The organism is Nostoc sp., assembly GCF_036917095.1.
Classification (GTDB): domain Bacteria; phylum Cyanobacteriota; class Cyanobacteriia; order Cyanobacteriales; family Nostocaceae; genus Nostoc.
In genome coordinates this window covers 115,343-230,685 of sequence record NZ_JBALFH010000022.1, presented here as the reverse complement: position 1 = coordinate 230,685, position 115,343 = coordinate 115,343, and the positions used below count along the sequence as shown (strand labels likewise).

Here is a 115,343-nt window from a genome sequence, read left to right as displayed (position 1 = left end):
TCAAACAGATTAATCGTCAACTCGATATCTTTGATGATGCGCGGATCGCCTGTTATCCGATAGGTTTGGGTGGGGCCAGCCAGGGCATAAATTTGCTCGTAAGCTGGAATAGCATCATAATCATCCCCAAATTCTGAGGAGAATATTTTCTGCTCGCTACCACCTGGTTTCACATCAACAGCATGATACCAATAGCAAATTCCTTCGCCTTCATCGAGAAAACGCATGTGTTGGCGGAGGTATTCAGTGCCTTTTTCCGCAGCTTCAAGATAGCGATCGTCCCCAGTCATCATATAGGCTGTGGCAAAACCGTAAACTAGACGAGAAATCGTGTCAGTTTCCTGACGAGTACTATCTTCTTTGGAACCAACTAAACCGATACCGGTGCGATATTTTCGATAATCAATTTCGCCATCTTCAAACTGGGCCTTGAGGTAAAAATCGCCAAGACTTCGTATCTGCTTGACCCACCAATCTGGTCTTTCAAAAAGATACTCGTTTTCTGTTCTACCCAGAAAAACTATGTGTTTAGCTTCAAACTTTTGCTCGCCTGCTTCAGGATAAAAAATGCCATATGCGAAAAGATAGCAATTTGGAACCAGCAGCGAACTTATTTGGCTAGTGCAATCAAAGAAAGGTTCATCTAAATTGCGTACTAGTTCAGCATAGGTCATTGAGGTCAATGCTACTTCAAATTTCCTGCCATCTGAAGTTTTGAGATCAAAAGTACCAGAATCTCCTTTACTTGAATCAAAAGCGGTAACATACCCAGCAATCAAATCCGAAAATGAAAAGTCTATATTACTCATTGAATTCGCTCCTGATTGGAAATTCATTAACTGGAAACCATTTGGAAACTAAAACAACAACGCTACGCTCTTTAACAAGATAGGCATTAGCTGAAACTACAGTTTCTTCGCCTGGTTCGGCAATATCCATCGGAGAAGGAAGAGCAGTATCTACGACTCTGCACCATTTTCTACCTTTAATAGAAGGAATTTCAAAGTCGAGGTCTTCCCAGTACATGTTGAGCATCACATGAATATCCGCTTCTCCTTCAAAGCCTCCGAGGGTAAATGCGAGAACTCTGGCATGAGAGTCGTGCCAACCTGGTTTGAACAACTTACAGCCATGCCAAGCAATGTCTGCTAAACCGCGCTCGTTAACTTCACCAGTGAAAAAATTACTCCGGCGTAAGGCAGAATGGCAGTAACACTTGCGGAAATTAATCATCAGTTTGAAGAACCTGAAAATATCAGCATTCTTTTCTGCAAGATTCCAATCTAACCAACTAATTTCGTTATCTTGGCAGTAAGCGTTGTTGTTACCCTTTTGAGTCCGTCTGATTTCATCACCAGCCACAACCATTGGTACGCCTTGGGAGAGCATGAGAATGGCTGCAAAATTCTTAATCTGTCGGCGGCGTAATCCATCAATTAGTGGATTGTCTGTTTCTCCTTCAACTCCACAATTCCAACTTAAATTGTCATTGATGCCATCCCGATTGTTTTCACCATTCGCTTCATTGTGCTTGTAGTTGTACGAAACTAAATCATTGAGGGTAAATCCATCATGACAGCTAATAAAGTTGATGCTGTTAATCGGTAAATGTCTGCTCGATTGATAAAGGTCAGAACTTCCAGCAATGCGCCAAGCAACTGCCCCAACCATTCCTGCATCTCCTTTGACAAAGCGGCGGATGTCATCTCGAAAACGTCCGTTCCATTCTGCCCAACGATATCCAGGGAAATCGCCAATTTGATAAAGCCCACCGGCATCCCAAGCCTCGGCAATGATTTTGGTGTCAGCTAGTGTTTCGGATGTTTCAATCTGCCAAATCACCGGCGGATGGATCATTGGTACTCCCTCTTGGCTGCGAGATAGGATGGAGGCTTCATCAAAACGGAAACCATCGACATGCATCTCTTTCACCCAAAATTCCAGACAATCTACAATTAACTTTTCTACTATGGGATGGTTGCAGTTGACGGTATTGCCACACCCGGAGTAGTCCATGTAGTACTGCTTATCCCAAGGCACTAGGTGATAAAAGATATCATTAAAAAGACCTTTGAAGCTGATGGTTGGGCCTTCATGATTGCCTTCATCGGTATGATTAAAGACTACATCTAGAATGACTTCAATCCCTTCTTTATGTAAAGCCTTGACCAAATCTCGAAACTCTCTGATATGATTCCCGACATCAGGAAAAGCACAATATGAAGCTTCTGGAGCAAAGTAACTGTGGGGGTTGTATCCCCAATAGTCTTTTAGTTCCTTACCGTTGACTTCTCGGAGAATATTCTTTTCGTCAAAGTCAAATATTGGCAACAGTTCAACAGCTGTGATTCCTAACTCTTTTAGGTAAGGAATTTTCTCGATAATTCCATGAAAAGTGCCGGGGTGTTTGCAATCTGAAGAAGGCGAACTGGTAAATCCGCCAACATGTACCTCATAAATGATGGTGTCACTCATCGAGCGGTTGAGCGGGCGATCGCCTTCCCAGTCATAATCAGATATATCAATAACTACACTACGCATAGATGTAGTTAGGTTGTCTTTTGTCCCTAAAGCATCGTTGCGTTGCCAAAGAGTGTTGGTGTTTCCTCTAGCATAAGGGTCAAGCAGTACCTTATTTTTATTAAAGCGGTGTCCTGCTCCGTGTAAATCAGGATTACCATTAACTCGATAAGCATAGTGAGCGCCCGGTTTTAACCCTCTCACATAAACATGCCAAAAGTGGAAGGTTTTATTGAACTTTGGGTTTAACTTAATAATTTGCGTTGGCTGCGGAGCGTCATCCCGATCGAACAATAAGAGTTCGACAGAGGTAGCATGTTCTGAAAAGATGGAAAAGTTTACTCCATCTTTGTTTGGTACCGCACCGAAAGGATGCGAACATCCCGATTCTAATTGGTAATCAGGTATTTCTAGTTCAACCTGATATCTATCTGTAGTTAAAGTCATTCTTTCTCTCTCTGTTATTATGGAATTTAACTGATAGGTTATTTAGCACACTTTTAGTCATCAATAAATTATTAATGGTATTTTTAGCAATTCATTAATGGCTAAAGTTGTGTTAATTTTCCCCTTAATTATTGACTACAAAATTTCCCAGAAGTAGGATTACTATTTGTAATACCTACTCATCCATTTAGCCAGTACTTACTGAATCAAAACTTCGCAACTAAAGTGTAAATTTTAAATCTATTCATTCCGGTAATTTCTTGCCTATTAAGGAGTTTATATAAATTAACTTTAAAGAACAACTAATATAGATACAAGGGTTTAAATTTTGGGTGAAGTTTGTATTCTTTTGATATGTAAATAAGTAAGCAAGAATATTTTAAACTATTTAAGATATCTAAATGGTAGGATGCGTTCGCTCAAGCTAACGCATCCAGTGTTGATTTTATATACGATGTAGAAGGTTAACGAGAAGTTTATGTAAGTTACAACAAAAAAATTTATCTGCTTTGGAAAGTTAATAATCCATCACCGTGGTTAATAAATGAATTGGGAAAGTTCACGCATTTTGAAAATTAGTGATTTCATTTCGATTTAAATGCTTGTCATTGCGAGCGGAGCGTGGCAATCTCAAAAGCTTGCGATCGCTACCCTTCTCCTGACGGAGACGCTACGCGAACGGGATGGCTTCGCCTTATACCAATTCAATTAATGATTTCAACACATCCTTGGGTAAAGACGCGATGAATCGCGTCTCTACAAATGGTATATTTGTAGCATTTTTGACAATTGGTATTACGTACCTTTCTCTACCAGAGGCTGCGCCAAAGGGTTCTCCAAAGGAGTACGCAATGACATACTGTAAATGATTGACCGGACACGATATATTTTCCCAAAAATCTGAAATTAATCTGACAGTGCCTGTTCTGCACATTGCTGGATTAATTTGGCGATTAAACCTGTCCAACCAGTTTGATGACTAGCACCAATACCAGCGCCATTATCTCCATGAAAGTATTCATTGAATAGAATCAGGTCGCGCCAATTTGGGTCAGTTTGGAATTTTTCTGTTCCACCATAAAAAGGTCGTTTACCAGAACCATCTGCCAGAAAAATTTGGATCAGCCTTTGAGCTAATTCAATTGATACTTCTTTGAGCGTCATCATTTGGCCTGAACCGGTGGGGCACTCTACTTTGAAATCGTCGCCGAAGTAGCGATAGAATTTTTGTAGCGATTCTAGCAGTAAATAATTAATGGGAAACCAAATTGGCCCGCGCCAGTTGGAATTACCGCCAAACATCCCTGTGCTAGATTCAGCAGGTTCGTAATCTACTCGATACTCCCGACCATCTACGGTCAAAGTGTAAGGATGAGACGCATGAACTTTAGAAACAGAGCGAATACCATAAGGGCTGAAAAATTCTGTTGCATCTAACATTTTTTCTAGAATGCGACGGAGTTTATCTGGATAAGCGATCGCTAGCAGTCGGCGCTCACCAATTCCTTGTTTGTGCATACAAGCAATATTTCGGGTCAGATCGGGGCGATTTTTCAGAAACCATTGCGTCCGCTCCCTAAAACCTGGGAGCTGTTTTAAGGTCTCTGGTTCTAAAATGCTCACCGCACATAATGGAATTAGCCCTACTAGCGATCGCACTTTCATCGGGAATTGATGGCTATCAGGTAAATGTAGAGCATCGTAGTAAAAGCCATCAGTTTCATCCCATAGCGCGATTTCAGTTTCACCAATGCCGTTCATGGCATCAGCAATATATAAGAAATGCTCGAAAAACTTGCTGGCGATGTCTTCGTAGGTGGAATTTTCTTTGGCTAACTCTAGAGCGATGGTCAACATATTCAGAGAATACATCGCCATCCAACTTGTACCATCTGCTTGTTGCAGATATCCACCAGTTGGTAGCTGAACGCTGCGATCGAAGACACCAATATTATCCATACCGAGAAAGCCACCCTGAAAGATATTTTTGCCCTCAAAATCTTTCCGGTTAACCCACCAAGTAAAGTTCAGCAGCAATTTTTGAAAGACACTCTCCAGAAATTTTTTATCCGCACGACCATAGATTTTTTGCTCAATCTGATAAACTTGCCATGTTGCCCAAGCATGAACCGGCGGATTCACATCACCAAAAGCCCATTCATAAGCTGGTAGTTGACCGTTAGGATGCATATACCACTCGCGTGTTAAGCGGCTCAGTTGCAGCTTGGCAAAATCCGGGTCAATCATGGCGAGCGGAATTACATGAAAAGCTAAATCCCAAGCCGCAAACCAAGGGTATTCCCATTTATCGGGCATGGAGATTACATCGTCGTTAAATAAATGAAACCATTCGTGGTTTCTGCCATTGAGCCGTGATGCTGGCGGTCGGGGGTCAGCCGGATCGCCTTTTAGCCATTGGTCGGCTACATAGTAGTAAAATTGTTTGCTCCATAGCATCCCAGCAAATGCTTGTCGCTGTACATTCCGCTTGTCTTCTAACATCGGCAACGGACATATTCGCTGATAAAATTCATCCGCCTCGTGCTGGCGCTGTTGCCAAACTGTATCAAATTCAGTCCCGAATGGTGCAGTTAAATTTTGCCCGTCACTTAACCGCAATCGTACTGTCTTGGTTTCACCTGCACCAATGTGCAATTCGTAACGAGCCGCAAACTTAGTACCAATCCGACTAGGATTGATAGCCGTTTTTTGCCCATTCACTACATAATTATTTATGCCATCTTTAACGTATGGCGAAGCATTGCTGACCCCAAACAATCTTTGATTATTAGTCTCATTTTCTGTAAATAGTAGTTCTGGAGTTTCATTACAGTACAGCCATCGAGTTTTTAAAGAAGGGTGATAAGCTTCAATGGAGCTGAGGTCAGAGTTAGATTGGCTAATTTTTAACCACGGCTTCTCTTCTTGATTAGAAGTCCAAGACCAGGTGTTGCGAAACCAAAGCGTTGGTAACAAATGCAGTGTTTTTGCTTCTGGGCCTCGGTTAATCGCGCGGATTTCAATTAAAATATCGTCGGGTGAAGCCTTAGCATACTCAACAAATACATCAAAATAGCGGTCTTGGTCAAATATACCTGTGTCGATTAATTCAAACTCTGGACTTTGGCGACCTCTACGGTGATTTTCTTCTACCAACTGGCTGTATGGAAAAGCAGCTTGGGGATATTTATAAAGATATTTCATGTAGGAATGAGTCGGGGTGTTATCCAGATAGAAGTAATATTCTTTAACATCTTCTCCGTGATTCCCCTCATTCCCGGTGAGGCCGAAAAGTCTCTCTTTGAGAATTGCATCTTCACCATTCCAGAGAGCGATCGCAAAACATAATCGCTGATGATTATCAGAAATTCCCCCAATCCCATCTTCTCCCCAGCGATAGGCGCGAGAGCGGGCATGGTCGTGGGGAAAGAATTCCCAGGCGGTACCATCAGGGCTATAGTCTTCCCGCACTGTTCCCCACTGGCGTTCGCTCAAGTAGGAACCCCATCGTTTCCAGTAGGCTGTGCGATCGCGATCTGCTGCTAATCTTGCTTCTTCTTGGGTCATAGCAATTTAGGATTTTGGATTAAAAATCTTTAGCACAAGGTTGTTTAAAGTGGCTCAAACAATACTATTTATGCTGATTTTGGATGAATGCAAAACTTAAAATTCAGAATTCTCTGTGGTAGGTTCTGTTGCTATCCAGGCGCGAAGCACTTCTGCGACCGTCCAGGCTTGAGCAATACAACCCCGTGGGGTGAGTGGCTCATCGCCATCAAAAATTTCACTGAGACTACCGACGCCGTGAGCGCGTAGATGATTAGCCATTGGCTCAAGTAAGCTTCGAGCTTGGGCTGGATTGTTGAAAACACGCAGGTGGGCTAAAACAAACGGCCCAATCAGCCAGCCCCAAACCGTTCCCTGGTGATAAACACTATCTCGCTGAAGCCGATCTCCACCGTAATGACCTTGATATTGGGGATGGTTGGGGTCAAGACTGCGTAGACCGTGGGAGGTGAGAAGCGATCGCGCACAAGATTCCACTACACTCCGTTGTTGAACTGGAGTTAGGGGGCTTTCTGGTAACGACACAGCGAATATCTGGTTTGGTCGCAATGAATCGTCGTGTCCTTCAGGCCCATCTAGAACATCGTAGCAGTAACCAACTGCATCGTTCCAAAAGCGCTGAAATCCTGTATTTGCAAGCTCTTGCATCTGCTTGTATTCTTGGTAAGGCTTACCCAGCTTTTGTGCAAAGTTTGCCATAGTTCCCAAAGCATTACACCACAGGGCATTAACTTCTATGGGTTTGCCAATGCGTGGCGTAACCACCCAATCATCAATTTTAGCGTCCATCCAGGTGAGTTGGACGCCTGCTTCACCTGCATAAATTAGACCATCATTCGGGTCTAGGTGGATGTTGTAGCGCGTTCCTTGACGATGCCAATTAATAATCTCTGCTAGCACAGGAAAGAGTTCACTTAGCAGTTCTTCATCTTTAGTTGCCGCATAGTAAGCGCGAATCGCTTCAAAGTACCAGAGGGTTGCATCTACTGTATTGTATTCTGGTGCTTCACCGACATCGGGAAAGCGGTTAGGTAACATACCTTGGTCTACGTAGCGGGCAAAAGTACGTAAAATAGGGCGTGCCACCTCTGGACGACCAACCGAGATTGTCAAACCAGGTAAGCTAATCATTGTATCCCGCCCCCAGTCACCAAACCAATGATAACCAGCAATGATTGTTTTGCCGTTGGGTTGATCGGGCAATGGGCGACTAACGATGAATTGGTCGGCAGCGAGGACTAGCTGATGCACCCACTCTGGATCTGCTTTGGCATGTACACGGCTTTGTTTCCAGAATTCCAGCAGCTTTGGCTCAAGGGAGCGAGGTAACTCTAAGGCTACTTGGCCATTTAACTCTGGATGCATCTCGGTGCTGGCAACAAAGGTGAGCGATCCACCGGGCTGGAGGGTAGCGTCAAAGGTGGCTGCATGTAGATGATCTTCGCGATCGTCGAGTCCGCGATCGCGTTCTCTGGCTAAATCGAATTCATAATACCACTCGTGGGCAGGTGTTGCATGTCCCCCTGAAGCGCAGCGATCGCCCTTAGGCGAATCGCTTAATAGATACAATGGCACAGCTTCCTTAAAAGCAGTAACACGGACACCATGTTCAATAGCATCAACGTTCATCTGCCAGCCTCGTGCATGTGTGTTACCGTGATAATCCCGATAATTTACCAGTGCTTTCAGCTTTAGCATCAGTGGTTGAGTGGCACGACGCAGATAATATTGAACATAGGTGGTATTGCTGCCGGGTTGCATCCATATACGTTTTTCCAATAAAGCATCCGCACAAGCAAATCGCCATGTTGGTATTGTGCCTTCTAACTCGAACGATTCAATGTGCTGATAACCATCTGGATTAACGGCTCCACCAGCCCAACGGTTGGCTCCAAGGGAATAATTGCGTCCGTCATATAGAGCCGTTTCATCTAACTTAGCTAATAACAGAGTTCTCATCAGCGGTGGCTTCAATGCTGCCACGAGTAATCCGTGATAGCGACGCGTAAGTATACCTGATACTGTGCCTGAAGCATAACCACCGATACCATTAGTTACCAACCATTCTCGCCCTGCTGCCAGATCGAGAACACCACAAGTTTCGCGTCCAAAGTTGATACTCATAAGTGATAGTACGTTCTGTAGTCCAGATCGCAAAAACTCTAGAACGGTAGAGCCAACACAAACTAAGCTGTTTCACATAAAGGTTGCATATTTAATCTCTTTACTTCTGCGCCTAATAAGGTTAAATAAATTACTTTTAAACCGCAGAGGCACAGAGAGAGCAGAGAGAAAAAAACAAATTTTAGGAGTCACCTTGAAAGGGTTAGCGTTCTAGCTTACCTATTGCTCATGATAGCTCCGACTCAATCCTCCATCTACATAGAAGGTTGCGCCTGTGATGTAGTCAGCATCGGCTGAGGCTAAGAAAGCAACTATAGGCGCAATATCCTGGGGCTTACCTAAGCGACCCAAGGGAATATTTTTTAACAGCGCTGCTAATTTTTCGGGGTCATTTAACAGCTTACTATTGATTGGTGTCTCAATTGCTCCAGGAGCCACGTTGTTAATTGTAATTCCCAGAGGGCCAAGCTCAACTGCTAGGTTACGCATCGTCATCTTTACACCGCCCTTGCTGGCACAGTAGGCAGTGAAGTGGGGGAATGCTATTTCCTCATGGGTAGAGCTAATATTGATGATTTTGCCGGTTCGCTTGGTTTCGATAAAGTGCTGCACTATTGCTTGAGTCGCGAAAAATGTCCCTTTGAGGTTGAGATTAATCACTGCATCATAGTCGGCTTCGGTGATGTTCCAGAAGTCAGCATTCCGACCGTCGATACCAGCATTGTTCACTAAAATGTCTAACTTGCCAAAGTATTGAATACCCTGGTCTAGAAGTTGACGGATGTCGCTAATTACACTCAAGTCAGCTTTAACAGTTAAACCTTTGCTGCCAGCAGCTTCTACTTTCGACAGAGTTTCTTGAGCGCCTTCGGGATGAGAGCGGTAATCAATCACAACATCTGCACCTTGTTCAGCAAGATGTACGGCAATAGCTTGGCCAATTCCTCCACTACTACCAGTTACTAAAGCTACTTTACCTTCTAGTTTCTTCATTGTTTTTCTCTTTCTAGAGTATTTTTATGTTTTCAGGGCTTATAAAAAAGGAGTCAGAATTAAGTGTGAATTATGTACGGGTGGCGGATAAATATGAGGTGAAATATCGCACTAAATCTTCTCTCATTGGAGACGATGTGCGAAGGATTTAGTCGTCTTCAATTAGTAGCTGCTTTAGAGGATGTTTGAAAAGTATTTCACTGTGACTTTAGACACTTTCAGATCCCCCCAACCCCCCGATAAATTGGGGGCTTTAATTCCGGTTCCCCCCTTTTTAAGGGGAGCCAGCGAGGTCTTGGGGTCTCCCCAAGTGGAGCGACTGGCGTGGGCTAGGGGGGATCGATAACGTTTTGCTACCGACGAAAGGACTTTTAAAACAACCTCTTAACCCTAAAGTAATTTATCTTGAATCTTGAATTCTTCTTTAAAGCTACAGATGCGGTACTTTAACATTCTTAAAAATACAACGATAATTGGGAACATGAAAAAGTTTGCCTGTCAAAACTTCGCGTTCACCCATAGATATCAGTTGAAAAGCTCCTACGGCAGTTAATGCACCTAGTGGAGATGCAATACAATAAAGCCATTGATTTTGCCAAGACCATGCTAGAAAAGCAGGCCCAATGCTGCGTGCTGTATTCAAACTAGTGCCAGAAATGGGCGCTCCTAACCAAACCATAGTTGCCACGAGAAGCCATGCCATTAGAGGAGTCCAGCGTAATAGCTGATGATGACTCAAGAAGATAAAGATAGACAGCACTAACAGAAATGTCATGAAAACTTCAGCAATAAATACATACCACAATGGATAGCCTATCCCAGGTGAAGTGATACAATAATTGACGCTTATCAGGTAATTTCCCCACAAAGCTAATGCTAAAGATGCGCCAATAATTGCGCCAATAAATTGACCGAAAATATATCCAATTAAGTCATATTTATGCATTTTGCCTTGCAGCCAGAATGCCAAGGATAAGCAGGGGTTGAGGTGCGAACCACTCAGTTTCCCTAAAGGGGAAATGCTAAATAATGCACCACTTCCAGCAAAAATGAGGCCATTAATTAATAAACGAGGACTCACTGCGGGGATGAGATGCTCCATAGGCAAGCCTTTGGCAAAATTGAAGGTGATTATACTGAATCCAACCAAGAGATTGAAAGCAGTTCCCACCAACTCTGCACCATATTCAGGCCAATTAAGGGTTTTCCAATTTGTGAAAGTATTCATGAGTTTCTTACTGGCGATCGACAATTAAGCTTTATACAGCAATTCCATTTAGGTTTTGAACAAAGATTAGCTCCTCAATCGGAATTTTTATTCTGAAGTTGTTCATCTCCTATTAAGAAATGCTGTATATAGTTAAGGGACTTCCAGTTAAAAAAATATCCCATCCCTGCGGGACGCTCCGCGAACGTAGGGGCGCAAGGCCTTGCGCCCCTACAAATCTATAAATAATTTGGGATAATTTATTTTTTGCAAGTCCCTAAGTTGAAATTACCTCAATTGGACTGCAATGGTGGGGGATTATCCTGATCGACGTATCCCTGGCTAATTTCAACGATATTACCATCTGGATCGGATACCCAAACCGTTCGCCACCCAGGAATAAAGGTATCAAAGTTGAGTGGCCCAAGGGTTACTTTTGCATCTTTGCCGATTTCAGCGAGTTTAGCATCAACATCATCAACCTGAAAACCAAAATGACGCCAAGCTGGATAGGTAGGCCCGTCTTCGTTGGCTACAGGGACGGGGGTTTCTCCTTTTGCTTGGAAGAGTTCAAGGTACATATCACCCAATTTCAGAAAGACAATCTGCTCATTATTGCCAACTGGTGCAACCCTTGCTCGCTTAAAGCCGAAATATTTCGTGTAGAACTTTTCAGTTGCAATCGGATCTTTGCAGCTGATTGCCATTTGAGAAACTTTTAGCAAAGCCATTACTTCAGTCCTTACTGACAGAAAAAAGTGAACTTAGTTATGCGTATGTCCCATCGGGGTACTGAATTACACCAGCAAAGTGAACAGCGATTTTGCGATCGCGCAGCACCCAGTTATCATAGAAACTCACCTCGCCAACGTCGCCATTGACGCTTCTGGTCTTCAAGTTTTCGACTATCATCAGCGTGTTCTCAGTTTCAGCCCACTGGTGAAGCTTGACCTCAAAATCTTCTAGACTGAAGATGCGACTTTCAAAGAACTCTTTGAGTGCTTGACGACCACGCACGTAAATCGGTTTGCGATTCTCGGTCAAGGTGCTAATCAGCAGGACATCTTCTGCATATTGGTTGAGTAAACCATCAACATTCTTCGCTTTAATAAAACCGATATGCTCTTTATAAAGCTTGCCCAATGGAGATGTGGGTACTTCTGTTTTAACTGTTTCTGCATTTACATAAGTTTTATCTGGATACTGAATTACACCAGCAAAATGGATAGCTATTTTTCCATCTTGCAAAAACCAGTTATCGTAGAACTCCACACTACCGACTTCACCGGTCTTACTTGTGGTGGTTAACTCCTCCACCATCATCAACGTGTTTTCGGTTTCAGCCCATTGGTTTAGCCTGATTTCAAAATCTTCTAAACCGAAAATACGACTTTCAAAAAACTCTTTGAGTGCTTGACGACCTTGTACGTAAAGCGGTTGGCGGTCTTCAGTTAAGGTGCTAATGAGCAGAGCATCATCAGCATACTGGTTCAAGATACCATCAACATTTTTAGCTTTGATAAAACCGATATGTTCTTTATAGAGCTTGCTGATGGGAGAAACAAGCAATTGTTCTATTGGTGTACTCATGGTAGTCCTAGTATGTAGGGGATTAAGACTGAAGTAACTTATGGTGAAGATGGGAATAAAACCGAGTTGCACTAAGTTAATTAGTTTGTATCTACGTTGCTAACTCGTAGGCATCGCCTAAAATTTGCGCTATTCTATTAAACCCAAAAACCAAAGTGATAAGCAATTTGCCCATTACGGATAGTCCAGGCATCGCCAACTGATACCAGACCAAGTTTACAGTTGAATTTTGCTTGGAAAAAAATAGCATCTTCTGCTTCTGTAAAATCTAGGGATTTAATATCAATATATTCAATTGTTTTCAGGTAGTCGTGAAAGAATGTTTTGATATTTTCACGCCCTTTAATTGTGATTGGTGCAGGTGTATTCTCAAACCCATTAAAGAAGGTGATTAAAACAGCATCTTCTGCATAATCCCTATCCACCATTTCATCGATTTTTCCGGCAGAAATAGTTTCTAGATGTTTGTCAAAGAATTGCCGTCCGGGTGAAATTGTTGAAACCGTCATTTTTATATCCCCTGTAATTGTTATAGAACTTATGAGTATGGAGCGCTAATCACTACAGATAATTATTTTTTTCGTGGTTATGTGCGCCCCAAAACTTCATTTCTTCACGGATGTCTGCAAACTTTTTTAAAGACGGGCAGACCCTTCGTAGTAACTAAGTGAATCAACAATATAGGTTGCAATTACTGGCTTACCAGTTTGAAGCGATCGCTTGACTATCCAAGTTTGATAAGCATCTAAAACAATGCGTTGACTTTTGGCTGCTGGTGGATTCCACACGCTAGCTTCCCATTTGACGATGACTTGAACAGTCGCTTCGTCTCCTAAAGCTTGAACGTTGACTTGCTTTAAAGTATGGACTTCATCAAAGAAAATGCCGATAACGCGATCGTACCAACCTTTAAATCCATCAAAACCATAAACTGTAGCTTCAGGAAAGCGCATTTCTAGACCATCTTCAGCTAGAAAAGGAATATATTCTTCCAGCGGAGCGTGAACATCTAATTTTAAATACCAATCTGCTGCCAGTTGCTTAATTTCCGAAGCTGTTAAAGGTGCTACGTTAGTTACCGTCATGATTTTTCTCCTTGTTAATAAGTCAAAATTTCAACCGACTATTGACCACATTTGACGCCAATCTTTGTACCGACAATTTCGTTTGTTAGTACCAAATCAATCAAAAATGGGCCATTGTGTTCCAATGCTTTTTGGATAGCTGGAGCAATCTGATCTGGCTTTTCTACCCGAACAGCTTGAACCCCTAAAGATTTTGCTAATTCAGCGAAATCGATATTTGGGTTGCACAGGTTAAAAGAAGATGGATAGTCATGTTCTGGTATTTCCTGCTCGCCCCAATAATGCAGAATGTTGAGCTTCAGGATTTGATAGCTGCGATTATTACAGATGACAAATTTAGCATCTATATTGTGGTGGGCAGCAGTCCAGAGAGCTTGGATAGTATACATACTGCCGCCATCACCCGTGAACGCAACTACAGTTTTATCTGGATTAGCCAACTTAATACCGATCGCTCCAGGAATACCAACACCTAGCGAACCGCCTCGTGTTTGGTAATATTGCCCTAGTTTTATCGGTGGAATATACCGACAAAGTTCGGGAGAATTGGTAATGGCTTCATCGAAAATAATTGCATCTACTGGCAAATGGGCAGCTAATTCTTCTGCAAAACGAGTCATATGCAGAGGTACTGAATCCCGAACTGCCTTATCAGCTTCCAATCGAGCCGCCGATTCCCGCTTCTTGTCCTCAGCTATCCGGCTAGCCCTAAGAGAAGCCTCTTGCTTCTGTTCGGGTGTCAAAGTTGACTCAAGGGCAGTGCTTAATTTGCTCAAACTAGTTTTCGGATCGCCAAGCAGTCCCAGATCCACCGGAAAATTCTTCGCTATTTCGTAGGTATTCAAGTCAATGTGAATTACTTTTGCTGACTTGGCAAAAACTCCAGACAGTGCCGGAAATACCTCTGGAAAAACGTAGGTTCCAGTAATCAAGATTACGTCTGCTTGTGATGTAATGCGACGGCTATCGTCCCCAAACATGTGACCCAGCAGCCCTCCGAATAGAGGATGTGTGGCGCTCATGTTCGCTTCCGATGAATCTGCTCCCCAAACTTGTGCGCCGACGAGTTCGGCTACATTTGTCAACTCAGCCTGGGCATCGGAAAAAGCTACACCATCGCCCATAATAATTAGAGGATGTTTAGCAGCGGCCAATAAAGTTGCTGCTGTTGCCAGTCGATCGGGTTCGGGTGCAACCCGTGTCACTGGAAAAGAAGTCGGAACAACCTCTTCATAATTAGGAGCATCAAGGATATCCATCGGCAGGGAGACGAACACCGGCCCCATAGGAGGCGTAGCAGCTATTTTGATGGCTCGGCGTAGCACGCGTAACAAAGAAGAAGGATCGACTACCCTAGTTGACCATTTTGTTACAGGTTTGGCCATGCTGACTAAATCTGCTGCCATTTGGGCATCCATCGCATCGTAGCAAATACCAGCTTCGCCAGCCAATACTACTAATGGTGCATGACCGCGCATGGCCTGATAAATCATTCCGATGCCATTGCCCAAACCAACTCCGCTATGGAGTTGCACAATAGTAGGCTTTTTGGTGGCGCGGGCATAGCCATCGCCTGCACCTACTGCGATCGTTTCTTGCAATGCAAAGATATACTCAAATTCTGGATAATAGTCTTTTAAGGCATCTAGAAACCCCTGCTCAACTGTGCCAGGGTTGCCAAACATGTAATTTATACCATCTGCCAGAAGTTGTTCGATGATTGCAAAGCGACCATTTCTGTTAGCCATCAAAGGCTTATCGTTGCTCTGTTTGGTCAAGCTTACCATCCGTACCGCCTCAGTCCTTTATCCAGAACTTCCACTAACTTTTGACCAGTTGTATAAGAATCTGCGGTAGACCGACCTGTGATAAATGGATAATCGACAATCACGGAGATTTCTTTGCCAAAATTACCGTGATATGCTCCATCTGGGCCTGTAGCATCTTGGAGAATATACTCTAGAGGATAGGGAGGTGGCCCCATATTAATATCTGCGCCAACAAATCCTGTGCCATCCTTGTAATCATATTCCTTGCAATGGCCTGTGACGTGCTTACCCCGAATAATGCTCTTGCGGTCTGCTAAGTCACGAGCAAAGGCGAGACAAGTTACACCGTAGCATTCTGCTGCGATCGCCTTACCCTTTTTGTAGAAACTCAGAATCAGGTCGTGAACCCGATGGTTATTTACTAAATCAACAATAGGGCCGCTACCACCGACTATCAGTAGAGCATCGTATTGTTCCAAATCCTTCTGCACTTCATCAAGTGCATTGTTATATGCTTCCATTTCCCGAAGGAATTTTTCAGCACTCCAGTAAGGGCGATCGGGCAACCATTCTGACAGGATGATTGGGTTGTCCAGCCGTGGGTTCTTAGGATCTTCCAAGTGCTTGACTTTTTCTGCCATCTCCTGGGAGACAACAGTCCGGCCTAAAGGTGGGTCGATATAAGTAGCATCCATACTAGGAGGAAGCGCTACTGGCCTTTTTCCTGTTGGAGTTGCAAAGTCAACCTGATACCCCGCAGCATCGAAAGTTTCTAAAGGCCCTACCAGTTCTTCACCCCAATAACCATATTCCGATAAAATTATGAGAATTTTTTTCACAAAATTGTCTCCTAGCCATGAATTAGTTTTGAGATAATTAGCTTGCAACTTTCAGTCTTGAAACAGAGGTAGTAGCCCTTCTGTTTGAGAAACGATTAGTGGCGATAAATAATTGCTGGATTTGTTCGGTAATCGCATCAATGAATGGTTCAACCTCGTGTTTTGAGCGACCAGTAACAAGGTCGCCGTCCACCACAACACCTGTAGGTGATGTTGTATAAACTGCACCAGCATTGAGAATATCTGCAAGGACAACCTCATGGCAGATAACTTGTCGGTCTTTGAGTAACTCAGGTATTGGTGTTAGTATCCAAAGACCGTGGCAGAGTGCGCCTTTAATAATCCTGGGATTTGCCATTGCCTTGGCATAAAACTGTACAGCCGGTGAAGTGCGAACTTGTTCAGCACTAATTGGTTGACCTGTTGGTGGCTCAAAGTAACGCAGACGCACGCTAGTATAGTTAGCGGTCATAATCACAGCCGCATAGTCGTTAACATCTACGTTTTGAAAATCAATATTTACATCTATTGTTCTAGGCGTATTGCCCGTATCTTCATCACTGAAAAAACGAACACTCGGCTGATTCCAGAGCCTAGACATCAGATGTACCGTTGCTTGAAGTTCTGAGAAGCGCTTTTGATATGCTTCAATTTCTTCAGGGATGAACTCACTTTCTAGAAGAATTGCGATTTTTTTCCCACCAAGGGATCTAGGTATCATATTGGTTCAATATTCTTAGGGTCACTAAATTCTTAATTTGGAATGTATGTGACTTATTCTTAAGCCTTTAGCAATCACTTTAAAGAGACTGAAACATAAAGACAAGGGTGAATGTTTTGCAGAAAGGTTACTTTTTTTATTTACTGAATTTTATGTAAATCAGGACTTACGCACAGTCTACGAATTCTCGGCGCTCTTCTCTAACGAGACGCTACGCGATGGCGTCTTCTCTGCGAGACGCGAAGCGCTATGGCGGTTCGATAAATTAAGCTTTTTAGCAATTTTTGCGTAAATCCTGTAAATATAAAAAACCTAAAACAAAATAGCAAGAGCCAGCTTTATAACCTTTTTTTCGCACCTTTAGCTAATAATACCCTTAAACAAGCGCACCAAAACAATGTAAACTAACTACGAAATTTTAACCCTTGCGATCCTGTTTTGTAGTTTTTAAAATAAGGTCAATCCTAGTCACGGCGAAATAAGACAAGCTCGAACCATTAGCATCGAAATTACCGCATACTAAGTCCCAGCTTTTGGTAGTTGCGAGCGCTAAACCCGTGTAATACCAAACAATTTTTATCTTTCCCATACAACCAAACTAACCTTAATTTGAAGGATAGCTAATCATGGTCACAACAAATGCTTCTGTTTCAGATACCTCTACTAACTTCCCCAAAGTCAAAAAGCTTTGGTCAGATGTAGATATCACGAATTTTGGCCCTTATTATGAGGCTTTACAAGCACGACTGATCGATCGCATTTGGAATGATGAATCACTCAAGCAAGAAATACTTACCAATCCCAAAGCTGTATTTGAAAGAGAAACAGAAGTTACATTTCCCGCAGATACAGAAGTTAGAGTATTAGAAGAACCAGAAAATACCTTCTACTTTGTACTTCCTGCAACTCCACCAGTAGAAGAGCATTGGTATAGATATGAGCAATTTTCTAGCTGGTGGCCAATTATCGATACTTTCTGGTATTTTTATTACCGACTTGGTGGTTCTACCAAAGCTAGAGCTTACAGAGAGTGTTTACAAGCGTTATGGATAGTTCGCTCTTGGACTAATGAAACTTTCCGTCAGCAACTCCTTACCAATCCAAGATCCATATTTGAAGGAGAAATGGGAATACCATTTCCTGCTGATTTAAAGATTCAGTCATTAGAAGAAACCTCAAATCTCGTCTACTTTATTCTTCCTAAGAATCCGCAATTCGAGAAACTTGATAGCAATTCAACTGTTGGCGAGTGGTGGAAAGCATCACATGGTTTATGGTGGTGGTATACCTCATTACGGTTCCGTCAACCAGCTAAGGATACAGTCACGGGAGTGGTCGGGTAACTAAAGATAACTACGGCGTGTTGCAAACACGCCGTAAAATACTCATTGGCTAACTCCAAAAACTGTACTTATTCACCGATATTAAGGCGATTGTCATTACTTATAAAGTTAAGTTAAAAGGGAAAAAATTGCAATTTTAGAGGATTTTAATGAGTAATTTAATTTGTTTGTTACTTAAAAAGTATAACTGCGATCGCCTCGATATTGGTTTTTAGCAGCTTTTGTAAATTGAACCTCTATTGCAGTTTAAACAAGAAATACAAGCTCCTAAATTGTTTTGAATTGCTTAAGCTTTTTCTACTCTTCATCTATCATCAAAATTTGATTTGAAAGTTGTATGTTTCATAAAAAATTTCAGCGTCGTCACTTTATTCAGAGTGCTGCCTTATTTTCTGCTGGTGTAGCAGCCTCAGTTGTTTCTCCTCTTAGAACTCGTGCTAGTGATGATTATATAGAGGCACTAGTAATTGGTAGTGGTTTTGGTGGGGCTATTGCAGCTTTACGCTTGGGACAGGCTGGTGTTAACACACTAATTTTAGAGCGAGGTAAGCGCTGGCCTATTACACCTAGCCAAAATACTTTTGCTACTTTCAATAATCCTGATGGTAGAGCCTCTTGGCTAAATACAACATCTGTGTTTGGTGCTACTGTAGATAGATATACAGGAGTCTTTGAAACACTACAGGAAAAAGGAATTATTGTTGTCAATGGTGCTGGTTGGGGTGGTGGATCGTTAGTTTATAACGCTATTACTTATAAACCAAAACGCCAAATATTTTATAAAGTATTTGACCGTGCTGTTGTTGACTATGATGAACTAGATTCAATCTATTATCCTCGAGTTCAAAAAATGCTGAAATCATCACCAATTCCACAGGATGTTTTAGCTACTACTTACTATGGCAAAACCCGATTTTTCTTAGAAAATGCAAATAAGGCGGGCTTGCCAAGTTTTCTGATGGATCTAGCTGTAAATTGGGATGTAGTTCGTCAAGAAATTAATGGCTCAAAAGTACCTTCTGCTATAGATGGTCAATGTTGGTGGGGAGTTAATAGCGGAGCAAAAAATAGTTTAGATCAAAATTATCTTCCTCAAGCAGAAAATACTGGTCATGTCGATGTTTTACCTCTTCACGTAGTTACAGATATTGCCGAAATACGTGGCGAAAAAAAATATCGTGTTTTCTGCAATCAAATCAATGAGTCAGGGGAAATTATTCAGAAAAAAACCTTTACCTGCCGCTATTTATTTGTAGCAGCTGGCTCTGTCGGTACTTCTAAACTTTTAGTTAAGGCTAGAGAAAAAGGTACATTACCTTACTTAAACAACTTTGTTGGGAAAGAATGGGGAACTAATGGAGATAACATTACGATTAGATCGGATTTAGGCCCTGTAACAGGTAATGGAGGAACTGCGGGTGCTGCGATTGAACAGCTTGACGGCCCAACTCCTATAGTTGTAGAGAGTCTTGAACTGGGGAACAATCTTAACGGTATACAATCTTGTTTGGGTCTGGGTATTCCTTGTCCAGCGGGTAAGTTTAAGTACGATCCGTTTACGGATCGTGTCAACTTAAATTGGCCAAAATCTGTAGACGATCGCATCGTCAAAAAGACAGAAAGACTTTTCAATACCCTTGACAATAGCCTTAATAATTTTGGTAGAAAGCCTCGGCATGAAACTAAAGAAGGTATGATGCAAACAACATCCCAAAATAATGATGCTGCTATTACTGGCCATCCTTTAGGAGGAGTTCCAATAGGAAAAGCTTGCGACCCATTTGGACGAGTATACGGATACAACAGACTTTATGTTGTCGATGGCTCACTTATTCCAGGTTCTGCTGCTTGTGCTAATCCTTCTTTTACCATTGCAGCTTTAGCAGAACGTTGTTTAGACAAAATCATTGCACAAGATATTAACTAGGTCGTTGTCAAAATTTCTAGTTGGAATAAATCAAAAGACAAAAGGCAAGAAGCAAAAAGGTTGTAACCTAGCTTATCTTCCTTTGCATAGTTTGGTTTGATTGTGCCAACTTACTTAATAGTTAATTACTCATGTCTGCAAGATGATGTTTTAAACCGATGTCAATCTCTTAACAGGTAATAAAAAATGGTCGAGAGACAACGCTTAATTGTTGGCATTAGTGGTGCAACAGGAATAGTTTACGGCATCCGATTATTAGAGATATTGAAAAAAATAAATGTTGAAAGTCATTTGGTTGTGTCAAAAGCAAGCCACACAACTCTCGCCCATGAAACTGATATGACTGCTGAACAATTACGAAAGTTAGCTGATATCAGTTATTCAACTTGCGATATCGGAGCAGCAATCTCTAGTGGCTCATTCAAGACAATGGGAATGGTAATTGCCCCCTGTTCTATTCGTACCATGTCAGAAATTGCTAGTGGTGTGACGAGTAATTTGCTCACCCGTGCTGCTGATGTGGTACTCAAAGAACGTCGCCGCCTTGTGCTGATGGTTCGTGAAACACCCCTCCATGCTGGCCATCTCAAAAGTATGCTTGCAGTGACAGAAAGTGGAGGTATCATTGCACCACCTATGCCTGCTTTTTACACTCGCCCGGAAACATTGGACGACATCATCAACCACACAGTTGGCAGAGTACTCGATCTATTCGATATTGATGCTAGATGTGTTAAGCGTTGGGGCGAAGACATTAACGAGTACGTGTGGAAACAAGATTTAGAAAAGAAAAAGGTTGCAAGTAAATGATCCGGCATCTGAAGAGTCTTAGAGAATACATTGATGCTTTAAAAGCGATCGACGAGATCCAAGAAATCGACAAAGAAGTAGATTGGAACCTTGAGATTGGTGCGATTATACGCCGCTCTTACGATCTGAAATCTCCTGCGCCACTGTTCAACACTATCAAAGAGATTGAAAAGGGGTTCCGAGTGCTGGGTGCGCCAGCTGGTGTGAGTCGCCAACCAGGGCTTTATCTATGTCGGGTTGCGGTGTCGCTAGGTCTGAATCCAGATGCAACGGGTCAGGAAATTATTGAGGCTTTGGCACAAGCTCATAATAAAACGCCCATTCCACCAAAGCCAGTCAAAAGCGCTCCCTGCAAAGAAAACATCTTCCTCCACGATCGAGTAGACCTACTACGTTTGCCAGCCCCCCTGATTCATGGGTGGGATGGCGGACGCTACCTAAACACCTTTGGCACGATCGTCGCACAGACACCGGATAAAAAGTGGACTAACTGGTCTATTGCCCGAATCATGATTTTAGACAAGAACCGGATGACCGGAATCGTCTCTCCAAAACAGCACATTGGAAAAATCCACGCGATGTGGAAGGCCTTGAATAAACCCATGCCCTTCGCACTTGCTCTCGGCTGTGAACCAGTGATTCCTTTTGTATCAGGTATGCCTATTCCTGAATATGCGAACGAGTCAGATTTTATTGGAGCTTATTTGGGCGAACCTGTCGAGGTTGTGCAGTGTGAGACTGTAGATTTATTCGTTCCTGCCACTGCTGAAATTCTAGTTGAAGGAACACTCTCCCATACTGAAACAGGGCCAGAAGGGCCTATGGGCGAATACGATGGATATTCCTGGCCTGGGATGAGTACGAACAAACCAGTTTACAATGTCACTGCAATTACCTACCGCAATGACCCGATCCTGCCAGTTGTGGCGGCAGGGGAACCGGTTGAGGAAGATCATACGGCTTTTGGGCTGCCCCATGCTGCTCAGACACTGCACGAGTTACGCGAACATCAACTTCCAGTGACAATGTGTTATGTGCCTCTAGAAAGTGCTTGCCACTGGCTAGTCATTGCTATGGATAAAGAGTGGCGGACAAAAACCAATTTCAACTCTCAAGAGTTAATTCAAACCATCGGCAAAATTCTGTTTAAATCCCACGCCGGATTTGGCATTCCTAAAGTTTTGCTGATGGAAGACGATGTAGATACAACTAACACCTCCGAAGTGGTGTGGGCTTTTGCTACTCGTTGTCACCCTGAAACTGGCGAGATACATTTCCCGATGGAAGATATGGCTCCACTTCCTGTCTATCTACGTATACAGGAAAAGAGGGGATTAATGAGTACCAAAGTTATATACAACTGCCTGAGTCAAGATGATTGGACACCCACTCAAAAGCCAGTACGCGCTTCGTTTCGCAGCTTGTGGCCTACAGAGATTCAAGAACGGGTGCTAAACAATTGGAACGCCTATGGCTACCGTTAACGGCGTTGTCTTTTATCTCCGTATTTCGATAATTAATTACTTCAGCTAAGATTTGCCAGGAGAAATATATGACCATTCTTTCTAATTCTAAACAAGAAGCAACAACTGATGCAGTTTTAACAGCCAGTCTTCAAGAACAACAGGAAAAAGGCCCAGACCTCCGGCAAATGCATACAAAAAGTCATGGTTTGGTGTGGGGAGAATTCATTGTTGAGAATGATATTTCTGAAAATTTGAAAGTGGGTATTTTCGCTAAACCGCAAACATATCCTATCTGGGTTAGATTTTCCAACGCTTCACCACCAGAAAAACGAGGCAAGTTAAAGTCAGATCGAGAACCTGATGTACGTGCCATAGCAATTAAGCTGATGGAAGTAGAAGGCCAAAAAGTTTTAAATGATGAAGAAAAAACTCAGGATTTTATCCTCATCAATCATCCAGTTTTCTTTATTCGAGATGCTCAAGGCTATCTTGACCTTGGTAAAGCAGGAAGCGGGCAAGCAACGCCGGAGTTACTACAATCACTGCAACCGACATTTGCCTTACTCCAAGAAATGTCTAGCAAGGAAGTGGTTAATCCAATCGATGTCCAATACTGGAGTACAACCCCCTATAAACTGGGTTCTCATGCAATTAAATTCTCTGTTAAACCCCAGTTAACAAATGAGGCTCAAGGGTCAAAATCTGATTCAGATAATTACTTGCGCGAAGCTCTAGTTCAACGTCTGACAAATGATAGAAAAGAAGTCAAACTTGACTTTCTAGTTCAGCTGTATGTGGATGATGAGAAAACCCCAATCGAAGACCCTACGAAAGAGTGGAAGGAAAGTGATTCGCCATTTATTAAAGTGGCTACTATCAAAATTCCTAGCCAACAGTTTGATTTTGAAGAACGGAAGCGATTGGATGAGGGTTTCTCATTTTCGCCTTGGCATACCTTACCCGAACATGAGCCATTGGGTAGTCTAAATTTAGCTCGCAAAAAAATCTATCAAGAACTTGCACAATACAGACATGAGTATGTTCAAAAGCGCTTAATAGATCCTCAACCATATAGTTCTATTCAGGATGAACCGCAATAAATAGATAAAGGTCTGATTTTTCTGATTCTTTTAAAGAACTTATCTTGAAAATTTCAGTCAGAGTTTTCCAGTAATTAGCTAGCAACCAAAACTGACAGACGATTTGAGCAATTATCACTATATAAATGTTCGTGAAAGGTTTAAGAGTGTAATGTTAAAAATCGTCTGTCATTCTTTCAATGTTGTAATTTATGAAGCAAATAAACTAATAGAGACAACAAACCTATCCCAAAATAAACCAAGATTGAGATTTGCAAAACAAAATTGGTATTAGTTGGAAGGAATCAAAAAAAATGCCAGATAAAAAAGATACAAATGATGCCATCACTCCATATTACTCAGATTACAAAAGAAGGTTTCATAAGAGGTTTTCTCGGAGAAAATTTATTAGCAGAGCGACAACGTATACTGCTGGTCTGGTGAGTTTATGCTCTAGTTTGATAGCAGGCCGCTCTTTTGGTTTGAAGAAACAGTGGGACTCTTCTACTCCCTTAAGTCCATCAGCACCAGTTGAATATATCGTAGTTGGTTCTGGTGCTGGCGGCGGGCCTCTTGCAGTGAATCTAGCGAAAGCTGGACACAAAGTGGTTTTGATTGAGGCAGGTGACGATAAAGGCGACGACATCGCCTCAGTACCGGGTTTCAATCCGGTCGTCGTGGAAGATCCTCGTGTGCGATGGGACTACTTCGTCCGGCACTATGCCAATGATGCGCGTCAACGCCGTGACAGCAAGTATGTCCTTGAGAAAGATGGTGTGTTGTATCCACGAACGGGTACACTCGGCGGATGTACTGTTCACAGCGCGATGATTACAGTATGTCCAAACAATTCTGACTGGGACAACATTGCCCAGATCACTGGCGATCGCAGCTGGTCGGCAGAAAATATGCGAAAGTACTTTGAGCGACTGGAAAAGTGCAATTATGTCGATCTGCCAAGTCGTAAAGCCAACAATCCCAGTCGTCATGGGTTCAAGGGTTGGCTGTCAACTGAGCTTGCCGATCCGAAGATGTTCTTGGAAGATGATAAGCTGCGGAGTATTTTGCTTTCAGCAGTTCGAGAGGCAGGTCTAAACGAAAGCATTCTTGACCGTTTTTTCCAAGGCGAACTCGACCCCAATGACTGGTCTAGGATAGTGCAGGAAATCGAAGGTCTCTACAACATCCCGATATCGACCCAGAATGGTCAGCGACGCGGACCGCGTAATCTGATTAGGGAGACAGCTGCTGCACTTCCCAACAACCTCATTGTCAAGACCAACACATTAGTAACCCGCATACTATTTAGAGGTAAGACAGCGATCGGTGTAGAGTACATTGAAGGTGCACATCTCTACCGTGCCGATCCTCAAGCTAATTCTAACGGGCCTGAGCCTAGTTTAAGAAAGAGAATGCTTGCTTGTCGTGAAGTGATCCTGTCTGCGGGCACATTCAACAGTCCGCAGATTCTAAAGCTTTCTGGCATTGGCCCAAAAAATGAACTACGTAGTCACGGTATCGTGCCGATTGTTGACCTTCCGGGAGTTGGTCAGAACCTTCAAGATCGCTACGAGGTCGGCGTCATAACTCAATTGGATTCGGATTTTCAGGTTACCCAAAAGTGTACGCCCCAGAATCTATCAACAGACCCGTGCTTTTCAGAATGGCAACAAGGAAAGGGAATTTATACAAGCAACTACACTCTGGTCAGTAACATCCGGAAGTCCGATCGAGTTCGTCCTGTGCCTGACCTGTTCATCTTTTGTGCAGTAGCACCTTTCCGGGGCTACTATCCCGGCTTCTCTGAACCAATTACCCGTGTGAAGAACCAATTCACTTGGGCGATTCTGAAGGCACACACTCGCAACTGTGCAGGAGTTGTAAAGCTTCGTTCTGCCGACCCACGAGACACGCCCAATATCAATTTTCATTACTTTGATGAAGGCAATGATACTCAAGGTGAAGATTTGGCCTCAGTTGTCGAGGGTGTAGAATTCGTGCGCCGTATGAACGCACACATAGGCAACATCTCCCAAGGAGAAGTATTGCCTGGGCCAACGGTTCAATCGCGTGATGACATAGCCCGCTTTGTCAAAGATGAGGCATGGGGTCATCATGCTTCTTGCACTAACAAGATGGGTATTCGGAGAGACCCAATGGCAGTGGTTGACAGCAACTTTTGCGTCCACGGGACAAAGAATTTGCGAGTAGTAGATGCTTCCGTCTTCCCACGCATCCCAGGCTACTTTATTCTTACGGCAATATATATGATAAGTGAAAAAGCAAGTGATGTAATATTAGCAGACTGTAAGAGAAAAGGGACTTCCAAATAAAAAAATATCCCATCGCTTTTAGGGCAGGGGGCAGGGGGAAGAAAAGTCGTTTTGATTCCAAAAATTGGATAATTTATTTTTTGGAGTTCCCTTATACCAATTCGTAATTATTGGACTTTGGACAAAAATTATCCACTTGTTCCACAACTACCCTATTCTGAATGTCTAGACTTGTCTAGCTTTTATATAGCAGATTCAGCGGACTAAAAAGTTATCGAATTGCCACGGGTCATTCCAATCTAGCCAGGGTTCGGGAAACAGGAGTGTAGAGGAGTAGCGGCTTGTTGCTCCCCATCGACCTTGCAAGGGAGTCCAGTTAGTAGGGACGCTGACCATCCGACCGAGATAAGGACGGGCTATTTGTAAAATTTCGTTATGGGGTAGTTGTTCTGGCTCTCGAAATCCCGCTTGCGGATGGCGGACAGCCCAAACTGCGGCAGCGATTACCCCAGCACACACCTGTACAGTAGTCGCGTTATGACCGGGAAGAATCTGGCGAGCCTCTTCGATACTGAGTTGGGAACCATACCACCAACCATTGCAGGGATGACCAAGTAACAAAACTCCCAGTTCATCTCTACCAGTCACAATATCTTGATTCAAGACGCGTAGTTTTTCGTGAGGTTGCCCACCTCGCATCATAACTTCTCGCAAGCTGGCGATCGCATCATTAGTCGGGTGATAAGCAAAATTTACCGTGGGTCGATAAAGCAGTTGTCCGTCTTGCCAAAGGCTAAAATAGTCGCTAATTGTAATTGTCTCGCTGTGGGAGAGCAGCAATCCTTCAATGGAACCACCCAAAGGGAGCCAAGAGCGGATGTAAGTTGCACCCCCAGGACGCTGTAGATATATAGCATTACCAGAACCCAACTCGAAGCAAGCTGCGTTTTCTGGCAGGTGTTTTTCATGAGTACCCCACCCAATTTCAGCTGGGTAGTAAGCCTCGGCGAGAAAACCCCAGATGCTCCAGGTATTGACGAACTCCTCCAGCTGTTTGGGGCGGGAAGAAATTTGTGTATCTCGCTCGGAAATTTGGATAACTTTGACACCACAAGCTCGTGCCATAGTTGCCCAACTTGTCTGGTCAGTCGGCCAGATTTGCGGTAGTTTGATGATGCTGGCAATGTCTAGCAAAGCGGCTTTGACAAAGTGACTCACCAAGCCGGGATTTGCTCCGTGGGCGACAATTGCTGTAGTTCCATGCGATGGCCAACGAGTTTTAGCTAGATGGCGTAGTGTCTGGTGAAAAAAGTAATGGGTTCGTTTCCACAGGGGGATTTTTATATCTTCAAATTGGTCTGCCCACGGTTCAATACTGGAATCCACGTAGAGAATATTGTGAATTTGACACCATTCAATAATTGTGATGCTGTCTACCCCTACTGTGAGGTTAATCAGCAAGTCTCCAGGCGATAAGAGTCGCTCAAGAGTAGAGGTAAGATTATCACGAGTCAGGCGATGTTGAAAGTAACAGATACCCAACCTAGCAAACCGGGCAAATTGCGCCCGGTGTTTCTCTGCGTCCACAACAGTCACCTGTGCCATCGGCATTTCAAAATGACGCAGAAGCAGGGATAACAGTCCTTGACCCACAGTACCGAAGCCTAGCAACACCACCCGACCGCTGAAAGTCACTTTTTCAACTGCGATCGCGTTCACAAATAGCCGATGCCAGAGAGAATGAATCATCAGCAAAACCTCAACTAGCAAGGTTAATACCCCGCTTTTGGGACTTCCAAATTAAAAAATAATCAATCGTTTTGGTAAGCAGGAAGAGCAGGGGGAGCAGGGGAAGCAGGGGGAGAAGAAATCGAATAGTCGTATTGGATACAGGAATTGAGTAATTTAATTTTTGGAAGTCCTTTTAAATTCAATACAGTTCAGTTAAGCATTTCTTCCTTCTCTTTTTTTCTTCCTTCGCGTCCTTCTCTTCGAGACGCTACGCGAACGCGTCCTTCGCGGTTCGTTAAAAAATAACTTTGACAAAAAGTTTTAGCCTTAACTGAACCGTATTGCTTTTAAATTAGGCAGTCTTTTAACTCAGCACTTCTTTACCACTTTTTATCCACCACCAGTACTAGATTCATCAGGAATCACCGAACCGAAGCCACCTGCACTATTGCGTCTGAGAAACAGTAGTGTTAAGGCACGATACCAAAGATATCTAAACCAACGAGGGCGACTGACGCTCAAAGGTACAGGTTCACCTGACACTGAAGGATTCTGCCTGAGCAATTGAATTCCCTGTTGTTGCCAGCGCAACAGGACGTGGGCGAGGTCAGACTCAGGCGTCTCGTTTCTTTGCAGCAGCAGCACGCGCTGGATACCTTGAGATAAAAGAAACTTGCCAGAGGGAAAATCTTCGGGAAATATTAACCAGCGATTGTCAAAATCCCCTGGAGAAGGTTTTGCAGTATCCCGCATTCGGTTGGCATCAATCAAAAACGCCGGGGGAGCAAGTAAGGGAAGGTGCAATTGTTGCAATATCGGCGTTGCACTAACCAGGCTATCTATAATCGCTGCCATTGGAATGATTGCATTAGTACCTTCACAGCAGTTATATAAAGGGACGAGTCGATAGCCCCGTTGGGCTAAAGCAACGCCTAACTCAACCGACTCTACCCCCGGTAAATTGACCAGTACAAATGTGCTGCGTTCGGGTGTGGGAATGCTATCGGCATTCATGCTGAACTCGTTTCTGGGAACGACAGCAGCAACACGACTCTGAGTCAATTGGCTAAAAACTACTGGTTTAGCCCAACGCGACCAAACTACTTCCTTCGGTGCCCAGATAGCAAAAAATTCTCTTGGTTGCATTATTCCCCTACTGGTTTTTTAGCTTGAGTTAGGATAGCCACATCCTTGGCGGTTGCGTCAATTAGCGGTCTGCTACCCAAGCGACCATAAGCCCCAGCCGCACGACCATTAATTGTGTAGACTCCAATGCAAGGATAGAAATAGCCCTCTGCGGTCAACAAAGGTATCAGTTCAAATCGACGCTGTGCTACCCATTTTTCTGGATGTTGTTTAGCGCTTTGTTGAATCTTTAGCCAATCCTTTTTTTCGGTTACTCCCAAAATACCGATGTTCTCGCCGATGCGACCTAGAGCTGGTTTGAGTACCCATGCTTCGTCCTTCAGGTCGCGGACTTGCCGGGGGTCACGAGTTTCTGGCAATAGGGCACGCCAAGTTGGTAGTTGTGTTTTCAGGGCATCCCACACTAAGGGAAACCTCTTACTTTGGGTAATTAAGGCAGAGGTAGGGTTACACTGAGGGATTTGCACCGAACCAAATAGGTGCTGCCAGCCAGAGGCTTTGGGCAAATTGGGCAACCACTCCACAGGAAAAAATCGATACAGGAAATCAATTGATGTTGGGGACTGGTGGTTAAGTAACAACGGACGCCCTGACTGCCACCGCAATTGGGCAGGACTAATTAGATAAGTTTGCAAGCCGGCTTGCTGGAAATGCTGCGCCAGATAAGTCATAACCTGACGGTCATCAGTATAAGCAGTGGCATGGGCTAGAGCAACATGAGCGCCCTCACCAACAGATTCACGAATGGCGGTAGCTAGGGCGTTGGCGGGGTTGCCCAAGGGGGTGGTTTGTGAATAATGTAGTGCTACTAAGTCAGTAAAGCCAGAAGCTTCAATATAACCACTGGGAACATCGGAATTAGCTTCAGAAATCCGCCAGCCCTCAGTGGTGAAGTGAAAATCAAACCGAATCACCCGCACTGCTTTGGGCGATGTCTGGATAGATGGATGCTGCCATAATTTCTGAATCGCTGGCGGTAGATTCAACTCTTTTTGCAGACGAGATTGGAGTAAAATTTCTTGTTCGGCAGCGACGGTCTCAACTGCTAATTTTTCAGCCAATTGCCCCAACTCATGCCATGTTTCAAAGTTTAAAAGCAAGGGAAAATTGGCTAGAGTGGCAACATCTTCTACCTGAGGGTCCCATTTACAACAGTCGAAAATGGTCTGTAGCCTTACTTCCTCAAACACGGTTGCGGACAACGGTATCTCTGCTTGCCAGGGTGGCTTCATATGCCTCCACCCCAAACTAAAATACAGAGAATGCTACCGCCTATGTAAGAGAAGAATGGAATTAAACCGTGGGTGGTAATGGGTAGAAATGGCCGCTGTGCCGTTGGTTGACAAACTTTCTCGACCTTTATTGCCGCGATCGCTAAAATCGCCGCAGGCCAGCCATGCCTGATAAAATCAACTATAGTCGCATCCAAAGATTCCCATTTTCCGGCAACAGCCCAACCCAAAATTGCGCCAGACGCTAATAAAAAACCAGCCAGACGCAACCCGGATGCGCTGTCTCTGTCAATAGCGATCGCCTCAGAAATATGCGTGAAAAATTCTAGAACCAGCCATAACAAAAACCATGCACCTGTAGATAGCATTGCCGAATAGACAACAGTCCACCAACCAGGGCCATCTCCAATATTTCCACCAGCAAAGCAGAGGGTTACAGCAATCAAAGCACCGCTAATAGCAAAGGAAGCAGCTATGTTTTGCCTTTCTATCGCATCATCACGAATACTTAAGCCACAAAATAGAAAGGTTTTTACAGCTATTCCCAACCAACTAGTTCCCATCACTAGGTAGAAAATCAAATAGAAAACATCATTGCGGACATCCTTCGATCCCAAAAATCGCAAAATCAAAAAAAGGATTCCCACACAGATAATAGGAGTTAGGAGTAGAAGAAAGCGATACTTAAGAGTAGAAGCCAGTTTCGTGACCGATAGGATAGAAAAATACCATTTAGGCCATATTAGCAAACTAGGTTGTAACAAGAACCCGAACAGTAAGAATAGTAAACCCTCCATTGAAACCTCTCCTACCTGTAGTTACAAATAAGGGCAGAAGGCAAGGATGGAAATAAAAAACTTCATTTGTGGGTTCATTGCCCACTCAAAAAAAAGATTTATACCTCGCGCTGTTCTAAGGTATAAAGCATCCACGGACTAAGTGCCACGTTGAAAAACGTGGGAACATAGCTGCCCTCATACAAGCATACTTCTGCCTTATGAATAAGTATACTCACAGATCGCAGTTAGTCAAAAATATAGCAGAAATGTGCGATCGACGGTATGGAGGGCATGGAAGTCAATACTTCTCGGGTTTTGCACTTTTAACTCGGAATCCGGTTTGGGGAAAAGGTTTTTTCTTCTCTCTTTCCCGTTCCCCTTTTCCCTTTAACCGAGAAGTATTGGCATGAAAGTGATGCACGAGCGTAACGCTTCTTGTACGATCGCCAATGTTAGAAAGTCCAACCTTGGTAACACTTCCTGTTAATTTGCCAACAACATCATCTAATTGTGAGGCTGATGATGTTTGCTCTCAAAATCAAATTATCAATCTGCGTTCAATGAGCGCGAACCCATTTTCTTATTTACCCGCGCTTTGCGCCTTTTTATTAAATTCAAATTTCACACCGGTTAGTTTTTCCGATACTTCCCATAGTTTTTTGGCGATCGCTCGATCTTTGGATAACTCGTTTGATTCGACTTTTATTGGATAGCCGCGCATCTCCATAAACCCATTGGGGCCGAAATATTCTGCGCCTTTTAAGCCTGCTTCGATTGCCGCCCGCAGAGTCGGTAATGCACCCATTGTGATGTCTTGAGCAAGGATGCCGTTGAGATATTCCACAATACCACCCGAAGTTCTCTGCAATTCGGTTGCCGTCCAGCCCGGATGCGAGGCGGTTACAAGTGTGTCGATACCGTTATCTTTTAGTTTGCGGTCGAGTTCGTAGGTAAAGTAGAGGTTGGCAAGTTTGCTGTCGCCGTAGGCTTTCCATTTGGCATAACTTCTCTTTTCCCAATTCAAATCATCGAAATCTATCTTACCTATAGTATGTGCGCCGCTCGAAACATTGACAATTCGTGAGCCTTCAGTGCCGATCGACAGTTCTAAAAGCTGTCCCGTCAAAGCAAAATGTCCGAGATGATTAGTGCCGAATTGCAATTCAAAACCGTCCATCGTTTTTGAATACGGCGGAATCATTACACCTGCATTATTAATTAGTAAATCTAGACGCAAATAATTTTTCTTAAAGTTTTCAGCGAAATTTTTAACTGATGCTAAATTTGCCAAATCAAGTTCCATCACCTTTACGTCGGCATCTTGATTCTGTTGAAGAATTTTTGTTAATGCCTTGTTTCCTTTGTCCAAATTGCGAACTGCAATGATTACAGACGCTTGTTTATTAGCTAAAACCCGCGCCGTCTCATAACCGATGCCGCTGCTCGAACCCGTTACAATTGCTACTCTTCCTTTTTGACTCAGAATATTTTCCGCGTTCCATTTTTCATTTGTCATTTTATTTCTTCCTGATTAATCGAATATTCGTTTAACTAAATTTCAAAAAAAGAATTAATTCGTTATTGCATCCCACGCAATTTTATAGGTAGTTTCTAACATTTTTTCGTCCAAAATCAAAGCACCACTAAAATGCTCTTTTATCAATCCAGTCAGAGGCGCAAAGGTAAAAGCGGTAAAAATTTCCAGGGAAATATCCTTAAAAACTTTCTCCTCTTTACCGCGATTGAACAAATCTAGCATTGGCTTGAAATAGCTCAAAGTTTCATCTTTGCAAATGCGGTCAACCATCGGGGAATTAGCAAATTGCTCGGTAAAAGCAAATCTGACCGGATTATTAATCGCGTATTGATAATAATTATTCCAGACCATTTTAAAGGCTTTCTCGACCGATAGGTTCTGGTTGACACCTTTCAAAATTTCTGTGCTCATTTCCTGCTTCACGGATAAATAGATTTTATTGAGAAGGTTTTCTTTGTTTTCAAAATAGACATATATCGTCGCGGGCGAAACATTCGCGGTTTTGGCAATTTTCGACATCGAAGTATCAGCAAAACCATTGGCAGTAATCAGTTCGATTGCCGCATCACAGATGGCTTGATTTTTTTTATCGTCTTTATGCCTCATAATTACTATAATAAACGAACATTCGTTTATTGGCAAGTGAATAACTTTTAGGAAAAAGTAGATCGAGCATACGCATACCACAGTATTAGGGATAACATTGTATGGAAATTGAACACTCTTTTTAAATGCTCGACATGAAATGCCAATTGTTACTAAACGCTTTGTTTGCACAGATGAAAGTAAGTCATTGGTGGGTAAGTGCCTTATTGTGGATGACTTTGGCTACCCCAACCAGAGCATCTGTAATCTTGCGAATAGCAATCGAAAGGGGAGTTAATCAGGTAACAGTTGGTAGTTCTACGACTGCGTTGGTAAAAGATAGTACTGGTCATACTCTCGGAGAATTACCAGCAATGAGTTCATTTTATGCCCAAGCAGTTAGAGGCGGTGTAGCTTTAGACAAGTGGCAGTCTGGTTTATTTTGGATTGAGCCGACAGGCAAGGGATTCGTTTACATTGGCGATCGCTGGTATCGAGGCAGAACTCTTGTCGTTCCAACAGACAAAGGATTAACCGCCGTTAACTGGGTTGATGACGAAGAATATCTCTACAGTGTTGTTGGTGGCGAAATGGATACTGAGTGGCCTGCTGAAGCTTTGAAAGCGCAAGCAGTTGCTGCCCGGACTTTTGCTCTCTATGAGCGAGAAAAACAACGCAATAATCCTGTTTACGATTTAGGTGATAGTCCAGATCGCTGGCAAATTTATAAAGGAGTAATCAGTGAAACTCCTAGTACTTACGCCGCCGTCGATGCTACTGATAAACAGGTACTAACTTATAAAGACAGTATTATTCTCTCAGTTTTTCATGATTGCTCTGGAGGACATACCGAAAATGTCGAGGATGTTTGGGGAAGCCACGAGCCATACCTGCGTGCTGTTGAAGATTACGATCAAAATGTTAGCGAGTGCAAATGGGTGAAAACTTTCTCCCCGGCAGAAATTAGCGCCAGAATTTCTGATGTCGGTAATGTTAAAGATATGATTGTAGAAACCTACTCACCTTTTGGTAGTGTTAAAGTCTTAAAAATCGTTGGTGACAAAGGTACAAAGGTGCTACAAGGTGAAAAAGTGCGTACAGCGCTCAAGATTAAAAGTACCCACTTCAACCTTACCAAAACAGCAAATGGTAGTTTTGTACTTCAAGGACTCGGCTACGGTCATGCTTTAGGTATGAGTCAATGGGGCGCATACAATTTAGCCAAAAGGGGAGTAAACTATCTGCAAATTTTAGGGCATTATTACCAAGACGTAGCTTTAAGCACAATTAAAGCAAAGTAATATTAAATAATAGCTAGAGATGTAATTGTATACTTAGCACTACAAAATCTTAAATTGTTAAATAAGTTACTTGTCTACAACGCTGGTCTTGTTATCAAACAGGAGATTGCCCATAGCTAGTCTCCTTCTCTATGCAGGTAAATTATCCAAGTTTTATAGGACTTACGCAATAACTCTCTGAAACTCTCATTCCTTCGTGTCCTTTGCGCCTTCGCGGTTCGTTTTTCCATTATTTTGCGTAAGTCCTGTTTTATAAGTAAAAGTTTTTCAGAATGACTTCGGTATTCCTTGTATCTTCATAAAGTTCAAAAGTGACTTTTATTTCCTTCAAGTTTTATCATTTAACTCGCCTACAATCAAGCCTATTGCCTGTTGTTAGTCTTTGGAAGCAAAAAACTGCTTTGGTCTGTCCCAAAAATAAAAAACAGGTGCAGCTAGTAAAATCAGTCTAGTCACACTTTCGTCACAACTTGGTAATAACTTTGTCAAGAAAATGTAATTAAATCCTGTTATTATGAAGCTGCCCATTTTAGATTTTCATGTGACCGACTATCTGAGTTGGTTTGGATTATGAGCGCTAGCTCTCTACAGTCAAGTAGAAACAACTAAATTTTACTTGAATTACTAGAGAATCTCGGATATTTGGGGCATTTAAAAATGTGTCTTGATTAAGCGTTACCGCAATTCCTTACTTTGGTTGTTACCAAAAACAGGGTGTGGAATTGCAGGTTCAGGCTGTTTGCCCCATATTCTACAAGGACAGAGCAACTACAGACAAAGCTGGGCGATGTTAGTAACAAAGTACTAAGAATAGGTAGTAAAAACCAGCAGAATTTCATTGATTTATTTCCGGGATAGCTTGATTTATCTGATTCCACTCAAAATCATAAACTCAGAGCAATTAAGTTGCGCGGGTAAGCAATCGCACTCTTGGCAATCTTTTAATAGACAGTTATACTTTCTCTGAAAGTAAGCAGATCGGTAGTCTAACTTACTATCAATAGGGTGACTGATTGTTTGACCATTGAAGGAAGTTGACGTGATCGATAATAAGCCGAGTCTTTGGATTTCAGGAAAATTAGTTGGGCTACTTATCTTATGTAGTAGTTTTAGCCTGAGTTTAATAATATTGATGAAAATAAATATTTTTAAAGCTCCAGAACAACAGAAGATAAATGTAAACGAGCTAGCAGCAAATACAGGAACCCAGCAGCGAATTGAGGAATTCAAGGGAGCGATGCTGAAGCTGTGGCAGCAACAAGCACAAGTAAAGGGTTTTTCTGACTCTATACCATCAAGTTTTCAAAGTGCAATAATTAATGCGGCAAAACTCTCTCCATCTCAGAAAGTAATTGCTCTCACCTTTGATGATGGGCCTTGGCCTGAGAGTACAGCAGAAGTGTTAGATATTCTGAGAAAAAATCAGATCAAAGCAACATTTTTTGTGATTGGGCAAAACGTGAAAAATTATCCAGCCTTACTTAAACAGGAGGTTGCTGAAGGTCATGTGATTGGCAACCATACTTGGCATCATTGGTATCAATTCTTGAATCCACAAGCCGCTGCTTATGAAATAGACCACACGGAAGATATTATTTATCAAACTACAGGGTTAAAAACAAATTTATTTCGGCCACCTGGAGGAATTATGCATAATGGAGTAGTTGATTATGCTAGAAATAGCAAATATAGTATTATTTTGTGGTCATCTGACTCTATAGATTATTCGCGTCCTCCTGTACCCAAATTAATCGGTAATGTCTTCAGAGAGGCAAAACCTGGTGGAATTGTATTAATGCATGATGGTGGTGGTAATCGTTCTAAAACTGTACAAGCTTTACCAGAAATTATTGCCAACTTTCGCAACCAGGGCTATCGCTTTGTCACCATCCCTGAACTCCTAGAAATGGAAGATAAGAATCAAAGGTTGACTGAAACTAAAAAGTAATATTTAACTTCTAACCGTAAGAAAATACCTCGTTTATTCTGTTTTATATGTGCTCTGTTTAATTCAATGAAAACCTGTACTTAGCCCCGATCGCAATAGTTTTTCTACCTCCTCACAAAGATTTTATTGATTCTTTTTTAATGTAATTACCTAATCTGCATTCTGCTGTGCGATTAACTTCACAATTTATTTTTGACAGCCGATTGCATCAATTGTCACCCTGTTGTTAGCCACCATCCCTTTGTAAATTTAGTTCGCCATAAACATTGATATCAAACGTAAATTCGATATCAATACGGTTCTTGGGATATCCTGTGGGTAAAGGTGCAAAAGGTGCAGCTCGCTGTATAGCATTGAGTGCTATTTCATCAGTTACATTGAATCCAGAGGTTTGTACAATATTGAGATTGCTAACTTGACCTGAACGGTTAATAGTGAAGTTAAGCACTGTTCGCCGATTGGACTGGCTCATTCCTGGTAGCCACTGCTGCTGAACGCGTTGCTTTAGTTTGTTTAAGTAAGGGGTGAGGTCTATATCTTGACTGCGGGCATCAATACCAGAAGTCGCTTGGCGATCGCGGTTGGAATTAGGCACAGATGCCAGTTCGCCGCGATAATTCTGACTAGATACACCCAGAGTACCACCCAACAAACTTGCTCCACCTGTTTTTAGAGATGACTGAGCTTGGGACGGTGTTCGCCCACTTAATCCAGTTCTCGACTGCCTTAAATTCTTAGGGTTGCTGGGTACTGGTAATGTCGTAGCTCTTTCAATTGCTGTTTTTCCCAATTGGGCTGGCGGTGGTGTAGTCATTGGTGCTACTGCAATTTTCTTAGAAATAGGTACTTGTGTTGTGGTTGCAGGTGCTGAGGTTATTTGTTTTGGCTTAAGTGATGTTAGTGTCCTCAAAGGCACTATTTTTCTCAGTGGGACTGGCGGTGGTGTAGTTATTGGTGCTACTGCAATTTTCTTAGAATTAGGTACTTGTGCTGTAGTTGCAGGTGCTGACGTTATTTGCTTTGGGTTGGGTGATGTTAGTGTCCTCAAAGGCACTGTTTTTCCCAGTTGGGCTGGTGATGCTGTAGTCATTGGTGCTACTGCAATTTTCTTAAAATTAGGTACTTGTGCTGTAGTTGCAGGTGCTGACGCTATTTGCTTTGGGTTAGGAGATTCTAGTGTAGTCGGGGGCGCTGTTTTTTCCAATTGGGCTGGTGGTGTAGCCATTGGCGCTACTGCAATTTTCTTAAAATTAGGTGCTTGTACTGTAGTTGCAGGTGCTGATGCCGTTTTTTGAGGTTTGAGTTGCGGTTGTTGACCAGATCGATTTGGTGATTCTCTTTTCTGCTGCTGGCGTTCTGTCTTGAATACCTCTGCTGGAAATGAGGTTGTTAAGTCAAAAGAACGCTCGTTATAGGCTTTATATCCTGCGGGATTAGCTGACTTCACCACAGAAACAGGTCTTTCCGGCAAAGCTTTACCACCGGCAATAGAATCTTTGGTAGCCCGGAGTGAGGTTTGAGGAGGTGTGTCTGTTTTATTAGCAGGAACTTCAACTACCTCGATTGGAATCTCTTGGGTAATTGCTTGCTTCGGCTCATGCATCAAAGCTCTATACCAATATTTGCTCCCCATTAATAAAATAGAGTGCAGGAGGATAGAAGTAACTACACCTTGGAGCATATAGAGAGGGCGCACGCTCCGATGGTACACAAATTCATCAGATGAAGACATGTTATTGTACTTTCTTTTATAGCAGCCTCAACAGTCTATTTACGCACATGCTGTACTAGTTGAAAAGCATTGTAGCTTGAAATCACAACAATTTTAGTAGACTAAAGCATTATATTTTACTCATTGGATAAATGCAGAAGAGAGACATTTTTATAACTAGCTTTTAATCTCCGTATTTCCTCAAATTCTCATTGATATTGGTATAGCGTTCTTCCATCACTATGGTCAAAGAAAAATTTTAGCCCACTTTTAAACAAGAGATAAAAACTGGGTTTTGAGCTTTATTTTCTAATATAATGGCTAGAGTCGTCTGGGAGAGTGCTTACATAGTCATGGATAGTTGCTCAATTCATAAAGGCAAAGAGGTTGAAAAACTAATCAAGGCTGCTGGAGCAAAATTGATTTATTTACCACCATATTCTCCTGATTTTTCGCCGAGAGAAAATTGTTATTCAAAAGTTAAAAATATACTACGTTCTAACTGAGAAAGATAAAACTAATGTCTCCAAAGAAGTAGAGTTAGGAATATTTATTCTTGGCAACGATCCAGCTTATGACGCTTAATAAAGCAAATACACTTGCACCTGCTTCACCTATATCACCAAGGATACTTTCTCCAGATTTTGTTTTTATATCTATTTCCTGAGTTTGACTTTTAAATGATGAACCTAAACGGAAAAGACCTTCTTGATTAATATCCACACTATCAATCATTTCGTAATATAAATAATTCCACTTTTGATTAATTTCCCACACTAATCTTTCATTAGTTATTAAGTACCAATGATTAAAATTTACAAAACTTAAAACAGATGGTTTTTCCTCTTCTCCTAAAGCTAATTTATGTAACACATAATTTCTTGTGTCATCAGCAAAGCTTTTGAAAGGCATAATAACTTTGCTATTGATTTTTTTTCGAGAAAAAATAGAAGATATAATATCAGAATCTAAGATTATTTTATTATTCATAATTGTTTTACTATTTCAGCGATAATGATTGATTTTGAACCTTGGGACAAGTTGTTGCGTCAGTATGTCGATCGACAGGGCCGTGTAGACTATTGTGCTTGGAAAACAGAGCAACCTCAAGCGGTAGCAGATTGGTTGTCGAGTCAAAAAAATCTGGCTTTTACATCTAATTGCAACACTTTTGAGCAATTGGCATTGTGGATCAACCTTTACAATGCGTTCACCATTTCGGCAATATTGGAGAGATACCCGCTTGAGTCAATTCGTCCGCGAATCTTAGGCATTCCCAACTGGCTGGCTTTTTTGTGGTTCTTTCAACGTCGTGCTTATTATATATTTGACGAACATTACAGTTTAGCCCAAATAGAGAACTCTATCCTACGGGAGAAATTACAGGAGCCGCGAATTCATTTTGCAATTGTCTGCGCTTCGGTTGGTTGCCCATTACTGCGTGCTGGAGCTTATTTTCCTGAACAAGTTACTCAGCAGTTAGATGAAGACGCTCGTCGCTTCATTAATAATCCGGAAAAAGTCCGTTATGACTCAGATAGTAAAACGCTCTACTGTAGCAAAATCTTTAAATGGTATCGTCAAGATTTTCTCAAGGTTACATCCTCTATTCCAGAATATATCTCCTCTTACCTAGAAACAGACCTGTCAATAAATGCCTCAACGCCGATTTCTTATCTTTACTATGACTGGAGCCTGAATCAGCGAATATCTTGATAAAGTTGTCTGAAAGGTTTGTTCCGCAAGCAGATCATAGCTCATTTTAGTTTCTACGTTCCTAAAATGGAATTACTTAGCGATCGCGTTTAAAATCTATCAACACCTTTTCAGCCTGAAGCCAATGTTCTACAGACTTGCCATCGGGATAGCCCATTTGTTGCCATATTTCATAAGCTTTCAATCGGATTTGATTTTCATCTGGGCCGTTATTGATAAAATGTTCGCAAGAATTAGTAATAAAATTATAGGGAGCTTCTCCAAAAAAATCCTGACGACCTAAAATTTCATCTGTAAAACGAGAACAATTTTGTTTTATCGGGCAATTTTGTCCTGGACACATAGTAATATCGTAAGGCATATATATTTTTCCTCTCGGAAGCAACTTATTTAGAATTTAATTGGACGGATATTAATACAGTTTTGATAAATAGGGGAGACATGGGAAGAAAGTGTTAATAGTCCGAATGGCACTAAGAAAAGCGGAAACGCTTATCAATTAAGCGGTTTGCAATTGTTTGCATAATTCGTGCCGAGTTTTGGTCATCATTATCTCAATGCGATTGCACTTAAGATTCTAGATTCTATATCGAGCAATATACCTTGAAAATAATTATAATCGTCACTTACATATGGAACCAAGGTAAAATTTGCTTGAATTTTTTTAAGTAAATCAATAATTTTTTCTGGTCGTTCAATATCTAAAACATACCAATATATATTCTTTAATAATGCATGAATTTCATTTTTATTTTGAATATTAAATAATGACAAGTTTGGCTTTTTATCTGAAAAGTTTACAAATATTGAAGCAGTAACCCTAGTAAATATTGTTTCTAAGTTAATCAATATATTACGCTGGCCAACTCTCACAAAGTGTAGAACAAAAGAATTGTCAAGTAATATTCTGCGAAACGAAACGACATCCTCATATATACCCATGTTACTTTTGGATAAATAATCTTGCATTCGATCTACTGTCATGCTTCGCAACAATTTTGATAAACCATCAATATACATACCATTTCTATCTCTAAATTGTATACGATTTTCAATGATTATTACCTGTTCAGCTTTTGCGATAGCTTCCAGGGCAAGACTTTCAAAATCAAGGGTTTGATCGTTGATGAGAATTTTCACGTGAAAATTTTTATTTATGGAATCAAAAAGTATGGAAGTGCCTTCGAGAAAAAATAACCCAAATTGTTGAAACAGATTGTTTGTAAATTCATAATGAGTAAATCCTGCCATGTAGGTGAGAAAATCGCTCTCTGCATCAGAAAGTGAACTTCGCTCTGTAAGGACTTGTTTAAGTAATTCAGTATTTGGTTTTTTACAGGCGTTAACAATATCTACAAAAGTTGTGTTCATGGCATATTCCACATAGCTTAGAGCTTTTTTTAGTGCCATTCGTTAATAGTCCTTTCTACCCCTGCTCAAGAACAAAATTTTTGTAACCTCTTATTTTGGTAAAGGTATTGATGTAACAAAGCCTTTCCTTAACATTATTCCCTCTGTGCGATGCGCTGCTGAAAGATCGCGACCAGAAGTAGGAATGCACCACGGAGCACGAGCTGCCACCAAGGAGTAATGGTTCCCTCAAGATTTAAAAGGTTGTACATCATTCCTAGCAAAAGTACACCGACAAGGGTCGGAAACACACTCCCCTTGCCCCCTGCGAGAAACGTTCCTCCCATGACCGTCGCAGCGATCGCATCCGTCTCCCAGCCAAAGGCAGCCACAGGCTGACCCGCCCCCAGACGACCCGCGAGCACAACTCCAGCAAGCCCAGAAAGCAGACCGCTGAACGTGTATACCACAAGCTTTACTCGGTTTGGGTTCACGCCCATCAGCCGGGAGGACTCTTGGTTGTCGCCGATAGCAAAGATATGCAACCCTAATCGGCTTCTGTGCAGCATAAACCAAGCTGCAAAATACAAGAGTGCAACCACGATCGTGGGGACAGGGACGGAACCAATGAACCCCCTACCCAGCCAAACTAGTCCCGATGCTGCCGATGATACGGCAATTGACTTCTCCTCGGTGATGCTCAACGCCAGCCCGCGTGCAGCGCTTGCAGTGAATAACGTAACAACGAACGGTTCTAGGCGGGCGCGAGACACGAGAAGTCCATTGACAAAACCAAGCAAAGTGGTGCTGGCAATGCCGCCGACGATTGCCACAAAGCTTCCTTGAGGAGCGAGTATTGCGGCAACGACACCACCGAGAGCAACGAGTGCGCCCACGGACAGATCGATGCCTCCGCTCAGGATGACGATGGTCATGCCCAGAGCCACGATCGCCAGCATACTGTTCTGTCGCATGATGTTCATCAAATTAACAGGTGTCAGGAAGGTTTGATAACGAAACGATGCGAAAACAGCCAAACTAAGGAGCATCAGCAGTACGCCCTGCGAGGTGAGGAGCTTGGCGAGATGCTTCGAGAGCCGCATCCCCGCAAGCGCAAAAGACCTTGTGGCAGCCATGACGCGTTAAACCTCCTTAGGACGCTGTAAAAAAATGGCGAAAAGAATGATTACGGATTTCAAAACCAATGACCAGGTGAACGGAATCAAAAGCATGTTGAAACTCGTGGAGATAACCTGCATGAGCAATGCTCCGACAACAGTGCCGAGTACATTCGCCCGACCACCAGAGAAGGGCGTGCCGCCAACAACAACAGCTGCGATCGCATCAAATTCCGCGTTGACACCCACCTTGCTCGGATCGCCCATGCCAAGCCTCGCTGTCTCGACTAGCCCGGCAACCCCAGCAAGCAGGGCGCTAATTATATAAACTATATATTTCACCCGCTCCGCACGGATACCCGCAAGCCGTGCGGCCTTCTCGTTGCCGCCAACTGCAACGATCTGACGCCCAAAAAGCGTAGAGCGGATACAGAAGAAAGCTCCTGCAATGACGACTGCCGCAATTACAACTTGAATTGGTATAGAACCGAGATAGCCTTTTCCCAACGCCTCAAATGTCGGATGGACGAAGGGAACCAGCTTCCCGTCCCCGACAACCTGAGCAATCCCACGCCATAAAATGAGACCCGCCAAGGTGGTAATCAAGGCATCAAGTTTCAGACGCGAGATGAGAAAACCATTGATAAAGCCAACCAACAGAGCAGCGCTCAAAGCGAACAAGATGGCAACAGTCATCCCATACTGAATCAGCAATGCCACAATGACTGAAACCAATGCCATAGTAGAGCCGACCGTGAGGTCGATGCCACGGGAGGCAATGACAAAGGTCATCCCAACGGCAACCAACATTGTTGTGGATACTTGGAGCAACATATTCAATGTGTTGCTAACTGTTGCGAAACGTGGAGTGAAGATGGCGTTCGCAACATAGAGAATTAGAAGTGCTGCAAATGCACCGAAGTTTGGGTTCCACAGGGTTCCCCAACCCAGATCGGACTTCTTGCTCTTCATTTGGGTTTTACTCTGTTTGGGATTGTCCACTGACGGCTTCCTGACGATCTGCACCTTCTGCCATTGCGTGCAGAATTGTCTTAATGTTCTTCTGCTCGCCACTGAGTTCCGCGATTGACCGCCCGTCACGCAAGACGACGACACGTTGCGAACCTTCAACTAGCTCTTCCACTTCCGATGAAATCATCAGAACCCCCAGCCCTTGCTCTGCTAGTTCGGCGATCAGCCGCTGGATTTCGCGCTTTGCACCAACATCGATCCCGCGAGTCGGCTCGTCGAGGAGAAGAAGTTTTGTATTCTTGCACAGCCATCGCGCCAGAAGCACCTTCTGCTGATTGCCGCCCGATAGTTCGTGGATCTTTTGCTCGGCGCTGGCTGCCTTAATTCCAAGACGCAGCATGAAACGTTCGACAAGCTCGTTCTGTCGTTTCCTGGAAACAATGCCCCATTGCGTAAGATTCGGTAGGGCAGCAAGCGTGAGGTTTTCGCGCACCGAAAGCTCAGGGATAATACCGTCCGCCTTGCGATCCTCTGAAAGGAAAGCTATCCCAGCATCGATCGCATCATGAGGATCGCGCAGGGATAAAAGACTACCTTCGAGTTTAACGGTTCCCCCCTCAAGTGGTTCAGCCCCGAACAGAGCACGCACCGTTTCACTTCGACCAGAGCCGAGCAAACCCGCAAGTCCGACGATTTCGCCATGCCGCATTTCAATCGAGACACCATCGAGCCGTTTCTTATATTTGAGAGCTTCCGCATGGAGGAGCACTGGCCGATCTAGCGTGTTTTGCGACTGTTCGGTGAAGGCTGTGACTCCTTTGCTTACCTCTTCTGGCTCACGGCCCAGCATATGGCAAACGAGTTCCAGACGATTGAGTGTAGTTAGCGATCGCGTCACGATATTGCGCCCATCACGTAGTACCGTCACGCGATCGCACACGGCGTAAAGTTCTTCAAAACGGTGGCTGACGTAGACGATGGATGTCCCTTCCGACTTTAGCCGCCGCATCACATCAAAAAGAACAGACACCTCAGTTTCGGTAAGCGAACTCGTGGGTTCATCGAGGATCAGCACCCGCGCTCCAAAAGATATGGCGCGGGCGATGGTCACCATCTGGCGATGGGCAATATTGAGCGAACCAACCACTGAGCGCGGATCGATATGCAACCCCAGGCGCTCCAGAATCTCGGCCGCCCTAGTATTCATCACCCGTTTATCAATGATGCCGAAGCGATGCGGCTCTCTGCCAAGAAAAATATTCTCAGCAACAGTTCGGAAACCCACGAGCTGGATCTCTTGGTAGACGGCTACAATGCCTGCCGCCTGCGCTTCCGTCGGGTTCTGGAATGCAACGCTTTTCTGGTCGTACTCTATAACACCTGAGTCCCGTCGATAAGCCCCCGTCATAATCTTGATCAGCGTCGATTTGCCAGCGCCGTTCTCTCCAACTAGCGCATGAATCTCGCCTGCCTTCAGTTCAAAATCCACCCCCCAGAGCGCTGGCACGCCGGAAAAACTTTTTTTTATCCCCGTCATGCACAGGACATTTCCAGTCGCCTGATTCATCGGCTTTACCTAAGTTTTTGCCTTTATTGCCGATAGTGGAGATCCTTCACTTCGCACTATAGTAATCTTTTTTGTCCATCGTGGAGGCTCAGGATAGTTCCAGGTTATCTTTTTTCTATTCTAGGGTGAGAACTATCTAGTACAGCACGGCGTAAATAAACCACCATTCCAGATCGACAAAACTCTTACGCTATATTCCTTTTGACTTTTGACTTCCGCCTTGCGGTACTAAGCTAAAAAACATCTAACTTGCATAATCGAGTTAAATATAACTTTTGTGGGGTGGGCATCCTGCCCGCCCAGTATATGCAATTTAAATTTGGAACAGCTTAGTATGCTTCATCTACAAAATCCTTGGCGTTGGTCGCGTCGAAGAGTCTGTCCTTGAGAATGATTCTAGGAGGAATTTTCTTACCAGCAAAATACTTTTCCATCGTGGCGAAAACAAGCGGGCCAAAACGCGGGTTTGACTCGACACTCACGCCCAGCTCACCACGGATAATTGCCTCAAGTGCAGTTTTCTGACCATCGATTGAACCGACCATCACATCCTTGCCTGGCTTCATACCTGCGGATTTGAGAGCCTGGATGGCACCCAATGCCATTTCGTCGTTGTGAGCATACACTGCCGTAATGTCAGAACCCTTGGCTTGGATGATGTTTTCCATTACACGCTGGGCCGCAGCCCGCGAAAAATCCGCCGTCTGTGTGGCGACGATCTTCATGTTGGGATAATTGCCGATGGCATTACGAAACCCCTTAGCCCGATCGATTGCAACCGATGAACCCGCTGTGCCGGTGAGTTCCACGATGGATGCTTTGCCGTCGGTCGCCTGGATCAGCCATTCGCCAACGCGGCGGCCTTGGGCGATAAAATCCGACCCCAGAAAGCTGACGAAATGTTCGCCTGGTCTTCCCGCCGCTTCCCGGTCGATGAGAAAAACCGGTATTTTTGCCGCTCTCGCTGCTTCGAGGGCGGGTGTAAGACCCTCATACTCACGTGGCGCAAGGAATATGGCATCAACTTGTCGCGCGATCAGATCCTCAATGTCGGCAAATTGCTTTGATGTCTGCCCTTGGGCATCCGTCATCAAGAAATCGTAAGTTTTCTTACGCTTGGCGGCCTCGTCCTTGATGCTGTTCGTTTCGGCGATGCGCCACGGGCCGATGTTTTCAGTCTGCGAAAATCCGACAATTTTTTTCGTTTTCTCGCGCATACAGCCAGATAGCGACAAAGCCGCAACAGTAATCATAACGTAGGCGCTAGATACGAGGAACCTTGACATATAGACTCGGATACCTGAGCATCCAAAATAGGTTTCATTCTTCATAAGCCCATCAGATATCCTATCTATCATGTCCGATCGCTACTTAGAGCTTATCTCGAAACAAAGACTATTTCTTACGGGGAGGCAAAATGCCTTGAAAGGGCTACAGGAGAAAGATTGAGCCAAAATATAGTTGTCTCGTTTAATCGCGATCGCTTCCTTAATTGCCCTAATATCACCAATCTCTTGCTGTGGCTTTGGTTGCTCTGACTTTTCACGTTATGTGGAAAAGCCAATGATTGATATCATGTCCGCTTAATCACTTACAATATGTCATTGCGAGTGGAACGTTCGCGCAGCGTCTCGTAGAGAAGCAACCGCAAGGATTCGGAGATTGCTTCTCTTCGAGACGCTGTGCGAACACTTCGTACCCTGCGGGAACGCCAAGGGCGGTACGCAATGACAACTAATCAGCCGGACATGATAAGCTGTTCCACATTTAAATTGCATAGCTAGGGCGGGCAAGATGCCCACCCCACAAGAGTTTCATTTAATCTGATTATGCAATTTAGATGTTTTTTAGCTTATGACCTAACCCCCTAACCCCCAACTCGTCGCGGGAAGGGGGAAAATTCAAAGTCTCTCTCCTTAAAGGACGAGAGAAATAGAAGTGAGGTTTTCCAGATACCGTGAAAAGTCAGGGGTTGCTGATGCATATTAAAGAACTGCCAACACTTCTTTAAAAAATCGGTAAACTTTTTTGAGCAGAGCATTTAAGTTGATATCAAGGCATTTTATACTTTCTTCGGATTGGCTTGATAATTATTATTTTTAAGGCTGTGAAACTTCATATTCTAAAATCAACTTTATGTCTGCACTATTTTTTAGAAAAACATATTAGTTTGCTTCATCATCTCTTAAATTAAAAGTCATTGATCGTACTCATGTATTAACAGATTAACTGATTGATATTAGAAAAGTAGTTGAAACATCGAACTTGTCTAATATTATGAATAAAAAATGGGCTGCTAAACGACTTACAATCAATCTCACATCAAGTGAGGCACAGAAGTTAGAAAAATACTGCTCGATGACTGGCAGACCTGCAACCGATGTAATTCGGGAATTAATTCGCTCTCTTCCCACTGAAGAACAAGAGTAAAAAAACTTAAAAGAAAAATAAATCACGCTGGATTAATCAATTATTTATGGTTTCAAAAGTATCGTTAATTTTTTCTTGAAATTATCTATATTGCTATATAAACCAGTATCATGTTCGCATAATTAGTTATGATTTCCACAGTCATTGCACCCCACACGCCAGATGCTCCACTTGGGGAGACCCCAAGACCGCACTGGCTCCCCTTAATCCCCTCCCCGCTCTTCGGGAGGGGAGACGAAGCGTAGCTTTGGCGGGGTGGGGTTCTTCGGGTTTAATAAGTAATCAAGCGAACATGATATTACTCGTTATTTTAATATTGGTCAAAAGGGCGTAATTGCTTGTAAATGCAGAGTTCTTTCTAACTGCGGATGCTCGAAGCGAAGTTCCCTAGCGTGCAAATGTAACCTACTAGTAACTGCACAGCATCCATAAAGGCGATCGCCTAAAATAGTTATCCCAAGTCCTCGCGCATCAGCCGCATGAACTCTTAATTGATGAGTGCGTCCTGTTAGCGGCGTAAATTCTACGCGGGTGTAGTCTCCTTCTCTCGCCATTACCTGGAAGTGTGTCAAGCTGGGTTTACCGTGCTGCCAATCAACTTTTTGATTAGGGCGATTTTCAGGATCTCCCCACAATGGTAGGTCAATCACACCACGCTCAACTGTGACAGCACCGGCAAGTATGGCTTCATAAACCTTGTGAACTTGGCGTTGCTGAAACTGCTGGCTGAGTTGCCGATGGGTTTGACGATCGCGTGTCAACAACAAAATCCCAGAAGTTTCTCGATCTAGGCGATGCACAGATGCAAGCGCCATCCCATCCGGTAACAGATGACGTAACCGGCTCAAGACACTATCTTGGCGATCGCGATAACGACCAGGCACCGAAAGTAGCCCAGCAGGTTTATTTACAGCAATCAGCCATTCGTCTTCATAAATAATGGGTACGATTCCCCTTTCCCTAGCTGGGGGGTTAAGACTTAACCCTGAGAGCAAAAACCCCATTAATGGCTGACATCGCTCGGCACATGCTCCATAAAATTCTCCCTGGATTTTGTCTTGATTTACGGAAGACGCACCCCACCAAAATTCTGCCATTGCCAGTGGTTTGAGATTATGTGTTGCCGCATAATGGAGCAGTTTTGGGGCACAACAGTCTCCTGTGCCAGTGGGCAAGCCTCCTGGCATCAATTGCTGTAACGATCGCGATCGCCCAGAAAAATTAGTCAGGCTATAGGTAGCGTGCATCTGAGCTTGTAATTGACGGGACAGTGCTTTACGCTGTTGTTTGAGTTCGCTAATTCGCGCATCCGTTGCTGCAATTAACTCCTGGAGGGGCTGTAATACTTCATTTTGCTGGCGTTTAAGTTGTCGTCGCTCAATTCCCTGCTGACGACTTTCTTCGTCGAGTTGTTCAAGGGCAATAGTGAGTGCTTCTGGAGTGAGTGTATTGCAGATTTGCTGGCGTTTAAGTTGTCGTTGATGTTTGCAATGGCGATGGCGATCGCTCATTGCTTGTAACTGCTGCTGAAACTCATCAAACAGGGTTTGGTACTGCTGGCGTTCAGTCAGTTGCTTCAAGGTAATAATTTCCTGCTTAATCGCATCCAACTGTGCCAAAGTGCGGGCTTCTTCAAAAGCAACTTCGTCTCTTCCTGGAATTGGTGGTACCCAACCCTCAACAAAACTGCAACTATTCAAAAGACCGGAGAAGGCTTTGAGTACCCGTTGTTCGCCATTAGAAAGTTCAACCAATAGTATTCCATACATCTTGCCTTCACGAGAATAACAGTCATTGTTGGCAAGCTGTTGCATTAGTCCGTGAGCGATCGCTTCGGCCATTGCGGTGCGCGGTAATTTCAGGCGATCGCCACTTTGGAGACAACGGCCTTCATACCAATAGCTACAAGATGAGTCGCTGACAGCAAAATCGCAGTCGATGAAATCTGAAAGTGCGTGGTGAACTACCATACAAAGTATGATTGCAAATCTAGTCGATCTTAATATCTGAAATTATTGCCTAATAATTCATAATTCATAATTCATAATTAAAGACACTGTACACAAACCCACACGCCGATCAAAAATTTAGTGGTATTTCAAGCGTGGAGAGTACTGACTATCACCGATAGTGCTGCGGTAGTGAGTCCGCGAACGTGCTGTAATTATAAATTATGAATTATTTTGACTCTCTAGGATTTAGGGAACTCCAAAAAATAAATTATCCAATTTTTGGAATCAAAACCACTTTCTTCCCCCTGCTCTCTGCCCCCTGCCCCCCGCCCTAAAAGCGATAGGACATTTTTTTAGAAGCCCCTTAGCCACCAGGAATCGATGAATCGCTCTCCGGTGGATTGTCTTGTTCTAGTGGAAGCGGTTGTTCAGATAAGTTATCTTCTTCGGATGTAGGTTCCGGATCTTTTATCATACCGTGCTGCTCTTGCCCTCTAAGTCCAAGATATGTTGCAGCACTGATTCCTTGTAGTGTAAGAAGTGTTTCATCAAATTGCGGCATTGCTAGATTTTTAACGACCTCCCAAACAAAGAATAGTCCGAGCGCAACTGTCCAAATAAATGTTTGGAACCGATGAAAGTTGACTCCATTAATATCCGATAATATATCGGAGAAAAAACCTTCAGAAACGCGTTGACTACCTTTTCTGTGTTTCTCATTACCCTGCCCATCAATTAACGAAGTACCAAACGCAGTTACAGAATTAATCCCTAACAATATTAGTGATTGTTGCGTTAAAATATTGGTATAATCTCCTGTTATGCCGTAGATAATCAGGTAAGAACCAAAAATTATAAATGTCCAAAAAGCCAGTTGAGATATCGATAAACTGAACGGGTTTCTATTCAATTTTTTCCTACCAAGAAAAAATTGAGCAATTCGGCTTCGACGATATTCGTTTTCAAGATCGGCCTTTTGTGGGATCAACAGTTCCTGACCACCGATCACCTCTTTTTTAGAGTAAACCCCTTCTATTCCAGCGCTACGAAGGGTGTTTCTGCAATACCTAATGAACATTAATACAACGGCCAGAACTAGAATCAGAGACAGCCAAAATCGCCATGATAACAGAACTATTTGAAATTTAGGAGGTGATAGAGGATTGCTCACTGGAATCGCAACTTTCCTGGGACAGCCTACCCCCGCGATCGCGTTAATACTGTATCTATTTGCTTGGCCAAGAAGCGTACTCCATGCAGCTTGAGATGAGTCGGTACGTTCAAGTCGAAAGGCTAACCAATCCTCATCAATTTTCGTTTGATCTTTAGCCGCAACCATGACGATGACTGGTTCTCCGTGGACATCCTCTAGTTCATAGCCATCCAGGTACAACACTAATTGTCGAGGATCGAACGGATTTTGAGCCGTTGCATTTCTAGTCGCTTTTGATAATCCTTCAACTCTCACCCTGATGCGATCGCCCATTGTAACTTGGTTACGACCATTGTCGGCAATGACTTGTTCAGTTCTGAGATTAGCAGGCACTGAACAAACCTGAGACGATGGAAAATTTACAGAAGGGCCATTTGAACTATCTTGAGCAATTACTGGAAAGTTGATAGAAACAATCAACAGAAAAACCAACACAAAAATACCAGTAAATCTTTTAGCATTTCTATACATCGTTCGGTATTCCACCAACATTGATTAGTATGTCGGTAGTGTAACCATACTTGAGCCATTACGTATATTAAAAAATTTGTCTGAAAAACAATACCTCCGCTAAAAAGGAGGATGAAGAGAAAGAGGCGTTGCCTACGGCGGGCTACGCCTGCGCCTTTGCCTTTATTGTCTGATTGCAAGGTAGCAGTCATGTAGCAGGAAAAGGTATCTATTATTGCTAGTATCTAAGCAATACCTTTGGGTTAAAGGGGAAAGGTATAAAACTAAGGAAAATAAAAATTATGGCTGGCAAAAACGGACTCACGCTAGGCAAATACGCACCTCTCCACAAAGGGCATCAATTAGTAATTGAAACTGCCTTAGCAGAGATGGATGAAGTATTGGTGATGATTTATGATTGTCCAGAGGTGACTGCGATTCCTTTAACAGTTCGAGCTAATTGGCTGCGGAAAATTTATCCAAAAATTCAGGTGATTGAAGCGCGGGATGGCCCAACAGAGGTTGGTGATACTCCTGAGATTAAGAAAAAGCACGAAGATTACATCCTTAAACAATTAGAATCAAAAAAAATTACTCACTTTTACTGTAGTGAATTTTACGGGGAACACGTAAGTCAAGCACTGGGAGCAGTTAATCGGCTCGTAGATTGCGATCGCAAAACTTTTCCTATTTCTGGAACGCAAGTAAGAAGAGACGCTTACGCATTTCGGGAGTATTTACATCCTGATGTGTACCGCGATCTCATTACCAACGTTGTTTTTCTGGGCGCTCCTTCAACTGGTAAAACCACCATTGCATCACAATTAGCTAAAGAGTATAACACCGTATGGATGCCGGAGTATGGGCGCGAGTATTGGGAAAAACATCAAATTAACAGACGACTTTCGCTCTCCCAACTTGTGGAGATTGCCAAAGGGCATTTAGAACGTGAAGAAGCATTATTATTGCAAGCAAACCAGTACTTATTTACAGATACTAATGCATTGACAACCTATCAATTCTCGTTGTACTACCACAAAACTGTTGCCCCAGAGTTAATAGAACTAGCCCATCAAGCTATCTCGCGCTATGATTTAGTATTTATTTGTGATACAGATATTCCCTACGATGATACCTGGGATCGCTCTGGAGAGGTAAATCGCAGCATATTTCAAAAACAGATTGAGAACGATTTAATTATTAGAAAAATTCCTTTTTTTCGCTTGTCTGGCAAGCTAAACACACGCATTAATATTGTTAAAAATGTATTGTCTTGCTACCAGAAGTATGGCAACCTGGGAAAGTTATTTCTCCCTAAAATTGTTTTTTAAAGTACATTAAAATGATTGATTTTTGGAGCGTAAATACTATCGCCTTCAATCTTATGGGATATCCCATGAGCTACATAGAATTATTGGGAACGGTCTTTTATCTATGGTCAGTGTGGCTAATTTCTAAGAGGAAAATTTTGACATGGCCTGTTGGGATAGTAAGTGTGTTGCTATACATGGCGCTTTTCTATCAAATCCATTTGTATTCGGACATGTTAGAACAAGTATACTACTTAATTGTTAGTGTGTATGGCTGGTGGCGATGGAGTACACCCGATCCTGAGACTGGTAAGGTTTTGAAAGTTCGATATAGTCCACCGCGTAAAATTGTTTTGATTGCGGCAATCACAATAGCAGTTTCATTCGCAACGGGAGCTTTGATGAGTCAAATTCACCTTTTACTCCCTGTAATTTTTCTAGAGAAAGCTTCTTTTCCTTACTTAGATGCACTCACAACAATCATGAGTTTTACTGCTATGTGGCTGATGACGCAAAAAAGGATTGAAAGTTGGTATTACTGGATAGTCGTCGATGTTATTGGCATTGGATTGTACTACGTTAAAGAAGTCAAATTTATTGCTTTCCTTTATGTAATTCTGTTGGTTATAGCAATTAACGGCTCAATATCCTGGCTCAAAATAGCTAAAATGCAAGATTGAGAACCCGTGTATAATTTTAACAGAATGCTATGTTTACTTTTGCAGTCCTCTATTAATATCAAATTATCAATGGAGCTTCAAACTGAAATTTATAAAGCTATAGCAGCCGTTGATTACCAAAAACTTCAAGCTGAGTTTCAAGCTCAAAATGAATTGTTGGTGGTGGAGAACTTTCTCCCTAACTCCATCATCGAGCAGTTCTTGGCGCTGTTGCCATCTTTGCAACCTGCTATAAACCGCAACTATATTCCCAATCATAAAAAGGGCGGTAGTATTAGCCGCTATAGCTTAGACAGGCTTGCTCCGATTTTTGGAGAGTTTTATCAACTTAATGCCTTTTTTGAGTTCCTTAACAAAATTACGGCAGAAAAACTCCTTCCCTGTCCGGAAGCCGATCCCCATACTTACGCGTTGTACTATTACACTGAGCCTGGAGATCATATCCAGTATCATTACGATACTTCTTACTATCGCGGCAAACGTTATACAGTGTTGCTTGGTTTGGTTGATGACTCCTTCAGTAAGCTGGAATATCAACTCTACAAGGATATTCCCGAACGGGAGACTCAAATAAAATTGCTCTCCCTAACCCCTGGGACTCTAGTGTTATTCAATGGTGACAAACTTTACCATAGAGTTACACCTTTGGGTAAAAATGAACAGCGTATTGTCTTGACTTTGGAATACGTCACCGACACCCGTATGGGTATGTTAAAACGTTTTGTCTCGAATATGAAAGATGCGATCGCTTATTTTGGTTTTCGCCAAGTGTTTCGCAGTTGAACCGATACAGAGTTAATGTTTCTTCCATGTTAAGAATTAATTAACAAATATTGTCTTGAGCAAAAAACAGTCATTATAAAATTCTGGGAAAATTTATAGATTTCCTGGTGTTATAGCTTTGTTGGTGACTTGACGATGAAGGCAATTATATTAGCTGCTGGCGTTGGAAAACGCTTAGGTAAAGATGGGCAAATTCAACCCAAATGCTTACTGAAATTTAACGGCAAATCTCTATTAGAGCGCCATTTGAACTATCTCCGTCATTACCAGATTGACGAAGTAGTAATTGCTGTGGGTTACCAAGCACAAAAAATTCAAGAGGAAATCAAAGCGCTGGAAGCAGAAAATTGGGTTACTACAGTTTATAATCCTGACTACACTAAAGGTAGTGTTATTAGCCTTTGGACTTTACGTCAGCATTTAGTTGGTGGCGATGATATATTATTAATGGATGCAGATGTGTTGTGCGATCGCCACATCATCGAACGACTGGTAAAGACAAATATCTCCAACAGCTTTTTACTAGATCGGGATTTTGAACCGGGAGATGAACCCGTGAAGCTTTGTGTTAGAGATAGTTATCTAGTGGAGTTTCGCAAACAAGTAGCTCTTGGTTTAACTTATGATTTGATTGGCGAGTCTGTGGGATTCTTTCGTTTTGGAAGTGCTGTTGCTCAACGTCTTGCTACTCGCACAGAACAGTATGTTGCAGACGGACTGGATAATGAACCTTATGAAGAAGTAATTCGGGATCTGCTATTAGAAACTCCAGAAACATTTGGTTATGAAGACATCACTGGATTACCTTGGCTCGAAATCGATTTTCCCCAGGATATTCAACGTGCCCAAAATGAGATTTTACCTCAGATAGAAGTTGCAGAAAATATCTGAAGGTTTCGGTTTGGATGCATTACATGACCTCTCTCCTAAAAGGAGAAAGGCTTTGAGGCTTACTCCCATTCCCTTACTCTTAAGGAGTTGGGGGGTTAGGTCTGTGAGAACCGCTATATTATATAGGTTGAGAAAAGCAGAATAAATGCATCAAATATTTGCACCCATTGACACCGCTGCAAAATTAAATAAATGTGCCCAATTGCGGGTATTACTAGAATCACCTCAACTCGACTTCATCATGGAAGCTCACAATGGGATTAGCGCCCGCATTGTGGAAGAGGCTGGATTTAAAGGAATTTGGGCGAGTGGATTAGCCCTTTCGGCTCAATATGGCGTTCGAGATAATAATGAAGCCAGCTGGACTCAAGTTGTAGAAATGCTGGAGTTCATGTCTGATGTCACCAGCATTCCCATTTTGTTAGATGGGGATACTGGTTATGGCAACTTTAATAATATGCGTCGCCTGGTGAAGAAGTTAGAACAGCGAGGTATTGCTGGAGTCTGTATTGAAGATAAGCTTTTTCCCAAAACCAATAGTTTCATCAACGGTAGTCGCCAAGCTTTGGCTGATATTGATGAATTCTGCGGCAAAATTAAGGCAGGTAAGGATAGTCAGACAGATCCAGATTTTTGCATCGTCGCCCGACTCGAAGCTTTGATAGCCGGGTGGGATATCTCAGAGGCAATGCGCCGAGCTGAAGCTTACCACGCAGCCGGAGCAACCGCCATCCTGATTCACAGTAAATCATCGCGTCCTGACCAAGTGCTAGCCTTTGCCAAAGAATGGGCCGGTCGTTCCCCGTTAGTGATTATACCGACTAAATATTACAGCACGCCTACCGATGTTTTTCGCAAAGCTGAAGTTAATTTGGTCATCTGGGCAAACCATCTGATTCGAGCTGCTGTTGCTAGTATGCAAGCGATCGCTCGCGAAGTCAAAGCCAGCGAAACTTTAATCAACATTGAAGATGATATCGCGCCTGTGAAGGAAATTTTCCGGCTACAGGGTGCGGATGAACTCATAGAAGCTGAAAAACGCTACTTTAGCAACGGACGCCAGCACACCCAAGCGATCGTTTTGGCTGCTAGCAGAGGACAAGAATTAGCAGGGTTGACGGAAGATAAACCAAAAGTGATGTTACCCCTTGGAGGTAAACCACTGCTCAGGTTGTTGGTGGATAAATTCAAAAAACTTGCCATCAACGATATTACCGTTGTTGCAGGTTACAAAGCAGAAACTATAGATGTTGTGGGGACTAAAATCATCCGCAACCCAGATTATGAAACAACAGGAGAATTAGCCTCCTTAGCCTGCGCTCAAACCAGTTTCGGCGATGAGATGCTGGTACTTTACGGTGATTTACTATTTAGAAGCTACATCCTGCGTGATTTATTAGAATGTCCCGGAGAAATTGTCGCTGTGGTTGATTCTGTGGCCAACAACAAGTCTGTTAGTGGTTCGCCTGACTACGCCTATTGCTCAATTCCAGATGACCTTTCTTTGTTTGGACAGGATGTCAACCTGTTGAACATTTCTAAAACCACACAAACGCAATTAGGGAAATCTAGCGGGCGTTGGATTGGGATGCTGCGTTTGCGGAGTCAAGGTAGACAGTGGCTAAGTGAAGCACTCAATGAGTTGCAAAAGCGACCGGAATTCAACAGTTTAGGTTTGCCAGAATTATGCAATTATTTAATCGAGCAAGGAAAACCGATCAAGGTGCTTTATATTCGCGGTAACTGGTTAGATGTTAATTCTTTAGACGATCTTGACCTTGCTTTTCAATTGAAGCAATAGAGAGTGGGGATTAGGGAGTTCTAAGAGGATGCTTGGAAAGTTTTAAAGCATACTAAAAAACTCTGCTTCAAAGCCTCTTGCTCTTTCAGAGGGAGGCTTTGAAATGTAAGAAAAATTCTAAGGCTTAAAACTCAAAATTTGTTGGACGATCGCCACACCTGATAGTGCTTGAAAAGCAAACAACAAGAAAACTATCAGATTGATGATGGCGTGAGTTTTCCGTACCCATTTCCCCAAAATTGTTTGGCATCACGAAAATTAAATTCAATTTGGAAACGCAATTTGTAATAGTCAACGATCTTCTCATCTGACAAAGTTAGGTCGCTATAAAATAGAATTATGTGACTCCGTGCATTAGTTTTCAGATTGGTTTTAACCAAAATAACTACATTCAGCGGTTGGGCAAACTCTTTGTGCAGTAAAGTAGCTTGATAAGTATGAGTCATAGAGTTTGCTTATAACATGATGCGGCCGCTCTGGGGGAGCGGGGGAGCAGGGGTGCAGAGGAGAATTCTTGTATATAACCAATTTGATATCTTTGAGACGAACAAGTAAAATCGGCAGAAACAGTGGAATAGAATCAGGTCAGCAATCGCTTTCAGCAAATAGCTACCTTGTATCATTGGAGACAACAATGAGAAATCCTTCAGAAGTACACAGTTAATTTTCATACTTGGGAATAATGCTTACTTTACCTGAGTTTCAGGCTTAACTGAGTCGTATTGGCTTATATCCAAGCTAATAGCTAATATCGGCAACAGTAGTCCAACAACTGTCAACCCCAAAATGGGGCCATAGAAGCTTCCCAACAATAAACCAAGGGCGCTCCAGGTGGTATAAAGCAATCCCATAGTTACCAACTCTGGCACACTCAGAGTTAGCAGTAACACCAACAAGCGATCGCATCAGCGTAATCCGCTTGGAACACCAAACTTCCACAACAGAACATTAAGCTAATCGTCATTTATTTTTCCAGAATGATTCGCTTGTAGTAAGCGGCTCCAGCCCCTACCTTCATGCAACTTAAATGCCGAGTAGCTTAAACTTCAAGTTTGGAATACCAAATTCCGAGTTCAGGATAGGAAACTTCGAGTTCCAAACACTAAACTTGGAGTTCCAAACATCAAAATTTTAGTTTTCAAAACAAAAGGACGAACTCATGGCAAATTCAGTTTTCAACTTGTCTAACCTCAACGGCACGTCGGGCTTTGCCATCAACGGTATCAATCCAGATGACCGTTCAGGCAACTCTATTAGCAGTGCCGGAGACATCAACGGCGACGGCATTGACGACCTGATTATCGGGGCAGATGGTGCCGACCCCAACGGCGACAATTCAGGGCAAAGCTACGTGGTGTTTGGCAGCAAGAAAAGTTTTGCTGCCCAATTCTACCTCTCCACCCTCAACGGCACGTCGGGCTTTGCCATCAACGGCATCAATCCAAATGACTTCTCAGGCAACTCTATTAGCAGTGCCGGAGACATCAACGGCGACGGCATTGACGACCTGATTATCGGGGCAAATGGTGCCTCCCCCAATGGCGACTCTTCAGGGCAAAGCTACGTGGTGTTTGGCAGCAAGAAAAGTTTTGCTGCCCAATTCAACCTCTCCACCCTCAACGGCACGTCGGGCTTTGCAATCAACGGCATCAATGAATATGACTCCTTAGGCATCTCTGTTAGCAGTGCCGGAGACATCAACGGCGACGGTGTTGACGACCTGATTATCGGGGCACCCTTTTCCTCTCCCAACGGCACCTCTTCAGGGCAAAGCTACGTGGTGTTTGGCAGCAAAACCCCCTTTGCTGCCCAACTCAACCTCTCCACCCTCAACGGCACGTCGGGCTTTGCCATCAACGGCATCAATCCAGATGACCATTCAGGCAACTCTGTTAGCAGTGCCGGAGACATCAACGGCGACGGTGTTGACGACCTGATTATTGGGGCACCAAATGCTAGCCCCAACGGCATCTCTTCAGGGCAAAGCTACGTGGTGTTTGGCAGCAAGAAAAGTTTTGCTGCCCAACTCAACCTCTCCACCCTTAACGGCACGTCGGGCTTCACCATCAACGGCATCAATCCAGATGACCGTTCAGGCAACTCTGTTAGCAGTGCCGGAGACATCAACGGCGACGGTGTTGACGACCTGATTATCGCAGCACCAAATGCCAGTCCCAACGGCACCTCTTCAGGGCAAAGCTACGTAGTGTTTGGCAGCAAAACCCCCTTTGCTGCCCAATTCAACCTCTCCACCCTTAACGGCAATAACGGCTTCGTCATCAACGGCTTCAATAAAGGTGACGGCTTATTCAACAACTCTGTTAGCAGTGCTGGAGACATCAACGGCGACGGTATTGATGACCTAATTATCGCGGCACCAAATGCCAGTCCCAACGGCACCAATTCAGGGCAAAGCTACGTGGTGTTTGGCAGCAAGGAGGGTTTTGCTGCCCAACTCAACCTCTCCACCTTCAACGGCACAAATGGCTTTGCCATCAACGGTATCAATTCAGATGACCGTTCGGGCTACTCTCTTGGCAGTGCTGGAGATATCAACGGCGACGGTATTGACGACCTGATTATCGGGACACCAAATGCCAGTTCCAACGGCACCAATTCAGGGCAAACCTATGTGGTGTTTGGCAACCGCGCCCCCGTTCTCGACCTCAACGGCAACTCACAGGGTATTGATTTTAGCACCACCTTTAGCGGCACTCCCGTCTCCATTATCGATAGCAACTTCACCTTGGGCGACAACGGCACTACCCTAGCTGGTGCCACCATCACCATTACCAATCTCTTGAATGGCACAGCCGAAAGTCTTAATGCCACTGCCATCGGCAACATCACCGCTGCCTACAACCCCAGCACAGGCACTCTCACCCTTAGTGGCACGGATACCATTGCCAATTATCGACAAGTCCTGAGCAGCGTTACCTACAACAGTACAGCTACCACTGTTAACACCACAATTGAGTTTGTCGTCGATGACGGACAAGATGTGAGTAACACCAGTGCAGTCGCAACCACCACTTTGGGTTTTGTCCAGAAATCGATCGCAGGCACAAGTAGCGCAGATATCCTCATCGGCACACCCAACAACAACATCATCGAGGGCAAAGCTGGTAACGACAAGCTCACTGGTAATGGTGGTCGAGACAAATTCATCTTCTCAAGAGGCGATGGCATTGACACCATAACCGACTTTGGCGGCGTAGGTATTGATTCAAATCCATCAGCGGCGGTAATTGCTGAAGTTGATACCTTGGATTTTACTAGATTCGGATTGACTGCTAAAAATCTGCTATTAAATCAAAATGGCAACAATCTAGAAGTCACTTTTGAAAATACAAGCAATACCAAAATCATTCTAGAAAACTTCCTGTTAGAAAACTTGAATAATTTACCAGTATCTGATAGCAGTCCAGCTATTGGCAATATCCTGTTTGATAACCAGAGGGGCATCGTTGACAGTTTTGATGTCTTTGATGCCAACTCCACTCAAACTGACTTATTTAACCCGAACAGCGTTACATTTCTCAATGACCTTAACAATAACATTACGGGTTTTAACAACTCTGGCGATGTGATTAATGGTCAGGGAGGTGATGACATCATCAACGGCAATAGTGGCAATGATTTGCTGCGGGGTGGAACTGGTAATGATACCCTCATCGGTGGTGCTGGCGATGATACTCTGGTTGGCGGTGCTGGCAATGACGTACTCACAGGTGGTGAGGGTGTTGACAAATTCCTTTACAATACTGATGCTGTTTTTAACAGCGCTGATGTTGGTCTAGATAGTATTAGTGGGTTCTACGGTGTATTTTTTGCAGCCACTGCACAAAGTGACAAGATTGTACTGGATAAGGCTACCTTTAATACAATTACTTCTGTTCCGGGAATAGGTTTTAGTAACGAGAATGATTTTGAAATCACTTCTTCTGCGGGGACTAGCACGGCGAAAATTGTCTACGATCCTGTGAGTGGGCAGTTGTTCTACAACGAAAATGGCAGCACGGCTGGTTTCGGCAACGGTGGTCTATTTGTGACTCTAACTGGTGCGCCAATTCTCAAGGCATCTGATTTTATTATCCAAGCGTAGTCAGGTTAAGCGCATCTCAAACCCATTTACACAGTAGTTTTGGGGTTCACCCAAAGCACGAATAAGTTCAAAATTACTATACTGAGCCAAGGGGTAGAATTGACATTTTAGGCTTCATGTGATTAAAAAACATAAAAAACTATTTCAACTATGTTTTTTAATCTTTATTAGCACTCTAAAATCATCAACTGCTAGGGTTTGTGGGGTGTTCCCCTGCATCCCCTGCTCCCCCTGCCTGCCTCAACGGATAAATTTCTTAACTGAACTGTATTGTGTCTTAGTCACCTCGGTAGATGCATTCTCCGTATTTACTTATCTTTACATACTTTGGTTTTTTCACGCCAACTTACTTAAAGAGCCATATTCCGATCGAATTTCTCCTGCGCCAGAGTGATTTGGGGATAGTTTGTCTGCACCCATACTACAAGCGCCTTAACTGGTTCTAGCAGCGTTTGTCCCAGGGTTGTTAGCTCATAATAAACGCTGGGCGGTACGGTTGGCTCAACAGTCCGTGTGATTAACCCATTACGTTCCAACTCGCGTAATGTACGGGTAAGCATCCGCTGAGAAATGCCATCAATGCGTCGGCGTAACTCATTGAAGCGCAGTGACCCATCACTGAGTATAACAACAATCAATACACTCCATTTATCACCTACAAAGCTCAACACTTCACGCGAATCTGGCCAGTTAAAATGATGCCACCTCACGTTATTCTAAGGTTGAGGTTTCGAGTTTTAAGGTCGAAGTAATAATCTTTTTTCTCAATTCTCCAGTACGCGATTAATCGCGTCTCTCCCTATCTCAAAAATTACTGTAGATTTTTAATTATGATTCAGGCAGAGGAATTTGTAGAAGCTGCGCGTAATCTGGGCTTTGGGTGGTACACTGGCGTACCCTGTTCTTTTCTCACGCCTTTTATTAACTACGTCATCAATGACGTTCAACTTAGATATATCTCCGCAGCCAATGAGGGAGATGCTGTAGCGATCGCAGCTGGAGCAGCAATTGCTGGAAAACCAGCCGTGGTGATGATGCAAAATTCTGGTTTGGGGAATGCAGTTAACCCGCTAACCTCCCTCACTTATATCTTTCGGATTCCACTGCTGCTGATTTGTACCCTGCGAGGCGATCGCCTATTGCAAGATGAACCGCAACATCAATTAATGGGGCAAATCACAGATAAATTGCTGCAAACAATGACTATACCTTGGGAATTTTTTCCCACAGACGTAGCAGAAATAGAACCCGTTCTGCAAAGAGCCACAGCCTATATGCAGCAAGAACGCTGTCCTTATGCTCTAATTATGCGTAAAGGAGCGATCGCCCCCCATGCACTTACCCGTTCTTCTATCCCCGAACGAGAAAATAGTAATAGCGCTCATATTCAGCAAAGCTTTTTTCGGGATAACAAAGAACAACGCATTTCTCGCAGCGAAGCATTAGCTCGGATTGTGGAACTCATCGATCCCGAAAACACTGTAGTAATTGCCACCACTGGATACACGGGACGCGAACTCTTTGCTAGTAAAGACAGCGCTAATCATCTTTATATGGTCGGCTCGATGGGCTGCGCTTCCTCAATGGGATTGGGACTATCCTTAGCACGTCCAGACCTCAAGGTAGTAGTAATTGATGGCGATGGCGCAGCATTAATGCGGATGGGTAATTTTGCGACTATTGGCACTTATGGTGGTGCCAACTTGACCCATATTCTTTTAGATAATGAAGTCCACGATTCTACAGGCGCACAAGCCACCGTTTCTGCGGGTATCTCCTTTGCCAAAATTGCCGAAGCCTGCGGTTATGGGGTTACATTAGCCGGAGACGATCCAGCCCTTTTAGATGCCTTATTTACCGCAGATGCTAACACTAGACCGAAATTCGCTCATTTAAAAATCCGTCCCGGAACTTTAGAAAAGCTACCCAGACCCAACCTCACCCCAGAAGCAGTTTTGCAACGCTTCATGAAACATATTGGTTCTGACCTTGTAATTCCTAATTCGTAGTTAATAAATTCAAGGTACAAACTCTTCATTTATTAATGACAAATGACCAATGACCAATGACTAATGACCAATGACCAATGACAAATGACAAAATGATTTTACTAAATCCCGGCCCCGTAAATTTGAGCGATCGCGTCAGAAATGCCCTGTTGCGTCCCGATTTGTGTCACCGTGAAGTGGAATTTTCTCAACTTCAAAGCAGAATCCGCGAACAGCTACTTCAAGTTTATGGTCTTGGAAGCGACTGGGCAGCAGTTCTCCTTACTGGTTCTGGTACCGCAGCGATGGAAGCGATGATTAGCAGTTTAGTACCCACAAACGGGAAATTGCTGGTAATTGAAAACGGTGTATATGGCGAACGACTATCCAAAATCGCCAAAATCCACGGCATTAATTACATCGCACTTTCCCATCCTTGGGATGGCGAAATAGATATCAAAGCTTTAGTCAAACTTCTGGATGAAAACGCCGACATCACCCACCTTGCGATCGTCCATCATGAAACTACTACCGGTCGCCTAAATAATTTAGCGGAACTTGCGCCAATTTGTCAGGAACGCAGCATCAAATTACTAGTAGATGGAGTCAGCAGTTTTGGTGCTGAAGAACTAAATTTTGAAGCGTGGGGAATCACCGCTTGCGCTGCGACAGCCAATAAATGTCTGCATGGCGTCCCCGGAACGTCCTTTGTCATCCTGCAACGGGATGCACTGCCGTCAGTAGATACCATCCCCCGCACCTTATATTTAGATTTAGGAACCTATTGCCAGCAACAGGATCGAGGTGGCACACCTTTTACGCAATCAATACAAACATTTTATGCCTTAACAGAAGCTTTGCAAGAAATGGTAGAAGCAGGGGGTTGGCGTGCCAGACATAGCCGTTATAACCAACTTGCCAGCTTAGTCAGAGATGGGTTAGCCTCAATCGGAATTAAACCCCTACTTCCTCTTGGTAGTTCATCGGTTGTTCTGAATGCCTACTACTTGCCAAATGGTTTCAGCTATGAGGAATTTCACGACCAACTGAAAGCACAAAACTATATCATTTATTCTGGACAGGGAAATTTAGCTCAATCTATCTTCCGAGTCTCGACAATGGGAGCCATTACCCAAGCTGACATGGAACGCTTTGTTGGCGTTGTTAAGGAAATTATTCGGTAAACTGACTTGAAGCGTAAGTTTTACCCCTCCCTAACCCTCCCCTTTCCAAGGGGAGGGAACTAGATTTTCTGGTTTCCCCCCTTTCCAAGGGGGGATTAAGGGGGGTAATTCGATTTGTATGTACACCAGAGAGGTTAATTTCCCTACTCCCCCTTCCTTAAATACTGTGCGATCGCATTTACCAGTGGGAATCATAACAAACAGATTCACCACGGTAAATAACCAATGGCATACCAAAACATTACCGCCTCCCTTTCCCCAGCAGATATCCAAGAAATTAAAGCAGCCTTTGCGACTATCCAAGCAAAGATGCCTTTTCTCGTTACCCTGAGTGTGGAAGAACGACGCAAGTTATTTAAAATGGGCGATAAAAGCCTAGCTTTCGTCAATACCAGCCTGACTGCGGCCCAGTCTAACCGAGAAATTCTCCCAGCCAGCTTTGATGTAGATGAATTTGTGCGGGATTATCAATTAGCAATCACACTTACTGAGCTTTTGATTGGATTGCGACAACTGACAGAACAAGTAGATGATACCTTAATGGCAGTTGGCAGCGAAGCAATGGGCAGCAGTTTGACAGTTTACGATTACGTCAAGACTGCTGCTAAGAAAACTCCAGGGTTAAAAAGTCTTGCCGAACAGTTAGGCGATCGTTTTAAAGCTATTAGAAGTAAACCTGCTAAAACTAACTCTGGTTCATAGACTGAAAATCTTGCCAAAGATACCGGAAGAGTCAAAGGGGAAAAGTTAAAGCGAGATTTAATTCCTTTTCTTTTCCTCTTTTGATTTTGTCAACTGGTGAATGAGTCTTTAATACTCGTGGACGAGTCTTTGATACTCGTGAGCGAGTTTTTAATACTCGCGCGAGAGTCTTTGATACTCGTGGACGAGTCTTTGATACTCGTGGACGAGTCTTTTATACTCGTGAGCGAGTCTTTTATACTCGTGAGCGAGTCTTTGATACTCGTGGACGAGTCTTTTATACTCGTGAGCGAGTCTTTAATACTCGTGCGAGAGTCTTTGATACTCGTGGACGAGTCTTTTATACTTGTGAATGCAGATCGCCTACCACTTGTTGCTACCAAATTGCATTCTCAATCAGGAATTACGGATTGCAAGGTTGTTATTATACTCATAACCGCGTGTAATCTGCCACCTTGCTCCAAACATGGTAACAACTCCCCGCCACCGCAGCAAGCCTTCTCGTTTTATCCTTTATGCTTTAGCCTTTATCCTTTCTTTCCTTTTTTGTCTACCTTTGGTAAGCGCCAAAGAAAAACCTAAACCCAAACCCCAAGATTGGCAGATTAACGGTATATTAGCAGCCCTTGATGATGGACAAGACCAAGTTAAGGGATATGCTCTCAACCAATTAGTTAAATATAATCTCAAAGATTTAAAATCCTTGGGCAACAAATCAGAGTATTTTGCTCAAAAAGCTGACAATATCCTCAAGGATGAAAAGGTTCCCGCCAACGTTCGTTCAGGTGCGGCATCGGCATTGGGCAACTTGGGAGACGCCGCAGCCAAGTATGTCCCTGACATCCTCAATTTCCTCAAGGATGAAAAGGTTCCCGCCTACGTTCGTTCAGGTGCGGCATCGGCATTAGCGAATATCAGAAAACTGGAGTTAAAGGAGGTTGTTGTAATTCTGAATAATATTTATGAGCCTGGTAATTCAGAATACTTAAATTTGCGTTTTCTAACCTATTTCCTGGGCGGTGGCACTGAGGAAGTGAAAACTTTATTGAAATGGCTCGGCTCTCCTCAAGCAACTCCTGACAAACCCTCACATGATCAAGGCATCAAAATCCTCAACGTATTTCTGCAAACTTGGAATAACAGCCAAGGACTAGAACGCTTACGCAACGACTTAGCCAAGCAAATTTCCGAAGTTGCCGCCAAGAAAAATGTTTCTTGGAAATTACAGGATATTGGTTTACTGCAAACTCATCACAGCAACCTCACAAAAGTCAACTCCACCAATGCTGATGCAGTGCAGTCAGCAATAGATAAACTGGAGGTGTGGCAGTGGTTTGTCCGTTCTGGAAAGACCATCCTGATTCACGCTGTCTTTTGGCTAGCCCTGATCTTTGCCTACCCCAAATTTCCCCAAGTCCAAGCCATCTTCTTCTGGAACCCTTGGGTACGCCGGATTCTCGGCGTGGGCTACGTCGGCTTTCTCCTCACCTGGTTTCCCCCCTTCCGCCGCAAATTATTTGAACCCTTCAAACCTTCCCTATTAGCCGATGCCGGCTTAGATAATTTTTATGACCAATCATACTTCCCAGAATCTAAAGTCAAAATCCCCACTTCAGGAGACATCCAGCCAATTACCGCAGCCTTACCCAGTATTCAAGGACAAATTATCTTAGAAGGAGATTCCGGCTTAGGCAAGTCGATGTTTCTCCGCCATTTATTGAAAAATCAAGAGCGCATTGTCGTTTATCTCCCCGCCCAGAAATGTCATAAAGGCGTAATTGAGGCAATTCAAGACAAGCTACACGGACAAGCCCAAGATGCTAGCTTCCTGAAAAACCTGATTTACAGTGGCGCGATAGATATCTGCATCGACGGACTCAACGAAGTCACCGCCGAAACACGGGCTAAAATCTGCCAGTTCGTCGAAAGCTATTTCCGGGGCAACATTATAATGACTACCCAGCCCCTAGAGTGGACACCACCCTCAACAGCCAAGATATATAAATTGCAGCCCCTTGAGCAACAACAAATTCAAGAGTTTTTGATATCCCGTCAGCCGCGACTACCCCAAGATGCCAAAATTCAAGGTGCTGATTACGCCAAAGCCTGCACCAATTATTTAACAGAAGTCTTCCAACAACAAGCCAAAGAAGAGTTAGATGCTGTCCGCCGAATTCTTTCCAATCCAATGGATCTAACTGTGGTAGCGCTGATGTTATCACAAGGCAAACACCCTAACTTGTTTCGCCTGCAAGAACAGCAATACAATTTAATGGCGGCAGAATACCTCAAAGAATGGAATCAAGAATTTCCCTTAAAGAAATTCTCAGCCGCCGTCTACCAAATGCGACTCGAAGACAAACAAGCCTTACCCGCCGATGAATTTCACCAAGTTGCCATGTCTTTGTCAGACGAGAAATACAAAATGGTAGTCATATCATGTCCGTTTAAAGACTTATCATTAAGACCGCAGAGGGGCAGAGGAGCAGAGGAGCAGAGGGGAGGGGTTTTTAGACTTTCTGCATAGATTTGGGAATCATAATTAATTAGCCGGACATGATATCAGCCGTCAGTGGCAAGATAAAAAAGGCGAAGCCCAGAAAGAATGGTACTTCCGCCACGATAAAATCATGGATTTCTTCTTAGTGCAAAACTTTCTCGGCGAAACTGATGCCGCCGAAGGATTATTAGTTGATAGAATGGGCGACCCCCGATTTCGTGGCGTTTATTTCTTGCTAGCAACCTTACTTGAGATAGATGCAGCCAAAAAACTGCGGGAAGAATTGATTCAATACGCCGCCGACACCAAAGACAATACCGTGAGTAACACTTTCGTGCAGTTATTAAGGGCTAGATAGTGCGGTTCGTTGGCTATAAACCCAGCCCTACATGAGCTTCGGGGGATTACCGTTCAGGTTCTAAACCATGTAAAGATAAAAAAGTGAAAATCATTACCCGCCCAGAAATGAATTTCAGGGCTAATAGCTAAAGTCTACTGAAGTAGACTAAAGATTTTTTAGATTTATTTAGTCATCTTTAGATGACTTGAGCTATTAGCAAGGAACTTCAGTTCCTTGCGGGACATGACTTTTACGTTAAGTTGACACTAATGAGCAATGCTGTGCCCCTACAGCGTGGGTCTATTTACCATCAAAGAATGATTAACAAAAACCTGAAACGACGTATTTACCTTGATACACAACATGATTCTTTTGTACAGTGCGTAAGTCCTAATTTAGAGAGAGGTTTCAAATATCTTTAACAAGGCATCAAAGCATCAAATCTCCCTAGTACTGCCATATCTTCTTCATCTAACTCCGACGGAATACCACTGCGAATCAATTCCGAAAAATCTTCATTGGGAATCATCACAGTCAACGTGTACAAGCGAGTAGAACCAGTATTTTTAATCAAATGAGTACCAGTGGGAGGCACTAATAAACTATCTCCAGCTTTGATTGTGGCACTCTTGCCGTCACAGATGGCCATCCCTTCCCCTTTGAGGACGAAAAACATTTCCACCGCCCACTGATGGCGATTTGGGGGTGTTTGTCCACCAACATCAAAAATTTCTATGCAGCAAGTCAAAGAAGTATTAGCACTTGTTGAATCGAAGATAATTGCTAATCGATTAGAGGCATCGGGACTGATGCGATATACTTGGTAATCTTTGCTAGATTTGATAACTGGAATTACACAACGAGTAGCGTACATTTATTTATCCCCTCTGAAGTTATCGATGGGTATGAAAATTCCTAAAATCCGAGTCCTGAATATTAACTCCTCACTCTTGTACAGACGCGATTAATCGCGTCTCTCCTGACTCCTCACCCTTTTGCAGCGCTGTTAAAATCTCTTGCGAGTCAGTGACAAATCCGAAGCATTGTTTGACATTGTACAATGTCGCCAGCCAACAATATTCAGGAGAAGTGGTAGCGGTACAGTCTTTAACTAACACGCAGTCATATCCTAAGAAGCTGGCATCACATAAAGTAGTCAGCACACATTGATCGGCATTAACACCAGCAAAAAATAATGTTGTCCTTCCCAGATTCCGCAAGATACTATCTAAAGGCGTATCCCAAAATCCACTCATGCGATATTTGTCCACACGAATATCTTCGGGAATCTGTTCTAGTTCGTCTACTACTGCTGCCGCCCAACTACCTGCCATGAGTACTCTAGCACCATTGCTTGGCAGTGGATCGCCCAATCCCACACCCTCCCCTGTGGGATTATAGACGTGGCGCGAACTAGCACTAATATTGAGCAAGTCGGGACGATTTCCCCAATTTATCCAAATTACCGGAACACCAGCCTCACGCAGTTCTGGAAGTAAGTTGTTCAAAGGTTCAATAGGCTGACGCGCTGGAGTTACGTCTACACCGATATGCGCTAACCAGCCATCAGGGTGACAGAAGTCATTTTGCATATCAATGACGAGGATAGCAGCTTTTGCCAAGTCTAGGCGCAGGGTTTTAGTTTCTGTTGATAAAATAACGGGTTGTGGGGTCTTTTGAAGACGAGTGATATCTGCGATCGCATCATTCACTGTCCACGCATTTGGTGCAACTCCCAATGTTCGTAATGGTAAATTCATAAAATTGCAATACCCAACACCAGTTTCTATTTTGTAACTTGAAATTCAGTTGAAAATACGATTACTTAATCAAGGTTAAATATGGTGAATTTCACTATCCAGAATGTTTTGATTGCCGCCGGTGATGATTATGCAACGGTAGATGTACAGATTGTAGATGGGGCAATAGCTGCGATCGCCCCCAATTTACAAGTAATTGGCACTGCCATAGATGGCAAAAATAAGCTATTACTACCTGGCTTTTTCAACGCCCACACCCACTCATCAGAGATGTGGCAGCGCGGGATCATGTCAGTTTTCCCTTTAGAATTATGGTTGGCGGAACTGTATGATTTTGCCCCCCTCGATCCCGAACAAGTTTATCTCAGCGCTTTGGGGACTGCGGTGGAAACCCTACTTTCCGGCGGGACGAGTGTAGTAGATCACCTGGTGTTAATTCCCGGACTTGAGTTAGAAACGATCGCCATTGCCACTCGCGCTTACAGAGAAGTGGGAATTCGCGCCTTTATCGCCCCCCTAATTCAAGATGAATCCCTCACGGCAGGTATGCCATCTGGGGAATCAGCCCAAACTCATGAACCTTATTTTCGCTCAACTACGGCAACACTGGAAATTATCGAAGAGGCGGTGCGACAATATCATCGCCCAGATGAGGGTGTAAATATTTTAGTTGCACCAACGGGGATTCAATTGTGTACTGATGCTTTATTTCAGGGGTGTACTGAGTTAAGCGATCGCTATAATCTTTGTCGTCACTCCCATTTGCTCGAAACCAGGGCACAGGAAAAACTCGCTCAAGAAAAGTACGGTTGTACTGCTGTGGAACATTTGAAAAGAATCGGGTTTTTGAGCAATAAAACTTCACTTGCTCATTGCGTTTGGTTAAATGATGCTGATATCGCCATTCTCGCCGAAACTCAATCTACAGTTGTTCATAATCCCTTAAGTAATTTGCGTTTAGGCAGTGGCATTGCCCCAATTTTAAAATATCGCCAAGCTGGGGTAAATGTAACTTTTGGTTGTGATGGTGCTTCTAGTAATGACTCTCAAGATTTGCTAGAAGCCATCAAAATGGGTTCTATCTTACATAATATTACAGACTCAGATTATCAACACTGGATTACGCCCAGACAAGCAGTAGAAATGGCATCTTTGGGAGGCGCAAAGGGACTGAATATAGCAGACAAACTCGGTTCTATTACTGTGGGCAAACAAGCAGATTTGGTACTTTATGACCTCACTAATTTATCATTACTACCGCGAACAGATCCCATTGGCTTATTAGTCTTAGGCCGTCCCACGAATGTTGTTAATAGTGCTTGGGTAAATGGTAAGCAAATTGTTGCCGATAGCAAAGTTACCACAATTAATGTTGATGAATTGCGGCAAGAATTATTTAATCGCAGTCAATGGGAGACAAAGCGCAAGTCTGAAACTGTCGCGCAAATTGAGGCTCATTATCGCACAGTTATGGGCTTGTAAAACACAAGTAGACACAAGAGACACTATAAAATAGCAACCAGTTGTTAAGCTTAATACATCATGCAGAGCGAGCATGAAATTATCACTTTGGGATTTATGTGCAACATTTCAAGAATGTACAGTTTGGACAAGCAGCATTATTGAAGAATGGTTTCGCCATAGTGTGATTAAAGTAGTCAATGAAATTCAAGCTCCGAGTTTTAAGATCATTTGTACTAGCAACCTCAGCCTTAGTGCCAACTATCCCCTAACTTTCTAAAACATTATCTCAAAAATCCATTCCCAGTTTAGCAGGGGGTTAATCAATGCTGAGTTTGTAAATGCTCAGAGGACGGGGATATCTAGAATATTCACTTTGGGCAGCACCACAACAAAACACTACTAATCGTTAAATTTCTACCGGCTCCTGATCGAAGTTACGCATCAATTCCACAAGAGCTTTCTTATCTGGTTTCTGCCCATCCTTAAGCAGTTCGGCCAACCCTTCAAAATACTTTTCGCGTTCTCCTGCTGGACAAAACATGATTAATAATTTCGCAGGCTGAGTTCCTCGGTTAGCGAATGTATGAGGTGTGTTACGTGGAACTAACACAAACGCCCCTGGTTGCCCCTGTACTATCCGATCGCCAACTTGAATTTCTACTTCTCCTTCTAAAACATAAAACATTTCTTCCATTTGTCGATGAATATGCAGTACTGGAGCAGTTCCACCTGGTTGTATTAAGTTTTCAAACAATCCCAAGTGACCATGAGTATCAGCACCAACTACTTTAAATGTTATTTCGCTATTACCTGTAGTTAGATGATTCCCTTCTCCTGGCGCTAAGACAATTTCTTTAACTGGTAAACTCATCAATACTCCTACTTATAAAAAGGTTATTTCTCAATCTTTAATTCGGAGGCTTAAGCCTTTCTTGAATCAATCAGTACTAGATTCTATTTGTATTCTGTTAGGCACTATAAACTGAAACATCCCTCAATAGGTAGTTTTTTACAAGACAGCAGACTACAAAGGTGATTATCTACTTGTGTCAAGTTCAGTAAGCGATTGTAGCCTTAGTACCCAAAATCAGCAGGGCTTTCGGTATCCTTGGGGCGATGCTTTATTAATTTTTTTAATTAAGCTAAAAAACATCTAAATTGCATAATCAGATTAAATCAAACTATTGTGGGGTGGGCATCTTGCCCGCCCTAGTTATGCAATTTAAATGTGGAACAGCTTACTACATAGAGCGCTTATTTTTCTAGCGTATCGAAACTCGTAGATTACTTACAGTATTTTTTGAGAAGAGATACAGCTAATTCATAACTATTAAGTTGAGTTTGTACTGCATAGGCTTCTCTTTCTAAATCTTGCCTATGAACATCAGCGTAACGCATAAAAAAAGGTCGAGCATAATTGCTAGGCTGAATATTTAGACCTAAAGTTTTTATCTTTCCTTTTCCTGCACAGAGTTGTGCAGCATGAATCGCTTCATGAATTAGAGTTTGAGTAGCAATATGTAGCTCAAAAACCACTGGATTAATCCAAATTTTTTTGTCAGCCTCTCTTAGTAAACCGTAAGCTCCTCGCTTTGGTGGTAGCTCAATTATTACCTGAAACCCTTGATTTTCTAATTGTTTTTTTAAATTGATAAATTTTTCTTCACGAGTAGACACTTGTGAAATAAATAATAAAGAAGTTAGTAGCAAGGTTTGTATCATCTCGATCGACAATATGCCTGTTAATTTTTCGCTGAGAAAGGCTAATAGAGAAGTTCTGGAGTAAGTGTTCGATTCATATCAGCATCGATAATGGAGGAAGGTTTTGACATCAGGAAACCTTAGATAATCAAAATGAACAATGAATTATACCTGGAGCGCAACTTCCACATCCCTTTATCTTCACCTGACTGGCGACAGCACTCTCATTGTAGGGTAGGATCTTGCCCTGCACTGGACAGACAAGACTCCTATTCTACAAGAGATTTTATCGCTGTAACTTTCAAGAAGAATCGCTAGCGGATAGGTTTGACTTCGCCAACAGCATCGATTGCTCATTTAACCCCATTACCTACTACTATGACTTCAGATACCAAACCCATTTTTGATACCCTGGCTGACGAGGAATCTGCCATCGACTGGAAGCGACTGCTGACAGAAATTCTATCCGCTTTCGACTGCTCTACAGGTACCATCCATACCCTGAATCAGGACAGCCAGTTATTGCACTTAAAAGCTTATCAGGGCATTCCAAAATTCCTGTTGCCTAAAATGACCATAATTCCCATCGGCAAAGGAATGGCCGGTGTTGCCGCCGAACGCAAGCGACCCGTACAGATTTGCAACCTGCAAACCGACGAATCGGGGGTGGCCAGCCCCTCGGCAAAAGAAACCAAGGTAGAAGGCTCTATCACAGTGCCGCTTATGCTGAATGGTCGATTGCATGGGACTTTGGGCATTGCCAAATCGGTTCGTTACGAATTTACTCCCAAAGAAGAGGAGACACTTATGGAGATTGCAGAGGCCATTAGCCGGAAAATCGTCAGTTAACAGAAATAGCTAAATGAATGGCTGGCTTATTTGCCCCAATCAGGCGTCCTTTGTTCACAAATTTTTAGTTATGAAGTCCATTAAATAATTTAACTGGATCAAGGATTTTTTTATAGCGGCGGCTAATTAGTAAACTTGCTCCAATTAAACCCATACCAATTAAACTTGTAGTTGCCGTTGGTTCTGGAACCTGTTGAGGAGTTTGCAAGGTGAAATTCAGTTTAGCTAAACCTTGAGAAGGGGTTCCAGGAGGATTAAGTCGATCTTGTTCAGTAAAAGTGATTGTGCCTGTAGCATTTTGGAATAAACCTGTTCCTCCAAAGATGGTAATAGTACCACCACCTTTGATAATACCTTCTGCAAAATTAATTTCAGCAGTGTCACTTGCTTTGCCAAATAATTCATTATCACCACCAAAATACCTGTCAGAAAATGCGAGTTCCCCGTCTAAACCAAACACGTTTGGATTTGAGTTAAAGGTATATTTATTAATCGATGGATTTTCAATAGGCTCAAGTTTGCCATAGGTATTGCTGACAAAGGAATTCAACCCATAAGGAACCGCTTTAGTACTTTCACCTTTGATAGTTGCTCTAACAATTCCTAAGTCTGGTCTGAAGGTTGGGTCAATAGTGACAAATGTATTGTAGTCAGCATTAAATGTATAAGTACTTTGTGCTTTTGCACTTTGCATATTTGAGCCTAAACTAACTATAGTTAAGGTTGCAGGAATCAGCCAGCCTATATGTGAACCAAACATAGTTACCCTTTTTAGATTAAAATAACGAAGTTACCTAATGTATAAATTTGGTGTATTCTTTTAAAAGAATATAAATATTTGTATGGTGGCTATTGCCTACCTTGCTATCAAGTTAAAAAAATATATTTAATTAAAAATATAGCCTCTAATATTGATTAAGCAAATTTATTCCGATATTAGTTAATACAACTTTTTAAAATGTATCAGAAAATATTGTAACCCTGTTTATTTACGATTTCAATGATTTTTTTATTGATATTGAATGAACTATTTTTAGATCCAGTTGCATCGGCTGACGAATTACAGGCAATAACTTCAACATCTGGTCTTGCTTTAAGTTTTTCCTCCGCAGTGGCTTTTTTAACACAAAAGGTACTAAACCGAATCTTGACCCAAGATTTTCCACCAATACACCACTCATCACTCCAATAGCCTACATCAGTTGAGCTTTCGGTATTTTTTGGAAAATCGATTGTTATCTGGACTACGCCCCACTTTTAGAGCAATGTCTACGACGGACTGCGCCTATGCGTCCTTATATCGCCAGATTTCCTTACTCAGCACTCCATCACCATCAGCCATATTCTGTGGTAGCCAGGGCATCTGTTCAAAGTCGCGGATGCCATCATATGATGCGGTAGTATTTGGGATTGTCTTGAAACTGTAGGCATCCCTACCTTGTGCCAACCATAGGCAAAGTGCTTGGGACTACACAAGCTAGATAAAAAGGGTATAACATAAGACCAGCCCTTTTAAAGTGAGTAGAATTTATTGAAAGTCAATTACTCTCTAAGCCCCTTTTCTATATCTTCTCTATCTTAGAAAACCTGGTGTATTATCTCAGTATTTATACCAAAAAGGCAAGTAAATGAATAACCAACTGACTACCTTGTAGACAGAGAAGAATCCAAGAAAAAGAGATTTTACGAGTCACGTTGAAAGGACTAGTTTTATCATTTCTTATTATTTGATACCTGTGCCGGAGATTTGCCGATGAAAACTATATCTACCCTTGATGCAGTAACTAAACATTTAGAACAGCATGAAAACTCAAAACGGATTAAAAAATTAATATACTCGGCTTGTAAAAATATTTGGGAGAATGATGAAGAAACCCTAGATAGATTTAAATTACAAGAATTAGTTCAAGAATTATCTAGATTAAATCCAACTATAGACAACTTAAATCATAGTTTATCTGAAGTTGTGAAAACTCTTAATAAACAAGCCGAATACGCCCTAATCGCCAATGTTATTTCTCATGAAATGCAGAAGCTATATACAACGCCTAATGAATCAACAGGAATATTATTAAATCAACCTTGGAAAGAGGAACAAATATCATTAAATTCTATAGAGAAACCAAACAGTCAAATCAAATACCAATATAATCAGTTTGATTTACGCCAAAATATTATGAAGTATACTAATCCACTTAGGGCTAAAATAGTTCTATTTTCTGCACTTGACAAAAAATTTACTTTCAATGAAGAAGACTGGTTAAAACTGAAGGCTCAAAAACTTGATGATTTATTGCTGAGATTATTTAATACTTGTCCAACTATCAGAGAGGTTGAATCTAAACTAAATAATGCTGTTATATCTCTAGGGAAGCCGGATGAAAATATTCAAGCAGCTAGTGCAATTATACAATCTATGCGAGGTTTATATGGCAATATATCATCCAGCGCCAACGGATATCAACCATTTAACAGCGAGCCATTTCCAGAAAATAAAACACTAGTTAATCCTTATCAAAAGATTGGACTCAATGATGACGGTAATACCTGTCAATTTATAGTATCTCCTGCCAAAGAATGATGGCAATTTATTACTATTCTTGAGCCTGGAAAATTTAGAAAATTTGTGGTAGTTGATAAGGGAAAAATATGGAAGCAAATGAACTTATTAAACGATATGAAAATGGAGAAACAAAATTTATTGAAGCCAACTTAAATGGGGTAAATTTGTTTGGTGCAGACTTAATCGGTATAGCTTTGAATAAAGCAGATTTACGTAATGCTATCCTAATTTTTAGCTATCTAAATCGGGGAATCCTGAATAAAGCAAATCTAGTCTGTACAAAGCTAAGTGGCGCTAACCTCAATCAGGCAAGTTTAATCAGTGCCAATTTGCATGATGCTAATTTACATGGTGCAACTTTACAGGGTGCTGATTTGCGTAATGCAAATTTAACTTTGGCGTATATGTTAGATACTAACTTGATGGATGCCGATTTGCGTGGCGCAGATTTAAGTGGTGCAAATTTAACTGGTGCGTGCTTACGTGGTGCGAACCTGCGAGAAGAAAAGAGAATGTACTCTGCTAGTCTACGGGGTGCTAACCTCCATAAGGCTGACCTCCGGGGCGCTGATTTAACTGGTGTAGACTTATCTAAAGTTGATTTGAGTGGTGCTAACTTAAGTGAGGCAACACTACGTTATGCCGATTTGAGTGATGCCAATTTGAGTGAAGCTATTTTGCATAATGCATCTCTGTCAGATACTAACATTAGGGGTGCTAATTTGAAAGGTGCTAACCTGATGAACGCTAGACTAGAAAGGTCAAATCTCATTGATGCCGTACTTACAGGTGTTAACTTGTATGGTGCAATTATGCCAGATGCTAAACTGACTAGATGCCAAATGAGTGGAGTAAACCTGAGTTTTGCAAGGCTAAATAGAGCTGATTTAAGTCGGGCTAACCTGCGTCAGGCTAACCTCACTGAAACAGACTTGGTTGATGCCTATCTTGCTAGGACAGACTTGACTGGTGCCAATTTAAGTAAGGCAAATCTGATCAGAGCAGAAATGAGTAGTACAAATCTGACGGGTGTAAATTTGCGTGGTGCGGTCATGCCTGATGGGACAATTAACCACTAAAAATATACATGGGCAGAGCAAACGCATCTAAATTATTCTCGATCGCAACCAAGGTTAAGAACCAACGAAAAAATCAGCATTTCTCGTTTGGTTTAGTTTCCAAGGCTTAAAGTGAGGTTTGTTAAATCCCCATTTCACTGAATTAGTTTGATGGTAAACGGGAGCATTGCCCCGACAGATTGGGAATACCAACTGGCTGATTTTGGCACTCAAATTGCTAGCATCGTGTTTGAGCGCGATCGCAAGAGTCTCGCCTTGCGCCAGAGTGAAGCTCGTCTGCGATCGGTTGCTGCCAACTTGCCGAATGCGGCTGTCTTTATTGTGGATCGCAATTTGCGCTATCTACTAGCAGAGGGCAAAGCCCTTGAAGGTGCAGGAATGACTTCTGGGGACTTGGTGGGCAAAACCCTCTGGGAAGCTCTCAACCCAGCCTTGGCAACCCAATATGAACCTAACTTTCGCCAAGCTCTCGGTGGCGAACCATTTAACTTAGAGCATTCTAGCCACAATTGCTACTATATTTATCATGGCACACCCCTGTACAACGCAGATAGTGATTTGTAAGCCTTTTGAATCTCAGGCGAAATGTTTGCAGATATCTCTGGCAGAGCGATCGCACCAATTCAACTGATAATGGTGCAATCAGCGCAAAATCCTAATGCGAGCACTTGATATTGGCTTGATAGTAGGATAATGTTTAGGGCGATTGGGCTTGTACTAATGCAACAGATAATGGTGTTTTACGGCGCAAAATCCAAATGCGATCGCAATTTCAGAAGGCGGTGCATATCAGTCCAAACCGCATATTATTTTCTAGAACCCAAACAATTCCTTGTTAAGGAAATTTATATTCATGGCTCTTACTACTCCAATAACTTCAACCCCTGTTATTTCTAGTCATCCTGGTATGGGAGCAATTCTTTACTCTGGTGGCACAGCATTTCGAGTTTGGGCAAAATTTGCCACTCAGGTTTATGTTGTCGGAAACTTTAACCATTGGTCTGAAACCGCTAATCCCCTGGCTTCTGAAGGAAATGGATATTGGTCTGCGGATATTTCAGGAGCCAAGGAAGGCGATCGGTATCGCTATTTGATCCACAGCCCCTTTTTAACCAAGCCTAACTGGCGAACCGATCCCTATGCCAAGCGAGTGGAGAGCGATCGCGGTAATGGCTACATTACTTCTTCTGAGTTTGATTGGGGCACGAACCAATTCAATATGCCATCGTGGAACGAACTGGTGATTTATGAGTTACACGTTGGCTCCTTCTACGATCTCAGTAATAATGACGCACCTGGAAATTTTAACGACATCATCAAGAAATTAGACTATCTGCAAAAATTGGGAATTAACGCGATCGAGTTGCTACCTATTTATGGTTTTCCAGGTAAAACATCATTAGGATATAATCCAGCACTCCCCTTCGATATTGAAAGTAGCTACGGTACAAACAGCGACTTTAAGAATTTTGTTAAAGCCGTTCATGCTAAAGGAATTGCTCTACTGCTGGATGTAGTCTACAACCATTGGGGGCCTGACGACTTAGACACAGCATTATGGCAAATCGATGGATGGTCGCAAGATGGCGGCGGTGGTATCTACTTCTACAACGACTGGCGGCGGCACACTGCTTTTGGCGATCGCCCTGATTTCGGACGACCTGAAGTACGCCAATACATCCGAGATAATGTCCAGATGTGGCTAAACGAATATCAAGTCGATGGCTTGCGATTTGATTCAACCGTTAATATTCGTAATGTTTACGGCAATAACAACGATCCGGCCCATGACTTACCCGAAGGTTGGAGCCTCATGCAGTGGCTCAATAATGAAATTGATAGCCGTCAACCCTGGAAGATTACGATCGCAGAAGACCTCCAGGGCAATGAATGGATAAACAAAGATACCGGATCGGGCGGTGCAGGTTTCGATTCTCAGTGGGGTAGCTCTTTCTACTGGGCAATTCGTAACGCTTTGGTCAATCTCAGCGACGAAGGGCGCGATATGTACAGCGTCAAGGATGCAATCCTGCAACGGTTTGGAACCAATGCACTGACGCGAATCATCTTCTCGGAAAACCATGATGAAGTTGCCGAAATTAACCACAAGGTGCGTTTTCCCGAAGCTATCGACCCCGGTCATGCGGATAGCTGGTTTGCTAAGAAGCGATCGACTCTGGGCGCAGTTCTCACCCTGACATCTCCCGGAATTCCGATGATTTTCATGGGGCAGGAATTCCTTTCCTGGGGGTCTTGGCATGATAGCATCCCAATGGATTGGAGCAACTTGAGTAAATTTGGCGGTATCCACGATCTCTATCAAAGACTGATTCGCTTGCGGCGTAACTGGGATAACAACACCCGCGGTCTTCGAGGTCAGCACGTTAATGTGTTCCACGTAAATAATAAAGATAAAGTGATTGCCTTTCATCGCTGGGAAAACGGTGGTACTGGAGATGATGTAGTTGTGGTAGTCAACTTTGGCGATCGTGCTTATGACAGCTACAACATTGGATTTCCACATGAAGGAATTTGGTGGGTGCGGTTCAACAGCGATTGGAACGGATATGATTCGTCCTTTGGCAATTTTGGCGGTTACACTACAACAGCGGGTCAGACCGATCCCAACAATCCTGACTCAATGCCTTCTCGAGGCAATGTTGGGATTGCTCCTTACAGTGCATTGATTTTATCTCAATAACTGATTTCTATCTGTTATATCAAGTTCGGCAAATTACTTACGATATGTCATTGCGAAAGTAACGAAGTGGAATGTACTCCTTCGGCGTTCCCGTAGGGTAGCAATTCACTTGCGCTTTGGGATTGCCGCGCTTCTCTACGAAACGCTTTGCGAACGCTTACCGCTAACTAAAAAAATGGCAGCATATATCCTTTCAGTTATTGATTAATTATCAACAATGACGAGTTATTTAATAAGAATCGCTGAAATCTCTGGAATTATCTATTAGACCTAATCTCAGTGTCCTGAGTTCAATGTTATCAGCATCATCTCACTAGAAACTAGGAGTGCAATGAAACTTCAGCAGTTAGTAATTAGTGCAGTATTTGTTTTGGCAGCTACGCCGAGTATTGCCCTCTCAGATGAAGTGTGGAATAGCAACTACGGCAAAGTGGTTTATCAAAGCGATCGCGGCAAAACTGCCGTTTGGACTTACCCAGGAGGAACTATCTTCGTTGAAGGGCTAGCTGGAATCACGAGCAATCGGGGAATTTATCAGGGCTATTGGGTTGGTAAATCCAATGTCTTGTGTGACACGTCACGAGAAGACGGGGAAGGCAAGTTGAGCAATACCTGGGGGCGATTTTCGATCCGCTTTACGGTTCCTAATTTTCCCATGCCCTGGGAAGCAAGATGGAGCTATTGCGAAAACGAACCTACTTATTCTTGGAACGGAATCCCGCAAAAACCAGCTTCAGTTCAACGCTAAATGAAAATCAGGGGTATCTGGCAGGATCTACACTAAAATCGCCTTGGCCAACCACCAGCCATCCCCTGGGGAAAGATGGGTCTGACCTCCCACAACACACAAGCATGGCTCATCTTTACCAACTTCTTAAGATATTTTTAAGCTAGAGTTAAAAAACTTTAATACTTGTAATATTTAAAATCAAAAGTTATTTTGCTCTGGTTGTTGAATCACTCCGGCGAAAGAACAACAGAGATTGTAAAAGAGGTTAGATATAGTTTGACGACAACCTTTTAAACCTAAGTTTATGCAGCAGAATTTTTTGATATCAGTCGAGGAAAAAGAAAAAATATTTCATACAGAACTAGTCAAATACGGTGTGGAATACGAACAAGCTCGAAAAGCAGCACAAATTTTAGCTTACAGTCAACCAGACGAGCTTTTATCACAACAAGACAGACAAACAGTTACACAAGCATGTAACAAGTGGTCAACAGAGCGTAAACGCTACAAACGCATTACATCGGTTATGGATTCTTGAAGGCATTAAGCAGGTACTGGATAGAAAAAATATTGAAATAACATGATTTGAAATTCAATGATGCATCAACTCATGTACCAACCACCATTGACATTAATCGTTTGCCCGGTGATGTAAGCATTTCGGGCAAGCATCACTGCCACATCTGCCACTTCTTCGACCTCCCCGAACCGACCAACCGGAATCGGTTCGGGATGGATGCGAGGATTATCAGAGATCGTATCCGTAGCAATCAGTGCAGGAGCGATCGCGTTGACTGTGATTCCTTCCTTGGCCAAGATAGAAGCATAAGCGTGCGTTAGTCCCAACAGACCCGCTTTGGAAGCAGCATATGTGGGTCAATTACCCCACCTACTTGAGCCGCAACCGAAGACAAATTTATAATCCGTCCCCATTGCTGCTCTCGCATTGATGGTAAAACTGCCTGAGTGACCAAAAAAGCCTTGTCCACCCAGTACCAATGCCGTATTCTTCGCTCTCATATATCAGTTCCTTTTATGGATTGCTTCGGCAAATGTAAAGGCTAGTATTCGCTTTCTCCAATCTGGTTAAAACTTTTATCAACCTATACTATTTTTGGTTTTAAGTTTTAGATTTTATTAAGAAGGCAGGAGGAATCCCCATAAATAAATTCAGGGGATTTAGCAGGGACACCGTAAATATGCGCTATGCGTCTCGAAATACATATTTTTTGGTTTTTCATAAATAAATTTAGTTGCTCTTATACCAATTTAATGTGAAGTTGCACATATCTTGATCCCCCTAAATCCCCCGATAAATTGGGGGACTTTGAATTCCCCCCTTTTTAAGGGGAGCCAGCGCGGTCTTGGGGTCTCCCCAAGTGGAGCGACTGGCGTGGGCTAGGGGGGATCGAATTCTATGCAGCTTCAGAAAGAATTGGTATTAGACGCTTTTGGTAGAGAGAAGAATTCTTTTTTAAAACCTCCTGTCTCCTGCCTTCTGCCTTTCTCCGGTAAGTGCTTCCTTTGAAACTGTAGAAAATGTTTAAAAAAAACGGTGTTAGAGGATGTTTGAAAAGTCCTAAAGTATACTAATAACCCCGATTTAATTCCTCTCCCCGAAACAGAGAGATAATAAAAATACTTTTCAAATATCCTCTTACTGAATTTGGATATGAAACACAAAAATCAAATATTTTCAACGTTTTACTACTAGGACACCTAATTAAAAATGGGATGCCGACTACTAAAATAAAGACACTAGATTTAACTTGAAGTTTTTGATCGCTAGAACGAATCGCACTTTTGAAATGCTTTCAGGTCTGCTAATCTTTGAGCGATCGCAACCCGTTTGATATCGTCGAGTAGGCGAGTTCAATAAATCTGTTACGACTTTGTACTCGCAAAAGTATTACATTGCTCAGGCTCGCCCGTTTGGATACCTTGTTTAAACCAACGCACCCTTTGGGCTGAACTACCATGTGTAAAAGATTCTGGCACAGCATAGCCTCTAGCTTGTTTTTGCAAGCGGTCATCTCCAATACTGCTAGCAGCGTTCAATGCTTCTTCAATATCGCCTGTCTCCAAAATTTGCCGTGAGCGTTGAGCATGATTTGCCCAAACACCTGCAAAACAGTCTGCTTGTAATTCTAATCGCACAGAAAGCTGATTTGCTTGCGTCTGATTCACTCGGTTCTGCAAGGCTTGAACTTGCTGCGAAATGCCAAGTAAATTTTGGACATGATGCCCAATTTCATGAGCAATCACATATGCTTGAGCAAAATCTCCAGGTGCCTGATATCGAGTCTTCAAATCGCGGTAAAAACTCAAGTCAATATACACCTTTCGATCGCGCGGACAATAAAACGGCCCAACTGCTGAACGTGCAAATCCACAAGCAGACTCCACCGCTCCTGAGTAAAGAACTAACTTTGGTTCTACATAAGTTTTTCCGTCTTGCCGAAACAAGTCGCTCCATGTATCTTCTGTATCAGCCAGTACAACAGATACAAAATCCGCCATTCGATCTTGAGCTTGAGATCCTGTTGTTTGAGGTGACTCAGCTATCGGGCTATCACTTGGTGGAGAATCTTGTTGCCAAAGGGCACTGGGATCGCCACCCAATAGGAAAACCAGTAGCGATATGAGTGCTGCTCCAACACCTCCACCCACGACAGGAGCGGAAATGTTCATCCCACGCCGATCTTCAACATTTGTACTCCGACGACCTATTTGCCAACGCATAATTACTGCTTACCAAACTCATAAAAAAATACGGATTGAACCAGGTAGGATGAAATCTACACAAGCTTTTTATCTATGCAAATAAATATTACTCATTTTATGTATCGATTTCGTCTGCCTACGGACAAAGCAAAAATAAAGGACAGTCAGCCTTTAGGAAGGTTATTAACTAAATAGTCTTATTCAGTAGCTAAAAACTTGGTTTATGAACGATTCCCAAGGGGCAGTGCCCAGACGGCACAATCGCTATTATTGAGGAGTGACAAAAAGCTGATATTTAACCACTCAATAATTAGGGACTTCCAATTAAAAAATAATCAATCGCTGTGTAGGCAGGGGAGCAGGGGGCAGGGGGCAAGGGGAAAAGAAAAATATCATCTAAATAGAATTGGGTAATTTATTCTCTGGAAGTCCCTTATGCTTGTTTTTAAAACATAAGCTTATTTGGTAGCAGGAAGTTTCTAATGGGTAATCTAGGTAAGCAAAGACCTGCTCGAACCAAGATTTACAACTCATGAAGACACATCTAGCTAGCAAAATCCCCGCATTTCCATTGCAACTTGTTCTAATCGTTCCTTTCCTGTTGCAAGTCTTTGGTATCGTGGGACTGGTTGGATATGTGTCGTTTAAAAATGGTGAGAAAGCGGTTCACAATCTAGCAGATCGTTTGATGGAGCGAACCAGCAGTGAGGTAAATCAACATTTGGATGCCTACCTGTCGATTCCACATAAAGTCATCCAGCTAAATGCGGATGCAATTCGTATGGGCTTGCTGAATGTACGCGATCGCCAATCTGTTGGCAAATACTTCTGGCACGAAATGCAAGTCTATGACCTGAGCTTTATCAGCTTGAACCTTGCAACTGGAGAAGGGGCGGGAGCTGGCCGTTATGATGGCAAGACAGTCACAATCGATGATAATGCCATCATAACGCCAAGCCAGCCGAAAAATACGAAAACTTACTTGACGGATAACGATGGCAACCCGACCAAAATTATGACAACTAGTACGTGGGATACTGTCAATGAAAGTGCGTACACTGAACCCGTCAAAGCAGGGAAACCTATCTGGGTTCGGATTTACACTTACTACGATCCCGCTTATCCCCCCTATATTGTGGCATCGGCAGGCCGTCCGATTTATGATGCCAGCAAAAAGCTTATTGGTGTTGTCGGGGCTGAAATTCATCTGTTGAAACTAAGCGAATTTTTGCAAAAATTAGACGTGAGCCATTTTGGACAAGTGTTCATCATAGAGCGCAATGGGATGTTGGTTGCCAATTCTGGTCAGGAGAAGCCTTTTACCTTAGTAAATAACGAAATTAAGCGCCTCAAAGCAATCGACAGCCCCAATCCGGTTGTGCAAGGTATTGCCAAGCATCTTCAGCAGGACATTCCAGACTTCCACTCCATCACCAATACGCAAAAAGTGAACCTTAATTTGCAAGGAGAAAATTACAATGTGCATATTGTGCCTTGGCGCGATCGATATGGTTTGGACTGGTTGGTTGTTACTAGTATCCCGGACAGAACTTTCATGGCGCAAATCAGTGCCAACACCCAAATTAGCGCCCTGCTTTGTTTTGTCGCGCTGATTTTCACAACGGCGATCGGCATATTTACCTCCGGCAGGGTTGTGCGTCCCATCCTGCGCTTGAATCAGGCAACCCAGGCGATCGCATTTGGTGACTTACAACAGACAGTCAAAGAGGGCAATATCCAGGAACTCAATACCCTAGCCGACTCTTTTAACCACATGGCAGGGCAATTGCGCGAATCCTTCATCGCTTTAGAAAACAACAATGCAGAATTGGAAGAGCGAGTGGAAAAACGGACTATCGAACTCAAAACAGCCTTGAGTGAATTGCAACGTACCCAAGCACAAGTGGTTCAAAGTGAAAAAATGTCTAGCTTGGGTCAACTGGTCGCAGGTGTGGCACATGAAATCAACAACCCTGTAAACTTTATCCACGGCAACATTAGCATCCTGAAAGATTACACTCAAGATTTGCTGCGGATGATCCAGCTTTACCAACAAGGTCATTCTAGCAATGACCCAGCAGTAAAAGCGCTAGCCGACGAAATCGATCTAGAGTTTTTGATGAATGATTTACAGAAAATGTTGTCTTCTATGAAAATGGGGACTGAGCGGATTCGTAGTATTGTGCTATCACTGCGAAACTTTTCCCGTATGGATGAAGCGGAATTTAAAAAGGTTGACATTCATGAAGGAATTGAAAGCACGCTGTTAATTTTGGAGCACCGTTTGAAAAGCCAACCACAACGTCCAGCAATTGCAGTTATTCGAGACTATGGCAATTTGCCTCAAATAGAATGTTATGCCGGACAAATCAATCAAGTTTTGATGAATATTTTGGTAAATGCGATCGATGCCCTAGATGAGGCCAACACCAAGCGCACCTATGAAGAAATAAAGGCGAATCCCAGTCAAATTAACATCCGCACCTCGATGATGGATTCGCATATGCTGGAAATTGCGATCGCTGATAACGCATTAGGAATGCCCGAAGAGGTTAAACACTGCATCTTTAACCCTTTCTTTACAACCAAACCTGTGGGCAAAGGAACAGGCATGGGCATGGCAATCAGCTATCAAATTATCACTGAAAAACATGGTGGCAAATTGGAATGTTTTTCTACTCCTGGTAAAGGAAGCCAGTTGGTAATGCAATTGCCGATAGTGGTAAAATAGACATAAAAAAATCCGGTTTGATTCCTGAATTTACTTGCGTGGGCAGGGAACAGGACAAAAGGGATACATACGTACTGAGCGTTGTTCAAAAATTAAAAAATCAAAAAATCAAATAGTAGTCCTATAGATAACTTTCACTTGTAAAAGTAGGGCTATTTAAGCAATAAACGCTTATTGTTTGTACTCGGAGTTTCGTACTTTGATGGAAGATGGGCATCAGGAAAGAGCCTATGCGCTTACAGGTGCAGAAGCCTTAACCTATTATGAAGTCGCAGACATATTCACATCAGTTTTAGGTAAACGGGTACGCTATAATCCTTCTTTGCTAAAGTTTGTTCGACAAATGCTCTCCAAAAGGTTGCCAATAGACTTTGTTTTGGTAATGGTAGCAATCTACACAACCGCTCGTTTAGGATTAGCAGGCAAAATCACATCTGATACAGAGCAATTGCTCAATCGTTCACCTCTGACCATACAGCAGTATGTCGAAGACTATCGACAGTTCTGGTTATAAGTTCATGTAGTTTGGCGCAGAGAATGAAGATATGACAAGCGAATATTCGTTAATTATGCACTTTTCTGCAATGGTGCGATCGCATTTATGCATTCTCCAGGTATGAATACTGCACGCAAACAAGCAGAAAAGGTGGATGTGTTGCATGAATATGTAGGATATTGTGAACTCATCGACAACAGTAAAAATATTGAGTGCTAATTCTTTCCTTGCTTGGCGATACAACGGATATCGACAATGGTTGAGGTTCACCTTAATCCTCAAAAAGCCCTTTTAGACGGGTCTCAGTCGCTCAATTTTGCTAGTTTTAAAGAATTTATGAGAAAAATGGCTCCCTTGGGCAAGTTCTTTGGTCGCTGCCAAGAACAGAAATCCACCAAAAGCAGCAAAACTCAGCCTTTACTCTGCTTATCAAATTGAAAGATTGGGGTTCTTTGATAATTGTCAACTCGTCGGTTAAAGTTAAAAACTTTAGTCACAAGCTCTTAAAAACATGGATACAGTTCGCTTAAGCAAAAACACTACCAGCAAAACTGCGTTTCCTTTTGTGTATAGTTTTAATAACCCTGTAATTGTAGGCGATCGCAATCTCACTGTTGAAGAAGTAACTAGTGTAGCGCGTTATGGAACACAGGTACGTTTAACTGACGATCTAGAAAAACTGGCTAATATCCAAGCATCCTGCGATTTTATTCACCATACAGTTGAATATGGCGAACCTATTTATGGGGTGACAACTAGTTTTGGTGGTATGGCAAATGGGGTGATTTCTCCTGAATCTGCGGCTTTACTACAAAATAATTTGATGTGCTATTACAAAATAGGTGCAGGAAAAAAATTACCTCTGGGTGATGTTCGGGCTGCAATGCTTATACGTGCGAACTCTTACATTAGTGGTGCATCGGGGATTCGTTTGGAACTCATCAAACGGATACTGATATTCCTCAATGCTGGTGTTACACCTCATGTCTGCGAATTTGGTTCAATTGGTGCCAGTGGTGATTTAACATCTTTAGCATCATATATCACTGGGGCATTAATTGGCTTAAATTCCAGCTACACCGTTGACTTTAATGGTGAAGAAATGAATGCACTAACAGCATTAAAAAAGCTGGGTTTAGAGCCATTACAACTACATCCTAAAGAAGGGTTGGCGATGATGAATGGCACATCAGTCATGGCAGGTATCGCGGCTAATTGCGTCTATGACACCAAAAATCTATTAGCATTAGCAATGGGCGCTCAGTCCTTAATTATTCAAGGTTTAAATGGGACTAATCAATCATTTGACCCATTTATCCATAAGCTCAAACCACATTCAGGACAAAAATGGGCTGCGAACCAAATGCTCAAGCTGTTGGCAGGCTCACGGTTAGTTCGAGAAGAGTTAAATGGTTCTCATAACTATCGCGGTGAAGATCCAATTCAAGATGGTTATTCACTGCGTTGTTTACCTCAATATATGGGGCCAATTGTCGATGGAATTGAGCAAATTCAAAAACAAATTGAGGTAGAAATTAACTCTATAACTGACAACCCGCTCATCGATGTGGAAAACCAAGCAAGTTATCATGGCGGTAATTTCTTAGGGCAGTACATTGGCATAGGCATGGATAAATTGCGTTACTATATTGCGTTGTTAGCGAAACATTTGGATGTCCAAATGAACTACTTGGTAGCACCACAATTTAATAATGCACTTCCTCCATCTTTAATTGGTAACAGAGAACAGGGTGTAAACATGGGGTTGAAGGGGCTGCAAATTACTGGCAATTCGATTATGCCTCTGTTAACCTTCTATGCAAATTCCATAGCTGACAGATTTCCTACCCATGTGGAACAGTATAACCAAAATATAAATAATCAAAGTTTTGCTTCCGCAAATTTAGCGCGTCAATCAGTAGAAATCTTTCAACAATATATAGCGATCGCCTTAATGTTTGGCGTGCAAGCAGTTGATTTACGCACATACACAACTGTTGGACATTATGATGCCCGCGCCAAACTCTCGCCTGCAACCAGAAATTTATATATCCTCATCCGCGATGTAGTTGGACAAGCGCCTTCTCCTGACAGACCTTATATCTGGAACAACCACGAGCAAGCTTTAGACGAACACATTGCCAAAATTGCAACTGATATCGCCAATGGTGGACAGATTATCCAAGCAGTTAAGGATCTTTTGTTTACCTAGACAACTCCTAATGCCAATTTGTAAGTTTATGCACAGCAGCCGAACACTCAACCATTCCCACTCCTGCCAATTAGGGTTGCAATTGCCTTGACTAACTCCTCTGGTTCGACGGGTTTGGACATATGCTTTTGAAACCCTGATTTGAGTGCTTGTTGCTGGTTGATTTCTCCTGCATAAGCAGTTAAAGCGATCGCCGGAATCTGTTTGGCTTGCTTTGCCTGCAATACTTTAACTTGGCGCATCAGCATATAGCCATCTGTCTCTGGCATCCCAATATCACTGAGCAGAAAATCTGGTTCTGACTCTGCCAATACTTGCAGTGCTTCTTTTGCTGATGCCACAGCAATCACCCTTGCTCCAGCCTCCTCTAGCAGAAATGTGTGGAAGTCACGGGTATCATCGTCATCATCGACAACTAAGATTTGAATGCCTGTAAGGATTTTAGTCTCCAAAGAAGGATTTAATGCAGCAATTAGGTCTTGTTTTGGAGTTAAATCTTTTTTAATTAGCGGTAGCCTGACTGTGAAAATAGCTCCTTGCCCTTCACCTAAACTTTCTGCCCAAATCGTGCCGCCATGTAATTCTATCAAATGACGGACAATTGCTAACCCTAACCCCAAGCCACCAAATTTGCGGGTTATTGTGCTATCAGCCTGACGAAAATATTCAAACACATAAGGGAGAAAGTCAGGACTGATCCCTTTGCCTGTGTCGCTGACGATAATCTGAGCTTGAGTGTCAATGCACTCTAGTTTAATATCAATTTTTCCTCCTTCAGGAGTGAATTTAACGGCATTCGATAAGAGATTCCAGAACACTTGTTGTAAACGACCGGAATCACCCAAAACTTGCCCTAAAGAAGCATTTAGTATCGTCTGAATTTGAATATTTTTAGCTTCTGCTGCCAAACGCACTGTCTCTAATGCCCCCTCGATCGCAAGCACTAAGTTGACGGGAAACATGTTGAGGTTGAGCTTGCCTTGTAAGATCCGAGAGACATCTAGCAAATCTTCAATTAATTGAGCTTGTAATTTAGCATTCCGCTCGATGGTTGCAATAGCTTTCTTCATTGCTACTGCGTCAAACTCACGAGTCTGTAAGAGTCTCGCCCAACCAAGAATGGGATTGAGAGGCGATCGCAATTCATGGGAAAGCACCGCCAGAAACTCATCTTTAATGCGGTTAGCTCTTTCGGCTTCAGCTCTAGCTGCTTGCTCGAGTTTTAGGAGGCGATCGCGTTCGGCTTCTGCTGCTTTGCGTTCGGTAATGTCGATCGTTGAGCCAATGTAACCTTTGAACTCACCATCCGCCCCAAACCAGGGATTACCGGCGTCGAGCACCCAGCGATACTCGCCATCTTTGCGCCGCAAGCGGTACTCCATACAAAACGCCTCGCAGCGCCCGCTTGCTGTCAGGAAAATATTCTTGACGTAATTGCAGTCCTCTGGATGCAAGGCTTTCAACCATTCAAATCCCAGACCCGTTTTCTCGCTCTGACCAGTAAAGTCGTACCAACTGTTACTGAGATAGGTGCAGTAGTTATCGGTATCGGTGACCCAGACCATGAAGGGGGCATTGTTAGCCATGCTACGGAACCGTTCTTCGCTCGCACGAAGTGCTTTCTCTGCCTGTTTGCGATCGCTGATCTCTGTAACAAAAATGCTTACTCCAAAAGCATTGGGGTAGACGCGATTCTCAAACCAGCGCTGCCAAGCGGGATAAAAGTATTCAAACTGAACAACGGTTTGTTGTGCGAACGCCCGATGAACCTGAGTAAAAAACTCGCTTTTGACCACATCTGGAAACACTTCCCAAACGATCCTACCTAGCAACTCTTCCTTTGGTATCCCAACAACTTCTGCTACCCGGTCGTTGACAAAGCTATAACGCCACTCTCGATCCAACACAAAGAACTGGTCTTGAATGCCAGCTAGAACTGTCTCTAAGTGTACTTTTGCGGTCTCAGCTTCAATCCGCAGCTCTTGCTCGCGTTGCATTGCCTCCTGGCGGAGACGAGCCATTTTTAGGGCTGCCTCTACCCGCGCCAACAATTCACGGGCAGAGAACGGTTTAATCAGATAATCATCGGCTCCCGCTTGTAACCCTTCTACCCGTGCCTCTTCCCCTGCCCGTGCCGACAACAAAATGATGGGAACTTTGTTAGTCTGCGGATCGGCTCGTAATTCTTGCAGCAATCCAAAGCCATCTAATCCAGGCATCATTACGTCCGTCAGTACCAAGTCTGGGACACGCCCACGAGCAGAATCCAAAGCAGCTAAACCGTCCGGCACTGATTCCACCTCATAGTGCTGACTTAATAGCCGCTTAACATAATCGCGCATGTCTGCATTATCATCGGCCAAGAGAATCCGAGCAGAGGGAGCAGAGGGACAAAAAGGCAGAAGGGAAAATACTTCCTGCTCCCCTGCTCCCCTGCTCCCCTGCTCCCCTGCTCCCCTGCCCCCTTGCTCCCCTGCTCCCCTGCCCCCTTGCTCCCCTGCTTCTTGCGGTAGCCAACGCAAGGCTTCTTCTAGATAGGGCGTTGCACCTAATGCGGTTGATGCTAAGGTTCGAGGGGCACTAATCCGCTCTGGAGGCAAATGAGCAAATCCTGTTGGAATTGATACAGTAAAGCAACTGCCTGCTCCTAAAACACTGGTGACATGGACTGTTCCACCGTGCATTTGCACCAATTCTTGCACCAGTGATAATCCAATTCCCGATCCTTCAAAAGTTCGTCCTTGCGCCCCTTTGACGCGGTGGAATCGTTCAAAAAGGTGGGGGATTTCTGCTGCTGGGATACCGATTCCTGTGTCTTTGACTGCGAACTCAATATGGTCATTTGACCGCTGTAAGCTGACTGTAATTTCTCCAGCCATTGTGAACTTGAATGCATTCGAGAGTAAGTTAAGAACAATCTTTTCCCACATCTCTCGATCTACATACACTGGTGCTGGAAGAGAAGGACAATTGACTGATAACTGCATCCCTGCCCGTTCTACCGCTGAACGAAATACACTAGCTAGTTCTGCGGTGAAGGTGGCAAGGTTGGTGGGTTCGTATGAGGCTTGAACCCGTCCGGCTTCAATGCGCGAGAAGTCTAGCAGGCTGTTGACCAGTTTCAACAGGCGGAGTCCGTTGCGTTGCACCATTTCTAACTGCTCTCGTTCTTTGGCTGGAAGCAGGGTGGCACAATTAATTAAGGTTTCCTCTAGTGGCCCCAACATCAGGGTAAGTGGGGTACGGAACTCGTGGCTGACGTTGCTGAAGAAGACGGTTTTAGCGCGATCGATTTCTGCCAAGGCTTCAGCGCGTTTGCGTTCTTCTTCGTAAGCTTGGGCGTTGGCGATGCTGGCTGCAATTTGAGCCGCAACTAAATCGATGAATCCTCTATAATTATCGTCGAATAGCCTGAATGGATTCAAACCAGCAATTAATATACCAGCTTTTCCCGTTTGACCGGATGCTGCAATTGGCACAGCGATCGCTTGGTGGGGCGATCGCTGCCAGGCACCACAAGGTAAGCTACTAAAAGACACTTCCAAATCAGAAATCAGTTTTGCCTGATGGGTTGCGATCACTTCCGCAAAGGGCCAAACCCAATCAGAATCGAGAGCCACTGTTTCTGGAACTGCTACGTCGTTTTGCCCAATGCGACACGTTCCAGCCAGAAAAACTTCCTGCCGATCTGGATCGACTAGATAAATCATTGCGAAAGGGAGGTCGTAAGGGTTGCTTTCCAGACAATTCGCACTCAGAGTACAGGCTTCATCAAATGTCCGTGCGTCTGCCGTCCTAGCCGCTAATTCGCGCAACAGTGCCAACTGACGTTCGCCAATGATCCGCTGCGTGTCCTCTGTGTTGGCACAGATGATCCCACCTGTGTCGCCTTGGTCATTAGGAACCGGGCTATATGAAAAAGTATAATAGGTTTCCTCTGGGTAGCCGTTGCGCTCCATAATTAGCAGCAGCGCTTCGTCGTAAGTGCCCTCGTTCTTCAGCATCGCTGATTCTGCTCTCGGCCCAACCTGATCCCATATTTCCCGCCACACGTAGGAAGCTGGCTGCCCAAGCGCTTCTGGATGTTTGCCGCCAATAATAGCCTTGTAAGGGTCGTTGTAAAGGTTAATCAGTTCATCGCCCCACCAAACAAACATGGCTTGACGGCTAGTCAGCATAATTCGCACGGCAGTCTTCAAACTCTGCGGCCACTGCTGTGCTGGGCCAAGGGAAGTTTTTGACCAATCCCGTTCTCGCATCCGCGCACCCATTTCACCCCCGCCGAGAAGGAAATTTACGTCGGCGTTGCTTGCTGACGTTGACTCGTTCTTCATTGATTCCTCTCGATTGGTCATGCGTAGATTACAGAGCTACATCTGTGGTTGTCTTTTGGTCAATATCCTCTCTAAATCAGACGTTTACACTCTTAAACAGTCATTTTTGAGGATATTCATTGGCATATATAGCCTAAAATACCAACTTTGCCGTGACTTTTCAAAACATTGAAATCGTTTTTTTGGGGCAAGTTGCTGTTTTGGCTATTTTTTATTGTCACCTTTATATCATCGATATTCCAAGCTACCAAGGCCGATTCTCATTTAGAACTCACAAAGCCTACTCCTCTTATCGGAAATATGTTGCTTTAAGAACTCGATCGCGTTCGCTTAACTCATTGAGCAGGCTACTAATTCGCTGTATTGCTAAAGGAGAAGGTGTTACATTTCCATTTTCCCCAACGATTAATTGTTGCAAAAGTGACACCAAACTTGGCAGCAATTTTTTCTTGAGACAGATTTAACTCTTGTCGCAGGGCACGAACTACTTTGCCAATATTAGGTTGCTTTGCCACAAGTAGGCTTCTACTGGAAAGCATAGTAGATCGAAGTTTATAAAGAAATATATATTACCAATTTTTACGGCAGAGTATTCTTTTGTGTCTATTACTCCTGAGATAGAGATTGCGATCGCAAATCACAGGTACACAAATTTTACCATAAATTTAATTTATCATTCTAAGAAAAAAGACTATTTGATTTTATTCTATAAGTCGCTTTATTCTTAAATCAGTAGAGATTTGAACTTTGAACAAATACAAGTTTTTGGCTGAGTAATTTACTTTCCAAATCTCTAGTGCTATCAAAGTTAGGTGAAAAAGAGGTGCAACATGAATCCGGCAAAATCATCAATCAGCAATGTCAACACCCAAAAGCAACTGTTAGAAAAAGCTGAAGCCGACAAATCAACACTTGGTCAGCGAGTAGCTGATGCGACGGCAGCAAAAGTGGGGTCTTGGTCATTCTTAATTGGGCAAAGTAATTCTAAAATGCCCAAAGAAGTTTTAGTATATCTACCTTTCAACTTTGAGAAATCAAAAGAGGACAATATCTAAATGTTAGAACAGCAGATTGATTGTCCCACCATGCCCAAGACAAGTGCAACGATCGTGAAACTTTTCCAAATCACTCTAGTGGTCTTAGTACTTTTGATAAACTTAGCAATTGCTTTCCCTTCTTGGGCAGAAAAAGCGCCTTCTTTAACTAGCAATCCTGACTACTTTCAAGTAGGGCAAAAAGTCATTTGGCTTTACAGACCTCGCGCGGATTCTAGCGATGTTCAAAGAATTCCCGCTGAAGTAGTCAAGTTAAGTTCCAAGCAAGTGCAAATCAAGGTATACAAAAATAATCACGAATTTGTCAATCGTTGGGTGAATCCAAACAAGCTTGAGAATTCGCAAAAACTTAAAGAATCAGTACTCTAAAATTGAGTTATATAAAAGTAAATCTAATACAGCACGGCGTCAATCCAGCTACCATATCAATTAACCAGATTTGCGGCAGAATCCTCTTGTTAAAAGTAGGTACACTTCCAATCATTATCGGTTAAGGTCAAAATTTGTGTGAAGTTAAAATTATTGTTTTGATTATCTTTTCTATTGTTAGTAACGCTTAATATCATATCCGCTTGATTACTTATTAAACCCGAAGAACCCCACCCCGCCAAAGCTACGCTTTGTCCCCCCTCCCCGCAAGCGGGGAGGGGTTGGGGGTGGGGTGCAATGACTATGGGAATCATAACTATTTATCCGGACATGATATAATTATTAACCGATAAATATTGCGAAAAAGGTACAATTTATTTAGCAAATAAAGTAATTGCTAATTCTTGAAATTCTGGAATCGGTTTCATAAAAATATTTTTTTATCTGAGTTACGTTGCGTTTGGACATAATTGCACTTTGCTGAGAGAGGGCAATCATTACAAAGAGGATTTTTTGCCCTGCAAACCATCGCTCCAAAGTCTAGCAAGGTTAAATTCCATTTGCCAACTTTCTTATTAGGAGCAATTATTTCTGCTGCACCCCAAAGAATTTTACAGCGCGATTTCACTCTTTCTCCTTGCAAGCCAAAGAAGCGTTCGAGGATGCGAGCTACATTAGTATCGAGTACAGCTAGCGGTTGACTGAAGGCTTGAGAACAAATAGCGCGAGCTGTATATTTACCAATTCCAGGTAATTCAAGCAACTGCTTTTCTGAATCGGGGATTTTTCCTCCAAACTGCTCTAAGATGATACAAGCGCATTGGTACAGTCTTTCTGCCCTGAAGTAAAGACCTAAAGGTACCAGCAATTCGCTCAATTCATCAATGCTTGCCTTGGCTAAGTTTTCGAGCGTAGGATATTTAAAGAGAAATGCTTTGTAGATAGGAACAACCGTAGCTGCGTCTGTTTTTTGCAGCAGATTTTCTGCAACGAGAATTGCGTAAGAATCGCAAGTCTGCCGCCAAGGAAAATCGCGTAAGTTTTGCGTTCCCCATATAGAGAGATGGTGGCGAAACCATTTAATTTTTACAGCATCCAAATTTGACGCTGTGTTTTCTTGAGGTTCTTTAGTCGCACCCTTCACGATTGTTTTCTCAACTTAAATCTAGCAGACTTTTACCACCATTTTCAGAAGAAGTACGCAGCCATTGTAAAAACTCAGGAGTTAAAGTGGGAGTTTCTCGCAAGCGCTGCAAATCTTCGCTTTGTTTTGCCATTTCTCGTACTGTAAACGGATGGTTGGCAATTTTATTTTTTGTAAATCAAAAAAACTGAACCAATCGGCCCAAAGTTTTCTACATAAATTTTCTGGTTATAATACAATCCTGGAGACATGCCTCCATCAAATAATATCCCTTCTTGAATCTTACCTAAACAGTTATTGCTAGCAATACCTTCTAAAACCTTATCAAACATATCTGGCAGTAACTCTTGATTAACTTGAGATAATTCAATATCTGAATTAGCTTTCAAGTCATTAACTAATAAGATTACATAGCCTTGATTAGTGATAGCTGCCAAGGAGCGGTTCTTAGCATTTTTACAGGCAAATTCACCTAAGTCTTGACAAATATCTTTAAACTTACCCTGACGATAAAATCTGCCATTACCGCCTACTAAATTGTAATTGAGAATATCGCTTTTTCTTCTACCAGCTTGGATAGTAGCCTGTCGCTGGTTGGGTGTACCTCCTGAAATACCAAAGGAAGAACGTTTATTTTTAAATGCTCCGGAATACTCAACGCCACGAGAAATATTTAAACCTTGTGGTTTATCATCAGTACCTATATAGTCGGCATTAATTGCGGCAATCGGTAGCTGTCCGTTTAATTTGGCATTCTCGTCGCTGATGAGTTCGCGAAACTGTTTTGCTACATATTCTTTACGCAGTTTCCCTCTAGCATCTTTGGCGTAGAGTTTATGAGATAGACCAACATTAACTTTGAAATCTAATTCTGCTGATTTGGGATTAAAAATAACTACATTGTTAATACCTTTTTGATTTTTTTTACCTTGATTATTGGTTTTAAAAAAATCAATACTGAACTTGGCATCTTTACCAGGGCAAGTTTTAGATGCTTTTGGCACTGAGTTTGCTTCAATCTCTTTACAACCTGATAATAAGCTTGCACCAATTATCAAGCTAAATAACAAAAATAATTTTTTTGTGTACATAATAATGCAAAAAAAACCGCTACAGAATTACTATAGCGGGGAATAATTTAAAATTTCAGTCTGGAGTTTATCTAAGAACCAAAACTTAAGAGAACCATTCTAAAACAGCTTCTTCTTTGGTGTTGGTATTTCGGGATGGTGTCTCACGATTAAATTTCATCTGAATTGACCGGGTTTGCTCGCCGTCAGCAGCTACAGCCAAAATCGGATAGTCAATTAAACCATCTTGGAAGGACATCTGGAAGCGGAATGTTCCATCTGGATTTAGCTGAATTGGACGGCCGCCAATGGTTACCGTAGCATCGGGTTCGGTTGCACCGTAGACTATCAACTCAGCATCGGCAATTAACCAGAACTGGCGCGGACGCACTGGTACGGCGGAAGCCGAGAAGCCAACACCTGACATTCCTGCACCGGAAGCAGTTAAGCCAGACACGGTGGGAAGTGCCCACAGACCCACACCAGATGGGAAAATGTAGGAGCTAATGGGTTGCACTGCACCTGCTGCTTGGTGCTGGGAGCCAAAGATAGAACCAGCAACCCGTAGTGATTCGGCAGATTCGGCTAAACCAAAGATTTCGTCGTAGATGGGGTTGCCGTTACCATTGACAACAGCAGCATTACCATTGGCGGCAGCTGCAACCTTCTTGGCTGGGGGAACTAGTTCGTATTGAGTCTTACCACGCAAATCTTCTTCAAAGTTAACAGTGATGAAGACATCTTCTATCCAGTCAGAAGGATAAACGGGAGGAATGTGTACTCTAGCAGAACGAGCGAGTACCAACCAGCGTCCATCAGCAGCACGATAACCGATATCTATCGTATAATCGCGATCGCTAACTGGAACTGGTATATACCATTCTCTAGCTAGTTCATCAGCAGGATATTCTTGAATGCTGTGGGGGCTTTGGTATTCAATATCGATGTCGGTGACATCATAAATCCGTAGTGCCAGTTGTTGTCCCCCTTGTCGGCGCAGTTCCTCTTTGTGCTCATTGGGAATATCCCAGTAAGTGTAAGCCCACTGAGGATCGCGTGGTAAGAGGACAATCCGGCTGTCACCATAGCCAGAGGGCAAATCTGCGAGTCCTTCATCAACATCAGCCAAAGATCCGCCAGTGCGATCTTCCTGACCTAATTCAAACTTTGCAGCTTCCACGGTTTCCTGTGCCTCCAATGAACGAGATGGACTGAGCGAAATTCGACTGCGCTGTACTTCTTGAATTGATGCCAGCAATTGTGATTTACGCATTCGGCTATAACGAGAGATGCTGTATTCGCTAGCAACTTTGCGTAGTTGGCGTAAGGTCATCTCCTCTAGTGGCGGGCGTTCTTTTGCCATTATTTTGGACTCCAGTAGTTTAAGCGGTAAATGATTTCCCCTGGTTAAGGAATGCTATATAAAATGTCATCCACTCCAGATGAATTTCTTATTCCTGACTCCTGGTTTTGCCCAGTTTTTAAGTTTTTTAGTCTGTTTTTAAATTGAAGTCACTTCCTTTAAATCCCTTGTTATGCCAAAATAAGCATTTCTTTGGGATCGGAGAAGTTCTATTTGTTAAGTCAATATTAACCACTAAGCATATCTAGGGATCAAGTGGTTTGAATGGGTTTTTTGCCTGTTTCACGAATTTACAAGCTATTCTGGGATCAATTTGTCATGAAAACATGACATTTCTGATTAGTTACATGTTGAGCAATGGCAATGATGTCACATTTTCATGACATTAAGTTGTCAGTTAGTCAAAAACCGGAATCTACAAAGAATTGAGCGTGCGATGTCCATTGGCAAGGCACTATCAGAAATCTTCAGTGGAGGAACAGTACTTAAAAGGGGTTCAGGCGAGATACGCAGCTGAACCCTTTATTAGCAATCACTAAAATCAGTACAACCAGCCCAAGAAATTCATCCTTGGATGGGAATTTTTTTGATAGCATTTCTTTGGCAGTGTCAAATTGAATCAGCGATGTCTACGACGGGCTACGCCTACGCGTTATTTGTCGATTTGAAAAAAAGCCTGCCCAAAGTCTTGTCTAAGCTCGACTCTATCCAAAATTAAGAACTCGGTTTTCTTTATCCGGCAAAAACCCTGGCTTTTTGGCAAATACTTTTTCAATGTCACAGATTATCGATGAAGCTAAAAAAGCAAAACTACCGCCCCACAAAGGTTTTAGCGTCAGCTTGAGCCTTGCTCAAAAATGGATAAAGTCGAGCTAATATCCACTAGACAAAATTTTGACAAATTTAAGGATTTTTAAACCAGACATAAACACGATCGTTAGAAGCTATACCCATACCCACAATGTCATTAGCTATTGTTCCAATAGGAAGGGAGTATCTATACAGCTTTATGTACTCATCTAGATCATCGCTAGTTCCCGAACTCACTGTTCCATCTTTGTACCAGGCATAAACATAGTCGTTAGAAGCTATACCCATACCCACAATGTCATTGGGTGTTTTTCCAGGCGGTAAGGTGTAGTTATAGGGCGCTATGTACTTATCTAGATCATCGCTAGTTCCCGAACTCACTGTTCCATCTTTGTACCAGACATAAACATAGTCGTTAGAAGCTATACCCATACCCACAATGTCATTGGGTGTTTTTCCAATAGGAAGGGAGTAGCTATACAGCTTTATGTACTCATCTAGATCATCGCTAGTTCCCGAACTCACTGTTCCATCTTTGTACCAAGCATAAACATGGTCGTTAGAAGCTATATCCATACCCACAATGTCATCGGGTGTTTTTCCAGGGGGTAAGGTGTAGCGATACAATGCGCTGTATCGATCAAAATCGTCGCTAGTCCCTGAGCTAACTGTTTGCGCTTGGGTCACTGCTATTCCACTTGTTATGCCAAATCCAAATATTGTTGCTAAACCTGCGGCAACTATTAATTTTTTCATAGTTATTGTCCTTTTATCTAACTGAAAAATCCCAGTATATTTCGATCCAAAATTATTTTATATGAATTTATACTACTAACAATATTTGTGCTACAAAAGTTAAGGTCATTAAGATATGAAAACGTAAAATTAAGGTTATCAAGCATATTTTCTGACAATAAGTAGGGATTTTTTAGAATAGTGGGATAGGTTCTAAATTGTTGAGAATTAATTGAAGCTTAAAACCGTCACTATTTCTATGTTTCCAGAGTTAACGGGAAAAATCAGAACAAGAACAGCTCCAACCCTACAAGGGAATGGGAGTAAGATTCAAAGCTTCTCTCCTAAAAAGAGAGAGATCGGGGTTATTACATACAAAGGGAAAACGCGATCGCTATGATTCAGTTGACATCATCCTAGCAATCTGAATCATAGCGATCGCTCCCAGCACGAACTCAAGAATGTATATTATTTTACAAATAAATTCCTACTAGCTCTCTATTTCTGTGGCTGGAAACAATAATATTTTTGAATGTTTTTCTACAAATTAATTCTCTGCCCATAAAACTAATTAATTAGATTGTAGAGTTTAAATTTTTCTGCAATCCAAAATCAAATATTTAAAATTGGCACAGTCATTACTTAATCACAAAGAACAAGGGATAAATGACTAACCTGATTCTAGTTGTAGACGACGACGATTTCATGCGATCGCATCTGTGCGAGCAATTGACAGAAGCAGGGTATCAAGTGGTAGAAGCGAGTAACGGTTTAGAGGCGATCGCTACCTATACTCGCCTCCACCCAGATATAGTACTGTTGGATGTCATGATGCCAGTGATGGATGGGTTTAGCTGTTGCGCTCAACTGCAAGCACTCCCCAATGGCAAAGACACACCAGTGTTAATAATTACGGCTTTTGATGACCAAGTAACCGTAGACAAAGCTTTTGCTGTGGGTGCAACTGATTTTATTACCAAGCCGATTCAATGGCCAATATTACGTCAAAGATTGCGCCGGATTCTGGAAGCCAATCGTGTTCTGCAAGAACTCCGACAGCAAACTGCACAGGCACAATTGCGGGAAGCACAACTCAGGATGGCATTAGACGCTACTCGCATGGGCATCTGGAACTGGGATTTGCTGACGAACAAAATTACTTGGTCAGATAATCTGGAAGCACTTTTTGGCTTAGAGAAAGGGACTTTCAACTACAGCTATGAAGCTTTTATCTGCTGCATTCATCCCCACGATCGCAATTTCGTTAGGCGATCGCATCAGCAAGCTATTCAGGAGCGAGTCAAATATGACATCGAATTTCGAGTTGTTTTACCGGATGGGAGAATTCGCTTTTTAGCAAGCAAAGGAATTGCCTTTCAGGATGCGTCTGGGGTGGCTGTGCAAATGTCTGGGATATACATGGATATCACCAACCGCAAGCAAGCTGAGGAAACGCTAGAAATTCATGCCAAACAGCAAGCGATGTTGGCAGAACTAAGTCAAATGGCCCTAGCTAGTACTGACTTAACTGCACTAATGAACTCATGTGTAACAATCGTCGCCCAATGTCTAAAAGTTCAGTCTTGCAAAATTTTGGAACTACTGCCAGACAATCATAAATTACTGCTACGCGCCGGAGTCGGTTGGCAACCTGGACTTGTGGGAAAAGCGACCGTTAGCGCGGGGATAAATTCTCAAGCTGGCTACACCCTGCTTTCCAAGGAACCGGTGATTGTTGATGACCTCCGTGCCGAAACACGATTCAATGGGCCGCCACTGCTACACGAGCATCAAGTGGTGAGCGGTATTAGCGTGGTGATTCATGGCAAAGAGCGTCCTTTTGGTGTATTTGGCGCACACACAACCAGACACCACATCTTCACCAAAGATGATATTTCTTTTCTGCAAGCTGTTGCCAATGTTTTCGCTACAGCCATTGAGCGCCAACGGGTGGAAGACGCACTCAAAGAAAGCGAAGAACGCTATCAGTTAGCCGTGCAGGGCAATGATGGCATTTGGGACTAAAACGTTAGAAACGATCGAGTATTTTTCTCAACTCGCTGGAAGGAAATGCTTGTTTACGAAGAACATGAGATTTCCAATCATTTGGACGAATGGGCAACACGAGTGCATCCAGATGATATCGGATTTGTGAGACAAGCGATCGCCGAGCACTTTGCATTTGTCGCTTCCCACGATTTGCAAGAGCCACTGCGTAAGATTAAAATTTTTGGCGATCGGCTCAAAACCACCTGTGGCGAAACGTTAACTGAACAGGGGCGTGACTACTTAGAACGAATGCAGAATGCCGCCAGCAGACATGCAGACATTGATTGAATAAGCTTTTCAAGACTTAACGGGAAAAGTCAGGTTGATAAACTGCTTCATAGCCATCTACCATTTTTGGCACACTAAAACAATTCTCGACATGCTTACGACAAGCATGACGATCTAGTTCTGCCACTTTGTTAACGGCATTAACACATTCAGAAATGCTGTTACATATAAAGCCAGTTTTTCCGTGGACAATTACTTCGGGAACTGAACCCAAATTCATGGCGATGACTGGTGTTCCTGCTGCCATTGATTCTGTCATTACCAAACCAAATGGTTCTCGCCAAGTAATCGTAAATAAAGTTGCTACTGCACCCCCCATCAAAGCATTCTTTTGAACATGGTTAGCTTCACCCAAATACTGAATTTGCTGACCATCAATTAAGGGCTGAATTTCTCGCTCAAAATACTTCACATCAACGACATCCACCTTAGCTGCCATCTTTAAACGCCAACCAGCCTCTTTTGCAATCTGTATTGCTAAGTGCGTTCCCTTTTCTGGTGAAATTCTTCCCAAAAAAGCCAGATAAGGTGGTTCGTCCGGCTGAGGATGAAACTTATGATTACTGATATCAATGCCATTGTAGACAGTTGCTACATAATTCAACCCTAACCTAGATTCACGTTGGGAATTGGAAATACTTACATAGGGCTGGTTTTTGGCATATTGAAACATCTTTTCGTTATCAGGGGTAAAGATACCATGTAATGTGGTAACTGTCGGTGTCTTTACTAAATTCGCATAGGGCAACGCACTACAGCCTATATGTGAATGAATTATGTCAAAGGTTTCTGCTTGCTCATATACCAAAGCCAATTCCAACATTTCATAGATGTTACACTCTTTGATGCTTGAATCTAGTCTCAAAGCACAAGGATGAACTGATTGCAGCTTTGCCAAAGTTATTGAATCTCCCGATGCAAATAGCGTTACTTCATGCCCTCGCCTAACTAATTCATCGGTCAATAAGCCCACAACTAATTCTGTTCCACCATAACCAAGAGGTGGAACTCTCTCCCAAAGAGGAGCAATTTGAGCAATCCGCATAGAAACTCCTAAAAACTTAAGACTAGAATTTCAAGAAAGTCTTTCTTTTAAAAAGGGTTTTAAAGTAACTCAGTTCATTACTAGTCAAGTTGAATACACTTCCGGCCGGCTTCTGCTGCTGCTTGGGGGGTATAGTACAGTCTTTGTTCACCAAATACTGCGCCATCAGCACTAACTAACCGAAACTCCCAGAAATATCTCTGTGTGTTAAACACAACTAAAGTAAAGCTTTGAATGCCAACCACAGAGTAAATTTTGATGATAGACACAATGGTATTTAATCTATCTCTTTCAAGATGTTATGTGATGGGCTGATTTATTTGGTTAAGAGAATTACAACATTTTTAACAGAAGCAAAGTTAGTGATGATTAATACTCTCCGTGTCTTTTCTCCTGCCTTATGGTTTGAGTACAACAGGCTTACAGCATGGGAAGCACGCGGGGACGAGATCCGGTCGGGAAGGCTGCGTCGATTCGATCGAGTTCGGTTTGGGTCAGATTGAGTTCCCCGGCTCCTGCGTTTTCAGCGGCGTGTTCGGGGTTGGATGCTTTGGGGATTGCGAAGAGCGAGGAATGCCGCACCAGAAATCGGAGCGCGACTTGGCGAGGGGTGGCGTTATGGGCGGCGGCGATTTCCTGTAGTACGCGACCTGCGGTTGTGCGCGATCTGGGAAAATCCCCATGACCGAACGGGCTGTATGCGACTACGGCGACCCCATGCTTCTCACACCAGGGGATCACAGCGTGTTCGATCGCTCTCTCTCTCAAATGGTAAAGGACTTGATTGCAGACGAGAGAACCCTCGCCAGCGATCTTCTGGACTGCTTCAAGGTCAGGCACATCGAAGTTGCTCACGCCCCAGCAGAGAATCTTCCCCTCGTGCTGAAGCTGCTCGAAGGCAGCGATCGTCTCCTCCAGTGGGTGTAGACCGCGCCAGTGCAACAGATAAGAGTCCAGCCGATCGGTATGAAGTCGAGCGAGGGATTTCTCACACGCTATGATCGTCCCTCTCCGAGAAGCATTTCCAGGAAGAACCTTGGAAACCAGGAAAACCCGATCGCGTCGTCCAGCGATCGCCTCTGCGACCACCTCCTCGGCGCTGCCGTACATCTGTGCCGTGTCGATGTGGGTCATGCCGAGATCGAGTCCTTGGCGCAAAGCGGCGATCGCAGAGGCGCGGTCACCGTTGTCGATGTACCAGGTTCCTTGACCGATCGCTGCCACCTCGCGCTGCGTGGAACCAAATCGATGCTGTTCCATACCTGTCCTCCTGATTAACGCTCCGAGTCCTCACGCCATCTGCCGTACCTGCCCTGCATGGCTGAACAGCTCGATCATTTCCCGGTTGAAGGCTGGGATGTCGTCTGGCTTGCGGCTCGACACGAGGTTGCTATCAACTACAACTTCCCGATCTACCCACTGGGCACCTGCGTTCTGGAGATCGGTCTTGAGCGACGGCCACGAGGTGATCTGCCGTCCGCGCACCACATCTGCCTCGATCAGAGTCCAAGGTCCGTGGCAGATCACCGCTACGGGCTTGTCAGCATCGAAGAAGGACTTTATAAACTCGATCGCCTTAGCTTTAGTCCGAAGTTGATCTGGATTGGCAACACCACCGGGAAGCAGGAGGGCATCATAGTCGGCTGGATTTACTCGATCGAGGGGGACATCTACCGGGAAAAAATCCCCTTTGTCATAATGGTTCCAGCCCTGAACGCGATCGCTCTTAGGTGAAATGATGTGGGTTTGAGCACCTGCTGACTCAAGGGCTTGCTTGGGTTGAGCCATTTCAACTTGCTCAAAGCCATCTGTAACCAGAATGGCAACTTTCTTATTTGTGAGTTCTTCTGTCATCTCTACCTCCATTAGTGTTGGCTAGACTTGGTTTTTTCGTGTTCTTGTGGGGTTTTAGGCAGCCTCACCTGGCTTGAGCACGATCTTGATACAGTTGTCCTTCTTGTGCTTGAAAATTTCGTACCCGTGCGGTGCTTGTTCTAGCGGCAGACGATGGGTGATTACAAAAGATGGGTCGATATCGCCATTTTGGACGCGATCGAGTAACGGGCGCAAGTACCTATGAACGTGCGTTTGTCCCATTTTAAATGTTAAGGCTTTGTTCATGGCAGCACCCATCGGTATCTTGTCTACAAAGCCGCCGTAAACACCAGGAATTGAAACAGTGCCACCTTTGCGACAGGCAACAATCACTTGCCTTAGGGCAGTGGGTCGGTCGGTTTCCATACGCACGGCTTGCTTTACCTGGTCGTAAAACGCATCAGGACCCGTACCGTGGGCTTCCATTCCCACAGCATCCATGCAAGCATCTGGACCGCGCCCACCGGTCATATCTTTGAGGGCTTCACCAACATCAACTTCCTCATAGTTAAGGACTTCTGCCTTGCCGTATGAAGCCATCTGTAGGCGTTCGGGAACTCGATCGATCGCAATGACGCGCTCGGCACCTAGCATATATGCACTTCTAATGGCAAACTGTCCGACTGGACCGCAGCCCCAGATCGCTACAGTATCTCCTGGCTGGATATCGCAGTTTTCCGCTGCCATGTAGCCAGTGGGGAAGATATCCGTCAGAAACAGGACTTGTTCGTCTGTTAGTCCATCAGGAATCTTGAATAAACCGACATCGGCAAAGGGAACGCGGGCATATTCAGCTTGACCTCCAGCATAGCCACCCATCATATGGGAGTAGCCGAAAAGACCAGATGGGGAATGACCCATCAGTTTTTCTGCCATCCAAGCGTTAGGGTTGGAGTTATCACACAACGACCATAAATCTTTTTGACAAAAGAAACAGGAGCCGCAGGAAATGGTAAAGGGGACGACAACGCGATCGCCTATCTTCACATTCTTGACGGCACTGCCTAGATCGACGACCTCCCCCATAAATTCATGACCAAGGATGTCGCCCTTTTGCATCGTGGGGATGTAACCGTTATAAAGGTGTAAATCAGAACCGCAAATCGCCGTTGACGTGATTTTAATAACAGCATCACGCGGATTAATGATTTTTGGATCGGGTACTGTTTCTACCCGTACATCGTTGGCACCGTTCCAGCAAACTGCTTTCATAGCCATTAGTCCTTTGTCGGTAGTTACTTGTCAGTTGTCAGTGGTTATTTTCCTTGTCTCCTCTGCTCCCCTGCTCTTGTGAGTCCCCAACTCAAGGCTGTAACCTAACTTTTATGCAGTGGTCTTTTCTTTGGTTGAACAGCTCGAAGCCTTGCTTGGCTTCTGTTAGGGGTAAGTGATGCGTGAACACAGCAGATGGATCGACTTCGCCCTTCAATACGCGATCCAGCAAGATAGGCATATACTTCTGACCGAACATCTGTCCCATTCTGAAGGTCATGGCTTTATTCATAGCAGCACCCATCGGTAGCTTGTCCACAAAGCCACCATAAACACCCATGATTGATAGAGTGCCACCTTTGCGACCAGCGAGCATCATTTGTCGCAGCACATGGGGGCGATCGGTTTCCAGGCGTACCGCCTGCTTGGCTTGGTCGTATACTCCTTCTAGACCCATGCCGTGAGCTTCTAGTCCCACTGCATCAATGCAAGCATCGGGGCCACGTCCTCCGGTCATTTCTTTGAGGGCTTCGCTGACATCAACTTCTTCGTAGTTAACAATATCCGCTTTGGCAAAGTCTCTAGCTAATTGCAGCCGTTCAGGAACTCGGTCGATGCCAATGACACGTTCTGCACCTAACAAATAAGCGCTACGCATGGCAAATTGTCCAACCGGGCCACAACCCCAAACTGCGACAATATCTCCGGGCTGAATATTACATAAATCTGCTCCCATGTAGCCCGTGGGAAAAGCGTCAGAAATCGGTAGCAGTTTTTCGTCAGGAATATCTTTGGGAACTTTGATTGCCCCATAATCAGCAAAGGGTAGGCGCACATAGTCAGCAAAAGCACCTGAATAGCCCCCAAAAGCATGGGAGTAGCCATAGATACCTGACGTGTTATAACCGTATACTTTCTCCTGTATCGAAGCTTTGGGATTGGAGTTATCGCACAACGACCACATCTGCTGTTGGCAATACCAGCATTGACCGCAACCGATCATCGAAGAGACAACGACGCGATCGCCTTTTTTCAATTTCTTGACTTCATTGCCAATATCAACGATTTCTCCCATAAACTCGTGACCAATAATGTCACCCGGTTCCATCGTCGGGATGTAGCCATTGTAGATATGCAAGTCAGAACCGCAGATGGTTGCTGATGTAACTTTGAGGATGGCATCGCGGGGGTTAATTATTTTTGGGTCTGGCACTGTTTCCACCCGCACATCGTTAGTGCCGTACCAACAAACAGCTTTCATAGCAATATTTATTAACCTCGCGGTTGACCTTCTGTTGTGGCAATCTCGCCTGCTTCCATCAGCATTCTGAAGTTGCGTAAATCTTCTTTAATTTGCAGTTCTGGGTCATCGCCAAATAATTTAGCGATGTCTGCGACGGGCTTCGCCAACGCAGCTCCAATCGCACCCCCAGGCGGGGTAAATTCTCGGATTGTTTTTACCTCAGTGCCACGATCCCCAGGTGCTGGCTTGAAGTGGACGCGACCAGAGGTTTCAATTGCTGCGCCTTCAACCGAAGTCCAGGCAATCAATTCGTTTTCTCGGTCTTCGGTAATGACTACATCCCACTCAACGCTTTCATTTAAGAATCCTTTGCTAATCCAGTGCGATCGCTTCTCGTCGTATAGCCTCACCTCTTTGAGATGCTTGATAAAGCGTGGCAAGTTATCAAAGTTACGCCAAAAGCGATAAAGTTCCTCTACTGGTTTGTTAATGGTTAAAGTCTTTTCAACTTTGACCTGTTGGTTCATGACTGTACTCATGACCATTACCTCTTGTGGTTGCTATATGTGTTTTAATTATCAAACTTGGGACAAATTGATTTGTCCTAACTCTTCTATTGCTTAGAGTTGTAGTTAAAAAAAAATTACTTATACTCTGTCAATAGTCTTAGTTTTTAAATAAATTGATACTTCAAAAGTAGTAATTGGCAGTTACAATATTTGTATACAAAAACACTTAGTTAATTTACAAAACAGTTGCGTTTTCAGAAGCAGAAATGGTGTTAACACAACGCTAGCGAGGCTTCTCCCTTGGCGTTAGCCTCTCCCTTTGGGAGAAGGGGAGACGCTAAGAGCGAACGAGCGTAACTGCTGTTAGCGCAGCGATCGCGTAGCGTCTCCCAAAAAGCAGAACAGCGCGAACGCATCTAAATATTGAATATTGAATGCTCAAGGTATGATTGTGAATTGTTGGAGGACACCGTACTCCCAACAGACTACAGTCAGTAAATCGCAAAGTTTTTTCCAAAAGAGCAATCGCCAACATTTTGTAACTTGAGATACATTTTCAGCGGAAATATCTTAACCCGTAGGCTGAGATGAATTACTTTTACTTATAATTAAGCAACTTTTAACGACTGCTAACCCGATGGAATATAAATACCTTTAACAGTTCCATATTTGCGCTCAACAACTTGACGTAGAAAAGCTAACATTTGCTTAAGACAGAAAAGGTTACGATAAATTAATCGCCTACCCTTCCGCTTTTGACTAATCTTAAACCAAAGAAGATAAACCCAAATATTGACTAACACAAAAGAAATACCAACGAATAATAACCTCAATACGGGCTTCTTATTATTTGTTCTGATTCGACATAGATTTTTTAATCTATAACTGCTTTCAATTCCAAATCTTTTTCGATAATCTTGATGAATGTAAGATAGGTTTATTTTCGACTTATAAACAACATAAGCAAAGTATTCGATACCATGTTGTTTTCTTGCCCCTTTTTTGTATTTGCAGATAATCCATAAACTAAAGGTAACATGATTATCTTTTTCTTCACCCATTGTGTAAGTAGTTTTATAACTACTTCTGCCTTTAAGAAATTGATTTACTCCACCCTTTTTTCCTCTTCTAATCGCTGGCATTCCAAAGGGAATATCCAAGGCTTGCAACCACCTGATTACAGCGATACTAAAAAAACCTCTATCCAAATACAGTGTTTTTATATTTACTTTAATAGCCTCAAGTTCAGCTAATAAGTAGGTGAGAATGGCAACATTTGTATCTAACCAACGGACTCCTCTAATCGCCAGTGTAATTCGTTTTCCCTTGGTTAATATATATAAAGTTGCATAGGCGTAAAAAGAACAAGTTCCTGACTTAGCCTGACTTCTATAAATATAAGGTTCTTCATCACTATCAGGCTTTCCATAGTAAGGAATTAAATTTAAATCAATGGCAATTTTATGATAGGCATTTTTAATCCGACGAGGAATTCTACTTTTGAGAGCTAGATTGATTTGATTTTCTAGCTGCTCAAAATTATTGATTTTATCTAAGTGATACCTGATATCGCTACCACATGGGCTACTATCTAAAATTTTTGTTGTATTCTCAATACTATCTCCACTACTTGCTGCTCTCACTAATATTTCAAATAGAGTTTTCTGATTGCAAACTCCTTGCGTCTCAATTGAAATATTCTCACTTAAACAATCTAGAACTTCGTCAAGGCTTTCTGAATCAGTTAGTGCAAGCTGTTTTGGTAAAGTCGTCAATGGTCATTATTCAGGTGGATGTACATTCTTGATAATTTCAGTTTTTGAACCTCTTTTATTAAATATAAGTTTTAATTATAAGCCAAGTATTATTTAGAACTAACCTCTACGGAGTGATTAATTGGCGATCGCCCTTTAGCAAAACTTTGCGATTTACTGACAGTAGTTCACCGCATCCAGGTTTGATTTTATTAGATTTGAATATGCCAAGAAAAAACGGTCTTGAGGCGCTCAAAGAGATAAAAACTGACCCACAACTGCGGCGAATTCCAATCGTAGTACTGTCAACATCACAAAGAGAATAAGATATATATAATACTTACGATTTGGGCGCAAACTCCTTCATCATTAAGCCAGTGAGTTTTGCCTCATTAGTTGAGATAGTTAAGACTTTAGGAAAATACTGGTTTGAAATTGTGAAACTGCCACTAGAAGCAGTGGGAGACAAACATGGACAACAGCCCTATCAAAGTTCTGTTCATTGATGATGACGAAGACGACTATATTTTGACTCGTTATTGGTTTAGTGAATTTCAGGTAGCAAACTGCGAGTTGGAATGGGTGAATAATTATGAAGCAGCAAGGAATGCGATCGCTCGCTACCAACATGACATTTATCTTGTAGACTACCGTTTGGGGCCCCACAATGGGCTAGAACTTTTGCGCGAAGCAATTGCCAACGGCTGTTGTTCTCCGATAATTTTGCTGACTGGTCAAGGCGACTGGGAAATAGATATCGAAGCAATCAAAGCCGGAGCCGCAGATTATCTCGAAAAAAGCCAGTTGACTGCACCTTTGTTAGAGCGTTCTATCCGCTATGCCATTGAGCGCAAACAAACAGAACAGAAAATCCGCGAACAAGCTGCTTTACTAGATGTTGCCACCGATGCAATTTTTGTGTGTGATTTAGACGATAAAATTTTATTTTGGAACAAAGCTGCCCAGAGGCTGTACGGTTTAAAAAAAGAAGAAGCAATCAATCAGAAGTCACGAGATATCTGGCATGAAAAAAAAGTGTCTCAAGTTCAAGAAGCACTTAGTATTATGATGAAACATGGCTCTTGGGAGGGCGAGTTACATCAAAAAACAAAATCAGGTAAAGAAATTATTGTTGAAAGTCGTTGGACACTGGTGCATGAATTCAGTAATAAAGCACAATCTATTCTCGTTGTTAACACTGACATCACACAAAAGAAACAACTGGAAGCGCAATTTCTCCGCACCCAGCGATTGGAAAGTATTGGCACCTTAGCCAGCGGTATCGCCCACGACCTAAATAACGTTCTTGCCCCGATTCTGATGACAGCCCAACTGTTAGAGACACAAGTCCATGATGAGCGTTCTCGGCGACTGTTGCAAATGTTAATCACAAACGCCAAACGTGGGGCAAATTTAGTTAAGCAAGTATTATCTTTTACTCGCGGAATTGAGGGCGATCGCACAATATTGCAGTTAAAGCATTTAATAAGAGAAATTCAGCAAATTATAAAACAAACTTTTCCTAAATCCATTGAAGTTTCCACTCAAATTCCGCAAAATCTTTGGACTATATCCGGCGATGCTACCCAACTGCATCAAGTACTGATGAATTTGTGTGTCAATGCTCGTGATGCGATGCCAAATGGGGGAATTTTGAAAATATCGGCGGAAAATATCTTAATTGATGAAAATTACGCCAAGATGCATATAGATGCGAAAGTTGGCCACCACATTGTTGTTACTGTGGCTGATGCGGGAATTGGTATTAAACCAGAAATATTAGATCGGATATTCGATCCATTTTTTAGTACTAAAGAACTCAGTAAAGGAACTGGTCTTGGTCTTTCTACAGTACTGGGCATTATTAAAAGCCACGGCGGTTTTATCAATGTACACAGCGAACAGGGAAAAGGCAGCGAATTTAAGGTGTATTTGCCAGCACAAGAGGCGACAGAAACTATAGAAGAACAAGAACAGGAATTACCTTCAGGACAAGGAGAATTAATTTTAGTTGTAGATGACGAAGCTGCGATTCGAGATGTAACAAAAACATCTCTAGAAAGCCATAACTACAAAGCAATCACAGCTAGTGATGGAATTGAAGCAATAGCCTTATATGCAGAACATCGAGATAAAATATCTCTTGTATTAACTGATATGCTCATGCCGTCTATGGATGGGATAACTACTATCCGCACCTTGCGAAAAATTAACCCAGATGTCAAAATTATTGCAGTCAGTGGACTAAGTTCGGCTGATAAAGTTAATACAGCTTATCAGATGGGTATCAAAGCCTTTTTATCCAAACCTTATACAGCTAGCCAATTATTGCAAACTATCAGCACAGTCATCTAATATCATGTCCGTTTAAAGACTTATCATTAAGACCGCAGAGGGGCAGAGGAGCAGAGGAGCAGAGGGGAGGGGTTTTTAGGCTTTCTGCATAGATTTGGGAATCATAATTAATTAGCCGGACATGATATAACTCATAACTCCCCTTTCTGGAGAGTTCCTGGCTGAGTATAGTAATAAATCTGCTCAAGCTGGTGCTAAAAGCATAACTTCTCCAGAAAATTTATGCAGGGATAGATGAAGAATAAATCAGCTTAACTGGAGATAATGAGCAATATCGCCAAGAAATATTTCCATATCGTTTGGGTTCTTTGCTTGGTTACTAGGTATTAAAAATCTGGCAACAACTCTGAACCCAAACCAAAAACACTATAGTTCTGCTTCCAAACGCCTAATGACTAATCAACTCCACTGCATCTCGTCCATCACAATTTTGTAAGTAAACTTTGACAACTTCTTCTTTAGCAGTAGGTAACTTTTTGCCAATAAAATCTGGGTGAATTGGTAATTCTCGATGGCCCCTGTCTACTAACACAGCTAAACGAATCACCTCCGGTCTACCGTAATCGTTGACTGCGTTTAAAGCAGCGCGAATCGTCCGTCCTTTGAAAATCACATCATCCACCAGTACAACGGTTTTCCCAGTCAGGTCAAAAGGAATTTCGCTTTTTGCTGGAGTCCGCAATCCAATTTTGTCAAGGTCATCTCGATAAAATGTAATGTCCAAAGCGCCGACTGATACGGCTACACCTTCAAGCGTCTCAATCTGACGCGCCAACAATTCGGCTAATAACGCACCCCTGGTATAAATACCAAGAAGCACCAGTTGAGACAAATCGCGCGTCCTTTCTACAATTTGAGAGGCAAGGCGAGTTAAGGTACGACGGATTTCTTCGGATGAGAGAATTTCAACGACTTTGGCAGACATAGCGAGTGATAAGTTAGGAGTGATGAGTTAAGAGTTAGGAGTTTTTATTCTTAACTCCTGTACAGACGCGATTAATCGGGTCTCTAATTCCTAACTTTATATTTATCATTACCTATTTGGGAGTATTAAGAATATTGCGATCGCTATCCCTAACCATAACAAAAAACAATATCGGGTCAGTTGCAAAGCATTCTGAATAGAAGTTGCAGTAATCGGATAAATAGCATCTCCTAGCAGTGGTTTGTACTTAGCTACCCCGCGATACCAATTTGTACCCCCCATCTGCACACCCAAAAAAGCAGCATAGGCGCACTCACTCCAGCCAGAATTGGGACTAGGATCGTTGATTGCATCCCGACGGCAAATTCGCCAAACATCTATCGGTTTACCCGATAACAGCGCCAGAGTCACGACTGTTAATCGACAAGGTAGCCAAGTCAAACAATCTTCTAACCGCGCACAGAACCATCCCAAATAAGTATAGGGTGCTTCTCGGTAGCCCACCATTGAATCAAGGGTACTGCTGGCTTTATATGCTAAAGCCAAGGGAGTTGGCCCCACAACTGGCACAAAGACACCAACAATTGCATAAAAAAGCGGAGCCATTACCCCATCTGTGGCATTTTCTGCAACCGTTTCTAGAACGGCTCGGGAAATTTCTGCTTGTGAGAGGTTTTGGGTATCTCGACCTACGTAATTACTTAAAATCTTTCGAGCCTCGCCCAAATCTCCTGCTGCTAAAGGTTCTAAAACAGCCACCGCTGCGGCTCGTAAACTTCTGCCAGCAAAACAACTAGCCAAAAGAATGCTATCTATTGCAATTCCCAACAACGGATGAACCAATTTGGCACTTTGAATAATCAAAAAGCCAACAAGGCCGCTACCAATTATAAGAATAATGCCTAGTACAATTCCAGCTAGGCGTTGTGTTAGAGAATTTTGACACAATTGGAGAGAAAATTTGCTCAGGCGAGAAATTACCCACCCCATAACTTGCACTGGATGAGGCCAATCCCAAGGATCGCCAATTAAGTAATCTAAAAGTGCAGCAATTATTAAGATATAAATGCTATCGATCATAAGTCGCGAGTCAAGGGTCAATATTTGGACTATTGACTCTTGACTAAACCACAAAACTAGCTTCTTCCCCAAGGGAAGCTTGCCAGCTACGAGCATCGTAATAAAGGTCTGCCAGAGTAATACTGTACAAAGCTTCTTTGAGTTTTTGGTTGAGTCTCTGCCATAGACTAAATGTTACCCAATCTTCAGCTTGTGCAGGTGTTGGGGTGTGATGGGGTAAATGACTAGTCTCGCCAACTGCTTCTAAAATTTGTCCTATAGATATTTGTGCAGGCTCTCTTGCCAATTGGTATCCGCCGATGCTACCACGAATTGATTTAACTATTGACGCACGACGCATTTCTATTAGTAGTTTTTCGAGATAAGGAGCTGGGATATCTTGGCGTTTAGCGATCGCTCTCACAGATACAGGGCCATATCTTGGCTGTAAACTCAAATCTAGCAACGCCTTCACACTGTAATGTCCTCTGGTAGTTAGTTTCATTTTGCCAAGCTTTGTTGTTTAGTCAATAGTGCAGAGTCCAAATATTGACCCTTGACCCTTGACTAGGGATCAGTTTTACTTATCATTTTGTGACTCAGTTATCATCAAAAGCCTCTAAACAACCTTTTGAGGGTTAGTTTAGAAAACTTAAAACAAGTATAGTCTAGCAGTAATTCACAAACTAGATATATAGTTATCAGTATTGCCAGCATTCTCTAAAATAGATTGTCTTAGCAATATTGTTAATCACATAACAATTGTGCCTATGAGTGTAATATACTTGGCTAGGTTGAGATAAAAACTAAAGGATTATGTTCCTATTAGCTCAACCTCAGCTAAAATAAAATCGATTCAAACACTTCAAACATTCGTTTTCGACCTAAGTTGATGCCTAAACAGAAAAAAATTGAACCCTTACTCGGTGAAGAACTGCTCAAAAAAGTCAAAGAGCTAGAGAGCGAGAGCAAAGAAGACAAGGCCAAAAAGTGCGGCTACTATACCGTTACCAAAAACGGCATAGAGCGCGTCAATATGATGAAGTTCTTAAATGCCCTAATTGATGCCGAAGGCATTCAGTTGGACAGTACACCCAGTGCTAATGGGCGTGGTGGACGCAGTGCTAGCTATAGAATTAGCGTGCAATCGAATGGGAACTTACTTATAGGTTCAGCTTATACAAAACAGATGAATCTTAAACCAGGAGATGAGTTTCTGATCACTTTAGGCAAAAAGCACATTCGTCTGAGACAGGTAGATCCAGAAGATCGGGAAGGTGATGAAGCCATAGAAGCCACAGCTTAATAATATAGTCAAGAGTCCAAAGTCAACAGATTTGAGATTTTGGATTAACCCCACTAATAAACAGATGGGGCTTGAAGTTTTTGAATTTTGGATTTGTGTCACCCACAAGGAGTGAAAGCGCCTAGCGTGTCGTAGACAAGACTTACTAACACTGCGCTATCGGCTTTTCTTCAATCTAAAATTGGCAGTCAAGAGTCATTAATCAAAAGTCCAAAATTTTTTGACCCTTGACTGGAGCAACGGAAACATCTCCGACTCCACTCTTGACTGGTGACTCTTGACCCTTGACTAATTATTAATAACTATATCTGTGGTGGGTAAGACTGGTAAATAGTGGCGAAGTGCCTTGCGCGTAACTGCTAAATTGCAGGTTAAGGCAATCTGCTCTTTTTCTAGTAAACCCAAAATGCGATCGGGTTTGTCTCGTGCTATGACTGGTAATTGATGCAAACCCCTAAGACTCATCCGGTCTAAAGCTTCAGATAATAGTTCATCTTGCCATGCATAAAGGATTTCAGTAGTACAAATGTCTATGAGGGTTTGGCTGGATAAATGATCTGGAATTTCAGTTAGCGAATTTGGGTAAGTTTGCCAAAGAGCAAGGGCACGGTTAATATCTTCCAGAGAAAGTATACCAACTAATTGCTCTGCTTCATCAATTACTAAAGCACTGCGGACGCGATCGCGTGTCATTTCTACAGCTGCATCTAACACTCCAAGAGTTGCAGGTAGCTTTTTTGGACAGGGGTACATAGCATCTTCTACCAAAATTTGCTGCACAATTTCCGCTTGTTCATCTTTCAACTCAGAAAGACCAATTTGTTGTAGGTTAGAGTTAGAGTTAAAAGTTGGTTTAATCCTTTCTACTAGCCAAACACTCAAACCCACAGCTGCCATCAACGGTAAAACAATGCGATAGTCGCGGGTTAATTCAAACAGCATTAAAATAGCCGTTAACGGCGCTCTAACGCTACCAGCAAGTACTGCTGCCATTCCTACCATTGCGTAAGCTGGGGGAGCCGCCATTTGATCGCAAATAGCCGGGAATGCC

95 protein-coding genes and 7 pseudogenes (2 of these 102 running past the window's edge) are annotated in these 115,343 nt (G+C 43.0%); 41 read left to right on the top strand and 61 right to left on the bottom strand.

The annotated features are described in order from the left end of the window. From V7L01_RS12055 to V7L01_RS11995, 13 genes are all read right to left on the bottom strand, one after another. A protein-coding gene (locus V7L01_RS12055; protein ID WP_335034973.1) for an AGE family epimerase/isomerase crosses the window boundary here: on the bottom strand, window positions 1–809 show its 5' end (the start). It extends 1,363 nt beyond the left edge of the window; only the first 809 of its 2,172 coding nucleotides appear in the window; its start codon is at window positions 807–809; its stop codon lies off the left edge, out of view. After that, on the bottom strand, window positions 802–2,967 hold the full coding sequence (gene glgX, locus V7L01_RS12050) for a glycogen debranching protein GlgX (protein WP_335034971.1): 2,166 nt from the start codon (window positions 2,965–2,967) through the stop codon (window positions 802–804). The genes V7L01_RS12055 and glgX overlap by 8 nt, the downstream gene beginning before the upstream one ends. Before the next feature lie 906 nt (window positions 2,968–3,873). Further along, entirely contained in the window at window positions 3,874–6,534 is a 2,661-nt protein-coding gene (locus tag V7L01_RS12045) for an MGH1-like glycoside hydrolase domain-containing protein (protein ID WP_335034970.1), read from the bottom strand. A gap of 96 nt (window positions 6,535–6,630) precedes the next feature. After that, a complete protein-coding gene (locus V7L01_RS12040) occupies window positions 6,631–8,658 on the bottom strand; it encodes an amylo-alpha-1,6-glucosidase (RefSeq protein WP_335034968.1) in 2,028 nt (675 codons plus the stop codon). 219 nt (window positions 8,659–8,877) lie between these two features. Next, entirely contained in the window at window positions 8,878–9,651 is a 774-nt protein-coding gene (locus V7L01_RS12035) for a glucose 1-dehydrogenase (RefSeq protein ID WP_335034966.1), read from the bottom strand. Window positions 9,652–10,081: 430 nt separating this feature from the next. Beyond that, entirely contained in the window at window positions 10,082–10,879 is a 798-nt protein-coding gene (locus V7L01_RS12030) for an MIP/aquaporin family protein (protein ID WP_335034964.1), read from the bottom strand. Between the two features lie 272 nt (window positions 10,880–11,151). Beyond that, window positions 11,152–11,589 (bottom strand): VOC family protein, encoded by a 438-nt coding sequence (locus tag V7L01_RS12025; RefSeq protein ID WP_335034962.1) that lies wholly within the window; start codon window positions 11,587–11,589, stop codon window positions 11,152–11,154. Window positions 11,590–11,626: 37 nt separating this feature from the next. Continuing rightward, window positions 11,627–12,448 carry a nuclear transport factor 2 family protein gene (locus V7L01_RS12020; protein ID WP_335034960.1) on the bottom strand — a complete coding sequence of 274 codons (822 nt, stop codon included), beginning with the start codon at window positions 12,446–12,448 and terminating at the stop codon, window positions 11,627–11,629. A gap of 137 nt (window positions 12,449–12,585) precedes the next feature. Then, window positions 12,586–12,957 carry a nuclear transport factor 2 family protein gene (locus V7L01_RS12015; RefSeq protein ID WP_335034958.1) on the bottom strand — a complete coding sequence of 124 codons (372 nt, stop codon included), beginning with the start codon at window positions 12,955–12,957 and terminating at the stop codon, window positions 12,586–12,588. Window positions 12,958–13,083: 126 nt separating this feature from the next. Further along, entirely contained in the window at window positions 13,084–13,533 is a 450-nt protein-coding gene (locus V7L01_RS12010) for a hypothetical protein (RefSeq protein ID WP_335034957.1), read from the bottom strand. 38 nt (window positions 13,534–13,571) lie between these two features. Further along, window positions 13,572–15,320, bottom strand: a complete 1,749-nt coding sequence (locus tag V7L01_RS12005; protein ID WP_335034956.1) for a thiamine pyrophosphate-binding protein — start codon at window positions 15,318–15,320, stop codon at window positions 13,572–13,574. Continuing rightward, entirely contained in the window at window positions 15,314–16,141 is an 828-nt protein-coding gene (locus V7L01_RS12000; protein ID WP_335034955.1) for a type 1 glutamine amidotransferase domain-containing protein, read from the bottom strand. Before V7L01_RS12000 ends, V7L01_RS12005 begins: the two co-directional genes overlap by 7 nt. A gap of 37 nt (window positions 16,142–16,178) precedes the next feature. Further along, window positions 16,179–16,862 carry a DJ-1/PfpI family protein gene (locus V7L01_RS11995; protein ID WP_335034953.1) on the bottom strand — a complete coding sequence of 228 codons (684 nt, stop codon included), beginning with the start codon at window positions 16,860–16,862 and terminating at the stop codon, window positions 16,179–16,181. Between the two features lie 626 nt (window positions 16,863–17,488). On the opposite strand from V7L01_RS11995, the gene V7L01_RS11990 reads away from it, so the two are divergent. The 6 genes from V7L01_RS11990 (at window position 17,489) to V7L01_RS11965 (ending at window position 25,820) form a co-directional block, all read left to right on the top strand. Further along, a complete protein-coding gene (locus V7L01_RS11990; protein WP_335034951.1) occupies window positions 17,489–18,205 on the top strand; it encodes an NHLP leader peptide family RiPP precursor in 717 nt (238 codons plus the stop codon). Window positions 18,206–18,542: 337 nt separating this feature from the next. Then, window positions 18,543–20,132: a GMC oxidoreductase gene (locus V7L01_RS11985; RefSeq protein WP_335034949.1), complete on the top strand. Its 1,590-nt coding sequence runs from the start codon at window positions 18,543–18,545 to the stop codon at window positions 20,130–20,132. Between the two features lie 186 nt (window positions 20,133–20,318). Continuing rightward, window positions 20,319–20,942, top strand: a complete 624-nt coding sequence (locus V7L01_RS11980) for a UbiX family flavin prenyltransferase (RefSeq protein ID WP_335034947.1) — start codon at window positions 20,319–20,321, stop codon at window positions 20,940–20,942. Further along, entirely contained in the window at window positions 20,939–22,426 is a 1,488-nt protein-coding gene (locus V7L01_RS11975; protein ID WP_335034945.1) for a UbiD family decarboxylase, read from the top strand. Before V7L01_RS11980 ends, V7L01_RS11975 begins: the two co-directional genes overlap by 4 nt. 68 nt (window positions 22,427–22,494) lie before the next feature. Continuing rightward, complete coding sequence (locus V7L01_RS11970) at window positions 22,495–23,508, top strand: catalase family protein (protein WP_335034944.1); 1,014 nt, start codon at window positions 22,495–22,497, stop codon at window positions 23,506–23,508. A 293-nt stretch (window positions 23,509–23,801) separates the two neighbouring features. Next, the gene (locus V7L01_RS11965; protein WP_335034942.1) at window positions 23,802–25,820 is read left to right on the top strand and encodes a GMC family oxidoreductase; all 2,019 of its coding nucleotides are present in this window, start codon (window positions 23,802–23,804) and stop codon (window positions 25,818–25,820) included. Window positions 25,821–26,015: 195 nt separating this feature from the next. On the opposite strand, the gene V7L01_RS11960 is transcribed toward V7L01_RS11965, so the two are convergent. From V7L01_RS11960 to V7L01_RS11935, 6 genes are all read right to left on the bottom strand, one after another. Further along, window positions 26,016–27,509, bottom strand: a complete 1,494-nt coding sequence (locus V7L01_RS11960) for a homospermidine synthase (RefSeq protein WP_335034940.1) — start codon at window positions 27,507–27,509, stop codon at window positions 26,016–26,018. A 372-nt stretch (window positions 27,510–27,881) separates the two neighbouring features. Continuing rightward, on the bottom strand, window positions 27,882–28,637 hold the full coding sequence (locus V7L01_RS11955) for a hypothetical protein (protein ID WP_335034938.1): 756 nt from the start codon (window positions 28,635–28,637) through the stop codon (window positions 27,882–27,884). Beyond that, window positions 28,637–29,869, bottom strand: coding sequence for a glutathionylspermidine synthase family protein (locus V7L01_RS11950; protein WP_335034936.1), 1,233 nt, complete (start codon window positions 29,867–29,869; stop codon window positions 28,637–28,639). The genes V7L01_RS11955 and V7L01_RS11950 overlap by 1 nt, the downstream gene beginning before the upstream one ends. Continuing rightward, a complete protein-coding gene (locus V7L01_RS11945; protein WP_335034934.1) occupies window positions 29,866–30,516 on the bottom strand; it encodes a DUF350 domain-containing protein in 651 nt (216 codons plus the stop codon). The genes V7L01_RS11950 and V7L01_RS11945 overlap by 4 nt, the downstream gene beginning before the upstream one ends. A gap of 712 nt (window positions 30,517–31,228) precedes the next feature. Continuing rightward, on the bottom strand, window positions 31,229–32,164 hold the full coding sequence (locus V7L01_RS11940) for an SDR family NAD(P)-dependent oxidoreductase (protein WP_335034932.1): 936 nt from the start codon (window positions 32,162–32,164) through the stop codon (window positions 31,229–31,231). A gap of 54 nt (window positions 32,165–32,218) precedes the next feature. Beyond that, window positions 32,219–32,791: a TetR/AcrR family transcriptional regulator gene (locus V7L01_RS11935; protein WP_335034930.1), complete on the bottom strand. Its 573-nt coding sequence runs from the start codon at window positions 32,789–32,791 to the stop codon at window positions 32,219–32,221. Window positions 32,792–32,925: 134 nt separating this feature from the next. Between V7L01_RS11935 and V7L01_RS11930 the strand changes: the two genes are divergently transcribed. Next, the gene (locus V7L01_RS11930; RefSeq protein WP_335034928.1) at window positions 32,926–34,071 is read left to right on the top strand and encodes a SpoIID/LytB domain-containing protein; all 1,146 of its coding nucleotides are present in this window, start codon (window positions 32,926–32,928) and stop codon (window positions 34,069–34,071) included. Between the two features lie 1,039 nt (window positions 34,072–35,110). Beyond that, complete coding sequence (locus V7L01_RS11925; RefSeq protein ID WP_335034927.1) at window positions 35,111–36,019, top strand: polysaccharide deacetylase family protein; 909 nt, start codon at window positions 35,111–35,113, stop codon at window positions 36,017–36,019. A 226-nt stretch (window positions 36,020–36,245) separates the two neighbouring features. On the opposite strand, the gene V7L01_RS11920 is transcribed toward V7L01_RS11925, so the two are convergent. Then, a complete protein-coding gene (locus tag V7L01_RS11920) occupies window positions 36,246–37,751 on the bottom strand; it encodes an energy transducer TonB (protein WP_335034925.1) in 1,506 nt (501 codons plus the stop codon). Between the two features lie 293 nt (window positions 37,752–38,044). Between V7L01_RS11920 and V7L01_RS11915 the strand changes: the two are divergent. Continuing rightward, window positions 38,045–38,227 (top strand): annotated as a pseudogene (locus V7L01_RS11915) (transposase); the annotation flags it as partial. Window positions 38,228–38,270: 43 nt separating this feature from the next. Here V7L01_RS11915 and V7L01_RS11910 read toward each other — a convergent pair. Next, window positions 38,271–38,720, bottom strand: coding sequence for a hypothetical protein (locus V7L01_RS11910; RefSeq protein WP_335034923.1), 450 nt, complete (start codon window positions 38,718–38,720; stop codon window positions 38,271–38,273). A 24-nt stretch (window positions 38,721–38,744) separates the two neighbouring features. On the opposite strand from V7L01_RS11910, the gene V7L01_RS11905 reads away from it, so the two are divergent. Continuing rightward, entirely contained in the window at window positions 38,745–39,446 is a 702-nt protein-coding gene (locus tag V7L01_RS11905; protein ID WP_335034922.1) for a DUF547 domain-containing protein, read from the top strand. Window positions 39,447–39,522: 76 nt separating this feature from the next. Here V7L01_RS11905 and V7L01_RS11900 read toward each other — a convergent pair whose 3' ends face one another. The 6 genes from V7L01_RS11900 to V7L01_RS11875 all read right to left on the bottom strand — a co-directional run bounded on the left by V7L01_RS11900 (window position 39,523) and on the right by V7L01_RS11875 (window position 45,706). Further along, the gene (locus tag V7L01_RS11900) at window positions 39,523–39,807 is read right to left on the bottom strand and encodes a DUF2934 domain-containing protein (protein ID WP_335034920.1); all 285 of its coding nucleotides are present in this window, start codon (window positions 39,805–39,807) and stop codon (window positions 39,523–39,525) included. Window positions 39,808–39,995: 188 nt separating this feature from the next. Continuing rightward, window positions 39,996–40,856, bottom strand: coding sequence for a hypothetical protein (locus V7L01_RS11895; RefSeq protein WP_335034918.1), 861 nt, complete (start codon window positions 40,854–40,856; stop codon window positions 39,996–39,998). Window positions 40,857–40,951: 95 nt separating this feature from the next. Next, window positions 40,952–41,932 (bottom strand): ABC transporter permease, encoded by a 981-nt coding sequence (locus V7L01_RS11890; RefSeq protein WP_335034916.1) that lies wholly within the window; start codon window positions 41,930–41,932, stop codon window positions 40,952–40,954. A gap of 6 nt (window positions 41,933–41,938) precedes the next feature. Next, window positions 41,939–42,916 (bottom strand): ABC transporter permease, encoded by a 978-nt coding sequence (locus tag V7L01_RS11885; protein ID WP_335034914.1) that lies wholly within the window; start codon window positions 42,914–42,916, stop codon window positions 41,939–41,941. After that, window positions 42,894–44,453 carry a sugar ABC transporter ATP-binding protein gene (locus tag V7L01_RS11880; protein ID WP_335034913.1) on the bottom strand — a complete coding sequence of 520 codons (1,560 nt, stop codon included), beginning with the start codon at window positions 44,451–44,453 and terminating at the stop codon, window positions 42,894–42,896. Before V7L01_RS11880 ends, V7L01_RS11885 begins: the two co-directional genes overlap by 23 nt. Window positions 44,454–44,782: 329 nt before the next feature. Further along, entirely contained in the window at window positions 44,783–45,706 is a 924-nt protein-coding gene (locus V7L01_RS11875; protein WP_335034912.1) for an ABC transporter substrate-binding protein, read from the bottom strand. A 208-nt stretch (window positions 45,707–45,914) separates the two neighbouring features. On the opposite strand from V7L01_RS11875, the gene V7L01_RS11870 reads away from it, so the two are divergent. Both V7L01_RS11870 and V7L01_RS11865 read left to right on the top strand, forming a co-directional pair. Beyond that, window positions 45,915–46,040 carry a hypothetical protein gene (locus tag V7L01_RS11870; protein WP_335034910.1) on the top strand — a complete coding sequence of 42 codons (126 nt, stop codon included), beginning with the start codon at window positions 45,915–45,917 and terminating at the stop codon, window positions 46,038–46,040. Window positions 46,041–46,730: 690 nt separating this feature from the next. Continuing rightward, a complete protein-coding gene (locus V7L01_RS11865) occupies window positions 46,731–46,883 on the top strand; it encodes a CopG family transcriptional regulator (RefSeq protein ID WP_335034908.1) in 153 nt (50 codons plus the stop codon). Between the two features lie 320 nt (window positions 46,884–47,203). On the opposite strand, the gene V7L01_RS11860 is transcribed toward V7L01_RS11865, so the two are convergent. Together V7L01_RS11860 and V7L01_RS11855 are read right to left on the bottom strand one after the other, a co-directional pair. Next, the gene (locus V7L01_RS11860; protein WP_335034906.1) at window positions 47,204–48,853 is read right to left on the bottom strand and encodes an RluA family pseudouridine synthase; all 1,650 of its coding nucleotides are present in this window, start codon (window positions 48,851–48,853) and stop codon (window positions 47,204–47,206) included. 346 nt (window positions 48,854–49,199) lie between these two features. Continuing rightward, complete coding sequence (locus V7L01_RS11855; RefSeq protein ID WP_335034904.1) at window positions 49,200–50,519, bottom strand: hypothetical protein; 1,320 nt, start codon at window positions 50,517–50,519, stop codon at window positions 49,200–49,202. Window positions 50,520–50,800: 281 nt separating this feature from the next. Here V7L01_RS11855 and V7L01_RS11850 point away from each other — a divergent pair, with 281 nt between their 5' ends. The 5 genes from V7L01_RS11850 (at window position 50,801) to aepX (ending at window position 55,963) form a co-directional block, all read left to right on the top strand. Further along, window positions 50,801–51,829, top strand: coding sequence for an AAA family ATPase (locus tag V7L01_RS11850; protein ID WP_335034902.1), 1,029 nt, complete (start codon window positions 50,801–50,803; stop codon window positions 51,827–51,829). Window positions 51,830–51,840: 11 nt separating this feature from the next. Continuing rightward, window positions 51,841–52,488: a nicotinamide riboside transporter PnuC gene (pnuC, locus tag V7L01_RS11845; RefSeq protein ID WP_335034900.1), complete on the top strand. Its 648-nt coding sequence runs from the start codon at window positions 51,841–51,843 to the stop codon at window positions 52,486–52,488. Window positions 52,489–52,557: 69 nt separating this feature from the next. Further along, entirely contained in the window at window positions 52,558–53,271 is a 714-nt protein-coding gene (locus V7L01_RS11840; RefSeq protein ID WP_335034898.1) for a 2OG-Fe(II) oxygenase, read from the top strand. 135 nt (window positions 53,272–53,406) lie between these two features. Continuing rightward, on the top strand, window positions 53,407–54,162 hold the full coding sequence (locus V7L01_RS11835) for a phosphocholine cytidylyltransferase family protein (protein WP_335034896.1): 756 nt from the start codon (window positions 53,407–53,409) through the stop codon (window positions 54,160–54,162). Between the two features lie 145 nt (window positions 54,163–54,307). Next, the gene (aepX, locus tag V7L01_RS11830) at window positions 54,308–55,963 is read left to right on the top strand and encodes a phosphoenolpyruvate mutase (RefSeq protein ID WP_335034894.1); all 1,656 of its coding nucleotides are present in this window, start codon (window positions 54,308–54,310) and stop codon (window positions 55,961–55,963) included. 117 nt (window positions 55,964–56,080) lie between these two features. On the opposite strand, the gene V7L01_RS35445 is transcribed toward aepX, so the two are convergent. The 3 genes and pseudogenes from V7L01_RS35445 to V7L01_RS11820 form a co-directional block, all read right to left on the bottom strand. After that, window positions 56,081–56,149, bottom strand: coding sequence for a hypothetical protein (locus V7L01_RS35445; protein WP_442936964.1), 69 nt, complete (start codon window positions 56,147–56,149; stop codon window positions 56,081–56,083). A 44-nt stretch (window positions 56,150–56,193) separates the two neighbouring features. Continuing rightward, window positions 56,194–56,406 (bottom strand): annotated as a pseudogene (locus V7L01_RS11825) (transposase); the annotation flags it as partial. A 279-nt stretch (window positions 56,407–56,685) separates the two neighbouring features. Continuing rightward, window positions 56,686–56,865 (bottom strand): annotated as a pseudogene (locus V7L01_RS11820) (hypothetical protein); the annotation flags it as partial. A 257-nt stretch (window positions 56,866–57,122) separates the two neighbouring features. On the opposite strand from V7L01_RS11820, the gene V7L01_RS11815 reads away from it, so the two are divergent. Beyond that, a complete protein-coding gene (locus V7L01_RS11815; protein WP_335034892.1) occupies window positions 57,123–60,068 on the top strand; it encodes a beta strand repeat-containing protein in 2,946 nt (981 codons plus the stop codon). A 350-nt stretch (window positions 60,069–60,418) separates the two neighbouring features. Here V7L01_RS11815 and V7L01_RS11810 read toward each other — a convergent pair whose 3' ends face one another. Further along, window positions 60,419–60,778, bottom strand: a complete 360-nt coding sequence (locus V7L01_RS11810; RefSeq protein ID WP_335034890.1) for a winged helix-turn-helix transcriptional regulator — start codon at window positions 60,776–60,778, stop codon at window positions 60,419–60,421. Window positions 60,779–60,898: 120 nt separating this feature from the next. Between V7L01_RS11810 and aepY the strand changes: the two genes are divergently transcribed. The 4 genes and pseudogenes from aepY to V7L01_RS11790 all read left to right on the top strand — a co-directional run bounded on the left by aepY (window position 60,899) and on the right by V7L01_RS11790 (window position 66,800). Further along, window positions 60,899–62,077, top strand: a complete 1,179-nt coding sequence (aepY, locus tag V7L01_RS11805; RefSeq protein ID WP_335034888.1) for a phosphonopyruvate decarboxylase — start codon at window positions 60,899–60,901, stop codon at window positions 62,075–62,077. Between the two features lie 77 nt (window positions 62,078–62,154). After that, window positions 62,155–63,240 (top strand): 2-aminoethylphosphonate aminotransferase, encoded by a 1,086-nt coding sequence (locus tag V7L01_RS11800; RefSeq protein WP_335034887.1) that lies wholly within the window; start codon window positions 62,155–62,157, stop codon window positions 63,238–63,240. Window positions 63,241–63,465: 225 nt separating this feature from the next. Next, complete coding sequence (locus tag V7L01_RS11795) at window positions 63,466–63,942, top strand: hypothetical protein (protein ID WP_335034886.1); 477 nt, start codon at window positions 63,466–63,468, stop codon at window positions 63,940–63,942. Between the two features lie 556 nt (window positions 63,943–64,498). After that, window positions 64,499–66,800: pseudogene (locus tag V7L01_RS11790) on the top strand (HEAT repeat domain-containing protein). A gap of 400 nt (window positions 66,801–67,200) precedes the next feature. On the opposite strand, the gene V7L01_RS11780 reads toward V7L01_RS11790, so the two are convergent. Together V7L01_RS11780 and V7L01_RS11775 are read right to left on the bottom strand one after the other, a co-directional pair. After that, complete coding sequence (locus V7L01_RS11780; RefSeq protein WP_335034881.1) at window positions 67,201–67,656, bottom strand: cupin domain-containing protein; 456 nt, start codon at window positions 67,654–67,656, stop codon at window positions 67,201–67,203. A 70-nt stretch (window positions 67,657–67,726) separates the two neighbouring features. After that, window positions 67,727–68,542, bottom strand: coding sequence for a cysteine hydrolase family protein (locus V7L01_RS11775; RefSeq protein WP_335034879.1), 816 nt, complete (start codon window positions 68,540–68,542; stop codon window positions 67,727–67,729). 84 nt (window positions 68,543–68,626) lie between these two features. On the opposite strand from V7L01_RS11775, the gene V7L01_RS11770 reads away from it, so the two are divergent. Then, a complete protein-coding gene (locus tag V7L01_RS11770) occupies window positions 68,627–70,024 on the top strand; it encodes an amidohydrolase (protein ID WP_335034989.1) in 1,398 nt (465 codons plus the stop codon). A 73-nt stretch (window positions 70,025–70,097) separates the two neighbouring features. After that, window positions 70,098–70,283: a hypothetical protein gene (locus tag V7L01_RS11765; protein WP_335034877.1), complete on the top strand. Its 186-nt coding sequence runs from the start codon at window positions 70,098–70,100 to the stop codon at window positions 70,281–70,283. Between the two features lie 129 nt (window positions 70,284–70,412). On the opposite strand, the gene V7L01_RS11760 is transcribed toward V7L01_RS11765, so the two are convergent. Both V7L01_RS11760 and V7L01_RS11755 read right to left on the bottom strand, forming a co-directional pair. After that, window positions 70,413–70,877, bottom strand: coding sequence for a cupin domain-containing protein (locus V7L01_RS11760; protein WP_335034875.1), 465 nt, complete (start codon window positions 70,875–70,877; stop codon window positions 70,413–70,415). Between the two features lie 413 nt (window positions 70,878–71,290). Continuing rightward, window positions 71,291–71,728 (bottom strand): hypothetical protein, encoded by a 438-nt coding sequence (locus V7L01_RS11755; RefSeq protein ID WP_335034873.1) that lies wholly within the window; start codon window positions 71,726–71,728, stop codon window positions 71,291–71,293. Window positions 71,729–72,085: 357 nt separating this feature from the next. Between V7L01_RS11755 and V7L01_RS11750 the strand changes: the two genes are divergently transcribed. Further along, entirely contained in the window at window positions 72,086–72,556 is a 471-nt protein-coding gene (locus V7L01_RS11750; protein ID WP_335034871.1) for a GAF domain-containing protein, read from the top strand. Window positions 72,557–72,620: 64 nt separating this feature from the next. Here V7L01_RS11750 and V7L01_RS11745 read toward each other — a convergent pair whose 3' ends face one another. Continuing rightward, window positions 72,621–73,316, bottom strand: coding sequence for a hypothetical protein (locus V7L01_RS11745; RefSeq protein WP_335034869.1), 696 nt, complete (start codon window positions 73,314–73,316; stop codon window positions 72,621–72,623). Window positions 73,317–73,556: 240 nt separating this feature from the next. Between V7L01_RS11745 and V7L01_RS11740 the strand changes: the two genes are divergently transcribed. Next, window positions 73,557–73,748 carry a hypothetical protein gene (locus tag V7L01_RS11740; RefSeq protein ID WP_335034868.1) on the top strand — a complete coding sequence of 64 codons (192 nt, stop codon included), beginning with the start codon at window positions 73,557–73,559 and terminating at the stop codon, window positions 73,746–73,748. Window positions 73,749–73,841: 93 nt separating this feature from the next. Here the strand turns inward: V7L01_RS11740 and V7L01_RS11735 are convergent, their stop codons facing one another. Then, on the bottom strand, window positions 73,842–74,003 hold the full coding sequence (locus V7L01_RS11735) for a hypothetical protein (protein WP_335034866.1): 162 nt from the start codon (window positions 74,001–74,003) through the stop codon (window positions 73,842–73,844). Window positions 74,004–74,309: 306 nt separating this feature from the next. Between V7L01_RS11735 and V7L01_RS11730 the strand changes: the two genes are divergently transcribed. The 6 genes from V7L01_RS11730 (at window position 74,310) to V7L01_RS11705 (ending at window position 80,167) form a co-directional block, all read left to right on the top strand. Next, window positions 74,310–75,137, top strand: a complete 828-nt coding sequence (locus V7L01_RS11730; RefSeq protein WP_335034864.1) for a hypothetical protein — start codon at window positions 74,310–74,312, stop codon at window positions 75,135–75,137. Window positions 75,138–75,205: 68 nt separating this feature from the next. Beyond that, window positions 75,206–76,198, top strand: a complete 993-nt coding sequence (locus tag V7L01_RS11725) for a pentapeptide repeat-containing protein (RefSeq protein WP_335034862.1) — start codon at window positions 75,206–75,208, stop codon at window positions 76,196–76,198. A gap of 150 nt (window positions 76,199–76,348) precedes the next feature. Then, window positions 76,349–76,762: a PAS domain-containing protein gene (locus V7L01_RS11720; RefSeq protein ID WP_335034861.1), complete on the top strand. Its 414-nt coding sequence runs from the start codon at window positions 76,349–76,351 to the stop codon at window positions 76,760–76,762. Window positions 76,763–77,051: 289 nt separating this feature from the next. Next, window positions 77,052–78,899 (top strand): alpha-amylase family glycosyl hydrolase, encoded by a 1,848-nt coding sequence (locus tag V7L01_RS11715; protein ID WP_335034859.1) that lies wholly within the window; start codon window positions 77,052–77,054, stop codon window positions 78,897–78,899. A gap of 331 nt (window positions 78,900–79,230) precedes the next feature. Further along, window positions 79,231–79,647, top strand: coding sequence for a hypothetical protein (locus V7L01_RS11710; RefSeq protein ID WP_335034857.1), 417 nt, complete (start codon window positions 79,231–79,233; stop codon window positions 79,645–79,647). 286 nt (window positions 79,648–79,933) lie between these two features. After that, window positions 79,934–80,167, top strand: coding sequence for a hypothetical protein (locus V7L01_RS11705; protein ID WP_335034855.1), 234 nt, complete (start codon window positions 79,934–79,936; stop codon window positions 80,165–80,167). A gap of 65 nt (window positions 80,168–80,232) precedes the next feature. On the opposite strand, the pseudogene V7L01_RS11700 reads toward V7L01_RS11705, so the two are convergent. From V7L01_RS11700 to ypfJ, 3 genes and pseudogenes are all read right to left on the bottom strand, one after another. After that, window positions 80,233–80,490 (bottom strand): annotated as a pseudogene (locus V7L01_RS11700) (SDR family oxidoreductase); the annotation flags it as partial. Next, entirely contained in the window at window positions 80,466–80,576 is a 111-nt protein-coding gene (locus V7L01_RS35440; RefSeq protein ID WP_442936963.1) for a hypothetical protein, read from the bottom strand. The gene V7L01_RS35440 and the pseudogene V7L01_RS11700, both read right to left, overlap by 25 nt. Before the next feature lie 937 nt (window positions 80,577–81,513). Then, window positions 81,514–82,371: a KPN_02809 family neutral zinc metallopeptidase gene (gene ypfJ, locus V7L01_RS11690; RefSeq protein ID WP_335034851.1), complete on the bottom strand. Its 858-nt coding sequence runs from the start codon at window positions 82,369–82,371 to the stop codon at window positions 81,514–81,516. 514 nt (window positions 82,372–82,885) lie between these two features. Between ypfJ and V7L01_RS11685 the strand changes: the two genes are divergently transcribed. From V7L01_RS11685 to V7L01_RS11675, 3 genes are all read left to right on the top strand, one after another. Next, window positions 82,886–85,084: a sensor histidine kinase gene (locus V7L01_RS11685; RefSeq protein ID WP_335034849.1), complete on the top strand. Its 2,199-nt coding sequence runs from the start codon at window positions 82,886–82,888 to the stop codon at window positions 85,082–85,084. Between the two features lie 202 nt (window positions 85,085–85,286). Next, window positions 85,287–85,598 carry a hypothetical protein gene (locus V7L01_RS11680; RefSeq protein ID WP_335034847.1) on the top strand — a complete coding sequence of 104 codons (312 nt, stop codon included), beginning with the start codon at window positions 85,287–85,289 and terminating at the stop codon, window positions 85,596–85,598. 493 nt (window positions 85,599–86,091) lie between these two features. Further along, entirely contained in the window at window positions 86,092–87,792 is a 1,701-nt protein-coding gene (locus tag V7L01_RS11675) for an HAL/PAL/TAL family ammonia-lyase (protein WP_335034845.1), read from the top strand. 47 nt (window positions 87,793–87,839) lie between these two features. Here V7L01_RS11675 and V7L01_RS11670 read toward each other — a convergent pair whose 3' ends face one another. Both V7L01_RS11670 and V7L01_RS11665 read right to left on the bottom strand, forming a co-directional pair. Continuing rightward, a complete protein-coding gene (locus V7L01_RS11670; protein WP_335034843.1) occupies window positions 87,840–92,126 on the bottom strand; it encodes an ATP-binding protein in 4,287 nt (1,428 codons plus the stop codon). A 350-nt stretch (window positions 92,127–92,476) separates the two neighbouring features. Beyond that, complete coding sequence (locus V7L01_RS11665; RefSeq protein WP_335034841.1) at window positions 92,477–92,641, bottom strand: helix-turn-helix domain-containing protein; 165 nt, start codon at window positions 92,639–92,641, stop codon at window positions 92,477–92,479. Window positions 92,642–92,956: 315 nt separating this feature from the next. On the opposite strand from V7L01_RS11665, the gene V7L01_RS11660 reads away from it, so the two are divergent. Together V7L01_RS11660 and V7L01_RS11655 are read left to right on the top strand one after the other, a co-directional pair. Then, a complete protein-coding gene (locus V7L01_RS11660; protein ID WP_335034839.1) occupies window positions 92,957–93,181 on the top strand; it encodes a hypothetical protein in 225 nt (74 codons plus the stop codon). Continuing rightward, window positions 93,182–93,550 carry a hypothetical protein gene (locus tag V7L01_RS11655; RefSeq protein ID WP_335034838.1) on the top strand — a complete coding sequence of 123 codons (369 nt, stop codon included), beginning with the start codon at window positions 93,182–93,184 and terminating at the stop codon, window positions 93,548–93,550. It begins immediately after the preceding gene. A 424-nt stretch (window positions 93,551–93,974) separates the two neighbouring features. On the opposite strand, the gene V7L01_RS11650 is transcribed toward V7L01_RS11655, so the two are convergent. The 5 genes from V7L01_RS11650 to V7L01_RS11630 form a co-directional block, all read right to left on the bottom strand. Beyond that, window positions 93,975–94,694: a helix-hairpin-helix domain-containing protein gene (locus tag V7L01_RS11650; protein ID WP_335034836.1), complete on the bottom strand. Its 720-nt coding sequence runs from the start codon at window positions 94,692–94,694 to the stop codon at window positions 93,975–93,977. Window positions 94,695–94,704: 10 nt separating this feature from the next. Further along, a complete protein-coding gene (locus tag V7L01_RS11645; RefSeq protein ID WP_335034834.1) occupies window positions 94,705–94,827 on the bottom strand; it encodes a hypothetical protein in 123 nt (40 codons plus the stop codon). A gap of 31 nt (window positions 94,828–94,858) precedes the next feature. Next, window positions 94,859–95,785 (bottom strand): phosphodiester glycosidase family protein, encoded by a 927-nt coding sequence (locus V7L01_RS11640; RefSeq protein WP_335034832.1) that lies wholly within the window; start codon window positions 95,783–95,785, stop codon window positions 94,859–94,861. Window positions 95,786–95,870: 85 nt separating this feature from the next. Next, window positions 95,871–97,127, bottom strand: a complete 1,257-nt coding sequence (locus V7L01_RS11635; RefSeq protein ID WP_335034830.1) for a DUF4912 domain-containing protein — start codon at window positions 97,125–97,127, stop codon at window positions 95,871–95,873. Between the two features lie 903 nt (window positions 97,128–98,030). Beyond that, a complete protein-coding gene (locus V7L01_RS11630; RefSeq protein WP_335034828.1) occupies window positions 98,031–98,693 on the bottom strand; it encodes a hypothetical protein in 663 nt (220 codons plus the stop codon). Window positions 98,694–99,338: 645 nt separating this feature from the next. Here V7L01_RS11630 and V7L01_RS11625 point away from each other — a divergent pair. Then, window positions 99,339–100,850: pseudogene (locus V7L01_RS11625) on the top strand (response regulator); the annotation flags it as partial. 175 nt (window positions 100,851–101,025) lie between these two features. On the opposite strand, the gene V7L01_RS11620 reads toward V7L01_RS11625, so the two are convergent. From V7L01_RS11620 to V7L01_RS11585, 8 genes are all read right to left on the bottom strand, one after another. Next, window positions 101,026–102,054 (bottom strand): glycosyltransferase family 4 protein, encoded by a 1,029-nt coding sequence (locus V7L01_RS11620; RefSeq protein ID WP_335034826.1) that lies wholly within the window; start codon window positions 102,052–102,054, stop codon window positions 101,026–101,028. An 80-nt stretch (window positions 102,055–102,134) separates the two neighbouring features. Next, window positions 102,135–102,323, bottom strand: coding sequence for a hypothetical protein (locus V7L01_RS11615; protein WP_334837199.1), 189 nt, complete (start codon window positions 102,321–102,323; stop codon window positions 102,135–102,137). Between the two features lie 151 nt (window positions 102,324–102,474). After that, window positions 102,475–103,314 (bottom strand): aldo/keto reductase, encoded by an 840-nt coding sequence (locus V7L01_RS11610; protein WP_335034824.1) that lies wholly within the window; start codon window positions 103,312–103,314, stop codon window positions 102,475–102,477. 30 nt (window positions 103,315–103,344) lie between these two features. Then, window positions 103,345–103,908, bottom strand: coding sequence for a type 1 glutamine amidotransferase domain-containing protein (locus V7L01_RS11605; RefSeq protein ID WP_335034822.1), 564 nt, complete (start codon window positions 103,906–103,908; stop codon window positions 103,345–103,347). 54 nt (window positions 103,909–103,962) lie between these two features. Continuing rightward, window positions 103,963–105,141, bottom strand: a complete 1,179-nt coding sequence (locus V7L01_RS11600) for a zinc-dependent alcohol dehydrogenase (RefSeq protein ID WP_335034987.1) — start codon at window positions 105,139–105,141, stop codon at window positions 103,963–103,965. A 91-nt stretch (window positions 105,142–105,232) separates the two neighbouring features. Further along, window positions 105,233–106,402, bottom strand: a complete 1,170-nt coding sequence (locus tag V7L01_RS11595) for a zinc-dependent alcohol dehydrogenase (protein ID WP_335034820.1) — start codon at window positions 106,400–106,402, stop codon at window positions 105,233–105,235. 11 nt (window positions 106,403–106,413) lie between these two features. Then, window positions 106,414–106,923 carry an SRPBCC family protein gene (locus V7L01_RS11590; protein ID WP_335034818.1) on the bottom strand — a complete coding sequence of 170 codons (510 nt, stop codon included), beginning with the start codon at window positions 106,921–106,923 and terminating at the stop codon, window positions 106,414–106,416. A 599-nt stretch (window positions 106,924–107,522) separates the two neighbouring features. Beyond that, complete coding sequence (locus tag V7L01_RS11585) at window positions 107,523–108,668, bottom strand: ISH3 family transposase (RefSeq protein WP_335034816.1); 1,146 nt, start codon at window positions 108,666–108,668, stop codon at window positions 107,523–107,525. 101 nt (window positions 108,669–108,769) lie between these two features. Here V7L01_RS11585 and V7L01_RS11580 point away from each other — a divergent pair. Next, window positions 108,770–109,153, top strand: a pseudogene (locus V7L01_RS11580) (response regulator); the annotation flags it as partial. Beyond that, the gene (locus V7L01_RS11575; RefSeq protein WP_335034815.1) at window positions 109,119–111,002 is read left to right on the top strand and encodes a hybrid sensor histidine kinase/response regulator; all 1,884 of its coding nucleotides are present in this window, start codon (window positions 109,119–109,121) and stop codon (window positions 111,000–111,002) included. The pseudogene V7L01_RS11580 and the gene V7L01_RS11575, both read left to right, overlap by 35 nt. A gap of 388 nt (window positions 111,003–111,390) precedes the next feature. On the opposite strand, the gene pyrR is transcribed toward V7L01_RS11575, so the two are convergent. The 3 genes from pyrR to V7L01_RS11560 all read right to left on the bottom strand — a co-directional run bounded on the left by pyrR (window position 111,391) and on the right by V7L01_RS11560 (window position 113,491). Continuing rightward, complete coding sequence (gene pyrR, locus V7L01_RS11570; protein ID WP_334878939.1) at window positions 111,391–111,927, bottom strand: bifunctional pyr operon transcriptional regulator/uracil phosphoribosyltransferase PyrR; 537 nt, start codon at window positions 111,925–111,927, stop codon at window positions 111,391–111,393. A 108-nt stretch (window positions 111,928–112,035) separates the two neighbouring features. Beyond that, the gene (gene cbiB, locus V7L01_RS11565; RefSeq protein ID WP_335034813.1) at window positions 112,036–113,007 is read right to left on the bottom strand and encodes an adenosylcobinamide-phosphate synthase CbiB; all 972 of its coding nucleotides are present in this window, start codon (window positions 113,005–113,007) and stop codon (window positions 112,036–112,038) included. Window positions 113,008–113,050: 43 nt separating this feature from the next. Next, window positions 113,051–113,491 carry an Rrf2 family transcriptional regulator gene (locus tag V7L01_RS11560; RefSeq protein WP_335034811.1) on the bottom strand — a complete coding sequence of 147 codons (441 nt, stop codon included), beginning with the start codon at window positions 113,489–113,491 and terminating at the stop codon, window positions 113,051–113,053. Between the two features lie 387 nt (window positions 113,492–113,878). On the opposite strand from V7L01_RS11560, the gene V7L01_RS11555 reads away from it, so the two are divergent. Continuing rightward, window positions 113,879–114,292 (top strand): AbrB family transcriptional regulator, encoded by a 414-nt coding sequence (locus tag V7L01_RS11555; protein WP_335034809.1) that lies wholly within the window; start codon window positions 113,879–113,881, stop codon window positions 114,290–114,292. Between the two features lie 288 nt (window positions 114,293–114,580). Here the strand turns inward: V7L01_RS11555 and V7L01_RS11550 are convergent, their stop codons facing one another. Continuing rightward, window positions 114,581–115,343, bottom strand: the 3' end of a protein-coding gene (locus V7L01_RS11550) for a chloride channel protein (protein WP_335034807.1). It continues 1,142 nt past the right edge of the window; the window shows 763 of its 1,905 coding nt (coding positions 1,143–1,905); its start codon lies beyond the right edge, outside the window; the stop codon is at window positions 114,581–114,583.

What these genes read in the sequence shown, in the direction of transcription:
- V7L01_RS11875 (WP_335034912.1), bottom strand. Translation starts at nt 45,706, where the DNA reads ATGATTACTGTTGCGGCTTTGTCGCTATCTGGCTGTATGCGCGAGAAA.
- V7L01_RS11765 (WP_335034877.1), top strand. Translation starts at nt 70,098, where the DNA reads ATGAAATTATCACTTTGGGATTTATGTGCAACATTTCAAGAATGTACA.
- V7L01_RS12025 (WP_335034962.1), bottom strand. Translation starts at nt 11,589, where the DNA reads ATGGCTTTGCTAAAAGTTTCTCAAATGGCAATCAGCTGCAAAGATCCG.
- V7L01_RS11895 (WP_335034918.1), bottom strand. Translation starts at nt 40,856, where the DNA reads ATGGCACTAAAAAAAGCTCTAAGCTATGTGGAATATGCCATGAACACA.
- V7L01_RS11835 (WP_335034896.1), top strand. Translation starts at nt 53,407, where the DNA reads ATGAAGGCAATTATATTAGCTGCTGGCGTTGGAAAACGCTTAGGTAAA.
- V7L01_RS11780 (WP_335034881.1), bottom strand. Translation starts at nt 67,656, where the DNA reads ATGTACGCTACTCGTTGTGTAATTCCAGTTATCAAATCTAGCAAAGAT.
- V7L01_RS11640 (WP_335034832.1), bottom strand. Translation starts at nt 95,785, where the DNA reads ATGTACACAAAAAAATTATTTTTGTTATTTAGCTTGATAATTGGTGCA.
- V7L01_RS11880 (WP_335034913.1), bottom strand. Translation starts at nt 44,453, where the DNA reads ATGAATCAGGCGACTGGAAATGTCCTGTGCATGACGGGGATAAAAAAA.
- V7L01_RS12015 (WP_335034958.1), bottom strand. Translation starts at nt 12,957, where the DNA reads ATGACGGTTTCAACAATTTCACCCGGACGGCAATTCTTTGACAAACAT.
- V7L01_RS11705 (WP_335034855.1), top strand. Translation starts at nt 79,934, where the DNA reads ATGCAGCAGAATTTTTTGATATCAGTCGAGGAAAAAGAAAAAATATTT.
- V7L01_RS11560 (WP_335034811.1), bottom strand. Translation starts at nt 113,491, where the DNA reads ATGAAACTAACTACCAGAGGACATTACAGTGTGAAGGCGTTGCTAGAT.
- V7L01_RS35440 (WP_442936963.1), bottom strand. Translation starts at nt 80,576, where the DNA reads ATGCGAGAGCAGCAATGGGGACGGATTATAAATTTGTCTTCGGTTGCG.
- V7L01_RS11675 (WP_335034845.1), top strand. Translation starts at nt 86,092, where the DNA reads ATGGATACAGTTCGCTTAAGCAAAAACACTACCAGCAAAACTGCGTTT.
- V7L01_RS12035 (WP_335034966.1), bottom strand. Translation starts at nt 9,651, where the DNA reads ATGAAGAAACTAGAAGGTAAAGTAGCTTTAGTAACTGGTAGTAGTGGA.
- V7L01_RS11740 (WP_335034868.1), top strand. Translation starts at nt 73,557, where the DNA reads ATGATTTTTTTATTGATATTGAATGAACTATTTTTAGATCCAGTTGCA.
- V7L01_RS11555 (WP_335034809.1), top strand. Translation starts at nt 113,879, where the DNA reads ATGCCTAAACAGAAAAAAATTGAACCCTTACTCGGTGAAGAACTGCTC.
- V7L01_RS11710 (WP_335034857.1), top strand. Translation starts at nt 79,231, where the DNA reads ATGAAACTTCAGCAGTTAGTAATTAGTGCAGTATTTGTTTTGGCAGCT.
- glgX (WP_335034971.1), bottom strand. Translation starts at nt 2,967, where the DNA reads ATGACTTTAACTACAGATAGATATCAGGTTGAACTAGAAATACCTGAT.
- V7L01_RS11685 (WP_335034849.1), top strand. Translation starts at nt 82,886, where the DNA reads ATGAAGACACATCTAGCTAGCAAAATCCCCGCATTTCCATTGCAACTT.
- V7L01_RS11755 (WP_335034873.1), bottom strand. Translation starts at nt 71,728, where the DNA reads ATGATACAAACCTTGCTACTAACTTCTTTATTATTTATTTCACAAGTG.
- V7L01_RS11975 (WP_335034945.1), top strand. Translation starts at nt 20,939, where the DNA reads ATGATCCGGCATCTGAAGAGTCTTAGAGAATACATTGATGCTTTAAAA.
- V7L01_RS11720 (WP_335034861.1), top strand. Translation starts at nt 76,349, where the DNA reads ATGGTAAACGGGAGCATTGCCCCGACAGATTGGGAATACCAACTGGCT.
- V7L01_RS11950 (WP_335034936.1), bottom strand. Translation starts at nt 29,869, where the DNA reads ATGAAGCCACCCTGGCAAGCAGAGATACCGTTGTCCGCAACCGTGTTT.
- V7L01_RS11730 (WP_335034864.1), top strand. Translation starts at nt 74,310, where the DNA reads ATGAAAACTATATCTACCCTTGATGCAGTAACTAAACATTTAGAACAG.
- V7L01_RS11645 (WP_335034834.1), bottom strand. Translation starts at nt 94,827, where the DNA reads ATGGCAAAACAAAGCGAAGATTTGCAGCGCTTGCGAGAAACTCCCACT.
- V7L01_RS11900 (WP_335034920.1), bottom strand. Translation starts at nt 39,807, where the DNA reads ATGCCTTACGATATTACTATGTGTCCAGGACAAAATTGCCCGATAAAA.
- V7L01_RS11630 (WP_335034828.1), bottom strand. Translation starts at nt 98,693, where the DNA reads ATGAAAAAATTAATAGTTGCCGCAGGTTTAGCAACAATATTTGGATTT.
- cbiB (WP_335034813.1), bottom strand. Translation starts at nt 113,007, where the DNA reads ATGATCGATAGCATTTATATCTTAATAATTGCTGCACTTTTAGATTAC.
- V7L01_RS12010 (WP_335034957.1), bottom strand. Translation starts at nt 13,533, where the DNA reads ATGACGGTAACTAACGTAGCACCTTTAACAGCTTCGGAAATTAAGCAA.
- V7L01_RS11965 (WP_335034942.1), top strand. Translation starts at nt 23,802, where the DNA reads ATGCCAGATAAAAAAGATACAAATGATGCCATCACTCCATATTACTCA.
- V7L01_RS11955 (WP_335034938.1), bottom strand. Translation starts at nt 28,637, where the DNA reads ATGCAACCAAGAGAATTTTTTGCTATCTGGGCACCGAAGGAAGTAGTT.
- V7L01_RS12040 (WP_335034968.1), bottom strand. Translation starts at nt 8,658, where the DNA reads ATGAGTATCAACTTTGGACGCGAAACTTGTGGTGTTCTCGATCTGGCA.
- V7L01_RS11575 (WP_335034815.1), top strand. Translation starts at nt 109,119, where the DNA reads ATGGACAACAGCCCTATCAAAGTTCTGTTCATTGATGATGACGAAGAC.
- V7L01_RS11905 (WP_335034922.1), top strand. Translation starts at nt 38,745, where the DNA reads ATGATTGATTTTGAACCTTGGGACAAGTTGTTGCGTCAGTATGTCGAT.
- V7L01_RS11910 (WP_335034923.1), bottom strand. Translation starts at nt 38,720, where the DNA reads ATGAATAATAAAATAATCTTAGATTCTGATATTATATCTTCTATTTTT.
- V7L01_RS11815 (WP_335034892.1), top strand. Translation starts at nt 57,123, where the DNA reads ATGGCAAATTCAGTTTTCAACTTGTCTAACCTCAACGGCACGTCGGGC.
- V7L01_RS11725 (WP_335034862.1), top strand. Translation starts at nt 75,206, where the DNA reads ATGGAAGCAAATGAACTTATTAAACGATATGAAAATGGAGAAACAAAA.
- aepY (WP_335034888.1), top strand. Translation starts at nt 60,899, where the DNA reads ATGATTCAGGCAGAGGAATTTGTAGAAGCTGCGCGTAATCTGGGCTTT.
- V7L01_RS11940 (WP_335034932.1), bottom strand. Translation starts at nt 32,164, where the DNA reads ATGACAAATGAAAAATGGAACGCGGAAAATATTCTGAGTCAAAAAGGA.
- V7L01_RS11600 (WP_335034987.1), bottom strand. Translation starts at nt 105,141, where the DNA reads ATGAAAGCAGTTTGCTGGAACGGTGCCAACGATGTACGGGTAGAAACA.
- V7L01_RS11990 (WP_335034951.1), top strand. Translation starts at nt 17,489, where the DNA reads ATGGTCACAACAAATGCTTCTGTTTCAGATACCTCTACTAACTTCCCC.
- V7L01_RS11750 (WP_335034871.1), top strand. Translation starts at nt 72,086, where the DNA reads ATGACTTCAGATACCAAACCCATTTTTGATACCCTGGCTGACGAGGAA.
- V7L01_RS12005 (WP_335034956.1), bottom strand. Translation starts at nt 15,320, where the DNA reads ATGGTAAGCTTGACCAAACAGAGCAACGATAAGCCTTTGATGGCTAAC.
- V7L01_RS12020 (WP_335034960.1), bottom strand. Translation starts at nt 12,448, where the DNA reads ATGAGTACACCAATAGAACAATTGCTTGTTTCTCCCATCAGCAAGCTC.
- V7L01_RS11985 (WP_335034949.1), top strand. Translation starts at nt 18,543, where the DNA reads ATGTTTCATAAAAAATTTCAGCGTCGTCACTTTATTCAGAGTGCTGCC.
- V7L01_RS11840 (WP_335034898.1), top strand. Translation starts at nt 52,558, where the DNA reads ATGGAGCTTCAAACTGAAATTTATAAAGCTATAGCAGCCGTTGATTAC.
- V7L01_RS11680 (WP_335034847.1), top strand. Translation starts at nt 85,287, where the DNA reads ATGGAAGATGGGCATCAGGAAAGAGCCTATGCGCTTACAGGTGCAGAA.
- pyrR (WP_334878939.1), bottom strand. Translation starts at nt 111,927, where the DNA reads ATGTCTGCCAAAGTCGTTGAAATTCTCTCATCCGAAGAAATCCGTCGT.
- pnuC (WP_335034900.1), top strand. Translation starts at nt 51,841, where the DNA reads ATGATTGATTTTTGGAGCGTAAATACTATCGCCTTCAATCTTATGGGA.
- V7L01_RS11605 (WP_335034822.1), bottom strand. Translation starts at nt 103,908, where the DNA reads ATGACAGAAGAACTCACAAATAAGAAAGTTGCCATTCTGGTTACAGAT.
- V7L01_RS11635 (WP_335034830.1), bottom strand. Translation starts at nt 97,127, where the DNA reads ATGGCAAAAGAACGCCCGCCACTAGAGGAGATGACCTTACGCCAACTA.
- V7L01_RS11610 (WP_335034824.1), bottom strand. Translation starts at nt 103,314, where the DNA reads ATGGAACAGCATCGATTTGGTTCCACGCAGCGCGAGGTGGCAGCGATC.
- V7L01_RS11995 (WP_335034953.1), bottom strand. Translation starts at nt 16,862, where the DNA reads ATGATACCTAGATCCCTTGGTGGGAAAAAAATCGCAATTCTTCTAGAA.
- V7L01_RS11590 (WP_335034818.1), bottom strand. Translation starts at nt 106,923, where the DNA reads ATGAGTACAGTCATGAACCAACAGGTCAAAGTTGAAAAGACTTTAACC.
- V7L01_RS11715 (WP_335034859.1), top strand. Translation starts at nt 77,052, where the DNA reads ATGGCTCTTACTACTCCAATAACTTCAACCCCTGTTATTTCTAGTCAT.
- V7L01_RS11960 (WP_335034940.1), bottom strand. Translation starts at nt 27,509, where the DNA reads ATGATTCATTCTCTCTGGCATCGGCTATTTGTGAACGCGATCGCAGTT.
- V7L01_RS11890 (WP_335034916.1), bottom strand. Translation starts at nt 41,932, where the DNA reads ATGGCTGCCACAAGGTCTTTTGCGCTTGCGGGGATGCGGCTCTCGAAG.
- V7L01_RS11620 (WP_335034826.1), bottom strand. Translation starts at nt 102,054, where the DNA reads ATGCGGATTGCTCAAATTGCTCCTCTTTGGGAGAGAGTTCCACCTCTT.
- V7L01_RS12030 (WP_335034964.1), bottom strand. Translation starts at nt 10,879, where the DNA reads ATGAATACTTTCACAAATTGGAAAACCCTTAATTGGCCTGAATATGGT.
- V7L01_RS12045 (WP_335034970.1), bottom strand. Translation starts at nt 6,534, where the DNA reads ATGACCCAAGAAGAAGCAAGATTAGCAGCAGATCGCGATCGCACAGCC.
- V7L01_RS11920 (WP_335034925.1), bottom strand. Translation starts at nt 37,751, where the DNA reads ATGTCTTCATCTGATGAATTTGTGTACCATCGGAGCGTGCGCCCTCTC.
- V7L01_RS11970 (WP_335034944.1), top strand. Translation starts at nt 22,495, where the DNA reads ATGACCATTCTTTCTAATTCTAAACAAGAAGCAACAACTGATGCAGTT.
- V7L01_RS11850 (WP_335034902.1), top strand. Translation starts at nt 50,801, where the DNA reads ATGGCTGGCAAAAACGGACTCACGCTAGGCAAATACGCACCTCTCCAC.
- V7L01_RS11930 (WP_335034928.1), top strand. Translation starts at nt 32,926, where the DNA reads ATGAAATGCCAATTGTTACTAAACGCTTTGTTTGCACAGATGAAAGTA.
- V7L01_RS11935 (WP_335034930.1), bottom strand. Translation starts at nt 32,791, where the DNA reads ATGAGGCATAAAGACGATAAAAAAAATCAAGCCATCTGTGATGCGGCA.
- V7L01_RS11800 (WP_335034887.1), top strand. Translation starts at nt 62,155, where the DNA reads ATGACAAATGACAAAATGATTTTACTAAATCCCGGCCCCGTAAATTTG.
- V7L01_RS11670 (WP_335034843.1), bottom strand. Translation starts at nt 92,126, where the DNA reads ATGAAGAACGAGTCAACGTCAGCAAGCAACGCCGACGTAAATTTCCTT.
- V7L01_RS11595 (WP_335034820.1), bottom strand. Translation starts at nt 106,402, where the DNA reads ATGAAAGCTGTTTGTTGGTACGGCACTAACGATGTGCGGGTGGAAACA.
- V7L01_RS11795 (WP_335034886.1), top strand. Translation starts at nt 63,466, where the DNA reads ATGGCATACCAAAACATTACCGCCTCCCTTTCCCCAGCAGATATCCAA.
- V7L01_RS11855 (WP_335034904.1), bottom strand. Translation starts at nt 50,519, where the DNA reads ATGTATAGAAATGCTAAAAGATTTACTGGTATTTTTGTGTTGGTTTTT.
- V7L01_RS11745 (WP_335034869.1), bottom strand. Translation starts at nt 73,316, where the DNA reads ATGTTTGGTTCACATATAGGCTGGCTGATTCCTGCAACCTTAACTATA.
- V7L01_RS11865 (WP_335034908.1), top strand. Translation starts at nt 46,731, where the DNA reads ATGAATAAAAAATGGGCTGCTAAACGACTTACAATCAATCTCACATCA.
- V7L01_RS11980 (WP_335034947.1), top strand. Translation starts at nt 20,319, where the DNA reads ATGGTCGAGAGACAACGCTTAATTGTTGGCATTAGTGGTGCAACAGGA.
- V7L01_RS11760 (WP_335034875.1), bottom strand. Translation starts at nt 70,877, where the DNA reads ATGAGTTTACCAGTTAAAGAAATTGTCTTAGCGCCAGGAGAAGGGAAT.
- V7L01_RS11775 (WP_335034879.1), bottom strand. Translation starts at nt 68,542, where the DNA reads ATGAATTTACCATTACGAACATTGGGAGTTGCACCAAATGCGTGGACA.
- ypfJ (WP_335034851.1), bottom strand. Translation starts at nt 82,371, where the DNA reads ATGCGTTGGCAAATAGGTCGTCGGAGTACAAATGTTGAAGATCGGCGT.
- V7L01_RS11860 (WP_335034906.1), bottom strand. Translation starts at nt 48,853, where the DNA reads ATGGTAGTTCACCACGCACTTTCAGATTTCATCGACTGCGATTTTGCT.
- aepX (WP_335034894.1), top strand. Translation starts at nt 54,308, where the DNA reads ATGCATCAAATATTTGCACCCATTGACACCGCTGCAAAATTAAATAAA.
- V7L01_RS11655 (WP_335034838.1), top strand. Translation starts at nt 93,182, where the DNA reads ATGTTAGAACAGCAGATTGATTGTCCCACCATGCCCAAGACAAGTGCA.
- V7L01_RS11660 (WP_335034839.1), top strand. Translation starts at nt 92,957, where the DNA reads ATGAATCCGGCAAAATCATCAATCAGCAATGTCAACACCCAAAAGCAA.